The organism is Actinomadura sp. NPDC047616 (assembly GCF_040642915.1).
Lineage (GTDB): Bacteria > Actinomycetota > Actinomycetes > Streptosporangiales > Streptosporangiaceae > Spirillospora > Spirillospora miaoliensis.
On the sequence record NZ_JBEYTB010000003.1, the window covers coordinates 112037 to 225231 of the forward strand.

Here is a 113195-nt window from a genome sequence, read left to right on the forward strand (position 1 = left end):
TGCGCAGCACCCGCCGGCCCGCCAGGCCCAGCACGGCCGGCAGCAGCGTCACCGCGCTCGCCACGGTCGCGGCGACGACGATCCCGGTGGTGAACCCCATGGTGATGAACACCGGAATGCGCGACAGCACCAGCCCGCACAGCGCCAGCAGCACCGTCACCCCCGCGAAGATCACCGACTGGCCGGCGGTGGCGGTGGCGCGGCCGGCCGACTCGGGCACGTCCAGCCCCTCGGCCAGGCCCTCGCGATGGCGGGTGAGGATGAACAGCGCGTAGTCGATGCCGACGCCCAGCCCCACCATGATCGCCATGGTCGGCGCGGTCGTCGCCACGTTGGTGAACGCCGCCACGATGGTGATGCCCGACACCCCGGCGCCCAGCCCGGCCAGCGCCACCACCAGCGGCAGGCCCGCCGCCACCACCGACCCGAACGCCAGCAGCAGGATGACCAGCGCCGCGCCGACGCCCACCGCCTCGGCCGCGCCGCCCGGCGCGGTGACGTTCTCGGGCACCATCCCGCCGAACTCGACCTGGTACCCGGCCGCCTCCAGGGGCCCGGCGGCCTCGCGCAGCCGGTCCAGCGTCGGCCCGGGCTTCAGGTCGGTGACGGGCACGTCGTAGCGGACCGTGAAGTACGCGGTGGCGCCGTCCCGGCTCGGCTGCGGCGGCTCCACCACGCTGACGTGCGGCAGGCGCCCCAGCCGGGCCCCGGCGTCGGCCAGCCGCGCCTGGTCGACGCGCCCCCTCTCGGCGTGCACCACGACCCGGGCGTCGGCCCCCGACAGCGCCGGGAAACGCTCCCTCAGCAGGTCCGTGGCCCGCTGCGAGCCCGTGCCGGTGAGGGTGTAGTCGTCGTGCAGCGCGCCTCCGGCGACGCCCGCGACGCCGCCGACCGCCCCCACCAGCACCACCCAGATGACGATCATCCGCCAGGGACGCAGCGCGGCGGCCCGTCCCAGGCGGTAGAGCAGACGTGACATTCCGGCTCCCCGTGCGTGAATGGACGCACCGAGCGTCGCCGCCCGCCCTTGCCGTCCACTTGCCGCCCACTTGCGGCCCGCGCCCCTGGACGCCTGACCCGCGCCCCGGGGCCCGGGGACGGCGCTCTAGGCTGGGCACCGTGAGCGAACTGAGCGCCGAGGACAGCAAGATCATCACGTTGGCCCGGTCCACCCGGGCCCGCACCGGCGCCGCCGAGGGCGCGGCCGTCCGCGACGACACCGGCCGCACCTACGCGGCCTGCACCGTGGACCTGCCGTCGCTGAAGCTGTCGGCCCTGCAGGTGGCCGTGGCCATGGCCGTGTCCAGCGGCGCCGACGACCTGGAGGCAGCCGCCCTGGTCACCGCCGACGACACCGCCCGCGACGCCGACATCGCCGCCGTCCGCGACCTCGGCGCCAAGGCCCCCCTGCTGGTCGCGGCGCCCGACGGCACCCTGCGCGGCACCGTCCAGCCCGGCTGACCCTGCGCTCCGGACCGCCGCACGCGCCGCCTAAGGCCCCAGGTCGTCAGGGCCTCAGGTCGTCGACTCGGCGCGTTCGGCGGTCTCCTCCCGGGGCTCGGTGCGGAGCCGCCGCACCAGCACCGTCCCGATGCGGTTGCGCCGCCCGGCGATGCTCTCGGCGCGCAGCGTCAGGCCCGCCACCCCGGCCGTGGCGCCCTCGATGGGCACGCGGCCCAGCGCGTGGGCCAGCAGCCCGCCGACGGTCTCGACCTCCTCGACGTCGATCTCCACGTCGAACAGCTCGGCCAGGTCCTCCACGGGCAGCCGGGCGGTGACCCGGGCGGTGTCGTCGTCCAGCCACTCCACCCGGGGCGCCTCGACGTCGTACTCGTCGGCGATCTCCCCGACGATCTCCTCGAGGATGTCCTCGATGGTGACCAGCCCGGCGGTGCCGCCGTACTCGTCGATCACGATCGCCAGGTGGATCTGCCGGGCCTGCATCTCGCGCAGCAGCTCGTCGATGGGCTTGCTGTCGGGCACGTAGGTGGCCGGACGCATCACCGAGGACACCTTCTCGGAGGTCTCCCCGCCGGGGCTCTCGTGGACGCGGCGCACCACGTCCTTCAGGTAGGCGATGCCGACGACGTCGTCCTCGTTCTCCCCCACCACCGGGATGCGGGAGAAGCCGCTGCGCAGCGCCAGCGACATCGCCTGCCGCAGCGTCTTGCCGCGCTCGATGAACACGATGTCGGTGCGCGGCACCATGACCTCGCGCACCAGCGTGTCGCCCAGCTCGAACACCGAGTGGATCATCTGCCGCTCGCCCGGCTCGATCAGGCTGCGCTGCTCGGCCAGGTCGACCAGGTCGCGCAGCTCGGCCTCGGAGGCGAACGGGCCCTCGCGGAACCCGCGGCCCGGCGTCAGCGCGTTGCCCAGCCAGATCAGCAGCCGCGGCAGCGGCCCGAACACCCGCGTCACGGGATGGATCACCGCGGCCCCGGCCAGCGCGATCCGGTCGGCGTGCTGCAGCCCCAGCGTGCGCGGGCCCACCCCGACCGCCACGTAGCTCACCACGATCATGATCGCGGCGGCCACCACGTAGGCCCGCCAGGTCTCGTCCAGCCACGCGATGCACAGGTCGGCGACCAGCACGGTCGCCACCAGCTCGCAGCTGATCCGCAGCAGCAGGACCATGTTGACGTACCGCGCCGGGTCGGCCACCACCTCGGCCAGCCGCCGGGCCCCGCGCCGCCCGTCCCGCAGCAGCTCCTCGACCCGGACGCGCGACACCCGGGCCAGCGCCGCCTCGGTGCCGGCCAGCAGCCCGGCCAGGACCACCAGCCCGGCCGCCAGCCCGAGCAGCCATCCCTGCGCAGTGTTCATCGCCCCGCTCCGCTCACCGCACGGTGCGGCGGGCGCGGCGAGGTGGGGGCGCAGGCCCCCGGCCTCCGCCGATCGTCCGCCCGGAGCGCCGGGCGCCCACCCGTGTTCATCGCTCCGCGCGTTTGTCCCGCCAGGACTTCAGCAGCTCGGCCTGCAGCCCGAACATCTCCTTGTGCTCCTCGGGCTCGGCGTGGTCGTACCCGAGCAGGTGCAGGATGCCGTGCGTGCACAGCAGCCGCAGCTCGTCCTCGGTGCTGTGGCCCGCCTGCGCGGCCTGCCGCTCGGCGACCGCCGGGCACAGGACGACGTCGCCCAGCAGCCCGGGGTCGGGTTCGTCCTCGTCCTCGGTGCCGCCCGACATCGACCCGGGACGCAGCTCGTCCATCGGGAAGGCCAGCACGTCGGTGGGGCCCGGCTCGCCCATCCACTTCTCGTGCAGCTCGCTCATGGCGGCCTCGTCCACCAGCAGCACCGACAGCTCGGCCAGGGGGTGCACCCGCATGCCGTCCAGCACGTGCCGGGCCAGCGCCACCAGGTCGCCCTCGTCGACCCGCACGCCGGACTCGTTCAGCACCTCGATGCTCATCTACCGCCCCCGCTTGCGGGACGACCCGCGCCCCGCCGCACCCTGCTTGATGCCCGGCACCCGCGACTCGTCGTAGCGGTTGTAGGCGTCCACGATGTCGGTGACCAGCTTGTGCCGGACGACGTCGTGACTGGTGAGCCGGCAGAAGTGGATGTCGTCGATCCCCTCGAGGATCTCCTGGACGACGCGCAGCCCGCTCTGCTGCCCGCTGGGCAGGTCGACCTGGGTGACGTCGCCGGTGACGACCACCTTGGACCCGAAGCCCAGGCGCGTCAGGAACATCTTCATCTGCTCGGGCGTGGTGTTCTGCGCCTCGTCGAGGATGATGAACGAGTCGTTCAGGGTCCTGCCGCGCATGTACCCCAGGGGGGCGACCTCGATGGTGCCCGCGGCCATCAGCTTGGGGATGGAGTCGGGGTCGACCATGTCGTGCAGCGCGTCGTACAGCGGGCGCAGGTACGGGTCGATCTTCTCGTAGAGCGTGCCGGGCAGGAAGCCCAGGCGCTCGCCCGCCTCCACCGCCGGACGGGTCAGGATGATCCGGTTGACCTTCTTGTCCTGCAGGGCCCGGACCGCCTTGGCCATCGCCAGGTAGGTCTTGCCGGTGCCCGCCGGGCCGATGCCGAACACGATCGTGTGCTTGTCGATCGAGTCGACGTACCGCTTCTGGTTGAGGGTCTTGGGGCGGATGGTCCGGCCCCGGCTGGACAGCACGTCCAGGGTGAGCACCTCGGCGGGGCGCTCCTCGGTCTGGTTCCGCAACATCGCCAGGCTGCGCTCCACGGCGTCGGGGGTGAGCGGCGTGCCGCCCTTGAGCAGCTCGATGAGCTCGGCGAACAGGCGGGAGACCAGCTCGGTCTCCGCCTCCGCCCCGGTCACGGTGATCTCGTTGCCCCGGACGTGGATGTCGCTGTGGAACGCGCGTTCGATGACGTGGAGCAACTCGTCCCGGGAGCCCAGCAGGCTCACCATGGAGTGGTCGTCCGGCACCACGATCTTGATCTGGGAGCGCGTGGCCGTGCGGTCGTCGCGCTCCAGGTGAGTTGATTCGACCATCAGCCGGGCCTTACGGCCTTCTTCGACCTGCCTTCTGTCGCTACCGGGTTTCCGCGTATGTCGCCATCCATGGTACTGGCCGCTCGCGACATGACGCCGCCGTATTTTCGGTGGCTACCCGCGGCGCCGCCGGGGAAACGGCGGCGGCCCGCCCGCCCGTCAGCCGGGCGGCCAGTTCAGCCCGCGCCCGCCGAGGACGTGCGCGTGCACGTGGAAGACCGTCTGCCCCGCCTGGGGACCGGTGTTGAACACCACCCGGTAGCCCGTCTCGGCCACGCCCTCGTCCACGGCCACCTGGTGCGCCTCGCTCAGCACCTCGGCCAGCAGGCCGGGGTCGGCGGCGGCCAGGTCGGCCACGCTCGGGTGGTGGTCGCGGGGGATCACCAGCACGTGCGTGGGAGCCTGCGGGTTGATGTCGCGGAACGCCACGGTGCGCGCCGACTCGCGGACGACCTTGGCGGGCACGTCCCCCGAAACGATCTTGCAGAACAGGCAGTCGGTCATCGGTCTCCCTCCGCGATCGTGCCCGAATCCTACCGAGCGGCGTCCGGCGCGTGGCCGCGGACGCCCCGCGCTGGATAGGGTCTCGCCGATCGACCATTGACGGATCGGCCGCATTCCACCGGTCCGCTGGATTAAGGTTGCAACCCTGGCGTACCCCCCGGTTCGAAACCCCTGCGCCTCCCGCCTTGTCGGCCGGTCGGGTTCGCCATGCACGCCGTCCCGAAGGCACTCATCCGAACGGATGGCCGGGGGACGGCAAAGGCGGCGGATAGGTGACCGAGGTTGGCAGGAACATGCCCTTTCGTAAACCGGACGACGAGGGTGCGCGTCCCACAGACGTGACCGAGACCCTCGTGGCCAGGGGCACGGCGGGGGCGGTGGCCGTCGCCTGGGATGCCGATCAGGCGGTGACCGCCCTCTACAGCGCCAACTACCGTTCGCTGGTGCGGCTCGCGGCGATGCTCGTCCGCGACGCCGGGACGGCCGAGGAGGTCGTCCAGGACGCCTTCGTCGCCATGCACGGCGGCTGGCGGCGCCTGCGCGACCCCGACAAGGCCCTGTCCTACCTGCGTCAGTCGGTGGTCAACCGGTCGCGGTCGGTGCTGCGGCACCGCGCTGTGGTGGAGAAGTACGCCCCCAAGGGGCTCCCGGACGCGCCCAGTGCGGAGGCGGGCGCGATCGGCGAACTGGAACGCAGCGCGGTGATCGAGGCGCTGCACCGGCTGCCCGCCCGCCAGCGGGAGGCACTGGTGCTGCGCTACTACGCCGACCTGTCCGAAGCGGAGATCGCCAGCGCGATGGGCATCAGCCGGGGCGCCGTCAAGAGCCACACGGCCCGCGGGATGGCCGCGCTGCGCAACGTCCTGGAGCAGTTCTCGTGACTTCCACCCAGCACCTGAGGCCGTCCGGGCCCTCCGGCCGGCCGAGGGGCGGCCCCGCCGCGCCGCGGGCCGTCCGGGGCGCGCGCCTGAGGGGCGACCCCGCGCACGGGACGGCGGAACCGCACCCGCCGTCGCGTGCCTGCGGGCCGCCCTCGCGACCGAGCAATCGAAAGGAGGACGGGGCCTCCACCGGCCTGCGGGCCGCCCCCTTCGCCCCGGAAGTGACATGACCGACCCCCACGACGAGTACGGCGACATCCTCCGCCGTGCGCTCAACGCGGAGGCGGAGAAGGTCACCCCCGCGGCCGACGGCCTGGAGCGGATCCGCCGCCGCATCGACGACCGACGCCGGCGCCGGTTCTCCTGGGACTGGTTCACCGCCAACTGGGCGCGTCCGCTGCTGGCGGTCGCGACCGCCGTGGCGGTCGCCGGGCTCGGCGTCTCGGCGCCGCAGACGCTGGGGTTCCTGTCGTCGACCGCCGGCGGCAACGGCTCGTCCGACGGTCACGAGCAGACCGCGCGGAACGGGTCGACGCCCGGCGTGCCCGGCGTGCCGCCCGGCACCCGCGTCCCGGACTCCTACGGCAGCGCTCCCGGCGACGACCCTTCGGCGTCCGTCTCCTCCACCCCGCCGACCACCAGCGGCTCACCCGCGTGCGGTCCCAGCGACACCACGACGGACCGGCCGTCCGCCAGCGGCTCCCCCGCCCCGCAGCAGAGCGGCACGTGCTCGACCCCGCCGACGTCGCCGACCCCGCCCACGCAACCGCCGCCCACCACGCCGACGACGACGCCTCCCAGCGAGCCCACCGAGCAGCCGGAGGCACCGACGTCGAGCGAGCCCGCTCCCGCCTCTACCGACGCGCCCGCCGTGGCCCCAGAGTGATCTGACGGTCACCGAGCCGAGCGCGCACAATCCCACACCCCGCGATCCCTCCAGCCCGGGATCGGCTTCCGCATGCCCGGAAACACGCGCCATGCCTGCGCCATGCGCATGCCCTGACGGGCGGCCTACCAGCGGCCGGTGGCGGCCAGCAGGACGGCCGCGGCCGCCACGCCCGCGGTGGAGGTGCGCAGGACGGTCGGGCCCAGGCGGACCGGACGCGCCCCGGCTGCGGCGAACCGGTCGAGTTCCTCGGGGGCGATGCCGCCCTCCGGGCCGACGATCACCACGATGTCTCCGCTGCCGGGCGGCCGCAGCGCGCTGAGCGGCTCGCCGGCCTCCTCGTGCAGGACGACGGCGCAGGCAGCGGCGGCGACCCGGGCCTCGACGTCGGCGGTGGCGGCCAGCGGCGGCACCTCCGGCAGCCAGCTGCGGCGGGCCTGCTTGGCGGCCTCCCGGGCGGCGGTGCGCCAGCGCCCCAGGGCCTTGTCGCGTTTCTCCGGGCGCCACTGCGTCACGCAGCGGGCCGCCGCCCACGGGACGATCTCGTCCACGCCCGCCTCGGTCATCGTCTCCACGGCCAGCTCGCCCCGCTCGCCCTTGGGCAGGGCCTGAACGACCACCAGACGCGGCTCAGGGCGCTCGTGGCGGTGCCGCGTGAGCACGTCCAGGGTCAGCGACGCGCGGTCGGCGGCGGCCACCACGCACTCGGCCAGCAGCCCGGCGCCGTCGGTGAGGTCGACGCGCTCGCCGGGCCGCAGCCGGCGCACGGTGGCCGCGTGCCGGCCCTCCGGCCCGCCGAGCAGCACGCGATCGTCCTCCAGCGCGGAGGACTCGGCCAGGAAGACCGGCGGAGACACGATTCCCGTTTCTTACTCGTTCCCGTCGGGCGGGGTTCCGTCCTACTGGTTGAACACGTCGCGCAGCCGTGAGAACACGCTGCGCTGCCCGGGGGCGAACTTGCCGGGCGGACGCTCCTCGCCTCGCAGCTCGGCCAGGCGGCGCAGCAGCTCCTCCTGCTCGTCGTCGAGCTTGGACGGCGTCTCGACGTTGACGTGGATGAGCAGGTCGCCGCGGCCGCTCTCGTTCAGGTGCCGCACGCCCCGCCCGTACAGGGTGATGACCTGCCCGGACTGCGTGCCGGGCTTGATGTCGACCTCCTCGGCACCGTCCAGCGTGTCGATGGTGACGCTGGTGCCGAGGGCCGCCGCGGTCATCGGGATCTGCACGGTGCAGTGCAGGTCGTCGCCCTCCCGCTCGAAGATCGGGTGCGGCTTCTCGACGATCTCCAGGAACAGGTCTCCGGGCGGGCCGCCGCCCGGGCCGACCTCGCCCTCCCCGGCCAGCTGGATGTGGATGCCGTTCTCCACGCCCGCCGGGATCTTGACCTTGACGGTGCGGCGGGTGCGGACCCGGCCGTCGCCCGAGCACTCCGGGCACGGGGTGCGGATCACGCTGCCGAAGCCGCCGCAGCGCGGGCACGGCCGCGAGGTCATCACCTGGCCGAGGAACGAGCGCTGCACCTGCTGCACCTCACCGCGGCCCATGCAGGTGTCGCAGGTCTCCGGGTGGGTGCCGGGCGCGCAGCCCGAGCCCTCGCAGGTGGTGCACACCACGGCGGTGTCGATCGTCAGCTCGCGCGTGGTGCCGAAGGCGGTCTCGGCCAGGTCCAGCTCGACGCGCAGCGTGGCGTTGCGGCCGCGCCGGGCGCGGGTGCGCGGGCCACGCGAGGTCGCCGTGCCGAAGAAGGCGTCCATGATGTCGCTGAACGGGAAGCCGGCGCCGCCGAACGGCCCGGCCCCGCCCGCGCCCGAACCCGCGGCCGCGAACGGGTCCACGCCCAGGTCGTACATCTCGCGCTTCTTGGGGTCGGAGAGCACCTCGTACGCCTGGGTGATCTCCTTGAACCGCTCCTGGGTCTCCGGATCGGGGTTGACGTCCGGATGCAGCTCGCGCGCGAGCCGCCGGTACGCCTTCTTGATCTCGTCCGGGCTCGCGTCGCGGCGGACCCCCAGGGTCGCGTAGTAGTCGTTGGCCACTTACGACCCCGCCAGGATCTGTCCAACGTAGCGTGCCACTGCCCGTACCGCTCCCATCGTGCTGGGGTAGTCCATGCGTGTCGGCCCGAGCACTCCGAGCCGAGCCAGGGTCCTGTCCCCGACGCCGTAGTCGGCCGCGACCACCGAGGTGAAGCGCAGCCCCTCGTCGGGGTTCTCCGTGCCGATCCGCACGGTAACAGAAGACGAGGACTCGCCGACCTCGCCGAGCAGGCGCATCAGCACCACCTGTTCCTCCAGGGCCTCCAGGACCTCGCGCAGGCTCTGCGAGAAGTCCACGGCCGCCAGGTTGGCGGCGCCGGCGAACACGATCTTCTCGTCGTGCTTCTCGACCAGCGTCTCCAGCAGCACCGACAGTACCGCCGCGGCGACCGGCCGGTCGTCCACCGCCACCTTCTCCGGGAGGTCGGCCACGGCGTTCGGCACCTCGCCGAGCCCGCAGCCGTCCAGGCAGGTGTTGAGCAACGCCCGCAGGTGCCCGACGGTGTCCTCGGAGACGTCGCGCGGCGTCTCGATGACCCGCTGCTCGACCCGGCCGGTGTTGGTGATCAGGACCAGCAGCAGCCGGTGCGAGGCCACCGGGACCAGTTCCACGTGCCGCACCGTCGAGCGGGTCAGCGACGGGTACTGCACCACGGCGACCTGGCGGGTCAGCTGGGCCAGCAGCCGTACCGTCCGGCCCACCACGTCGTCGAGGTCGTAGGCGCCGCTGAGGAACGTCTCGATGGCGCGCCGCTCGGCCGACGACAGCGGCTTGATCGTCGACAGCCGGTCGACGAACAGCCGGTAGCCCTTGTCGGTGGGCACCCGGCCCGCGCTGGTGTGGGGCTGGGTGATGTACCCCTGCTCCTCCAGCACGGCCATGTCGTTGCGGATCGTCGCCGGGGACACTCCGAGGTTGTGCCGGTCGGCCAGCGACTTGGACCCGACCGGCTCGTTGGTGGAGACGTAGTCCTCGACAATGGCGCGCAGGACCGCCAGCTTCCGGTCGTCGAGCACGTGGTCACCTCCCCTGCCCCCGTACTGGCACTCCATACTTCCGAGTGCCAAGTGTACGGCCCGGCGGGCACCGGCTGGAGTGCCTGGCGCGGCCGGAAGCAGCCCCGGGGCGTTCCCAGGGCCGTGCCCCTGGCCGGTCGCGGCCTCCCGGGGGGCGCGCCACGCCGAAGGACGTGCGCGAACGGTGCCGGGGCGAGCAGTGCGGTTAATGTGCGGATCCGTGTGGAGTAAGGACTACGGAAACGACGTCCTGGCAGGCGACTGGCGGCGGCCCCGCAAGGGGCAGATCCCCGAGATCCCGGCCGAACGCGACCTGGTGGTGGAGGACCCGGACAGCGGCTTCTGCGGCGCCGTGGTCGGCTGCGACAAGTTCGGCGTGACGCTGGAGGACCGGTTCGGCAAGCGCCGGGTGTTCCCGTTGACCAAGGCGGGGTTCCTGCTGGACGGCAAGCCCGTCACGCTCGTCAGGCCCGCCCAGGCCTCGCAGGGCCCGCGGGCCCCGGCGCGCTCCGCCTCCGGGTCCATCGCGGTGAGCGGCCTGCGCGCGCGTGTGGCCAAGGAGAGCCGCATCTACGTGGAGGGCGTGCACGACGCCGAGCTGGTGGAGAAGATCTGGGGCCACGACCTGCGGGTGGAGGGTGTGGTCGTGGAGTACCTGGAGGGCGTGGACGACCTGCCCGCCATCGTGGGGGAGTTCGCGCCCGGCCCGGAACGCCGCCTGGGCGTGCTCGTCGACCACCTGGTGGAGGGTTCCAAGGAGAGCCGGATCGCCACGCGGGTGCGCTCCCCCCACGTCCTGGTGACCGGCCACCCGTTCGTCGACATCTGGCAGGCCGTCAAGCCCCGCGCCGTGGGAATCAGGGCCTGGCCGGACGTCCCGCGCGGCGTACCTTGGAAGGAAGGCGTGCTCGCTGCTCTGGGTTGGGGGGACGACGTGGGCGAGGGATGGCGGCGCATCCTCGGTTCCGTGAACTCCTATACGGACCTGGAACCTGAGCTGCTCGGGCGCGTCGAAGAAATCATCGACTTCGTAACGGCCCCCTAGCGCCTCAAGGCCGTTCCGCGGCCTTGCCAGGCGTCCTTGCCCCCGATCCCTCGTCCCCACTTCCTTGTCCCAGCCCCGCAGCCCTCACCGCAGGCGACCACGAGGAGCAGGCCATGACGCACGGGCACCCCGGCCAGCCGGGATACGACCCGCCCAACCACGGGCAGCAGCCGGGCTACGGCCAGTCCCAGCCCGGATACGACCCCGGCTACGGGCAGCAGCCCGGCTACGGCCAGGCCCCGGGGTACGGGCAGCCTGGATACGGGCAGCCGGGATACGACGCGTACGGGCAGGCGCCCGGGTACGGCTCCTACGGCGGCCAGATGCAGCCGTACGGCGCCCCCGGATACGGCCCCGGGCAGACGACCTCGGACGAGCGGACGTGGGCGCTGCTGGGCCATCTGGGCCAGCTCGTCCTCGGTTTCATCGCACCGCTGCTGGTCTACCTGATCAAGAAGGACGAGTCGCCCTTCCTGCGGCACCACGGCGCCCAGGGCCTGAACTTCGCGATCACCCAGACCGTCTACGTGATCATCAACATCGTGCTGATGTTCCTGATCATCGGGTTCTTCACGTTCCTCGCGCAGTTCATCGCGCAGATCGTGCTGCTGATCATGGCGGCCGTCGCCGGGAACCGCGGCGAGTGGTACCGCTTCCCCTCGTTCATGGCCTGGCCCATGATCCGCTGACGCGCACGCCGCGCCGGGCCGGGCCGACGTCAGGCCGGTCGACGTGTCAGGTCAGGTCGCGGACGACGGCGTCGGCGAGCAGGCGGCCGCGCAGGGTCAGCACCGCGCGGCCGCGCCGGTAGGGCTCCGGCTCGATCAGCCCATCGTCGATCATGCGGCGGACGGCCCCGTCGTCCAGGAGCTCGGCGGGACAGCCGTCGGCCAGCCGCAGTTCGAGCATGACGCGCTCGATGCGGCGGTCGGTGTCGTCCAGGACTTCGCGTGCGTGCGCGGGGGTGACGCCCTCGGCCAGCCGCGCCGCGTAGGCGGCGGGGTGCTTGACGTTCCACCAGCGGGTGCCGCCCACGTGACTGTGCGCGCCGGGGCCCACGCCCCACCAGTCGGCGCCCGTCCAGTAGAGCATGTTGTGGCGGCAGCGGGCGTCGGGGGTCGCCGCCCAGTTGGAGATCTCGTACCAGCGCAGGCCGTTCGCGCTCAGCGTCTCCTCCGCGATGAGGTAGCGGTCGGCCATGGCGTCGTCGTCCGGCTGCTCCAGTCGCCCGCGCCGCACCTGCGCGGCCAGGCGGGTGCCCTCCTCGACGATGAGCGCGTAGGCCGAGACGTGGTCGGGCTCCGCGGCCAGCGCCGCTTCCAGGGACGCCCGCCAGTCGTCGTGGCTCTCCCCCGGCGTGCCGTAGATGAGGTCCAGGTTGACGTGTTCGAAGCCCGCCCTGCGGGCCCAGTCCACCACTTGGGGCACGCGCCCGGGCGTATGGGCGCGGTCCAGCACGGCCAGCACGTGCTCGCGCGCGCTCTGCATGCCGTAGGAGACGCGGGTGAATCCGGCCTCGCGGAGCTTGCCCAGGTACGCCTCGTCCACCGACTCGGGATTGGCCTCGGTGGTGACCTCGGCGTCCGGGGCCAGCCCGAACTCGGCGTCGATGGCACCGAGAACGCGGCCCAGGTCGTCCGGGGCCAGCAGCGTCGGCGTGCCCCCGCCCACGAAGACGGTCGCCACGGGCAGTTCCGCGTCGCCGAGCACGCGGCGCGCCATCCGGATTTCGGCGATCGCCGTGTCCGCGTAGGAGTCGCGGCTCGCCCCCGGGCCGAGTTCACCGGCGGTGTAGGTGTTGAAGTCGCAGTAGCCGCACCGCGTCACGCAGAACGGCACGTGCACGTAGAAGGCGAACGGCCGCGTCCCCAGCCCTTCCAGGGCGCGCGCGGGAAGCGCGCCGTCGGCGGGTACGGGGTCACCATCGGGCAAGGTAGCGGGCACCCCTCCAGTCTGCCGCTCCTCGCCTCATGCCGAGACCATCCCTGGGGTCACCGCCCGGCGAGCCTGGCACGCAGCCAGTCGGGCATGTGCTCCTCCGAACGGGGGAAGTGTTCCAGGTCCACCGCGTAGGTGTCGGCGGTCAGCGGCGGGTTGAAGTCGGGTTCGCCGTCGTAGTCGAACTCGGCGCTGAACCGCCCGGACCGTTCCACCCGCAGGCGCGCGGTGAACCACGCCCCCTTGTCCTCGCGGTACATCAGCTGCCGCAGGTCGTCCATCTTGTCGCTGGCCTGCCCGGGCACCGTGGTGGGCCGGATATTGCCGTCCGCGTCGACGACCTGCAGGGCCGAACTGTCGATGCTGACGGTGGCGCGGAACACGAACTCCAAGTGCTCCCACCCGTCGGGGGCCGCCGACCGCAACGCCCGCACCGCCCCGTTCACCGTTTCCCGCTCCTCCGGAGACAACCTCACCTGCTCGGAGTGGGTCACGGCACAACCTCCCTTGTCGTCCCACGCCGCCCAGCGGCCGATCCCCTCGACCCTACCGACCCGCCACTGCCCGCCCTGGAATCACCACCGTGTCGCCCATCGGCCGCATGGGCACGGGCGCCGTCCGGGACACCTTGGGGGGATTCTGCGCATGTGGGGGTCGGGGTGGTGATCAGCGTGGATAGAGTCGGCCACGTGCGGAACCAGGGGGCGACGGGGTACGGCCGGGTGCCGGTTCGGGTGCTGCTGCACGGGGAGCCCGCTGGATGGCGCTCGGTGGTCGTCGACAAGGACGGGGCGGAGCAGCACGCCGACCTGGGCGGCCCGGGTGTCCTGTGGAGCGAGAACGGCCGCGACGACCCCGAACCCGCGTGGTGGGCGCGCCGGCTGGCCGAGACGGCGGCGGCGCTGCGCCGCCACGTCGACGAGACGCTGACCGACCGCACGTTCGCCGAGCTGGGCGTCGAGGCCGAGGTCACCTGGTTCGCGGTGGACGAGCCGGTCGCCTGGGAGGGCCTGGTCACGCTGCGCGAACCCGATCCCGCGCGGTTCCCGGGACGGGTGCCGCCATTTGTGGTGACGCTGGAGCCGGGACGCGGCGCCCTGCTGCCGGGGGCCAGCCTGCTGTTCACCACCCTCGCGCAGGACGCCTGGACCACGCTGACCGCCGTGGCCGAACGCTGCCGCACCCCTTCGCCGGTCGTCTCGTTCGTGTGCGGCTGGGACGGCACGCGCACCGTGCGGGTGGGCCGAGGAAGCCTCTCGCTGTCGACCAGGCGCGGCCACGACGGCGTGGAGCGGATCGGCGAGATCCACGGCGAGCGCCGCCCTGGTTGGGGCGGCAACCCCGAGCTGCGCGTCCGTCTCGACGGCATCGACCTGCTGGACGAACCCGCACGCGACGTCGTCACGCTGTTCCGCGACCTCGGCCACGAGGTGGTGGCCAGAAGCGGCCTGCACGTCCTGCCGGCGCTGGGCCTGACGCTCTACCCGCCCGAAGGGACGGCCGAACGGTTCACCGCCGCCGCCCTTCGCGACCCGCTCGCCGGCGCCGACCACCACTGAGCCGACCGGTCGCGGCCAGGGTGGCCGGCGGTGACGGCGGTAGGAATCGGCGGCGGGGGCTGCCGATCGCGACGACCGGCCGGTCGGGGTGGCGGGGGTGTCACACGACGGCGACGGCGTCGATCTCGACCAGGCGCCCGGGGGCCAGGCCGGCGACGACGTGGACGGTGATGGCCGGCGGCGGGTCGGCCGGGTCCCACATCTGCTGGAAGGCTGCCACGCCCTCGTCGACGCTGTGGCCGTCCACCACGGCGATGGTCCAGTGCACGATATCGGCCAGGCTCGCCCCCTCGCTCTCCAGGATGGTGCGAAGGTTGCGGAGCGCCTGCGGGGCCTGTTCCGCGACCGTGGGGCCGACGACCCTGCCGTCGGCGTCGACGCCGTTCTGCCCGCCGATGTAGATCGTCTTCGTCGGCTGCTCGACCACGACGGCCTGGCTGAAGGCCCGGCTGCGGTGCAGCCCCTCGGGGTTGATGTGACGTACGCCCATGTGTCGCCCTCCTCTGACGATGACACCGGTAATAGTGGTGTCGCACGACACCAGTTATAGTGGTTTCATGCGTGCGAGCACAACCGGACGGGTCCTGCACGACCCCAAGGGAGGGTCGTTCCGCTTCGACGCCGGCGCGGTCTGCCTGGACTTCGCCCACACCGGCGGCGAGGGCCGCTACGCGGTGTTCGAGACCCTCCACCAGCCCGCCGACCTGGCCCGATGGCTGGCCGAGCCGCCGCTGTCCGTGGTCATGACGGTTCCCGTGACGGCCGGCGAGCTGACCGCGGCCAAGGCCCTGCGCCAGGCCATCTGGGACGCGGCCCATGCCCGGGCGGCGCGCCGGCCGATACCCGCCGGGGCGGTGGCGACCATCAACCGGGCCGCGGCGGAGGCGCCGCTGGCCCCCGAACTCGCGGCCGACGGCACCACGGCGGGGTGGGCGGCGACGGTACGGGCGACGCAGGCGTTGTCGACCCTGGCCCGGGAGATGATCGAGCTGCTGTCCGGGCCGCTGGCCGAACGCGTCCGCGAATGCGCCGGTGACAACTGTCCGCTGCTGTTCGTCGACACGTCCCGTCCCGGCGCACGGCGCTGGTGCTCGATGGAGCGCTGCGGCAACCGCCACAAGCTCCGGGCTCTGCGCGCCCGGCGGGCGGCGGAGCCGTGACGCGGACCCAACTGCCGGTCTGGTCCGGCTGCCGCGAGCCGCCGCGGCGGGCGGTGAACCGAGCGGGGTTTCGGAGCGTCAAAGGAGTCATACCGTTCGCCAACAGCCATTCGGAGAGGACTCCCGCCATGGCCTACGGGCCTCCGCCGTCCCCCGGCTACGGCCACCAGCCCATCCCGCCCGCCGCGACGCCGGGCCACCGCGGCCTTCCCCCGCAGGGCCCCTCCGGCCACGACGACACGACGTGGGCGCTGATGGCCTACGTGGGCCAGTTCGTGGTCAGCGTGATCGCGCCGCTGGTCGTCTACGTCGGCAGGGGCCGCTCGCCGTTCGTCCGGTGGCACGCCGCGCAGGGGCTCAACATGGCCGTCGCGGCCGTCGCCATGTGGCTCGTCGGGGGGCTGCTGTCGCTGCTGGCCGAGGTGATGATCTGGCTGCCGCTGGCGTTCACCGCCGTCACCTTCGTCTTCCTGGTGTACGCGGCGCGCGCCGCCAACCGCGGCGAGTTCCGCCGCGTCCCGCCGTTCATCGCCTGGCCGCTGTTCAAGTAGCCCGCCGCCCGCGGCCGACGCCCTGGTGCGGCCGCGGGCGCCCGTTCGTCACGTCGCGGTGCCGGGGCCGGGCAGGACGGTCATGGTGCCGGGCTCGCCGGGCGGCTGGTCCAAGCGGACGACGCGTCCCGGATAGGCGCGTTCGGCGATCTCGACGTCGCGTTCGTCCCACTCCCCGTAGAAGACCGGGCAGCCGTCCCACAGCTCCACCTTCTCGGCGCCCGTGGGCCAGCGGTGCCCGAAGGCGTCGATGAGGATGGGGTCCTCACAGTGCGGCAGATCCGGGCCGGTGCGGTGCGTCTGGTCGGGCACGGCGGCTGTCCTCCTCGCTGCGGACCGGCACGGCGGCCGGTCGAAGATGGCATCGGGGGCGAGTTCGATCGGGAACGGCCGGGTCAGCGTGCGGGAGCGGCCCCAGGTCACGCGGGCCGCCTCGACGTAGCGGCCGTCACACCCGAGTTCGAACACCTCGACCTCGGGCTCGTCGCCCTTGAGGTCGACCACCCAGTACGACGGCACCCCGAACCGCTCGTACATCTCCTTCTTCCGGCCGAGGTCGGCCTCGCGCGAGGCGTCCGAGGTGACCTCGACGGCCAGCAGCGGCCCGCCGTCGATGTACCACAGATCGTCCCTGGCCTGCTCCTTGCGGAAGACCATCAGGTCGGACCGCAGCCAGGTGTCGTCCGCCAGCCGGGCGCCGAACCCCGTGAGCGACTCCTGGTCCTCGGTCTCCGCGAGCCCGATCGGCACCACCAGGTCGGAGACCAGAACCTGATGCAACAACGTATGGGTCACGACAATCAGTGTTCCCGCGTGAACACTCCGTCACCACCGCTTTGCCATTTCCACAGCAACGCCCTACCTCTGGTCGACCTTGCCCGAGAGACCGGCGGCATTCGCGACCCCACCCCACCGCAGGCACACCCCAATCCACGCACATGCGCCTGCCGCCGTCCTTCCAGACACGCCCCCACGACCACAGCGCCTCAGGGCCCGACAGACCACCACAGGCACACGTCACCCACAGGGCACCTCCCACAACCTCAACGGCACGACCGCTACCACGGCCACACGGCACGCCCCCAACACAGAAACATCAGCTCCACGCACATGCCGCCTACCGCGGCTTCACAGGAACCGCACCGGCTGCGGCCACAGCGGCTTCATGGGTGCGACGCCACTGCGGAGACGGCGGTCTTAGGGGCACGACACCGCCGCGGGCATGCCGGCTTGCGGGCATGCCGACACAAGGGCTTGCGTGCCTCTGGGGCTGGGGCGTTCTCGGACACGGGGCATCACGGCCCGTCGCGTCCGGGGGCGCCTCAGGCGGGGGGCGTTACTTCTTGCCCTTGTCCTGCGACGACTCGCCCGTGGACAGGGCGGCGACGAAGGCCTCCTGCGGGACGTCGACACGGCCGATCGTCTTCATCCGCTTCTTGCCTTCCTTCTGCCTCTCCAGCAGCTTGCGCTTACGGGAGATGTCGCCGCCGTAGCACTTGGCGAGCACGTCCTTGCGGATGGCGCGGATGTTCTCGCGGGCGATGATGCGCGCGCCGATCGCGGCCTGGATGGGCACCTCGAACTGCTGCCGCGGAATGAGCTCCTTGAGCTTGCCGGTCATCATCAGCCCGTACTCGCGGGCCTTGTCGCGGTGCACGATCTGGCTGAAGGCGTCCACCGACTCGCCCTGCAGCAGGATGTCCACCTTGACCAGGTCGGCCTCCTGCTCGCCGCTGGGCTCGTAGTCCAGCGAGGCGTAGCCGCGGGTGCGCGACTTCAGCTGGTCGAAGAAGTCGAAGATGATCTCGGCGAGGGGCAGCGTGTAGCGGATCTCGACCCGGTTCTCCGACAGGTAGTCCATGCCCTGCAGGAGGCCGCGCCGGCCCTGGCACAGCTCCATGATCGCGCCGATGTGGTCGCTCGGGGACAGGATCGTCGCCCGCACCACCGGCTCGTACACCGCGCCGATCTTGCCCTCGGGGAACTCGCTGGGGTTGGTGACCACGTGCTCGGAGCCGTCCTCCATCAGCACCCGGTAGACCACGTTGGGCGCGGTGGCGATCAGCGACAGGTCGAACTCGCGTTCCAGCCGCTCCCGGACGATCTCCATGTGCAGCAGGCCGAGGAAGCCGCAGCGGAAGCCGAAGCCCAGCGCGGCCGAGGTCTCCGGCTCGTAGATCAGCGCGGCGTCGTTGAGCCGCAGCTTGTCCAGGGCGTCGCGCAGCTCGGGGTACTGGTCGCCGTCCACCGGGTACAGGCCGGAGAACACCATGGGCTTGGGGTCCTGGTAGCCGCCCAGCGGCTCGGGCGCCGGCTTGGACGCCCCGGTGACGGTGTCGCCGACCCGCGCCTGCCGGACGTCCTTCACGCCGGTGATCAGGTAGCCGACCTCGCCGACGCCCAGCCCCTCCACCGGCTTGGGCTCGGGCGAGATCACCCCGACCTCGAGGGTCTCGTGCGCCGCGCCCGTGGACATCATCAGGCTCTTCTCGCGCCGCGACAGGTGCCCGTCGACGATCCGCACGTACGTCACCACGCCGCGGTAGGTGTCGTACACCGAGTCGAAGATCAGCGCCCGGGCCGGGCCGTCGGCGTCGCCGACCGGCGCCGGGACCGTCTCGACGATCCGGTTGAGCAGCTCGGGCACGCCGGCGCCGGTCTTGCCGCTGACCCGCAGCACCTCGGACGGGTCGCAGCCGATGATCCCGGCCAGCTCCTCGGCGTACTTGTCGGGCTGCGCCGCGGGCAGGTCGATCTTGTTGAGCACCGGGATCAGGTGCAGGTCGGCCTCCAGCGCCAGGTACAGGTTGGCCAGCGTCTGCGCCTCGATGCCCTGCGCCGCGTCCACCAGCAGCACCGCGCCCTCGCACGCCGCCAGCGACCGGGACACCTCGTAGGAGAAGTCGACGTGCCCCGGCGTGTCGATGAGGTTGAGCACGTAGTCGCGGCCGTCCGCCCCGGTCCACGGCAGCCGGACCGCCTGGCTCTTGATCGTGATGCCCCGCTCGCGCTCGATGTCCATGCGGTCCAGGTACTGGGCGCGCATCTGGCGCTCCTCGACCACGCCGGTCAGCTGCAGCATGCGGTCGGCGAGCGTCGACTTGCCGTGGTCGATGTGCGCGATGATGCAGAAGTTCCGGATGATCGCGGGATCGGTCTTGTTCGGCTCAGGCACCGGCGTCCGTTCGCAAACTCACTGGTGGACATGGATGCGGCAGATCATGCCGTATTCCATGGTCCCATGCCGCGCGGCGTGCTCGGTGCACGGGGCGCCGCTCGGTTTTGGCGGGACGGCGGTGATTGATAGGCTGTGCGACTGCGTGTGGCGTAGCGTCGTGCCCTGGGGCACCGTCGCCCCCGTCCAAACCCTTTCGTCGGAGCCTGTCCGTTCACGTGGGCAGGCGAAGGATCGCAACCAAGCTGAGGCACTACGACGTGGCTAACATCAAGTCCCAGATCAAGCGGAACAAGCAGAACGAGAAGCGCCGTCTGCGCAACAAGGCCGTCAAGTCCGAGCTGAAGACGGCGATCCGCAAGTTCCGCGAGGCCGCCGAGGCGGGCGACGTCGAGCAGGCGGTCGCGCTGCAGCGGCACGCCGCCCGCAAGCTGGACAAGGCCGTCAGCAAGGGCGTCATCCACAAGAACCAGGCCGCCAACCGCAAGTCGGCGATCGCCAAGCAGGCCGCCGCCCTGCAGGGCGCCGAGTAACTCCCGCGCTCGTCCGGTGACGCCGCGGTCCGATGGGGCCGCGGCGTCCGGCGTACTGTGACCCTCGTGGACGAACGCCGCACCGTGAGGATCTCCAAGTACCTGGCCCGGCATCTGCGGCACCGCCCCCAGGACATCGGAATCACCCTGGACCCGCACGGCTGGGTGGACGTCGACGAACTGCTGTCGGCCGCCGCCCGCCACGGCTTCCCCTTCTCGCGCGACGAGCTCGACCGCGTGGTGGCCGCCAACGACAAGCGGCGCTACGCCCTGGACGCAACCGGGCGCCGTATCCGCGCCAACCAGGGCCACTCGGTCGACGTCGATCTCGACCTGCCCGTCACGCCCCCGCCGCCGTACCTGTACCACGGCACCACGTCCCGTTTCGTGGCCGCCATCCGCCGCGACGGCCTGCGCCGCATGAACCGCCACGCCGTCCACCTGTCCCCCGACCGCGAGACCGCCGAGCGCGTCGGCTCCCGCCGGGGTCGCCCCGTGGTCCTCACCGTGGACTCCGGCCGCATGGCCGCCGACGGCCACGAGTTCCGCGTGACCCCCAACGACGTCTGGCTGGTCGAGAGCGTCCCGCCCCGGTACCTGCACTTCCGCGACTGACCCGGCCACCGGGCGGGCGGCGGGTCAGCGCATCGCGCGTGCGGCGACGATCGCCCCCACCGCCTTCTCCAGCGCGTAGGCGGGATCGGCGGCGCCGCCCTTGACCTGCGCGTCCGCCTCGGCGACCACGCTCAGCGCCCGCGCGACACCGTTGCCGGACCAGCCGCGCAGCTGCCGCTGCACGCGTTCGATCTTCCACGGGGGCATGCCGAGTTCCTTGGCCAGCGCCGCTCCCCGCGCCCCCCGGGGCGCTCCGCCGACCTTGGCCAGCCCCCGCACGCCCTGCGCCAGCGCGCTGACGATCAGCACCGGCGCGACGCCGGTGGCCAGCGCCCACCGCAGCTGCTCCAGCGCGTCGGCGAGCTGCCCCTCGATCGCCTTGTCGGCGACGGTGAAACCGCTGACCTCGGCGCGGCCCCGGTAGTAGCGCGCGACGGCCGCGTCGTCCACCCTGCCGCCGGTGTCGGCGACGAGCTGACTGCACGCCGCGGCCAGTTCCCGCAGGTCGTTGCCGACGGCGTCGATGAGCGACCGCGCCGCGTCCTGCGACACCTTGCCGCCCGACCGGCGGATCTCCTCACGGACGAAGGCGACCCGGTCCCCCATCTTGGTGAGCTTCGGCCGGGCGATCTTGCGGGCCTTGAGCTTGGTGAGCCCGTCCACCAGCGCCTTGCCCTTGGCCCCGCCATGGTGGACGACCACCAGGACGACGTCCTCGGCGGGCCGCTTGGCGTAGGCGAGGACTTCGGCGGTCAGGTCCTTGCCCAGGTCCTGTGCGGCGCGCAGCACCAGCACCTTGCCGCCGCCGAACAGCGACGGCGAGGTCAGCTCCGCCAGCCGTCCCGGCTCCAGGCCGCCCGGCACCAGGTCGATCACCTCGAGCTCCGGATCGGCGGCGCGCGCCTCCGCCACGATCTCACCGACCGCCCGCTCCACGAGCAGCTCTTCGTCTCCGACGATCAGATTCAGGGCTTCACCCGACACCCCAGCAGCATGCCACGCCCCACCCCGTCCCCAAGCCACCCCACACAACCCCACCGCGAAACACCGCCCCCCAAACCCACAAGCACCAGCCCCCACGACAGACCCCCGCGGGGCGGTGGCATGCCGGGGACGTGCAGGCGTCCAGCCTGCCGGGGCGCACAGGAACGACCGTCTTCTGCGACGCGGTGGGGCGCGGCAGGCGGACTTGCCCGGAGTGCTGCAGGGGTGTCAGTGGCGGGTGACGACGGCCAGGCCCGCGGCGGTGCGGACGACGGCGATGTCTCCTTCCTGGTCAGTGCGGTGGATGCGCATGCCGAGACGGCGCAGCATGTCCATGGTGGCGGTGGACGGGTGGCCGTAGTCGTTGTCCCGTCCGACCGAGATGATGGAGATCGCCGCATGTGTCGCGGCCAAGAACGCCGGCTCCTGCTTACGGGACCCATGATGTGGCACCTTCAGCACCTGCACCGGCGGCACGACGCCCTGCAGGACGCGCTGCGCCTCGGGTTCGACGTCTCCGGCGAGGAGGGCGCTGAATCCCGGCCGCTGGGCCAGGAGCACAACGCTCGCGTTGTTGATGGCCGTCCCATCGTCATCGGGGGTCAGCCGAGGCCCGGTTCCTGCGGGCCCCAAGATCGACAAGGTCAGGTCGTCGATCTGCCAACGCTGCCCGGCCACCGCCGAACGCGCCACCGTCCCACATCGCGACTGTCCGGAGGAAGGCCGGGCGCCATCGGTCTTGGCGCACTGGGACCCTTCACCCACCGCCGGGCCACCGACCGGTGTGCGGGCGGGCGGGCCGGCTGGAACGAGGGCTGGAAGGGCCTCCTTGGCGGTGCCGAGGGGTGTGGTCAGCACCATGTGCAGGCCGCGTCCGTCGCGGACACCGGCGATGCCGTCGACGTGATCGGCGTGTGGGTGGGTGAGGACGAGCAGGGGAACCTCGCGTATGCCGAGACGGTCGAGGCAGGCGTCCACCGGACGGGGTTCCGGGCCGGTGTCGACCACGACGGCCCGTCCGGGCGCGGTCGACAGCACGACGGCGTCGCCCTGGCCGACGTCGCAGGCGACCATCATCCAGCCCGGCGGCGGCCAGCCCGGAGACAGGATCCGCAGGCCGGCGACCGCGACGAGCGTGCCCGCCATGGCCGCCACGACGACGAGCCGGACACGGCGGTACCGCAGGGTCAGCACGGCGCAGCCGCCGGCGGCGAGCAGCGCCAGCGCGCCGAGTCCGCCGCCGCGCCACGGGATGGTGGCGTACGGAAGGTCGGCCGCCGTCCGGGCCACCCACACGATCCAGCCGACCGCCAGCCCGGCGGGCCACACCACGACCTGGGCCGCCTCGGGCCAGACCAGCGCGATCAGAGTGGCGGCGGCGCCGAGGAGCGTGGCGGGCGGTACGGCGGGGGCGGCGAGCAGGTTCGCCAGGACGGCCACCACGCCCACCTCTCCGGACAGCATCACCAGGACGGGGGCGACGGCGATCTGCGCGGCCGCCGCGACGGCCAAGGCGTCTGCCAGCGGCCCCGGCACCCGGCGCCGCAGCCGTTCCCGCCACGGCGGCGCGAGGACGAGCAGGCCGGCGGTGGCCAGCACGGACAGCGCGAACCCGTACGAGCGGGCGAGCGTCGGGTCGATCAGCACCAGCAGCAGGACCGCTGCACAGAGCGCGGGCAGCCCTTGCCGTCGCCGTCCGGTGAACATCGCCAACAGGCCGATCAACCCCATGACGGTCGCCCGCAGCACGCTGGGCTCCGGACGGGCGACCACCACGAACACCGGTACGGCCAGTGCGGCGATGAACGGCGCTCGCCGCCGTCCCAGCCCGGCCAGACGGCACAGGCCCAGGACCGCGCCGATGACGATCGCCAGGTTCGCCCCGGACACCACGAGCAGGTGGGTGAGCCCGGCGGTCCGGAAGTCCTCGGCGAGCCGGGGGTCGAGCCGGGAGGTGTCGCCCACGACCATGCCGGGCAGGACGCCGCGTTGGTCGGGCGGCAGCCGGGCCACGGCCAGGCGCAACCTCGCGCGCACGTGCTCGGCGGCCCGCTGGACGGTCGAGGCGGGACTCAGCACGGTCGGCGGGCCGCGCACCACGACCACGGCGGCGAGCAGCTCGACCCGCCTCGGCGGAGCGAACCGGCCGGTGAAGCGCACCCGCTGGCTGGGCAGCAGGCCGATCCAGCGTCGATCGGCGGCGACCGCCAGGATCGGGACGCGCACCCTGGTCTTGCGCCCGCGGGCGTCAACGGTCTCGGCCCGCATCCGTATCAGGGCGAACCGCCGCCCGGCCACCGGCTGTGGATCCGCGGTCACCACCGCCTCGACCGCCGCGCGGCCGCCCGCCTCGGCGAGGGCGCGCACCGGGCCGGACTCGACGGCCGTGGCACGGAGCCCCACCCCGGCGGCCGACGCCGCGGCGCACGTCAACGCCAGCGTGCACCAGCGGCGCGCATCGCCCCGGCGGCGGCCGACGAGCACGACCGCGGCCACGGCGGCACCGGCGATGCCGTACGCGACGGCCCGTCCCGTGCCGATCGCGACCGCCGCGGCGAGCCAGGCGGCCACGGCCGGGGCGACCAGCCGCAGGTCATGGTCCTTCACACGCGCACCAGCCTCTTGAGGTCGGCGAACCGCCGCTCGCCGATGCCCGAGACCTCCTGGAGCTGCTCCACGGAGCGGAACGCGCCGTGCTGGGTGCGGTAGTCCACGATGCGCTGGGCGAGGACGGGCCCGACCCCGGGCAGCTGGTCGAGCTGGTCGACGCTGGCCGTGTTGAGGTCGAGCTGCGCGCCGCCGGCGGCGGACGGCCCGGCCGCCCCGCCGGGCGTCGCGGCCGGTGTGGGGGCGGCGGACGGCGCCCGCACACCGACCGCGATCTGCTCGCCGTCCACCACCTTGCGGGCGAGATTGAGCGCTCCCGTACCGGCTCCCGGCCGCACTCCCCCGGCCGCCTTGATGGCGTCCGCCACCCGCGACCCGCCGGGCAGGGTGACCACACCGGGCCGCCTGACCTTGCCGTACACGTGCACCATGACCGGCGCGCCCTGTCCGCCGGCGGCTGTGGGGGCGGGCGCGGCGGGCGCCGACGAGCCCGCGACCAGTGCCGGCCGTCCGCCGGCCTCCGCGACGGGACGCGGCCGCGCCATCCAGAGGTAACCGGCGGCCACCAGCGCCGCGACCAGGGCCACGAGGACGAGCGCCCGTACACCTCCGGCCCCGGGATCCAGCCGGCCCAGCACGTCGGCGACCCGTCCGTGCCTCCCCGCGGTCTTGTCATCCGGTGGGCGAGGTGGTCCCGATCCGGGCTCTGGACGCGCCGCCCCCAGCATCCTGAAGCCACGCGCCTCGGCCCGGCCGTCTACAGGCTCGTCCCCCCGCACCGGCTCCGCACCCCCTCCATCCACCCCCACACGCCCAGACTCCCCACCACCCGCCCGACGCTCCACCGCCCGGACACCGCCACCATCGCCCCGCCCACCGCGCACCGACCGCGCGGTGGAGTGCCGGGTGTCGACGTACGGGCGCTGGACGGCTCTACGGGCAACCGCCGGTGGCGGGTGGGGGTGGGTGGGAGTGGAGCGCAGGTAGGCCGATGGTGGGGCCGGGAGGTTTCTCACGAGGCTCGACGTTAGGCGGCGGAGACGGGGCGCCACAGACCTCGCGGAGATTGTGGATAACTCGGCTCAGAGGTGCGGGGCCACGACGACGCCGAGCATGCCGGGGCCGGCGTGGGCGCCGATGACGGGGCCGACCTCGCCGACGTAGAGGTCCTTGACCTGGGGAATGCGGTCGCGCAGGCGGGAGGCGAGGGTTTCGGCTCGCGGGGCGGCGCCCAGGTGCTGGATGCCGAGGTCGACGGGGCGGTCGCCGGCGAGGTCGGCGGCGAGTTCCTCCATCCGGGCGATCGCCCGGGACGAGGTGCGGACCTTCTCCAGCGGGGCGATGCGGCCGTCCACGATGCTCAGCAGCGGTTTCATCATGAGGGCCGAGCCGAGCAGCGTGGCGGCGGCGCCGATGCGGCCGCCGCGGCGCAGGTGTTCGAGGGTGTCGACGTAGAACAGGGAGCGGGACAGGCGGGCGCGGTGTTCGGCGGCTGCCGCGACCTCGTCGGCGTCGGCGCCGCGCAGGGCGGCCGCGGCCGCCGACAGGGCGGCGAAGCCCAGGCCGAGGCCGATGGCGCCGGTGTCGACGACGCGGACGGGCACAGGGGCGTCCTCGGCGGCGAGCCTGGCGGCCTCCACGGTGCCGGACATGGCCGCGGACAGGTGGACCGAGACGACGGCGCGCGCACCGCCGCCCGCGGCGGCCTTGAACGCGTGCGCGAAACGTTCGGGCGACGGGCGGGAGGTGGTGACGGGATGCCACTCCTTGAGGGCCCGCGCCGCCTCTGCGCTGGTGATCTGCCCCTCGTCCCGTACCGTGCCGCCGATGACGATCTGCAGCGGCACGACGGTGATCCCGTGGCGTTCGGCGAGGCCCGGGGGAAGGTAGGCAGTGGAGTCCGTGACGACCGCAACCGCGCTGGCCATGGGGCGAGGCTACTCCTCGGGGTGTAACGCGAAGGTGTCCGCCTGTAACGGTGTCGTGTCCGTCGCTCCCTACCCGTGGACGAGGCCGGTGAACGCCCGGGCCGCGCGGCTATGCGGCGCGGCCGACGCGGCCGGACGCGGGGCGTCGCTCAGGACTGGACGGGGACGCCGCCCCTCCACACGCGCAGGGCACGCAGCCCGAACGCCCAGGCGAACGCGCCCTCGTGGTCGGCGTCCCACAGGACGATGTCGGCCAGCATGCCCGGGGCCAGGGAGCCGCGGTCGCCGACGCGCAGCGCGGCCGCGCCGCCGAGGGTGGCGGCGCGCAGGGCCTCGGTGACGCTGAGCCCGTACATCGCCACGGCCAGGCCGATGACCAGCGGCATCGAGGTGATGCCGCACTGGCCGGGGTTGTGGTCGGTGCCGAGGGCGACGGTGACGCCGCGGTCGAGCATGGCGCGCACCGGCGCCGGGGGACGCGAGCTGTTGAGCGCGCTGCCCGGGCAGACGGTGGCGGTGACCCCGGCGTGCGCCAGGGCCTTGATGTCGTCCTCGTTGGCGTGGGTGAGCAGGTCGGCGGAGGCGCAGCCGACCTCGGCGGCGACCTGCGCGGCGCCGACGCGTTCGTTGGCGCAGGCGTGCATGCGGGCCTTGAGCCCGGCGCGCTTGCCGGTGAGCAGCAGGGCGCGGGCCTCCTCGGCGGTGAAGTGACCTTCGTCGCAGTACACGTCGATGCTGTCGGCGCCCGCCGCGGCGGCGTCGGCGGCCCACAGCCGGATGGCCTCGATGTAGTCGCGGCGGCGGCCGAAGAACTCCGGCGGCAGGATGTGCGCGGCCAGGAAGGTGGCGTGGATGCGCGGCATGGCGGGCTCGCTCTCCAGCGAGCGCAGCATGCGGATGTCGGCGAGCTCGCCGTCGCGGGTGAGGTGGTAGCCGGTCTTGGCCTCGACCGTGGTGGTGCCCGCGAGGATCCACTGGCGCAGCCGCTCGCGGACGCCGTTGCACAGCGTCCAGGGGTCGGTGCCGCGGGTCACGGTGACCGTGGAGTTGACCCCGCCGCCCGCCGCGGCGATCGCCGAGTGGGACGAGCCGCTGGTGCGCATGGCCAGCTCGGCCCAGCGGTTGCCCGCGTAGACGGGGTGCGAGTGGGCGTCGATCAGCCCGGGCGTGACCAGGCCGCCGCCGAGGTTCTCCACGTGGTCGACGTCGACGATGTCGTCGATGACGCCGGGCACGCTCTGCGGCAGGTCGGCCGCCGGGCCTGCCCACACGATCCGGTCGTCGTGGATGAGAACGGCGGCGTTGCTGCAGACGTCGGTGCCCGTCCAGAGCCTGCCGATGTTCGTCAACAGCCGTACCGTCATCGGGTCACCGACCCGGATGGGACATCGCGCCGTTCGGCGCTGAACGGGACGCCATGAAGAGGGCCACCTGCTCTCGATCCGAAACGCCGACTGGGTGCCGGCGACTCACCGCTGGAGGGTTGGGCGATCCTGCGATCGCCATGAGCAACGAGACCGTAGATATCGGTTTCGTCACGGTAGTGCACTGACGGCCCGGCCGACAACCTCTGGCTCGTCAACGCGGGCGTCTCGACCGAGGTTCCCCGAAGGTGGCGGCGGGCTGGGGATGGTGCGAGACGTGCGCGCGGACGGTTCACCGAGGTCCGATAACCGGACAAAACTCGCATACCACCCGATAAACCATGCAATACCTGTCCGCACCGCATCGACGCCTCACCCGCCCCTAGTCATACGACCGTACGGGTTACGGCGGAACCGTCAAGCGGAATGGAGAAGCTGTCACCGTTCGGCGACCACAGAGACCACATTCGGTCGGCCCCGAAGACGGATTTCGGAAGGGCGCTCAAAACGCCCACCATCCCCGCAACGGTACCGCATCTCCCCCGAAATCCACCGCCTTTGTGGGAAATCCCGGGCACCGAGACACCCGGAGCACCAGAACTGACGGGCTGTGCGACGGTGCGGGCGGCCCGAGGCCGCCCGCATCCCCGAAGGCGGGACGCCGTCCCGCGCGTTCGGGCAGTCCGCCACGTCACTCCGCGCATCCCCCGGCGCGGCCGCTTCAGGGCGGCCGGGTCAGGGGGTGGGAGCCAGGTCCTCGAAGCGCTCCAGTTCGCCGGCCAGGTCGTCCGGGACGCGGGCGTGCAGGGCGGTGCCCTCGGCCAGGTGCTCCAGCTTGAGCACCTCGCCGCGGCTGTGGACCTGGGCGACCAGGTCGCCGCGGTCGTACGGCACCAGGACCCGCAGTTCGCGCTCCAGGCCGGGCAGGTCGGCCTCGATGGCCGCGCGCAGCTCGGCGATCCCGGCGCCGGTGCGGGCCGAGACGACCACGCTGTGCGGTTCCCGGCGTTGCAGCCGGGCCAGCGTGAGCTCGTCGGCGGCGTCCGCCTTGTTGATCACGACGAGTTCCGGGATGCCCTCGGCGCCGATCTCGCGCAGGACCTCGCGGACCGCGTCGATCTGGGCCTCGGGGTCGGCGTCGGCCCCGTCCACCACGTGCAGGATCAGGTCGGCGTCGGCGACCTCCTCCAGGGTGGAGCGGAACGCCTCGACCAGCTGGTGCGGCAGGTGCCGGACGAACCCGACCGTGTCGGCCAGCGTGTAGGCGCGGCCGCCGGGCGTCTGCGCGCGCCGGACCGTGGGGTCCAGGGTGGCGAACAGCGCGTTCTCCACCAGCACCCCGGCGCCGGTGAGCCGGTTGAGCAGCGACGACTTGCCCGCGTTGGTGTAGCCGGCGATCGCCACGGCGGGCACCTCGTTGCGGCGCCGCTCGCCGCGCTTGGTGTCGCGGGCCTTGGCCATGTCGGCGATCTGGCGGCGCAGCTTGGCCATGCGGGCGCGGATGCGGCGCCGGTCCAGCTCGATCTTGGTCTCGCCGGGGCCGCGGCCGCCGATGCCCACGCCGCCGGCGGCGCGGCCGCCGACCTGCCGGGACAGGTTGCCGCCCCAGCCGCGCAGGCGCGGCAGCAGGTAGTCCAGCTGGGCCAGCTCGACCTGCGCCTTGCCCTCGCGGCTGCGGGCGTGCTGGGCGAAGATGTCCAGGATCAGCGCGGTCCGGTCGATGACCTTGACCTGGACGGTCTCCTCCAGGTGCCGCAGCTGGCTCGGCGACAGCTCGCCGTCGCAGATGACGGTGTCGGCGCCGGTGGCGGCCACCACGTCGCGCAGTTCGGCGGCCTTGCCCGCGCCGATGTAGGTCGCCGGGTCGGGTCGGCTGCGCCGCTGGATCATGCCCTCCAGCACCTGTGATCCGGCGGTCTCGGCCAGCAGCGCCAGCTCGCGCAGCGAGTTGTCGGCCGCCTCGGCGGTGCCGTCGGTCCACACGCCGATGAGCACGACGCGTTCGAGCCGCAGGGCGCGGTACTCGACCTCGGTGACGTCGGTGAGTTCGGTGGACAGGCCCGCCACGCGGCGCAGCGCGCGGCGGTCCTCCAGATCGAGTTCCCCGGTCATCGGCTCGTCGCGGAGCGCGTCCGGAATCCGGGGCTCGTGGTCTTCAGAGAAGAGTTGAGTCATAAGTCCTCTGTAGAACGCCGCTGAGCGGCTGTGTCTTCCCGGCGATCGTCTCACGGTGCGGTCGCCGGGTCATTCGATTATCCCCACGTCACAGGTATCCCCACCTGACGAGGCCATACCCGGCCGCGGCCGGACGTAGCCGGACGTTCGCGGCCGGCGTTCTCACGCCGCGCGACGGGGAGATGACCGATGGTGGTGACGGCACGGAGCGGGTAGGGGCGTGTCGACCGCGGCGCGTCGGCCGACCCCCTTTGACCGCCGCCTGAACGGACGAGTAACTTTCTCCACGTAACAGAAGTGAGTTTTCACGATACGAAAGAAGGGCGGGACGATGGCTGCACCCGACGGCCCGGAGGGCATCGAGGTCACCGGCCCTCTGCACGACCGTTACGACGAGATCCTCACGCCCGGGGCGCTGAGCCTGCTGGCCGCGCTGCAGCGCGAGTTCGGGCCCCGCCGCGAGGAGCTGCTGCGGGCGCGCGCCGAACGGCAGGAGCGGCTGTCGGCGGGCGGGACGCTGGACTTCCTGCCCGAGACGGCGGCGGTGCGGGCGGACGAGACGTGGCGGGTCGCCGCGCCCGCGCCCGGCCTGGAGGACCGCCGGGTCGAGATCACCGGGCCCACCGACCGGAAGATGACGATCAACGCGCTGAACTCCGGCGCCAAGGTGTGGCTGGCCGACTTCGAGGACGCCAACACCCCGCTGTGGACGAACATGATCGAGGGCCAGCTCAACCTGCGCGACGCCCTCGACCGCACGATCGACTTCACCGACCCGTCCAGCGGCAAGAGCTACGCGCTCAAGGCCGACGAGGAGCTGGCCACGATCGTGGTCCGCCCGCGCGGCTGGCACATGGAGGAGAAGCACGTCCTGGTGGACGGCGCGCCGATGTCGGGCTCGCTGTTCGACTTCGGGCTGTACCTGTTCCACTGCGGACGGCGGCAGCTCGACAAGGGCAGGGGCCCGTACTTCTACCTGCCGAAGATGGAGAGCCACCTGGAGGCGCGGCTCTGGAACGACGCCTTCAACCTGGCCCAGGACATCCTGGAGATCCCGCGCGGCACCATCCGCGCCACCGTGCTGATCGAGACGATCCCGGCGGCGTTCGAGATGGAGGAGATCCTCTACGAGCTGCGCGACCACTCGGCCGGGCTGAACGCGGGCCGCTGGGACTACCTGTTCTCGATCATCAAGAAGTTCCGCGACCGGGGCGCCGAGTTCGTCCTGCCCGAGCGCAACGCGATCACCATGACCGCGCCGTTCATGCGCGCCTACACCGAGCTGCTGGTGCGCACGTGCCACAAGCGCGGCGCGCACGCCATCGGCGGCATGGCGGCGTTCATCCCGTCCCGCCGGGACCCCGAGGTCAACAAGGTCGCGCTGGAGAAGGTGCGGGCCGACAAGACCCGCGAGTCCGGCGACGGCTTCGACGGGTCCTGGGTGGCGCACCCGGACCTGGTGCCGGTCTGCCGCGAGGTGTTCGACGGCGTGCTCGGCGACCGGCCCAACCAGCTGGACCGGCTGCGCGAGGACGTCCGCGTGTCGGCCGCCGACCTGCTGAACTTCAGCGCCACGCCCGGCGAGATCACCGAGGCGGGGCTGCGCAACAACATCGACGTGGCGCTGCGCTACCTGGCGACCTGGCTGGCCGGTTCGGGCGCGGTGGCGATCCACAACCTGATGGAGGACGCGGCGACCGCGGAGATCTCCCGGTCGCAGGTGTGGCAGTGGATGCGCAACGGCGTCGAGCTGGCCGACGGGCAGAAGGTCACCCGCGAGCTGGTGGAGCGGATCATGGACGAGGAGCTCGCCAAGATCCGCAAGGAGCTGGGCGGGGCGTACGACGAGCCGCGCTACGACCAGGCTGTGGCGCTGTTCAAGCAGGTCACCCTGGCCGACGAGTACGCCGAGTTCCTGACCACCCCGGCGTACGCCCGCTTCCCGTGACCGGGCGGCGCGGCGCGCCGGACCCGGCCCGGCTTCGGCTTCGGGTCCGGCGCGCCGCGCCCGTCAGCCCGCGCGCCACCACACCTCGGCGTGGGTCAGCGACACCAGCCCCTCGTCCAGGACCACCCGGAAAGGATTCGCCCCGATGACCGCCCACGCGTGGGCACGGTGCTCGAAGGGGAAGCCCTTGCTCGTGACCAGCGCGAACACCTCGTCGAACGCGGCGGAGAACACCTCGCTCAGCTCCTCGCCGAGCCGGTCGTAGGCGCCGGACCGCAGATGATCCGCCACCCCCTCCAGATCGCCGGCGGCGAGCAGCGGCTCCACCGCCGGGTCGTCGTCGGCCAGCAGCCCGGCCACCCGGTCGCTCGCGGCGCGCAGCTCGCTGGTCATGCCGTCCACCTCCGGCAGCGTCGCGAACGCGGCCATGACGTCGGCGGGGTCCCGGCGCGGCCAGCCCTGCGCCTTGCCCAGGCAGTACGGCACGAACTCGGGGAACTCCATGCCGTGCGCGGCCTGCGCGACGCGGACCCAGAACCCCGGTGGGAGTTCGGCGTCGCGGCCGTTCTCCTCGGCCCAGACGCCGATGTCCTGGAGGGTGTTCATCCAGAAGTGGTACAGCCCCTCCTCGGCGCACTCCCGCAGCTCGTCGGCCAGCCCGCTGGCGGCCAGCAGCGTCCCCGGCACCAGTGTCCCCGCGATGGCCAGCTGCTCGCGGACGGTGCCCTCGGGGAAGGTGAGATCGGCGGTCAGGAACTCGGGGAGCATGGCCCGGGAAACTACCCGACCCTGCCCGGGTATGTCCGCGGAACGCCGACCTCGGGCGATCTTGCGGTGAACGCGGCACCGGAGGGAAGGTGAAAAGGATGGAGCAGACACTTCGGGCGCTGGCGGAGCGGTTCACCGGACTGCTCGGCTCGGACGCCGTCATCACCGACCCGGTGCGGCTGCGCACGTACGAGTGCGACGGGCTGACCGCGCACCGCGCCGTGCCCGGGCTGGTCGTGCTGCCCGGCTCCGCCGAGCAGATCGCCGAGATCGTCCGGGCGTGCGTGGCGGCGGGCGTGCCGTACGTGGCGCGCGGGTCGGGCACGGGCCTGTCGGGCGGGGCGCTGCCGCGCACGGACGGGGTGCTGATCGTGACGGCCCGGATGCGCCGCGTCCTGGAGATCGACATCCCGAACCAGCGGGCCGTGGTGGAGCCCGGAGTGATCAACCTGGACGTGACCAGGGCGGTGCGCCCGTACGGCTACTACTTCGCGCCCGACCCGTCCAGCCAGCAGATCTGCTCGGTCGGCGGCAACGTGGCGGAGAACTCCGGCGGCGCGCACTGCCTGAAGTACGGCTTCACCGCGCACCACGTGCCGGCCTGCGAGATCGTCACCCCGGACGGGGAGATCGTCACGCTGCGGGCCGGCGATCCCGGCTACGACCTGCTGGGCGCGTTCGTCGGCGCCGAGGGCACGCTGGGCATCACCACCAAGATCACGGTGCGGCTGACCCGGCTGCCGGAGACGGTGCGGACGCTGCTGGCGGCGTTCTCCTCGATCGAGGCGGGCGGCGCGGCGGTGTCGGCGATCATCGCGGCGGGGATGGTGCCGGCCGCGATCGAGATGATGGACGCGCTGTCGATCGAGGCGGCCGAGGCGGCGGTGAGCTGCGGGTACCCGCCGGGCGCGGGGGCGGTGCTGATCGTCGAGCTGGACGGCCCGGCGGCCGAGGTGGAGCACCAGTTCGCCGAGGTGGAGCGGCTGTGCCGGGAGGCGGGGGCGTTCGAGGTCCGCGTCGCCGCGGGCGACGCCGAGCGGGCGCTGATCTGGAAGGGCCGCAAGTCGGCGTTCGCGGCGGTCGGCCGGATCAGCCCCGCCTACATCGTGCAGGACGGCGTGATCCCGCGCACCGCGCTGCCCGAGGTGCTGGCGCGCATCGACGAGCTGTCGGCCGAGTCGGGCGTGCGGGTCGCCAACGTCTTCCACGCCGGGGACGGCAACCTGCACCCGCTGGTGCTGTTCGACGACGCGGTGCCGGGCGCGGCCGAGCGCGCCGAGGAGGTGTCCGGGGCGATCCTCGACCTGTGCATCGAGCACGGCGGGTCGATCACCGGCGAGCACGGGGTGGGCGTGGACAAGTCGCGGTACATGCCCCGGATGTTCAGCGAGACCGACCTGGACACGATGCAGATGGTGCGGTGCGGTTTCGACCCGGCGGGCCTGTGCAACCCGGGCAAGGTGTTCCCCACGCCGCGGCTGTGCGGGGAGGTCCCGGGCGTCCGCAAGGGCGTGCATCCGCTCGTCGCGCAGGGAAAGGCGGAGCAGTTCTGATGCAGGCGGTGGACGCCCTGGCGAAGGTCTGCGCGGACGTGCGCCCCGGCGAGCCGGAGGAGGGCGTGCTGGGCGTCGCGCCGCGCTGGGTGGCCGCGCCGGCGGACGCCTCCGAGGCGGCCGAGGTGATGCGCGTGGCGGCCGGGCACGGGCTGGCCGTGGTGCCGCGCGGCGGTGAGACCCGGCTGGACTGGGGGCTGCCGCCGCGCCGCTGCGACCTGCTGGTCGACACCCGGCGGCTGGACCGGGTGGTGGAGCACGCGGCGGGCGACCTGGTGGTCACCGCGCAGGCGGGGCTGCCGATGCGGCGGCTGGCCGAGACGGTCGCCGAACGGGGCCAGCGGCTGTCGCTGGACGTGCCGTTGCCGGGGTCGACGGTCGGCGGGACGATCGCGACCGGGGCGGCCGGGCCGCTGCGGCTGCTGTACGGGGCGCCGCGCGACCTGGTCATCGGGATCACGATCGTGCGGGCCGACGGGCGGACGGCGCGGTCGGGCGGCAAGGTCGTAAAGAACGTGGCCGGGTACGACCTGGGACGGCTGCTGTGCGGCTCGTACGGCACGCTGGGGCTGATCGTGGAGGCCACGTTCCGGCTGCACCCGCTGCCGTCCGCGTGCGCCTACGTGACGTCTCCTGTGGCGGACGCGGGGGCCGCCTGCGAGGCCGTCCAGGCGATCCTGCATTCTCCTGTGGTTCCCAGCGCCCTGCAGTGCTGGACGTCCCCCGGGCAGAGCCTCGCGCTGGGCGTGCTGCTCGAGGGCGTACCGGACGGCGTGGCCGCCCGTGCCGCCCGTGTCGCCGATCTGCTGGGCTCGCGGGCGAGCATCGGGGAGCAGGCTCCCGAGGGCTGGGGCGCCTACCCCGACGGCACGACCCTCATCGAGGTGAGCGCACCCCCGGCGTCGCTGACGGACCTGCTGGGCGCCCTGCCGCCGGAGGCGACGGCGGTGTGGTCGGCCGCAGGGCACGGACACGTCGGCCTGCCGGCGCAGATGAGCGCCGGGGACGTGGCGCGCGCGCTTGAGAAGCTCCGGGGCGCGCTCGCCCCCCACCACGGCGGCGCGGTCGTCTGCTACGCCCCCAAGGGGGTACGGGAAGCGATCGACCTGTGGGGCCCCGTCCCCGCCCTGTCGCTGATGCGGCGCGTCAAGGACCAGTTCGACCCCGACCATCGCCTCTCCCCCGGCCGTTTCGCTGGAGGCATCTGATGACCGCCCCGAACGACCCGGCGGCCGCGAACGACGCGGGCGCCGGCGAAGACCCGGGTACCGACAAGGACGTGGCCGCCCCGCGGGACCGGGAACTGCCACAGCTCCTCAGCGACTGCGTGCACTGCGGGTTCTGCCTGCCCACCTGCCCCACCTACGTGCTGTGGGGCGAGGAGATGGACTCCCCGCGCGGACGCATCCACCTCATGCAGCAGCACGTGGAGGGGGCGCCGCTGTCGCCGCCCATGGTCGAGCACTTCGACCGTTGCCTGGGATGCATGGCGTGCGTGACGGCCTGCCCGTCGGGGGTGCAGTACGACCGGCTCATAGAGATGACCCGGGCGGAGGTGGAGCAGGAGCACCCGCGCCCCGTCGCCGAACGGCTGACCCGTGAGGCGGTGTTCCGGCTGTTCCCGTACCCGCGTCGTCTGCACGCGCTCCGCGGTCCGTTGCGCGCCTACCAGCGCACGGGGTTGCGCCGCCTGGTCCAGCGCAGCGGACTTCTCGGGCTGCTGGAGCGGGTCTCGCCCTCGCTCGCGGCCATGGAACGCCTCGCCCCGCCTCTCGGCAAGGCCCAGCCCAGGCTCCCCGAACGCGTCGCCGCGCGCGGGGAGCGCAGGGCGACGGTCGGCATGCTCACCGGGTGCGTGCAACGCGAGTTCTTCCCGGACGTCAACGCGGCCACGGCGCGCGTGCTGGCGCTGGAGGGCTGCGACGTGGTCATCCCCAAGGGGCAGGGCTGCTGCGGCGCGTTGTCGCTGCACGCGGGCAGGCAGGAGGAGGCGCGCGCGTTCGCGCGCCGCACCGTCGAGACGTTCGAGGACGTGGACGTCATCGTCGTCAACGCGGCGGGCTGCGGGTCGGCGATGAAGGAGTACGTCCACCTGCTCTCCGACGACCCGGCGTGGGCCGAACGCGCCAAGGCCCTGTCGGCCAAGACGCGAGACCTGGCCGAGTACCTGGTGGAGCTTGGGCCGCGCGCGCAGCGGCACCCGCTGCCCGTCACGGTCGCCTACCACGACGCGTGCCACCTGGCGCACGCGCAGGGGGTGCGGTCCCAGCCGCGCGCGCTGCTGGCGGGCATCCCCGGGCTGACCGTCCGGGAGATCGCCGACCCGGACGTCTGCTGCGGCTCGGCGGGCACCTACAACCTGTTCCAGCCCGAGGCCGCCGCGGAGCTCGGCGACCGCAAGGCGGCCGACGTGCGCGCCACCGGGGCCGAGCTGCTCGTCGCCGCCAACCCCGGGTGCGCGATGCAGATCTCCGACGCGCTCGCCCGGCGGGGTGACCGGATCGCCGTCGCGCACACGGCCGAAATCCTGGACGCGTCGCTGCGCGGGCTGGACCGTTCCTCCCTGCTCGGCCGTCTGACCTGAGCCGTTTCCACCATTTGTCACGTACGTCTTACCGAGCGAAATGTCCGGTATAGTGCGTCGGCCTGAGACCGGCGCGTACTGCTGTGACCGCAGAGACGCCAGAGGCGGAGTCGACCCGGGGAACGACCATGGCCAACAACCACCGTCCACGCAGCCGCCGCAAGAAGAGGAGCGCGGGCTGGCTGGGCCTGGCCGGGGCGCTCACGGGCGCGGCCGGCATCGCGGTCGTGGCCGTCGGCATCGCCGTCCTGCAGCCCGACGGGAACGGCGGCGGCTCCACCTCGCTCACCAGCGAGGGCGGGCCCGCCTCCACGCCGTCCCCCCGAACCGGGCGCTCGCTGACGTTCACGACACCGGAGGGGTACGGATACAGGCTGGCCGCCATCAGGACGGGGCTCGATCCACGCCCCTTCGGGGACGGCGAGTCCCCGCCCTCCGGGTCCACCTACGCCTACGCCGACTACGTCGTCACCAACACCGGACAGCGCCCGGTGCTCCTGGACTACCCCGCCGACCTGTTCATGCCGCGTTCCGGTGTGCCCGGGTCCGCACGCGACCGGTGCATGCCCCAGCCCGGCATCCCCGACTCCATGTGCACGCTGCCGAACAGCAGCCAGGTCACGGCCCGTCTGGACGGCTCCAAGCCGCCGGTCAGGGACGGCGCCGACACGCTCATTCCGGCGGGCGCGTCCTACGTGGTGCGCGTCGCGTCCGACCTGCCGGTCAAGGACGACATCGATCCGTCCGACCTGAAGCTGTACGTGTGGAACGCCCGCTACACCAGTGACCGCAAGGGCGTCGAACTCGCCTTCCCCTGACCGCGAGCGGGCCAGGAGCCGGTCGTGATGCCTCCGGTCACGGGTGCCTCAGGGGCCGGTCGTGGCGCCGGTGAAGCCGATGTCCTCGTACGGGGGTTCGAAGAAGCCGACCGCGCCGAGGTTGGCCAGGTCGCCGCGGACGGCGACGATCTGCGGCCGCTGGTAGACGGGCAGCACGATGGCCAGCTGCCAGATGAGCCGGTCGGCCTCGTTGATCAGGCGGCGCGCCTTCTCCGGGTCGACCTCGTGGACGGCCTTCTCCAGCAGGGCGTCGATGGCGGGCGTGCCCACCCGGGCATAGTTCTGCTGGATGCGGTCGCCGCTCGGCCGGGAGAACACCGAACGCAGCGCCGACATGGGGAACGCGGTGCCGAGCCAGGAGAACGGCACGATGTCGAAGCTCCCGGGCGTGACGTACTGGTCGAACAGGTCGTCCACCGGCACCGGCCGCACGTCCACGCGAATCCCTATCCGGGCCAGCATGGCGCGTGTGAGGTCCCCCTCCTGCCTGCTGCCGGGCATCCCCGAGGGCACGACGAAACGCAGCGCGAGCGTCCGGCCGTCCTTGACGCGGTACTTCCCCCGTCGCGCCCAGCCGGCCTCGTCCAGGAGCCGCTCCGCCGCCGCCGGGTCGTAGCGGCCGAGATCGCCGGAGTTGTCCTGGTAGCCCTCCTGGGTGTTCATGAAGAAGTGGTTGCCGAGGGTCTGGGCGGGCCAGCCCAGGTCCCCCAGCGCGGCCCGGGCGAGGGCGTCGCGGTCGATGCCCAGGATGACCGCGCGCCGTACGCGCACGTCCGCCAGCAGCGGGGATGCGGCGTTGAGCGTGAACTGCCGCCAGTCGGGGCCTCCCGCCCGGCGGATGTCGGCGTTGTGGACGCCGGCGGCCCGGCGCAGCGCGCCCGCGTCCACGTTGACGTCCATCAGGTCTATCTCGCCGTTGGCGAAGGCCGCCGGCATCGCCGCCACGTCCATCGCCCTGTAGACGATGCGGTCGAGCTTGGGTGGGCGCCCCCACCACAGGGGGTCGCGCACAATGGTGACGGTCTTGGCCGTACGGTCGATCTTCTGCAGCCGGAACGGCCCGGCCGTGGGCCCCATCCGCCCCTGCCATCCGGTGTTGAACCTCACGGGGTCCGACGTGGTGGACGCCGGATACAGGGGGCTGAACAACGCCTTCCAGTCCGTGTAGGGCCGGGCGAACCTCACCACCACCTCGCGGTCGTCGGCCCCCCGCTCGACACGGCGGATGTGCCGGTACCCGGTGCTGATGGCCACCTGGTACCGGGGGTCGTGCCCGGACAGGGCCTGCGCCTGCGCCGCGAAGTCGCGGTAGGTGATCGGCTTGCCGTCCGACCACCTCGCCCGGGGGTTGAGCCGGTAGGTGACGACCTGTTCGGGGCGTTCCCGCGTCACCTGGGCCGACTCCACGTACTCGGGGACCGGACGCGGCACCGCCTTGGCGTCGACGCGCATCACGTGGGGCAGCAGCCCGTGCAGGACGTTGGTGACCACGCTCTTGGTGCCGTTGACGTGGTGGAAGTTCCATTGCGTGGGGAACTCGGGCAGCGGCCACCGCAACGTGCCCCCGTCCCGGACCTGCTCACGCGGCGTCCAGTTGACGTCGGAGGCGGGCAGCTTGCGCGCGTCCACCCGGGGCCTGTCGTCAGTACCGCGACACCCGGCCGCCCCGGCGAGCAACGCCACGACCAGGCCGGCCCCGCACACGGCGCGCGGCAGCGGCTTGGCGGTGAAGGCGCGAAGGCTCACTTGGCCTCTTCCGCGTGGTGGCAGGCGGCCTGGCGGTCCACGGACGGATCGAGGACGCGAAGGGCCGGATCGCTGGTTTCGCACCTGCGACGCAGGGCGTCGTTGCGGAGGGCGGCGTATCTGGGGCAGCGCGGACGGAAACGGCACCCCGCGGGCGGCGCGGAGGGATCGGGCGGGTCGCCCTGGAGCGGGATACGGCGACGCTGCCGTTCACGCAGGGGGTCGGGCAGCGGGACGGCGTCCAGCAGCGCGCGCGTATAGGGGTGGGCGGGCCTCTGGTACACCACGGACGCGGCGCCGATCTCCATCAGCCGGCCGTGGTACATGATGGCGACGCGGTCGGCGACATGGCGCAGCACCGCCAGGTCGTGGGCGACGAACAGGTACGACAGGTCGAGACGGGCGCGCAGCTCGTCCAGCAGCTCCAGGACGCCGGCCTGCACGGACACGTCCAGGGCGGCGACGGGTTCGTCCAGCAGCAGCAGGCGGGGCTCCAGGGCCAGGGCCCGGGCGATGCCGACGCGCTGGGCCTGCCCGCCGGACAGGCCGCGCGGGTAACGGGAGGCGTGCTCCTTCTCCAGGCCGACCACGCCCAGCAGTTCCTGCACCCGCAGCGGGATCTTCGGGCCGGGCGTGCCGTGCGCGGTCAGGGGCTCGGCGAGGATGTCGGCGACGCGCATGCGCGGGTCCAGGGACGAGAACGGGTCCTGGAAGACCACCTGCAGGTCGCGGCGCAGCCGTTTGCGGTCGGCGGCGGTGAGCGCGGCGGTGTCCTCGCCGAAGACGGTGATGCGGCCGCGCTGGGGCCGGGCGAGCCTGAGGATCTCCATCAGCACGGTGGTCTTGCCGCAGCCCGACTCCCCGGCCAGCCCCAGGGTCTCCCCCGCGCGCACGTCGAACGTCACCCCGTCCACGGCGTGAACCGGCCCGTCGCGCCGCTGGCGGTAGTGCCGGACCAGATCCTCCACCTTCAGCACGACCGGCCGTTGGTGACGCGCAGAGGCCTCGGGAACGCGCACCGCCGTCCGATGGGGGAACACCGCGTCCAGGTCCGCGGTCGCCTCGATGTTGACGCACGCGGCGCGGTGGCCGCCCGGCCCGACCGGCGCCGGTTCGGGCACGGCCTCGCCGCACCGCGCGAGCGCCACGGGGCAGCGCGGCGTGAACGGGCATCCCGGGGGCGGCGCGGACGCCGACGGGGGCGCGCCGTCGATCGGCACGGGGCGGACGGCCCCGTCGGCGCGCGGCAGCGACTTGAGCAGCCCGATGGTGTACGGCATGCGCGGCCGGTGGTAGAGCTGGTCGACCGGCGCGGTCTCCACGGCCCGGCCCGCGTACATCACCATGACGCGGTCGGCGGCACCGGCGACCACGCCCAGGTCATGGGTGATCAGCAGGACGGCCGCACCGGTGGCCTCCCGGGCGACCCGCAGCACGTCGAGGATCTGCGCCTGGACGGTGACGTCCAGGCCGCCGGTGGGCTCGTCGGCGACCAGCGCCACCGGATCGTTGGCGATCGCCATGGCGATCATGACGCGGCGCCGCATGCCGCCGGAGAACTCGTGCGGGTAGGCGCGGGCGCGCCGGGGCGCGTCCGGGATGCCCACCAGGTCCAGCAGTTCGACGGCGCGCGTCTGGGCGGCGCGGCGGGTGGCGCCCGCGTGCACCCGGATCGTCTCGGCGATCTGGTCGCCCACGGTGTGGACGGGGGTCAGCGCGGAGAGCGGGTCCTGGAACACCATGGCGATGTCGCGTCCGCGCAGGCGCGACATCTCCGCGTCGGAGCGGCCCAGCAGTTCGCGTCCGCGCAGCCGTACCGAACCGCGCACGTGTGCGCCGGAGGGAGGCAGGCCGAGCACGGCCAGGGCGAGGGCGGTCTTGCCCGAGCCGGACTCGCCGACGACGCCGAGAACCTCACCGGCCCCCACCTCCAGGCTGATGCCGCGGACGGCTCGCACGCCCGCGGGGTAGGTGACGTGGAGGTCCCGTACCGTCAGGACGCTCATGTGCGCCCCCCGTACCGCCGCGGAACGCGCAGCCTGAGGCGAGGCCGGGGATGCCGGGGGGCCGCCGGGTCGAGGACGTCGCGCAACCCGTCCCCGGTGAGGTTGACCGCGACGACGATGAGGACCAGCAGCCCCCCGGCGAACCCGAACAGCCACGGGTAGGCGAGTGCGGTGCCGCTGCCGTCGGCGATGAGGGTGCCGAGCGAGGTGTCGGGGGGCCGCACGCCGTAGCCGAAGTACGACAGGGCGCCCTCGGCGATGATGGCCACGCTGACGCCCAGGCTCGCGTCCACGATCAGCAGCGAGGCCAGGTTGGGCAGGATGTGGCGGGCGATGATGCGGGGGGTGCCCACCCCCAGGAAACGGGCCGCCAGGACGTATTCGCGGTGGCGGAGCGACAGCGTCATGCCGCGCACCATGCGGGCCGTCACCATCCACATGAACGCCGCCAGCAGCGGTATGAGCAGGGGCCAGCGTCCCCCCAGCGCCGGGGACAGCACGGCGACGACCAGGAACCACGGCAGGACCAGCAACAGGTCCACGCCCCACATCAGGACCCTGTCGACCCAGCCGCCCAGGTATCCGGCCACGGCGCCCACCACCGCGGCCAGGCCCGTCGACAGCACGGCCACGCACAGCCCGATGAGAAGGGACTTCTGCATGCCGCGCACGGTCAGCGCGAACACGTCCCGTCCGCTTCCGGTGGTGCCGAACCAGTGCTCTGGCGAAGGGGGCCGGCGGAACGCGGTGAAGTCGATCTCGTCGTAGCCCCAGGGCGACACCAGCGGCCCGGCGAACGCGAGCAGGAACAGCAGGCCCAACAGCACGAGCCCCGTCACGGCCCGCCCGTTGCCCAGCACGCGCCGTACCGCGAGCGCGCGCGGCGAGGGCAGGTCGAGCGGGCCCGCGGCGCTCACCCCGCCGCCGCTCGCACCGCTGCCCCCCGGACCGCTGCCCCCCGGACCGCTGCCCCCCGGACCGCTGCCCCTCGCACCGTTGCCGCTCACGCCGTTCTCCTCCGCACGCGAGGGTCGAGGACGACGTACGCGACGTCCGACAGCAGCCCGGCCAGCAGCACGGCCGCGGCGGCGCAGCAGTTGACGGCCGCCACCACGTTGACGTCACCGCGCGTTATGGAGTCGACCAGCCACTCCCCCAGACCGTGCCAGCCGAAGATCTTCTCGGTGAACATCGCGCCGAGCAGCAGCAGCCCGAACGTGTAGGCGAAGTAGGTGGTCATGGGGATCAGCGCCGTGCGCAGGCCGTGCCGCAGCAGCGCGTCCCGGCGGCGCAGGCCCTTGGCGCGGGCGGTGCGGACGAACTCGGCGTCCAGCACGTCCAGCATCATGGCGCGCTGGTAGCGGCAGTAGAGGGCGAACTGGGCCAGGGCGATGGTGGCCGTGGGCAGCAGCAGGTGCCGGACGCGGTCGCCCAGTCCGCCGAGCGGGCCGAACGGCCCCTCCCCCGCCCCCGGGGACGACTCGCCCACCCACTCGAACAGCCGCAGGCCGGTGAGGTCGTTGACCTCCCGCGCGGCGAGCTGCAGCAGCACCGCCAGCACGAACACCGGCACGGCCAGCAGCAGGAACGACCCGAACGTGATGAGCCGGTCGGGCATCCGGCCGTTGCGGGACGCCGCGTACACCCCCAGCAGGACGCCCAGCACGCCCCCGAGCACCGCGCCCGCCGCCAGCAGCCGCATGCTGACGCGCAGCCGCCGCCACAGCTCGTCGTTGACCGGCTCCCCCTGCCAGGTGCGTCCGAAGTCGCCGTGCAGCACGCCCCGCGCCCAGACCGCGTAGCGCTGCGGCAGCGGGGTCTCGTCGTTGAGGTTGAACCGGGTCAGCTCGGCGTCGACGACGGTGTCGGGCGGGCGCGGGCTGCGGTCGGCGTAGTTGGAGCGCGGGTTCAGCGCCGCGGCGGCGAGCAGGTAGGCGACGCTGGCGGCCAGCACGACGAGCACGGCGTGCCCGGCCACGCGCCGCAGCAGGAACGTCGTCATGCCACCCCCCTCCCCGAGCACGCGACGTGACGGAATGCTACTAATCGCTCACTCTAAGCGCGGGACGACGAGCCGATCTCGGCGGGTTGGCCGGGGGAAAACCGCTGGTCCGGGCGCATACGTGGGACAACCCCGGCGGGCGGTGGGCCGGCCGGGGTCGCACAGGAGGGAATCGGGCGTCAGGGCACCAGCGCCGGTTCGTTGCGGCCGCTGTCGGCCGTCTCGGCACGGCGGCCGCGCAGCCCGCCGACGACCGGCAGCAGGGCGCCGAGGAGGATCCAGCCGAGCAGCACGGTCAGGGGGGTGCCCGCCCCCGCGCCGTCGAAGAAGGCCACCGACCGCAGCAGCGTGGCCGCGGCGCCCGGGGGAAGCCACTGGCCGATCTCACCCCACGGCTGGGGCAGCATCTCCGGCGCCGACGTGGCCGCCGACAGCGGGTTGCCGATCAGCATGAACACCAGGGCGCCCAGGCCGATCCCCGGCCGTCCCATCACCGAGACGAGGCCCGTGATGACACCGGCCACGGCCGCGATCGCCAGCGCCATGACGCCCGAGACGGCCAGATACGACCCGGGGAGCACCGAGAGCCACCCCTGGGCGAGCGCGGCCGCGCACGCTCCGCCCAGGACGGCGATGCCCGCCACCGCCGCGGCCTGCCGGCCGATCCCGCGAATCGCGAAGGTGACGATGACCGCGGCGGCCAGGCTGGACATCACCAGGGGCAGCGCCAAGGCTCCGAAGCCCGCTCCCCTGGGATCGTCCGGGTCGGCCGCCACCACGTCGCGTACGGGCACGGTGGGCGCCGCCGGGGGCGACATGTTCTGGGCGACCTGCTGGAGCAGTTGCGCGACGGTCGGCGAGGCCGCGGACGCGACGAGCATCCGGGGCCCCTGGGGGCCGGTGACGATGGCCGCGTAGGCGTCGCGGTCGGTGAGCGCCGTCCGCGCGGACGCCTCGTCGGGAACGGTCCTGACGTCGAACGCCCCGGGACGCTGCTGTTCGAGCCGTTGGGCCACCGCCGACGCCTGGGGCCCGGTGACGACGATGGGCACGTCGCGGGGGGCGCTGCGCGTCGCCGGCCAGGCGAACGCGACCAGCATGACGAACTGCACGACCACGACGCCGACGATGACGCCCATGACGCGTCCTGCCGTGGTGGGGGGCACGGCCGCCTCCTATCAAAGCGAATGTTCGTTCTTTATGATGCCGCCAGGGTGGCCACAGCCGCCCGGGTTTGTCAAGAACGAATATTCGTTTTATGTTGGGATCATGCCGCGAGTGAGCGAAGAGCACCTGGAGCGGCGGCGCCGGCAGATCCTCGACGCCGCCCGGGCCTGCTTCATCCGCAAGGGCTTCCACGAGACGTCGATGCAGGACATCTTCGCCGAGGCCGACCTGTCCGCCGGGGCCGTCTACCGGTACTTCAAGAGCAAGACCGAGATCGTCGAGGCGATCGCGTCCGAGGCCATTTCGATGCTGGGCGTGACGCTGCACGAGATCGTCGCCGAGGACCCGCCGCCGCCCCCGGACCAGGCCCTGGAGCGCGTGACGACCAAGCTGGTGGAGATCGGCGAGTCGTACCTGGGGTCGTTCATGCTGGCGCCCCAGGCGTGGTCGCTGGCGATGCACGACTCCGACTACCGGAACTACGTTCAGGGCATCATGCGGCCCGTGCGAGAGCTGTGGACGTCCTACGCCGAGCATCTGCGCGACACCGGCATGCTGCCTGCCGACACCGATCCGCAAGCGGTGAGCAAGACGCTGCTGGCGCTGCTGCCCGGCTTCATCATCCAGCGAGTCATCCTCGGCGACGTCTCCCCCGAGACGCTCCGCGACGGCCTGCACGCCCTCACGCACAGCAGCGCGGCGTCGACCAGGCCCTCCTAGAGCCCGGCGCGCAGGCGATCATGCGTGCACGGCACGCGCATGCGCCCACGGGCGCGGCGCCTTCAGCGGGCGCCGGTCGCGAGTCGCGCCTGACCCCAAGGCCGTTGTGGTGACGGTGCCTCGAACCCGCCCCTGTTGAGGTTCGAGGCCCGCACTGCGAGGGGGCCGGTGAACGCGGCCACCGGTCGGCCGGAACAGGCAGCGCCCTTGGTGACGCGGCCATGACCGAGGCGTGCGCACTGCCGCCCTGCCGCCGCGTGAGCGGCGGCGTTCCTCCGTCTGGCGACGCCCTCATCGTGGGCGGAGACGAGTCCCGCCGTCCTGAGACGCCCGCCCCGTTCTTGTCAGGACGCCGCGTCAGGAACGCTTGTCAAACCTGCGTCAACGGGCCCTGCGCGTCCGCGCGATCTCGCGGCCCGAACCAGTGGACACGGGGCATATGCGAAGCAGGGGCGATGGAGAAGACCTGTCCCGGCCGTCCCCGGCACCCGGGACAGGGCGGCGCGCACCGCCTCCGTGGCGCGGGCACGACGGCAGGCGCGCACAGAAAGCGCTTTCAGCGCAGAATATAAAAGACGCCTCCAGATCCGTCAAGAGGGAGGAGGGAAGGCGTTCAGCCGCCTCGGCCACCCCGCTTACACGTCACTTAAAAAATTTAATCCTCGGTGAACCGCCGCCTGCGCACGTCGACGCCAAGGCCCGCAAAAACATGCGCTGAACAGGGAAAACTCGCCCCGCCAATCCGGTAAGCGCTTGCCTGAAATGGTGCCGATCACCCGCCGACGGCGCCGGAGAAACGTCCTCGCCCCCTGGACCGCCCGTTTAGTCCGGAGGTATGTTGACCACGCTTTCCGAGGGAAGGAGTATCCCCATGCCCACCCGCGTCAGCACGGACAAGCGCACGGACGAGCGCCCCGCCCGGACCGCCACCACCTGGAGCAAGCCGAAGATCGACATCAGCGGCACCAGCTTCGAGGTGCGCACGTACTGCTACGCGCGCTGAGCGGCCGAGCCGGACGCTGAGACGCACACGGTGCGCGCTGTCATCCTGGGCGCCGCCGCCGGCGGCGGCCTTCCGCAGTGGAACTGCCGCTGCGAGGGCTGCCGCGCGGCGCGCACCGGCGCCGTGCCCCCGCTGACGCAGTCGTCCCTGGCGATCCGCGCCGAGGACGGCCCCTGGCATCTGGTGAACGTCTCCCCCGACGTGCGGTACCAGCTGGAGGCGCTCGGCGCCCACTACCGCCGCGCCGACGGCGGCGACGCCGGTGCCCCCGCCTCCTTCCACGACGTCGTCCTGACCGACGCGCAACTCGACCACACGCTGGGCCTGCTCACGCTGCGCGAGTCCCCAGAGCCGTTGACCCTGCACGCCACCGACACGGTGCGGCGCCTCCTGACGAGCGACTTCGACGCGGGCGGCATGCTCGCGCAGTGGCGGAAGGTCGACTGGCACCCTCTGCGGACGGGCGAACCCACGCGCCTGGCAGGCGGCCTCGTGATGACCCCCATCGACCTGGAGGGCCCCCTGCCGCGCTACGCGGGCGGCGGCACCGCCCCGGGCGCGGCCGTGGGCCTGGTGTTCTCCGAGGGCGACGCGACGCTGCTGTACGCGCCGTGCGTCGCCCGCCTGAACGACGCCCTGCGCGGCCACCTGGCCACCGCCGACTGCGCCATGCTCGACGGCACCTGTTGGAGCGACGGCGAGGTGGCGCACCGTACGGCACGGCAGATGGGGCACGTGCCCATCGACGGGGACGACGGCCTGCTCCGCCTCCTGGAGCGGGTGCGCCCGCCCCGCACGATCCTGGTCCACCTCAACAACACCAACCCCGTGGTCCTCCCCGGCTCCCCCGAACGCGCCCGGCTCGACGAGCTCGGCGTCGAGGTGGCCGTCGACGGCATGGAGGTACGTCTTCGACCATGACCGCACAGGTGACGACAGCTCCCGCAGACACCGCCGCGGCCTCCCCCGAGGAGTTCACCGCCCGCCTGCGCGCGCTCGGCGACCGCTACCACGACCGCCATCCGTTCCATGTGGCGATGAACGAAGGGCGCCTGGACCGCGACCAGTTGCGCCGGTGGGTCGCCAACCGCTTCTACTACCAGAGCCGCATTCCGATGAAGGACGCGGCGATCCTGGCCAACTGCCCCGAGCCGCAGGTGCGGCGCGTGTGGATCGGACGCATCCTCGACCACGACGGCCGGCCGGACCGTCCCGGCGGCATCGAACGCTGGCTGCGCCTGGGCGAGGCCATAGGCGTCCCGCGCGAGGAGATGCTGTCGGAACGGCACGTCCTGCCCGGCGTCAGGTACGCCGTGGACGCCTACGTGGACTTCTGCCGCAGGCGCCCGTGGATCGAGGCGGTCGCCTCGTCCCTCACCGAGCTGTTCGGGCCGGGCGCCATGCGGGTGCGGGTCGCCAGGATGGAGGAGCACTACCCGTGGATCAGCCGGGACGGGCTCGCCTACTTCCGCGACCGGCTCGTCCAGGCGCCCGCCGACGCCGACCACGCGCTGTCCCTGGTCCTGGAGCGGTGCCGCACGGCCGAACTGCAGGACCGGGCCGTCGCCGCCCTGGCGTTCAAGTGCGACCTGCTGTGGGCGCAGCTCGACGCGATCGCCGCCGGAGACACCCGTCCGGAGGCCGCCGCGCGATGACGTCCACGCCCCGCGATCCCGCGACGCCCGGCGGTGCGCCGGCCGCACCCGCCCCGTCCCCGGCGTCCGCCCTGCCGGGACGCCCGCGGCTGGCGCGCGGCGTGCGGCTGCGGCTGGACGCCGGCGGGTCCGACCACGCGCTGCTGTTCCCCGAGGGCGTGTGCCGGCTGAACGACTCGGCGGCGGCCGTCCTGGAGCTGTGTGACGGCCACCGCCGCACCGAGGAGATCATCAGCGTGCTCGAGAACCGCTACGGCGATCCCGGGGTCGCCGCCGACGTCCGCGAGCTGCTCTGCGAGATCGCCGCGACGGGGCTGGTCGTCGATGCCGACGCCTAGGCCGCTGTCGCTGATCGCCGAGCTGACCCACCGGTGCCCGCTGCGCTGCCCGTACTGCTCCAACCCGGTCGACCTGCGCCGCGACGAACTCGACACCGCCACCTGGCTGCGCGTCATCGACGAGGCCGCCGCGCTGGGCGTGGTGCAGCTGGCGTTCACCGGCGGCGAGCCGCTGGCCCGGCACGACCTGGACGACCTGGTGCGCGCCGCCGCCGAGCGCGAGCTCTACACCAACCTCATCACCTCCGCCTTCGCGCTGGACGCCGGCCGTCTGGCCCGCCTGCGCTCGGCCGGGCTGGAGCACGTGCAGGTGAGCTTCCAGGACGCCGACCCGGCCCGCGCCGACCTGATCGCGGGGCGCCGCGCCCACGAGCGCAAACTCGCCGCCGCCCGCGCCGTCAAGGACGCCGGGCTGCCCCTGACCGTCAACGTCGTGCTGCACCGTCACAACCTGGACCACATCGAGGAGATCCTGGGTCTGGTCGCCGACCTGGAGCCCGACCGGGTGGAGATGGCCAACGTGCAGTACGAGGGCTGGGCCGTCGCCAACCACGCCGCGCTCATGCCCACGGCCGAGCAGCTGAAGAACGCCGAGGCGGCCGTGCGGCGCTTCCGCGAACGGATCGGCCCCGGCATGCGCGTCCTGTGGGTCGCCTCAGACCTGTACGAGGACGTCCCCCAGCCGTGCATGGGCGGCTGGGGACGGCAGACCATCGTGTGCGCACCCGACGGGGCCGCGCTGCCGTGCCTGTCGGCGTCCGGCCTGCCGGGCATGGAGTTCCCCAACGTACGGGACCACTCCCTGGAATGGATCTGGGAACGGTCGGAGGCGTTCAACCGCTTCCGAGGCACGGACTGGATGCGGGAGCCGTGCCGTAGCTGCCCCCTGGGCCGCCAGGAAGAGGACTACGGCGGCTGCCGATGCCAGGCCGCCCGCCTCACCGGCGACCCGTACGCCACCGACCCGGTGTGCGAGTTCTCCCCGCATCACCAGCGCGCCGTCGACCTGCGCACTGTCCCGCCCGAGGAGGAGCAGCCCGCCTACGTCTACCGCACCCTGCGCAGCACGACCCCCTCCTGACGTCGTCACGTGGCCGGGTCCCGCGTTCCGCCGTACGTCCGCAGCAGTTCGATGAGTTCCCTCTGGTTACGGGGGGTGCGCCCATAGGCGGTGTAACCGTCGTCGTTACGCAGATGGACGTCGGCCCCGGCCTCTAGGAGTAGGCGGGCGCATTCGACGAAGCCGCCGTTGCAGGCCCAGATCAACGCCGTTCCTCCACCCGCGTCCCGTCCGTCGACGTCGGCCCCGTGCGCGAGCAGCGAACGCACGATCTCGGGGTTTCCGCGCGCGGCCGCGGTCGACAGGGCCCGGAACAGGAACGGGGCGGGCCACCGCGGGTCCACCGCGTTGGGATCGGCGCCACACGCCAGCGCGTGTTCGACGGCCGCCACGTCGTCTCGGCCGATGGCCTCGAACAGAGCCGTGTCGACTGCCTCCGAAGCCATACCACCCCCTGAGTCGCAAAGGTCCATCCTCACCACGAAACGGCTTGGCGCCAACGCCATTTCCGGCCGCGTCCGCGGTGGCGCCCGGACGACTTCCTCACGCAGCATCGGCGGCGACGGAACCCGCGACCGCGACGGACGCCGATGAGCCATGCCCAGCCGACCCGCCGGCATCTGCGGCTGTTCCTCGGCGGCCAGTCCGTCTCCCTGCTCGGCGACGGCCTGGGGCTCCTGGCGATCCCGCTCCTGGTGCTGGAGGTCAGCCGCAACCCGGTGGTCTCGGCGCTGTCGGCGGCGTCGCTGACACTCGGCCACCTCTGCGTGGGCCTGCCCGCGGGGGTGCTGGTCGACCGGCTCGACCCCTGGCGGGTCCTGATGGCGATGGACGCGGCACGCACGCTGCTGTTCGCCGCGCTGTTCGCCGCGTCGGCGACGGGAACGGCGACGGTCGGGCTCATCCTCGTCATCGCCGTCACGGCGGGCGCCTGCCACGTGCTGTTCGACACGGCCCTGGTGGTCGTGGTCAAGGACCTGTTCGCCGCGCCCGGCCTGTTACGCGCCAATTCGACGATCGAGCTGGCCAGGCAGGCGTCGCTGCTGGTCGGCCCCGGTGTCACGGCCGGTCTGGCGGCCCTCGGCGGCCTGCGGACCGCACTGCTGGTCGACGCGCTGAGCTTCGGCGTCTCGCTGCTGAGCCTGGCCGCCGTCCGGCGCCGCGTCCCCGGCCCCCGGCGCCCCGCCGCCTGGCCCCGGTGGCGCGACATGACACGGGACGTCCGCGAGGGCCTGCGCTACCTGCTCTCGGTGCGGACGCTGGTCATCCTGACCGTCGTGCAGATGGTCGTGAACCTGTGCCTGGCCGTGGAGAAACTGATCTACTTCTACGGCCGGGACACGCTCGGCCTGAGCGCCTCGGCGGTGAGCGTCGTCGCGGCGTCCGCCGGTGCGGGCGGCATCGCGGGCGCGCTGTCCGCGGCGCCCCTGGCCCGGCGGACCGGCCAGATGCGGCTGATCGTCGCCGCCGTCGTCGCCTGCGGCACGGCCGTCGCGGCGATGAGCCTGGCGACGACGCTCGGCACGCTGATGCTCGCGACCGCGGCGTCCGCGTGGGCCGTGGTCACGGCGAGCGTGGTGAACCGGACGCAGCGGCAGCAGATCGTCCCGCGCGCCCTGCTGGGCCGGGTCACGGGCACCGGTCGGCTGCTCTACCTGGCGGTCGACCCGCTCGGCGTGCTCGTCACCGGTGGAGCGACGGCCGCCCTGGGCGGCGACCCCCGCCCCGTCTTCCTCGCCGCCGGTGTCGTGGTCGCCGCCACCGCCCTGGCCGGTTGGCGCGCCGGGCTCCGCGACCACCCCTCCTGATCGGCGCGCCCGGCCGGGCCGCGCCCTTGGAGCGGCTCCGGGCGGAGCGTGGCGAGATCCTAGCTGCTCGCTGACCGGACCGGCCGGGTCGTTTCACCGCGACGGGGACGGTCGGGCGCACGTTCTGGTTCCAGGTCGGGTGACGGAAAGGTGTCCGTAGCCGGACACGGTTGAGCGCGGGTTGACCACCAGGAGGTTTTAACATTCCATTACTTCTTTCTCGGTAGGGGTCGGGAGCGCCTTCGACATGGGCACGGTGCAGCGGGGCCGGGTGAGGGGCAGGGGCAGGGCGGCCTTGGCGCTGGCTCTGTGCGCGGTGCTGGCGGCGGTGGGGTCGCTGGTGCTGGGCTTCTGGCTGCCCGCCGACCGGCGGCTGGTGTGGTGGCATCCCGAGATCCTCGTCGCGGTGATCTGGACCCCGACGGCGGCGCTGCTGCTGCGGCACCGGCCGGGGCTGCGGGTCGGCTGGGTGATGATGGTCAGCGGCGTCGGCGCGGGCCTGTACGTGCTGGCGCTCAACCTGGGGCCGCTGTCCGAACTGCACGGCTGGGCCGGGGGCTGGTTGTGGACCTGGCTGGGCCGCTGGCTGTGGGCGGTCGACACCTTCGTGCTCACGCTCGTCCTGCCGCTGGTCTTCCCGGACGGGCGGCTGGTGTCCCGGTGGTTCGCGCCGGTGCTGGTGGTGGCGTGCGCGGTGCCGCTGATCGTGTGCGTGCACCTGACCGTCGACCCGGGGGCGCGGCAGTTCCACAACGGCGTGTCGGTCTACCCGTTCCAGGACATCCCGCTGCCGATCAGCGCGACGATCCTGGGGACGCTGGCGCTGGCGCTGGCGTCGGTGGCGATCCGGTTCGTGCGTTCGTCGCCGGACGTGCGCAGGCAGATCGCCTGGGTCGTGTACCCGGGCGTGGTGGCGATGGCGGTCATCTACGTCGGGGAGACCACGCCGATCGGGGACGTGGTGCGCAACGTGTCGGTCGCGGGCGTCCCGCTGTGCGTGGCCGTCGCCATCACCCGGTACCGGCTGTTCGACATCGACCTCGTCATCAGCAGGACGCTGGTCTACGCGGGGCTGATCGTCGTCATCACCGGCGTGTACTTCGCGCTGCTGGGGGTGGCCGGCCTGGTCGCCGTGGAGCGGGGGCCGCTGGCCGGTCTGGCGGGCGCGATCGCGGCGGGCGCGGTGTTCGAGCCCGCGCGGCGCCGCCTGCAGGCCGCCGTCGACCGGATCATCCACGGCGAGCGCGACCCGTACCGCATCGCCGACCGGCTGCAGGCGCTCATGCAGACCGCCCCCGGCCCGTCCGGCGCCCTGGCCGTGGCGACGGAGGCGGTGCGAGAGGCGTTGCACGCCAGGGGCGTGGCCATCGAGGTGTCCGACCGGGGCGGGCGGCTGATGTCCGCCGAGAGCGGCTCCCTGGGCGAGCGGCCCCAGCGCGTCCCCCTGATGTGGTACGGGGAGCCGGTGGGGCGGCTGCTGTTCGAGCCCGCCCGGGCGCGCCCGCCGGACCCGCGGCTCACCGGCGTCCTGGCCCGCAACCTGGCGGAGCTGGCCAACGCGGCCCGGCTCGCCGCCGATGTGCAACGTTCACGGGAGCGCATCCTGCGGGCCCGCGAGGAGGAACGCCGCAGGCTGCGCCGCGACCTGCACGACGGGCTGGGCCCCACGCTGGCGAGCCTGGCGATGACGGTGGACGCGGCCCGCATCACCCTCAGGAGCGACCCCGACGCCGTCGACGCCCTGCTGGAGAATTTGCGGTCGACGATGGGACGCACCATAGGCGAGGTACGCGACCTGGTCTACGACCTGCGTCCGCCCGCGCTGGACGACCTGGGCCTGGCCGGCGCCATCCGCGCCCTGGGCGGGGTGGTGTCCACCGGGGAGGGCCCACGGGTGGACGTACAGGTCGAGGGCGACCTGACGACGCTGCCCGCCGCCGCCGAGGTCGCCGCGTACCGCATCGTGCAGGAGGCGCTGACCAACGTGCACCGGCACGCGAACGCCGGGGCGGCAGTGGTGCGGCTGCATCTCAACGGCGACCTGCACGTCACCATCGGGGACGACGGCGTCGGCCTTCCGTCCGAGCCGCGCTCGGGCGTGGGGATGACGTCCATGCGTGAACGCGCCGCCGAGCTGGGCGGCTCCTGCACGGTGGGGCCCGGCCCGGACGGCGGCACCCTGGTGCGCGCCTCGCTGCCTATCTCCACCGGCGCCAACGGCCACGCCTGACGTTCTGCCACCGGCGCCTGCCCGCGTCGCTGTGGCGCGTACCCCGCGTCACGCGGTATCCCCCGCGAATGCCGCGTGCCGCGGGTCCGCCTCACGCCCCCGAGTGCCTCTCCCCGCGCCTCCGAACGGCGCCCCCGCGGCCTTCGTCTGGAGGCGAGAGTGGAGGGCCGGCGACCGCCCCCCGCCAAGAAGGATGCCGCCGGCCCTCGGGCACGTCCGCGGCGCCGGGGCTCCCTTCCCGACCCGCGGGTGCCTTCCACCAGAGGGTGTGCAGGTAGAACGCTAGGCCGGGCATGGTCCCGGCGGTCAGGGACAAAGGTCCCGACCCTTCCGGGAACCCTTTGCTTACTTCGCCGGTCACAACCAGTCGGAACGGATGTCGCCCTCGGCGACCAGAACGGCGGGGCCTCTCAAGTGGCTGGTGACGCCGTCGAACGTGACGGTCAGGCGCCCGCCCGGCACGTCCACCGTCCACACGCCCTCAGGGATCGTCCCGGTGTCCTGGTCGATGGCCGCCGCGACCGCCGTCGCCACGGTGCCCGTGCCGCAGGAGCGGGTCTCCCCGGAACCGCGCTCGTACACGCGCATCTCCAGGTGCCTGTCCCCCACCGTGCGGAACAACTCCACGTTGACCCCCTCGGGGAACGCGGCCGGGTCGAAGGACGGGGCACGGGTCAGATCGAGCGTCGCCACGGGCTCGTCGATGGGGCATGCCAGGTGCGGGTTGCCCATGGACACACGGACACCGCTGTACGTGCGTCCGGCCACGTCGGCTTGGCCCGTCCCCAGGTAGACGGGGGCGCCCATGGCGACGCTCACGTCACCGGTCGTCCCCAGCGAGACCCTCCGGAGCCCTGCTCGGGTCGCGATGTTCCATTCGCCCGGCGCGGCCAGGCCCGCGTCCACCAGGTAGCGGGCGAAGACGCGGACGCCGTTGCCGCACATCTCGGCGATGGAGCCGTCGGCGTTGCGGTAGTCCATGAACCACTCGGCGTCGTCCGCGACGGCGTGGGCATCAGCCACGGCCTTGGTGCGGACGACGCGCAGCACGCCGTCGGCGCCGATCCCGGCGCGCCGGTCGCACAGCCGCGCCACCATGGCGGGCGTGAGGTCCAGGGAGCCGCCGGGATCGGGCACGATCACGAAGTCGTTCTCTGTCCCGTGTCCCTTGACGAAGCGCATGTGGTCGATCGTATCCGCAGCGCGCGTGCCACCAGGTCGGGCGCGTCGTAGGGGAGCCAGTGCACGCGGGGGTCGCGGCGGAACCACGACTCCTGGCGGCGCGCGAACCGCCGGGTGGCGCGGATGGTCTCCTCCTTGGCCTGCTCCTCCGTCCACTCCCCCGCCAGGAACCGCAGCACCTGGGCGTAGCCGAGGGCGCGGCCGGCGGTGAGCCCGTCACGGATGCCCTGCCGTTCCAGCTCCCGGACCTCCTCCACCAGCCCCGCCCGCCACATGCGCTCCACCCGCAACGCGATGCGCTCGTCCAGCTCGGGACGGGGCACGAGCAGGCCGATCTGCACGGCGTCGTAGCGGTAGCGGTGCTCGGGCAGGGTCGCGCTGAACGGCCGCCCCGAGATTTCGATCACTTCCAGGGCCCGGACGACACGGCGCCCGTTGCTCGGCAGGATCGCCTGGGCCGCCTTGGGGTCCACCTCCTGCAGCCGTCCGTGCAGCACGTGGGAGCCGACCTCGGCGAGCTCCTTCTCCAAGCGCGCGCGCACCGCGGGGTCGGTCCCCGGGAACTCCAGATGGTCGAGCGCTGCCCGCACGTACAACCCCGAACCGCCCACCAGCACGGGGATGCGGCCACGCTCCCGGATGCCTGCGATGGCCTGGTCGCTCAGCCGCTGGTACTCGGCCACGCTGGCGGTCACCGTCACGTCCCACACGTCCAGCAGATGGTGCGGGACGCCCCGCATCTCCTCGGGGGTGAGCTTGGCCGTGCCGATGTCCATGCCCCGGTACAGCTGCATGGAGTCGGCGTTGACGGCCTCGCCGTCCAGCCGCAGCGCCAGCTCCACCGCCAGGTCGGACTTGCCGGCGGCCGTCGGGCCCACTACGGCGATCACGTCGGGTGAGGTCACGGGCTTAATTGTGGCAAGGGTACGGGTATAGACGGTTCGTACGGGCGTCCTCCGGGGCGTCGCACACCATTCGGGGGGAATGAGCATGTCCATCGTCGACAAGGTCAAGTCGTTGCTCGGCCAGCACTCCGACAAGGCCCGCGAGGGCATGGAGAGGGCCGGAGACAAGATCGACGAGAAGACCGGGGGCAGGTACTCCGACCAGATCCACGAGGCCGAGGGCAGGGCCGACGAGTACGTCGACCGCGGCCGGCAAGGCGACGCCGACCGCCCCGGCTAGTCCCGCTTCCAGCTCGCCACCAGATAGCCCACGCCGTAGGGCGCCTCGTGGGCCAGCAGCTCGGCCGTGAAGGGGGCGGCGCCCGCGGCACCGGCCAGCACCTGCCACGCTGCCCGCCCGGCCGCCCACAGGTCCGCCGCCAGCGACGGGTCCAGGGCGGCCAGGGCCGCCGCGTCGGCGGGCCCTCGCGCTCCCGGGCCGCCCAGGGCGCGCGCGGCGGCCTCGTCGAAGGGCTCGGCGCGGTCGTCCAGGTAGCCGGGGGCCTTGACGTCCCTGCACGCCGAGCCGTCCCCCATCACCAGCAACGCCACGCGTTCGGCGGAACCGGCGAGCCGCTCGCCCAGGGCCAGGCAGTCCTGCGGTGACGCGTCGAACGCCACCGCCTGGTACCGCACGGGCGGCACGTCCCGCGCGCGCCGCAACAGCCAGTGCCCGATCGCCAGCGACAACGGCAGCGTGTCCCGGCCCGTACCGAACGTCAGGTCCAGCCCGTAGGGGCGGAAGTCGGCCACGCCGTCGGCGGCGGGTTCCCAGGTGCGCGCATCGCCCCCGACGACGACGAGCGCGTCCCCGGCGAGCCTTCGCACGGCCTCGTCGCACGCCTCGCGCAGGGCGTCCAGTTCACCGGCGGCGGCCCCCGCCATCTCCGGCACCAGCAACGGCGGATGCGGGCAGACGGCCGCGGAGACCAGCACGACGCCTCAGTGGGCCGTGCAGGCGGACGAGGCGGGCTGCGCCGCGGGACGCCCGATGGTCGGCATGCCCAGCGACACGGCCGGCTTGGACTCGCCCTGACGCGCCTCCCAGGCGTCCCCCGCCCGCGTGCGGCGAACGGCGCGCACGGGCCCGTCGGCGACCAGGTGGTGGGGGGCGGCGTAGGTGGCCTCCACGGTGACCATGTCGCCGGGGCGGACGGGCTCGTCCGGCGCGCGGAAGTGCACCAGACGGTTGTCGGGGGCGCGGCCGGACAACCGCCGCGTCTCCCCGTCCTTGCGCCCCTCGCCCTCGGCGACCAGCACCTCCAGGCTGCGCCCCACCAGCTTCTTGTTCTCCTCCCAGGAGATCTGCTCCTGGAGGGCGACCAGGCGCTCGTAGCGCTCCTGCACGACCTCCTTGGGCACCTGGTCGTCCATGGTGGCCGCCGGGGTGCCGGGACGCTTGGAGTACTGGAACGTGAACGCGCCGGAGAAGCGGGCCTCGCGCACCACGTGCAGGGTCTGCTCGAAGTCCTCCTCGGTCTCGCCCGGGAAGCCCACGATGATGTCGGTGGTGATCGCCGCGTCCGGGATCGCGGCCCGGACCTTCTCGATGATCCCCAGGTAGCGTTCCTGCCGGTAGGAGCGGCGCATCGCCTTCAGCACCCGGTCCGAGCCGGACTGCAGCGGCATGTGCAGCGACGGCATGACGTTCGGCGTCTCGGCCATCGCGGCGATCACGTCGTCGGTGAAGTCCTTGGGGTGGGGCGAGGTGAACCGCACCCGTTCCAGGCCCGCGACGCCGCCGCAGGCGCGCAGCAGCCCCGCGAACGCCGACTGCCCGCCCTCCGTCATCTCCTGGATCTCGGCCGGGGCCGAGCCCAGCGCGCCGAACCCCGAGCCGTAGGCGTTGACGTTCTGGCCGAGCAGGGTGATCTCGATGACGCCCTCGGCGACCAGCGCCTCGACCTCGGCGAGGATCTCGCCGGGGCGGCGGTCGCGCTCCTTGCCGCGCAGCGACGGCACGATGCAGAAGGTGCAGGTGTTGTTGCAGCCGACGGAGATCGACACCCACGCCGCGTACGGCGACTCACGCCGCGTCGGCAGCGTCGAGGGGAAGGTCACCAGGGACTCTTCGATCTCGACCTGCGCCTCGCGCTGCACGCGGGCGCGCTCCAGCAGGGCGGGCAGCGACCCGATGTTGTGGGTGCCGAACACCACGTCCACCCAGGGCGCCCGCCGGACGATCGCGTCGCGGTCCTTCTGCGCCAGGCAGCCGCCCACCGCGATCTGCATGCCCGGATGCCCGTCCTTGACCGGGCGCAGATGGCCCAGGTTGCCGTACAGCCGGTTGTCGGCGTTCTCCCGGACGGCGCAGGTGTTGAACACCACAACGTCGGGTTCCGCGCCGTCGGCGCGCACGTATCCGGCCGACTCCAGCAGCCCCGCCAGGCGCTCGGAGTCGTGGACGTTCATCTGGCAGCCGTAGGTACGGATCTCGTACGTACGGGCGCCGCTGTCTTCAGGTGCGGTCATGGCAATCACCAAGGGTACGCGGCGCCCCGGGCATCGCGCGCCCGCACCGGCACGCCCGTGCGCCTGCTGTCAAGGTCACGACGTGGTACCGGCCCGGCCTACGGATGTGCCCCCGGGGGCCGGGTGAGGGACATGTGGCCTGACGTGCGATCATGATCCCGAAGCGGCGCGCCGGAAGGGGGCCCGAAGGCCGCGAATGGGCCGCCGACGTGCGGATTCGTGATCGTATCGGTACCGCTCCGAAGCCGGAGCCCCGCCGCGGATGTCGTAAAGTCCGAGCCCATGACGGACAGCGGAGGCGGGCCCGACCTCGGCAAGGACGTGGCCGGCGAGGTCACCAAGGTCGACGGCGGGCCCCAGGACGACAACGCGGGCGCGGCTCCCCTCGTCGTGGTGGAGAACGTCAACAAGCACTTCGGCGAGCTGCACGTTCTCAAGAACATCAACCTCACGGTGAACCGCGGCGAGGTCGTGGTCATCATCGGCCCGTCCGGTAGCGGCAAGTCGACCCTGTGCCGGTCGATCAACCGCCTGGAACCCATCGATGACGGCAGGATCCTGGTGGACGGCGAGGAACTGCCCAAGGAGGGCAAGGAGCTGGCCAGGCACCGCGCCGACGTGGGCATGGTCTTCCAGTCCTTCAACCTGTTCGCCCACAAGACGATCCTGGAGAACGTCACCCTCGGGCCGATCAAGGTGCGCAAGGTCGGCAAGCAGGAGGCCGAGAAGCACGCCATGGAGCTGCTCGACCGGGTGGGGATCGCGAGCCAGGCGCAGAAGTACCCCGCCCAGCTGTCGGGCGGGCAGCAGCAGCGCGTGGCCATCGCGCGCTCGCTGGCCATGAAGCCCAAGGTCATGCTGTTCGACGAGCCCACCTCGGCGCTGGACCCCGAGATGGTCAACGAGGTGCTCGACGTGATGACCGAGCTGGCCCGGGACGGCATGACCATGATCGTGGTCACCCACGAGATGGGCTTCGCCCGGCGCGCGGCGCAGAAGGTCGTGTTCATGGCCGACGGTCAGATCGTCGAGGAGAACACCCCCGACGAGTTCTTCACCAACGCGCGCACCGACCGCGCCAAGGACTTCCTCTCCAAGATCCTCACGCACTGAGAGCAGCGGGGACTCCAGCAGAAAGCAGAGGTGCACCACAGCATGCGAGTACGTCGTTTCGGCGCTGTCATCGGCGCGGCCGCCGCGCTGTCCCTGGCGCTGAGCGCCTGCGGCAGCGACACCGAGAAGACCGAGGCCAAGAGCGTCGTCGACAAGGCCAAGGAATCCAAGAAGCTCGTCGTCGGCATCAAGTACGACCAGCCGGCCCTGGGGCTGAAGAAGCCCGACGGCTCCTTCGACGGGTTCGACGTGGACGTCGCCAAGTACATCGCCCAGCAGCTCGGCGTCCCCGAGAGCGGCGTCGAGTTCAAGGAGACCACGTCCGCCAACCGCGAGTCCTTCCTGGGCGGCGGCCAGGTCGACCTGGTGGTGGCCACCTACTCCATCACCGACGCCCGTAAGCAGCAGGTCACCTTCGGCGGCCCCTACTACGTCGCCCACCAGGACACGATGGTCCGGGCGGACGACAACTCCATCAAGAAGGCCCAGGACCTCAAGGGCAAGAAGCTGTGCAAGGCGGCCGGGTCCAACTCCTTCCGCCGCGTGACCGAGGGCCCGCCGGACGGCAAGCTGGCCATCTCGGGCGTGACGCTGGTGGACGCCTCCAGCTACTCGGAGTGCTCGGCCAAGCTGAAGGCGGGCGCCCTGGACGCGGTCAGCACCGACGACCTGATCCTGGCCGGGTTCGCCGCCCAGCAGAAGGGCTCGTTCAAGGTCATCAACGACCCCTTCACCGACGAGAAGTACGGCGTCGGCATCAAGAAGGGCGACACCAAGACCTGCGAGGCCGTCAACCAGGCCATCCAGAAGATGTACTCCGACGGCACCGCCAAGACCCTGCTGGAGAAGCACTTCTCGGGCACGGGGCTGAAGCTCGTCACGACCGCTCCGCAGATGGAAGGCTGCGCCTGAGACCGACCGCTGGATGACGGCCTGAGCCTGCCGCCCGGGCCGCGACCCCAGGCCGACGTGCCCGGGTCCGGTTCCGTCCCAGGCTGAGGCCGTCCCGCGCCGGTGTCCTCCCCCGGAGGTGCGCGTCCGCGACGGGCGCCTCCGGGCGCGTCCCCCCGTGGTCGCGCCCGCCGGGGCGGCAGCGGCATGTCCCCGAACGCTGGAACGTCATGTCACAGCTAAGCGAGCTATTCGACTTCGGCCCGTTCTTCGACAACTTCGACAAGATCCTCGAAGGCTTCTGGGCCACCGTGCGCCTGTCCGTGGGGGCAGGGGTGCTGTCCCTGATCATCGGGACGGTGCTGGTGAGCTTCCGGGTCGCGCCCGTCCCGGTGCTGCGCTCCGTAGGGACGGTGTACGTCAACGTCCTGCGCAACACGCCGCTGACCCTGGTGCTCCTGATGTGCGCCCTGGGCCTGAACGACACGCTGGCGCTGAAGTTCTCCGACGACCCGGGCACGACCTACTACTGGTGGGCGGTCCTCGGGCTCTCGGCCTACACCGGCGCGTTCGTCTGCGAGGCGCTGCGCTCGGGCATCAACACCGTGCCGCTCGGCCAGGCCGAGGCGGCCCGGTCGATCGGGCTGACTTTCATGCAGTCGCTCCGCATGATCATCCTGCCGCAGGCGTTCCGCGCGGTCATCGCCCCGCTGGGCAGCATCCTCATCGCGATGATCAAGAACACCACGGTGGCGGCCGCCGCGAGCTACGCCGAGACGGCGACGGTCATGAAGGACCTTCTCGACCTGCCGTCGTTCAGCAGCGGAGCGATCCCGCTGTTCATCGGCGTGGCGGTCGGGTTCATGATCCTCACCCTGCCGACCGGGTTCTTCTTCGGCTGGCTGGCCAAGCGGATGGCGGTGGCCCGATGAGCAAGGAAGCCAACGTTCTGTTCGACGCGCCCGGCCCGCGGGCGCAGGCGCGCAACCGGGTGCTGACCGTGGTGTCGGCGGTCGCGGTGCTCGCCCTGGTCGCCGCGCTGGTCTGGCGGCTGGCCGACAAGGACCAGTTCCAGGGCAGACTGTGGAAGCCGTTCATCGAGTGGCAGGTCTGGGACAACCTGATCCTGCCCGGCCTGTGGAACACCCTGAAGGCCGCCGTGATCGCCTCGGTGCTGGCGATGCTGTTCGGCGCGGTGTTCGGCCTGGCCCGGCTGTCGGACCACTGGTGGATCCGCGTCCCGGCCGGCGCGGTCGTGGAGTTCTTCCGCGCGATTCCGCTGCTGATCCTGATCTTCCTGGCGTTCTTCCTGCCGAACAAGATCAGCCCGGTGATCGCCGAGTCCCCGCTGGGCCAGTTCCAGCGCCTCTCGGTGGACTACTTCTTCTCGATCTTCGGCGTGGAGATCAACGCCGGGACGATCACGGTGCCCGCGTTCGCCGCGGTGGTGTTCGGCCTGGTGATGTACAACGGCTCGGTGCTCGCCGAGGTCGTGCGGGCGGGCGTGCTGTCGGTCCCCAGGGGGCAGGCGGAGGCCGCCTACTCGATCGGCCTGCGCAAGAACGGCGTGATGCGCCTGGTGCTGCTGCCGCAGGCGATCACGGTGATGATGCCCGCGATCGTCAGCCAGCTGGTCGTCCTGCTCAAGGACACCGCGCTCGGCTTCATCATCGCCTACGCCGAACTGCTCCAGGCCGGGTTCAAGCAGATCCCGCCGAACTACAACAACAACATCATCCAGGCGGGTCTGGTCGTCGCGGTCATCTACATCGCGATCAACATGGCGCTCAGCCGGGTGGCGACCTGGCTTGAGGGCCGTAGCCGCCGGAGCCGCAAGACGTCCGCCAAGACGATGGGAACCGGGACGGGCGCACCGCCCGCCCCCGGCATGGCCGCCACGGGCAGCGCCACGGGCGCCGCAACCTGACCGATCACCCTCTCCCACCCCAGGGGGCGCCGCCGCCACAAGCGTCGGCGCCCCCTTCACGTTGGGAAAGCGCTGATGAACGGCCCCACAACGCCGGGTTGCCGCGGTGTTGGCCCGCCGCTGGGGCGCCCCACGTGAACGGCTTGTATCTTTCCGAGTTCAACTGCCCCGTCATGGCCCCAACCGGTGCCTGTATGCGGGACGATTCGCATATGACCGCTCGTGCGACCCTCCCCTACGGCTCCTGGCCGTCCCCCATCTCCGCCGCCGACGTCGCTCGCGCCCGGCTCCGCCTCGGTTTCCCCACCGTTCACGACACCGACGTGTGGTGGCAGGAGACCCGCCCCGAGGAGGGCGGGCGCACCACGGTCATCCACCTGCGGGACGGCCACCGCACCGAACTGCTACCGGCGCCCTGGGACGCCCGCACGCGCGTCCACGAGTACGGGGGCCGTTCGTACCTGCCCGTGCGTGTCGCCGATGGCTACGCCCTGGTCTTCTCCCACTACGAGGACCAGCGTCTGCACCGGCTCGACCCGGGCGACGCCAAGCCCCGCCCCCTGACGCCCGAACCCGCCGTCCCCGGGGGCCTGCGCTACGCCGACTACGTCCTGTCCCCGGACGAGACCGAGGTGTGGTGCGTGTGCGAGGGGCACACCCCCGACGGCATCCGCCGCGCCATCGTCGCCGTCCCTCTGGACGGAAGCGCCGCGCAGGACGCCTCCGCCATACGGGAACTGGTCAGCGGCGCCGACTTCTACGCCAGCCCCATGCCGTCCCCCAGCGGGGGGCACCTGGCATGGGTGCAGTGGAACCACCCCCGCATGCCCTGGGAGGGCACGGAGCTGCGTGTGGCGGCCCTTGAGGGAGGCCAGGCGGTCACCCCCTACACCGTCAGGGGCGGCCTCACCGAATCGGCTCTGGCGCCGATCTGGCGGGACGACGAGTCCCTGTACGTCATCTCCGACTGGCCCGGTTGGTGGAACATCTACCAGGTCGGCCTGCACGGGGAGTCGGCCACCGCGCTGTACCCGGCCGAGGAGGAGTTCGCCGCGCCGCTGTGGACGCTCGGCGGCATGCCCTACGCCCTGCTCGAGGACGGCCGTCTGGCCGTCCTGCACGGGGAAGGCGACATGCGCCTGGGCATCTACGACCCCGAGACGCTGGAACTGACCGACGTCGACGTCCCCTACGAGCACTGGCAGCCCGCGCTGTCCGCCCACGGCACCACCGTCGTGGGGATCGCCGGCGGCCCCACCACACCGCCCACGGTGGTGCGCATCGACACCGCCACCGGCCGCTCCGACGCCCTGCGCCGCGAACTGACCGACCTGCCCGACGCCGCCTACCTGCCCCGGCCGCGCGCGGAACAGCTCGAAGGCCCGTTCGGACGCCCCGTCCACGCCCTGGTCTACCCGCCCGCCAGCCCCGACGCCGCGGGCCCCGCCGACGAGCTGCCGCCGTTCGTGGTGTTCGTGCACGGCGGCCCCACCAGCCGCTCCTCCAGCGTCCTGAACCTGGAACGCGCGTACTTCACCAGCCGCGGCGTCGGCGTCGTGGACGTCAACTACGGCGGCTCCAGCGGTTACGGCCGCGCCTACCGGGAACGCCTGCGCCGCCAGTGGGGCGTGGTGGACGTCGAGGACGCGGTCGCCGCGGCCAAGGCCCTCGCCGACGGCGGCATCGCCGACCCGGCGCGCATCGCCATCCGCGGCGGCAGCGCGGGCGGCTGGACGACCCTGGCCGCCGTCACCCAGACCGACGTGTTCAAGGCCGGCACGTCCTACTTCGGCATCAGCGACCTGAAGACCTTCGCCGACGCCACCCACGACTTCGAGTCGCACTACCTGTTCAGCCTGATCGGCCCCCTGCCGGGCTTCGAACGCGCCTACGAGGAGCGCTCCCCCCTCAACCGCGCCGACGAGACCTCCTGCCCCGTCCTGCTCCTGCAGGGCCTGGACGACCCGATCGTCCCCCCGGACCAGTCCGAGCGCTTCGCCCAGGCCCTGGCCGCCAAGAAGGTCCCGCACGCCTACCTGACGTTCGAAGGCGAAAGCCACGGCTTCCGCCGCGCCGAGACCGTCATCGCCTGCCTGGAGGCCGAACTGGCCTTCTACGGCCAAACCCTTGGCTTCACCCCTCGCGACGTGAAGCCCCTCACTCTGTCCTGACCCCACCCCCAACCACGCCCCCCGCCAGAACGCCCTTTCTCCTCCACCCGCACAACCCAAGAGCCTGAGCCCGACTCGCCACTCCCGAGTTCGAGCGGCTCGCGACTCAGCCCGACGCCCAGTGGGCCGGACACCGGCGTCCGCCCCTCGCGTCCCAACACACCCCCAGCCACGCCTCATCCCGCAGCAGACGCCCCAGCAGGCCAGAGGCGGTGGTCCTTGACCCCGCTGGCCTCTCAGCCCGTCCAGCACGCCCTGACCACGGCCACACGGCCTTACGCCCACGGCTCCTTTTCCCACAGGTAGGGCTGCTGCGGCGGGGGCGGGACGCGCGCGTTCTCCAGCGCCGCGAGCGGCACCCCCCACGGCGACCCCGACGTGGCAAAGCTCTTGCCCAGGGAACGGCCCACGCGATAGGGGCGACGGAGGCGACTCCCGCGCACTTCCCTTAGCTCAGCGGGCGAACTCGGTGGCGCGGGACTCGCGGACGACCGTGACGCGGATCTGACCGGGGTAGGTGAGCTCGTCCTCGACCTGCTTGGCGATGTCGCGGGCGATCACCTGGGCCTGGATGTCGTCGACCGCCTCCGGCTTGACCATCACGCGGATCTCGCGGCCCGCCTGCATGGCGAACACCTTCTCCACGCCCTCGTGCTTGTCGCGCGCGATCTCCTCGAGGCGTTCCAGCCGCTTGACGTACGCCTCCAGCGACTCGCGGCGCGCACCGGGGCGGCTGCCGCTGATCGCGTCGGCGGCCTGCGTCAGCACCGCCTCCACCGTCCGCACCTCGACCTCGTTGTGGTGCGCCTCGATGGCGTGCACGACGTCCTCGTGCTCCCCGTACCGGCGGGCGATCTCCGCTCCGATCAGCGCGTGGCTGCCCTCCACCTCGTGGGTGAGCGCCTTGCCGATGTCGTGCAGCAGCGTGCAGCGCTTGGCCAGCTCCACCGGCAGCCGCAGCTCCGCGGCCATGATCCCGGCGATGTGCGCCGACTCGATGAGGTGCTTGAGCACGTTCTGCCCGTAGGAGGTGCGGTAGCGCAACTGGCCGAGCAGCGCGATCAGCTCCGGGTGCATGTCGGTGATGCCCAGTTCGACCAGGGCGTCCTCACCGGCCCGCACGCACAGCTGCTCGACGTCGCGCTTGCTGCGCTCGTACACCTCCTCGATGCGCTGCGGGTGGATGCGGCCGTCCAGCACCAGCTTCTCCAGCGTCAGCCGGCCGACCTCCCGGCGCACCGGGTCGAAACAGCTCAGCAGCACCGCCTCGGGCGTGTCGTCGATGATCAGGTTGACGCCCGTGGTGGACTCGAACGCGCGGATGTTGCGGCCCTCGCGGCCGATGATCCGGCCCTTCATCTCGTCGCCGGGCAGGTGCAGCACCGACACCACCGACTCGGCGGTCTGCTCGCTGGCCACCCGCTGGATCGCCAGCGTCACGATCTTGCGGGCGCGCTTCTCGCCCTCGGCCCGGGCCGCGTTCTCGATCTCCCGCGTGATCGGGATGGCCTCCCGCTTGGCCTGGTTCTCGATCGCCAGGACCAGTTCGCTCTTGGCCTCCTCGGCCGTCAGCCCGGCGGCGCGTTCCAGAACGCGGCGCCGCTCCTCCTCCAGGCGGCCGAGTTCCTCCTTGCGTTCGGCGAGCGTCCGCTTGGTCTCGGCCAGTTTGGCGGACCACTCCTCCAGACGCCGCACCTCGGCGTCGAGCCGCTGCTCGCGCTCGGCCAGCCGGGCCTCCCGCCGCTCCAGGTCGTCCCGCAGGGTCTTGAGGTCGTCGCGGAGCGTCCGCGCCTCCTCGTCGAGCTCGGCGCGCACCGAGCTGGCGATCTGCTGGGCCTGCGTCTCGGCGCGTTCCAGGATCTGCCCGGCGTCCACCTTGGCGGCGGCACGGATCACCTCGGCCTCCTGGCGCACCGTGTCCAGCTCGTCCTCGGACGGGACGGGGGGAGGCACGACGCCGGGACGTCGCAGCACCATCACGAGAGCGACCAGGGTCACCAGCAGCGCGGCACCCAACAGGACGCTCTCCATGAGGCAGACCCCTCCTCGGCCGCGGGCCCCTCTCGGCCGGGAGCCCTGGTCAGCGAGGACTTACCCGCGGCGCGGCGGCCGAGCCGGTGCACGGTCGGCGTCCGGACCAGCGGCGGCGGCCCGGTCTGCGCGGCGGCGGTCGTCTTCCTGTCTACCTCTCAGCTGCTCGAACGTGCTCGGACGTATGGCAATCCGCGGTGCGCGGAGTAACTCCTCACTGCCGTAACGGTAAGCGGCACGGAGGTAATGAGCAAGCAAACGCAGGGCATTCCGGACTAACCGAACGCCCACGTGAGGACTTCCTTACCAACGTCCGCACATCCGCCGACCTGCCCCCTTACACCGCTAACCCCTCGTCCACGCCCTTCCACCCAAGCCCACCAAGCAAGCCCCACAACCTCCACTCCTCCACGCCCCCCAACAACCAACCCGTCGCCCCCCACAACCAACATGTCACCCCCATGTCCCCCTGTCCCCCTTCCCATGTCGCCACGCCCCTGCCACCGTGCCGCCCCAACGTTCTGCCGCCGTCCGCCGTGACGGCATGTCGCCATGACGGCGTGTCGCTCTGTCGCCGTGTCGGCAAAAGGCACGACGTGGTGGTGGCCGTGCCCTTTGACGGCATGCCCTGGTGGCCCGTGACGGCGTGACGGCACGCGGAGCCCACCTTCGCCCCAGCCCTTAGGGGCAACCGGCCCCCGTCTCCATCAGCAAGCCAAGAAAAGGCAGGCCGACTGGGGCGCCGAGCGCGTCACCACTGAGCAGCAAGGGGCAGTCCGGCAACCCGCCGGCGCGCCGGCGCGCGGCCGGTAACGCGCGCCCGCCGCGCGGCCGGTGACGCGCGATCCCGCCCCCGCGCCACCGGCTCCCAGTGGGCCAAGCGACCGGTCGCCTACAGGCATGTGCGCCGAGCCACGGGAGGGGTGCTGCCGGATCGACCAGGCCGAGCACCGCCGGGTCGGTCGGGCGGAGCGCTAACGGCGACCTGGCGCCTCACTCAAGGTCCCACTCGCCCTCGGGGACGTCGTTCGCTCCATCATCTTCGAGCGCCTCGCGGACCACGCGGTATGCCAGGCCGGGCGGATACCCCTTGCGGGCGAGGACGCCGACCAGCCGCCGGGTGCGTTTCGCCGTGTCCAGACCGCGGGTGGCGGCCAGCTTCCGGGCGATCAACTCCCGGGCCGTGCGTTCCTCCTCCTCGGGCCCGAGGGACTGCACCGCCTCGTTGACGGTCTCGTCCGCCACGCCACGACGCCGCAGTTCTGCGGCCAGCGCCCGTTTACCCAGTCCGCGTCCGCGATGCCGCGACTGCACCCACGCCTGTGCGAACGCCTCGTCGTCGATCAGCCCGACGTCGGTGAAGCGACTCAAGACGCGCTCGGACACCTCGTCCGGCACTTTCTTGCGGCGCAGCGCGTCGGCCAACTGCGCGCGGGTACGCGGCGCCGCGGTCAGCATCCGCAGGCAGATCTCCCGCGCCCGTGCCTCCGCTCTGCCGTCGGCGTCTTCGCCATCGGGCTGCTCGACGGACGGATCATCGCCCGCAGCCGTCCCCGCACCGTCTTGCCGGGAACCCGGATCCCACATCGACCCGAGCGGCTCGCCGCGCCCGGCCGCCTGACGCTCACGGTTCGTCTTCCGCTTCCGCCCTCGACCGCCCACGCCGACGCCGTCACCGCCGTCACCGCCGTCGTCCTCTGCGCCGCCTACCCGCGGGCCCCGTCCGGACCCGCCAACCCTCGACGCCCGGCCGGACAAGGCATCACTACCGTTGCCGTCGCCCGCCGCGCCGCCTGCCTGCGCGTCCGATTCCAGCCCGCCGACCCTCGGCGCCTGACCGGACGCGGCACCACCACCGCCAGCACCCACCGCGCCGCCGGCCTGCGCATCCGGCTCCAGCCCGCCAACCCTCAGCGCCTGACCGGACGCGGCATCACCGCTGCCGTCGCCCGCCGCAGCGTCGGCCTGCGCATTCGGTTCCAGCCCGCCAACCCTTAGCGCCTGACTGGACTCGGTATCACGACCGCTGGTGTCGCCCTTGGTGCTGCCTCGTGTCCGGCCAGGGGGCTGGGGCTGCTTCTCCGGGGCGGAGGTGCAGGGCTCCGGGGTAGTGGTTGCGCTGGCCTCCTGTGTTTCGGGCGCATGGTTCCGGGCTGTGCTGAGGCGGTCGCTCGCTGGATCGCTCGCACGCTCATCGGAACGGGTGATTTCCTCTGGCTCAGTGGAGGGATCGACTGGCAGGGGTCTGTCGGAAGGGGCCGGGACTGACGGGCGCCGGGCAGGGGTGCTCGGTTCGGCGGATGTCGGAGCCGTTACGTGGGCTCCTGACACATCGTCGTTCCTCGATTCGCCTGGAGGGCCGCCGGTGGGGGTTTCAGACCCGCCTTGGGCAGGCCTGGGCTGCTCAGCCGGTTGGGCAGGCATGGGCTGCTCGGGTGAGGACTTGGCGGGGTCACTCGGTGGCGTGGATGGCTGAGCGGTTTTCGGGTCGGGTGCCGGCGTCGCCGCCGTGGCGGTGCCGTTGTCGTCCGGCTTGCCGGCATGGTCGTTGGACTTGTCGAAGCGCTCGGGCTCAGGCAGGGCGGCCGCGGGCTGAGGTGTGGCTTCGGTCCAGGGGTTGGTGCCGGGGGACGGTGGAGTCCAGGCGGGCCGTTCGGGTGGAGGCGCCAACGGGAACGGGAGGGCGCCCGTGTCCTCCTTGGGAGGTGGGGCGGGCTCCCCCCACGGGTTGGTGGGGGTCCGCTCGTGCTTCGGAGGGCGGGGCGGCTCGCCCCAGGGGTTGTCGGCCGGTGGGGTGAGCCACGCCGGAGTGCCGGGGGACTCGTCGTCGGGTGGTTCAGGGTGAGCGCTCATCGGGGCCCTCGGGAGCGGCGGCGCCATCGGGGAAGGACCGTGCACCGGTCCGCCGGTGCCGGGCAAGGCGCCGCCGCCCTGCATACGAGATCATCGCTCACTCTTCGTCAGGAGTCACCCGGATCGGCGGATTCTCCGTCAGGAATCACCAGGCTTGACGGCCTTGGCGCCCTTACGCGCAGTGGCGGCCGCGGTCCGGGAGGCGGCGGCCGGGGTCCGCGCGGCGGCGGGCGGGGCCGGCGGCGTGGCGGCCGCGGTGGTCTCCGGGGCCTCCTTGTCGAGCTTGGGGCCGACGCCCAGCTTCTCCTTGATCTTCTTCTCGATCTCGTCGGCGATGTCCGGGTTGGCCTTGAGGAAGTTGCGGGCGTTCTCCTTGCCCTGGCCGAGCTGGTCGCCCTCGTAGGTGTACCAGGCGCCGGACTTGCGGACGAAGCCGTGCTCGACGCCCAGGTCGATCAGGCCGCCCTCCTTGCTGATGCCCTGGCCGTAGAGCAGGTCGAAGTCGGCGACCCGGAAGGGCGGGGCCATCTTGTTCTTGACGACCTTGACGCGCACCCGGTTGCCGACCGGCTCGGTGCCGTCCTTGAGGGTCTCGATGCGGCGCACGTCCAGGCGGACGGAGGCGTAGAACTTCAGCGCCCGGCCGCCGGTGGTGGTCTCGGGCGAGCCGAACATCACGCCGACCTTCTCGCGCAGCTGGTTGATGAAGATCGCGGTGGTCTTGGTCTGGTTGATCGCGCCGGTGAGCTTGCGCAGGGCCTGCGACATCAGGCGGGCCTGCAGGCCGACGTGGCTGTCGCCCATCTCGCCCTCGATCTCGGCGCGCGGCACCAGCGCGGCCACCGAGTCGATGACCACGATGTCGATGGCGCCGGAGCGGATCAGCATGTCGGTGATCTCCAGCGCCTGCTCGCCGGTGTCGGGCTGGGACACCAGCAGGGCGTCGATGTCCACGCCGAGCTTGCGGGCGTACTCGGGGTCGAGCGCGTGCTCGGCGTCGACGAACGCGGCGATGCCGCCGTTCTTCTGGACGTTGGCCACCGCGTGCAGGGCGATGGAGGTCTTACCGCTGCCCTCGGGGCCGTAGACCTCCACGACCCGGCCGCGCGGCAGGCCGCCGATGCCCAGGGCGATGTCGAGGGAGATCGAGCCGGTCGGCACGATCTCGACCGGTGCCCGCGCCTCGTCGCCCAGCCGCATCACCGAGCCCTTGCCGAACTGGCGCTCGATCTGGGCCAGTGCGGTCTCGAGAGCCTTCTCCCGGTCGTTCGCTGCCATTGAGGTGCCCCTTTGTCTGTCCGGTGCTGTCGCGGCCCGGTGAGTCCGGCCGATTCACGGGTGACGTTACGGGGAGCCACCGACAGTTTCGAGGTGCCGGCCGGCATGTGGATAACGTCGCGTGCGCGGCCCACTTTACCGAACATCCGTTCGATCATGAGATCGCGTGGTGATTTGACCCGGAATCTCCGTGCGCCGGGCGCCTCGGACGCCGTACGCTGGCGCAGTCACGGAGGGTTTGACCATGACGCTGACCGTCCTCTTCTGCGTCGATCCGCTCCACCCCCGGCGCGTTGACCCACACTTCGCCCGCGAGGCCGCCGCCGTGCGGGACCACTACGGCGAGATGGCCCTCATCGACCACGACGCCCTGCGGCGGGGCGACGTGGACGCCGCGATACGGGCCGTCCCAGAGGATCTCGGGCCCGCCTGGTACCGCGGCTGGATGATGACGAGCCCCGAGTACGCCGCCCTCGCCGCGGCCCTGAAGCAGCGAGGCACGATCCTGCTCACCCACCCTGAGGACTACCAGCGCGCGCACGAGCTGCCGGGCTGGCACGACACGTTCGCCGGTCTGACGCCGCACAGCGTGTGGCGGCCCGTGGATCCGCGCGGAGACCCAGGCGACCTGGCCGAGCTGGTACGGCCCCTGTCCCCCGGCCCCGCCGTCGTGAAGGACTACGTCAAGTCGCGCAAGCACGAGTGGGAGCAGGCGTGCTTCGTGCCGGACGTCAGGAACCTGACGCAGCTGCGCTCGGTGGTGGCGAAGATGATCGCGTTGCAGGACGACTTCCTGGCGGGCGGGATCGTCGTCCGCGAGTACGAACGTTTCGACGGCGGCGGTGAGGCGCGGGTGTGGTGGGTGGACGGCGAGCCCGCGCTGGTGGGGCCGCACCCCGACAACCCCGAGGTGGAGACCGAACCGGAGTACGAGGCGGTGGCGCCCGCCGTGCGGAGCCTGGGCTGCCGGTTCATCACCACCGACATGGCGCGCCGCGAGGACGGCCAGTGGCGGGTGGTGGAGGTGGGCGACGGCCAGGTGAGCGACCTGCCGGCCACGGTCGATCCGATGGACCTGTACGCGCACCTGCCGATCCCCGACTGAGCGGGCCGATCCCCGACTGAGCGGGGCGGCGCGCGGGCTCACGGTGACGCGCCGTGTTCCGTATGCGCGCGTCCAGATTGCGGGGAACCGGGACGGCGTTCGCTTCCGTCCCATGATCGAGCACCCCTAAGCTATGGCTCCGCTACGCGGATTCCCTTGCCGGTGAACGCCTCCCGCTCACGGTGCGGAACCCGCCAGGCGGTCGCCGTCTCGTTTCGAAGGACGTGTCCCTTGCCCCCACAGGACCTCCCGCGGCCCCGGCTCAGTTCCCGGGCGGTGAAGATCGGTATGGTCAGCGCGCTGTCGCTCACGCTGGCGGCCTGCAGTTCCAAGACGACGACGGCGTGGTGCGTCGACCGCCAGGCCATCCCGGCGGGGAACGTCAAGGGCGGCTACAAGGTGGTCTCCGACTTCTACTGCGAGCGCACCTACTCGTACACCTCCCCCGATTACGGCCGCTACTTCTGGTACTACGGCGGCAAGCGCACCTCCGACTCCGGCTCCGGCTCCACCTACGTCTCCGGCGGCAGCCACTACGCGCCGAGCAAGGGCAAGATCAAATCCAGCAGCGGCAAGACCCTCCGCGGAGGGTTCGGCGGCAGCGGACGCAGCGGGAGCTGACGTTGCGACGCGTCCGTTCGACGCCCCGGCCCGACTGGCCCGCCCGGATCGAGGCCCAGGGGCTGGCCTTCCACCAGACCGCCCACCCCGAGCACCTCGCCCGCCCCTACTGGGACGAGTCCGTGCACTACGTCTTCGAGATGGACGAGGTGCTGGCCCTGGAGGAGGTGGTGGAGGAACTGCACCGCATGTGCCTGCAGGTGGTGGAGCATGTGGTGAAGACCGGCCGCTACCACGCGCTCGGCATACCCGAGTGGGTGGCGCCCCTGATCGAGGAGTCGTGGCGCCGCAAGGACCCCCACCTGTACGGGCGGTTCGACCTCTGGTACGACGGCACCGGCCCCGCCAAGCTGCTGGAGTACAACGCCGACACCCCCACCGCGCTGGTGGAGAGCTCCATCGTCCAGTGGTACTGGCTCAAGGACGTCCACCCCGACGACGACCAGTGGAACTCCATCCACGAACGCCTGGTCGACCGCTGGAAGGGGATGGCGCCGGCCCTCGCCAAGGATCCGGTGCACTTCGCCTGGACCAACGGCGACGAGACCGGTGAGGAGGTCATGACGATCGCCTACATGCAGGAGACCGCCGAGGAGGCGGGCCTGCCCGGTGTGGCGATCGCCATGGAGGACATCGGCTGGGACCCGGAACGCCAACGGTTCGTCGACCTGGACGACAACGAGATCCGCACGCTGTGCAAGCTGTACCCCTGGGAATGGATCGTCGCCGAGCCGTTCGGGCAGCACGTTCCCGGCGCCCCCACGGCGTGGATCGAGCCCATCTGGAAGATGGTGCTGTCCAACAAGGCGCTTCTGGTGTTGCTGTGGGAGCTGTTCCCGGGCCACCCCAACCTGCTGCCCACCTATCTGAACACCCCGTCCGACCTCACGGCGTACGTCAAGAAGCCGCTGCTGGGGCGGGAGGGCGCCAGCATGCGCATCGTCACCCCCGACGGCACCGAGCAGCACACCGAGGGCCAGTACGGACGGGAGGGCTTCGTCTTCCAGGAGTTCTGCCCCCTGCCCGACTTCGACGGCTACCGTCCGGTGCTCGGCGCGTGGGTGGTCGAAGACGAGTCGGCGGGTCTGGGCATCCGCGAGACCGCCGGGCTCATCACGGACGACACCTCGTCCTTCGTCCCGCACCGGATTCCCCTGTAACGGATCCCGGAACCCCCTAAGGAGAACGATGTCACTCGCGCTCGACGACGACCTCGGGCAGATCCTCGCCGAGGGCGTCGGGGCGATCTTCGCCTATGCCGCGGTCGGCCTGGCCCTGTTCGTCCTGGGCTTCTACATCGTGGACTGGACCACGCCCGGCCGGCTGATCTCGATCATCCGCCGTGACCGCAGCCCGAACGCCACGTTCCTGGCCTGCGCGGCGACGGTCGGTATCGGCCTCATCGTGGCCGTGGCCATCTACTCGGCGGGCGGGGACCTGCTGGAGGGCCTGATCCGGGTGGCCGTGTTCGGCGGTGTCGGCGTGATCGCGCAGGCCGTCGCCGTGCTGGTGTTCGACCGCCTGATCGGGGTGGACGTGCGCGGCTGCGTGCAGGAGCCCAAGCTGGAGCCCGCGGTGGTGCTGCTGGGCGTGGCGAACGTGGCGATCGGCCTGGTGACCGCCATGGCCGTCTACGGCTGAGCCGGCAGGGCGGCGGGGCCTCCCGGGGACGGTGCGGGCGTCAGTGCAGGTGCTGGGGGACGTCGAACGTGGCGCAGACGGCCTGCCAGACCTTCTTGGCGTCCTCACCGTCGGCCAGGGCCTGCTCGACGGTGCGGCCGCCCAGTTCGGCCATGACGTAGTCCTTGGCAACGCTCTCGGCGTAGCCCTCGCCGAACTGCTCGTTCATCCGTTCCCAGAACTGTGTCAGCCGCACCCGTCCACGCTATCCGACCGGGCCCCCGTCGACCGAGTCGGTGATCTCGCTCGGCACGGAGGGCCGCCGCACGCCTTCGGCGTACTGCCGGTGCAGCCCCGTCAGGAAGTGTTCGACCGCCTCCACCACGCGGGCCGTGCGGTAGGAGGGGAAGACGTCGAAGGCGTGCTGGCCGCCCTGCATCTCGGCGTAGACCACGGGTGAGTGCGACGTCTCCCGCAGCCGTTTCACGAAGCGCCGCGCCTCGGCCACCGGGACGAGGGTGTCGTGGCTGCCGTGGACGACGAAGAACGGCGGCGCGTCCGGGCGGAGGTGGCTGACAGGGGACGCCTTGGCGAACGCCTCGGTGTCCTCGGTGAAGGACTTCTTGATCACCCTGCGTTCCATGAGGGAGGTCGCCCCCATGGGGACGGGCCACGGCCCCGGTTCGACGAGGTCGTACACCCCGTAGAACGGGACCGCTCCCCGCACGGAGGTGTCCACGTCCTCGAAGCCGGGCTGGAATTCGGCCTCGCCCGCGGTGAGCGCCACCAACGCGGCCAGGTGTCCCCCGGCGGAACCGCCCGTCACGCACAGGAAGTCGGGGTCGGCGCCGTACTCCCTGGCGTGCTCCCGGTACCAGGCGATGAAGTGCTTCAGGTCGATGAGGTGGTCGGGCCAGGTCGCCCTGGGGCTGAGCCGGTAGTTGACGTTGAACCCCACCCAGCCGTGCACCGCCAGGTGGTTGAGGAGGGGCAGCCCCTGTTCGCGTTTGTCGCCGATGACCCACGCCCCGCCGTGGATCTGCATCACCCCTGGCCGCAGTTCCCCTCCGGAGGCGGGCCGGTAGACGTCCAGCTTGAGGCGCAGCCGTCCTTCCTGGCGGAACACGATGTTGCGGTGCACCCGCACGCCGGGCCGCGGGATGAGGCAGAGCGGCGGGAGGATGAGGTGGGAGATCGGGTAGCGGGAGGTCTTGCGGGTCTCGGACGGGTCGATCTCCATGGGCGCGCCGGATTCGCGCAGGGTCACGACGGTACGGCGGGACGCGACGATCGTGGCGGCCGTCCCGGCCACGCCGACGACCCCCGCGCCGAGCCCCACCCAGCCGGGCCAGGCGCCCAACCCCCCGTACGCCGCCGTCAGCCCGATCCCGGCGACCTCCGCGACCAGCAGGTGAGGCGCCAGTTCGATGGTGAGCCACCCGGCGAAGAAGCTGGGCACCGCCAAGGCGGCGCCGTAGCGGGGGGCGTGGGCGTTCACCGTGAGCAGCAGGGCCGTCACACCGACGGCGAGCAGGGCGAAAGGCATGCGGGCTCCTCGGGGGCGGACCATTTCGAGCCTGCATGACACTCCAATCCTGAAAGCGTCCACTTACAACGTGATGCACGTCACTCCGCCGCGTTCTGTCGGACCCGCGAGGCAGGATGGCTGCATGACCGTTGACGTGCTCGAACGCTTCTCCCCGGCCACGCGGGCGTGGTTCACCGGGGCGTTCGCCGCGCCCACCGCGGCGCAGGCGGGCGCGTGGGAGTCGATCTCGAGCGGCGACAACACCCTGGTCGTGGCGCCCACCGGCTCGGGCAAGACGCTGGCGGCGTTCCTGTGGTCGCTGGATCGCCTCGCCGCGGGCGGATCGGCGAGCGGCGGCCCCGGCGCGGACGGCGGCCCCCAGGGCGCCGAAGGGCAGGACGGCGCGGACGGGCGGGCCGATCCGCGGCACCGGTGCCGGGTGCTGTACGTGTCGCCGCTGAAGGCCCTGGCCGTCGACGTCGAACGCAACCTGAGGGCGCCGCTGACCGGCATCCGGCAGGCCGCGCGGCGCCTGCGCCTGCCCGAGCCGGACATCCGCGTCGGGGTCCGGTCCGGCGACACTCCCGCCGACGAGCGCCGCCGGCTCGCCACCCGGCCGCCGGACATCCTGATCACCACGCCCGAGTCGCTGTTCCTGATCCTGACCTCGCAGGCCCGCGAGGCGCTGCGCGGGGTCGAGACGGTGATCGTCGACGAGGTGCACGCCGTCGTCGGCACCAAACGCGGCGCGCACCTGGCGCTGTCCCTGGAACGCCTGGACGCGCTGCTGGAGCGCCCGGCGCAGCGCATCGGCCTGTCGGCGACGGTGCGGCCGGTGGACGAGGTCGCGGCGTTCCTGGGCGGCACCCGGCCCGCGAGGGTCGTGCAGCCGCCCTCCGACAAGGTGTTCGACCTCGACATCGTCGTCCCCGTCGAGGACATGGGCGAGATCGGGCAGTTCGTGGACGCCTCCGGCGGCGCGGACCCGCGGCAGCGCAGCATCTGGCCGCACGTGGAGGACCGCCTGCTCGACCTGATCGAGTCCCATCGCTCCACGCTGGTGTTCGCCAACTCCCGCCGCCTGGCCGAACGCCTGTGCGGCCGCCTCAACGAACTGGCCTACGAACGCCTCGTCCCGCCGGACGACGCCCCGCCTCTCCCTCATGGGGCCGACGCGTCCGCGCAGAGCGGCGACGTCGAACTGGGGCGCATCAGCATGAACGACGTCCGGCGCGCCCTGACAGGCGACGGCGAGGCCCCCGGCGTCGAACGGGAGCGCGCGTCGCGGGCATCGGGCCACAGGGCCGCGGGGATGCCGGCGGACGTGATGGCGCAGGCGGGGGTGTCCCAGGGGGCGCCCCGGGAGGTCGCGCGCGCCCACCACGGGTCGGTGTCCAAGGAGGAGCGGGCCGGCATCGAGGAGGCGCTCAAGCAGGGGCGGCTGCCCGCGGTCGTGGCCACGTCCAGCCTGGAGCTGGGCATCGACATGGGGGCGGTCGACCTGGTGGTGCAGGTGGAGTCGCCCCCCTCGGTCGCCAGCGGCCTGCAGCGCGTCGGACGGGCGGGGCACCATGTGGGCGCGGTGTCCAAGGGCGTCATCTTCCCCAAGTACCGGGGTGACCTCGTCCAGACCGCCGTGGTGGCCGAGCGGATGCGGCGCGGCGAGATCGAGGAGCTGCGGCATCCCCGCAACCCGCTCGACGTGCTGGCCCAGCAGATCGTCGCCATGGTGTCGATGGACGAGTGGTCCGTCGACGACCTGGAGACCGTCGTCAAACGGGCCGCCCCGTACGCCACGCTCCCCCGGTCGGCCCTGGAGGCGACCCTGGACATGCTGGCGGGGCGCTACCCCAGCGACGAGTTCGGGGAGCTGCGCCCACGTCTGGTGTGGGACCGGATCACCGGCACGTTGCGCGCCCGCCCGGGAGCGCAACGGCTCGCGGTCACCAGCGGGGGCACCATCCCCGACCGCGGCCTGTTCGGCGTGTTCCTCGTCGGGGAGAAGGCGTCCCGCGTGGGCGAGCTGGACGAGGAGATGGTGTACGAGTCGCGGGTCGGCGACGTGTTCGTCCTGGGGGCCAGCTCGTGGCGCATCGAGGACATCACCCCTGACCGGGTGCTGGTGTCCCCCGCCCCGGGGCAGCCCGGCAAGCTCCCGTTCTGGCATGGCGACTCCCCCGGGCGCCCCGCCGAACTGGGGCGGGCCCTGGGGGCGTTCACCCGTGAACTGGCCCGGCTGCCCGCCGACGAGGCCCGCGCGCGCGTCTCCGCCGCCGGGCTGGACGAGTGGGCGTCCGCCAACCTGGTGTCCTACCTGGCCGAGCAGCGGGAGGCCACCGGGCACGTCCCGGACGACCGCACGATCGTCGTCGAGCGGTTCCGCGACGAGCTCGGCGACTGGCGCATGGTGGTGCACTCGCCCCTGGGGGCGCGGGTGCACGCGCCGTGGGCGCTGGCCATCGCCGGTCGCCTGCGCGAACGGTACGGGGTGGACGCGCAGGCCATGCACGCCGACGACGGCATCGTGATCCGCATCCCCGACATGGACGAGCCGCCGGGCATGGACCTGGCCGTGTTCGACCCCGACGACGTCGAACGCGTGGTGGTGGACGAGCTGGGCGGCTCGGCGCTGTTCGCGGCGCGGTTCCGCGAGTGCGCGGCGCGGTCGCTGCTGCTGCCGCGCCGCCGTCCCGACCGGCGCATGCCGCTGTGGCAGCAGCGGCAGCGGGCCGCGCAGCTGCTGGCGGTGGCGAGCAAGTACCCGTCGTTCCCGATCGTGCTGGAGACGATGCGCGAGTGCCTGCAGGACGTGTTCGACGTCCCGGGGCTGGCGCAGGTCATGCGCGACCTGGCGGGCCGGAGGACGCGGCTGGTGGAGGTGGAGACGCCCGAGCCGTCGCCGTTCGCCCGGTCGCTGCTGTTCCACTACGTCGGCGCGTTCATGTACGAGGGCGACTCCCCGCTGGCCGAACGCCGCGCCCAGGCGCTGGCCCTCGACACGGCGCTGCTGTCGGAGCTGCTGGGCCAGGCCGACCTGCGCGAGCTGCTCGACCCCGAGGTCGTCGCCGACACCGAACGCCAGTTGCAGCGGCTGACGCCCGACCGCCGTGCCCGCGACGTGGAGGGCGTCGCCGACCTGCTGCGCGAGCTGGGCCCGCTGACCGCCGCCGAACTGGCCGCCCGCACGATCTCCCCGCCCGGCGCGGGCGAGGCCCTCGCCGCGGGCGACGCGGCGGCCGATGGCGACAGTGACGCGCCGGGCGGCGCGCAGGGGCCGCGGTGGGCGGCGGAGCTGGAGGAGACGCGGCGGGCGATCCGGGTGCGGGTCGGCGGGCGGGACTGCTGGGCGGCCGTCGAGGACGCGGCCCGGCTGCGCGACGCGCTGGGCGTGCCGCTGCCGGTGGGCGTTCCCGAGGCGTTCCTCGAGCCGGTGGACGACCCGCTCGGCGACCTGGTGTCCCGGTACGCGCGCACGCACGGGCCGTTCCGGGCGGCCGACGTCGCCGCGCGGTTCGGGCTGGGCGCGGCCGTGGTGGCCGACGCGCTGCGGCGGCTGGGCGGCGCGGGACGCGTCGTGGAGGGCGAGTTCCTGCCCGTCGAGGCGATCTCGGGGCCGCCGACGAGCGAATGGTGCGACACCGGCGTGCTGCGGACGCTGCGGCGGCGGTCGCTGGCGCGGCTGCGCGCCGAGGTGGAACCGTCCCCGCCCGAGGCGCTGGGCCGGTTCCTGCCCGCCTGGCACGGCATCGCGGGCGGGTCCCGGCTGCGCGGCATCGACGCGCTGGTGCAGGCGATCGAGCAGTTGCAGGGCGCGGCGGTCCCGGCGTCGGCGCTGGAGACGCTGGTGCTGCCGTCGCGCGTCCCCGGCTACTCCCCGGCCCTGCTGGACGAGCTGACCTCGGCGGGCGAGGTGATCTGGGCCGGTCAGGGCGGGCTGCCGGGCGGTGACGGCTGGGTGTCGCTGCAGCTGGCCGACACCGCGCCGCTGCTGATGCCCGAGCCGGCACCGATCACCCTGACGCCCGTGCACCAGGCGGTGCTGGACGCGCTCGGCGACGGCGGCGCGCTGTTCTTCCGCACGCTGTCCGACCGGGTCAACGCCACCGTCACCGCGTCCGACCAGGATCTGGTCACGGCCGTGTGGGACCTGGTGTGGGCGGGGCTGCTGACCAACGACACGCTGGCGCCGTTGCGGGCGGCGCTCGGGTCCGGGCGTCCGGCGCACCGGGCGCGCGCCACCCGCCGCCGGGGGCGTCCCGTGTTGCCGTCCCGTACGGGCCCGCCGACGGTCGCGGGCCGCTGGTGGCCGCTGCCCGAGCGCGAGTCCGACGCCACGCGCCGGTCGCACGCGCTGGCCGACGCGCTGCTGGAACGGTACGGCATCGTCATCAGGGGCGCGGTGGCCGCCGAGCGCGCGCCGGGCGGGTTCGCGGGCGTCTACCCGGTACTGCGGGCGTTCGAGGAGAGCGGCCGGTGCCGCCGCGGCTACTTCGTCGAGGGCCTGGGCGCGGCCCAGTTCGCGCTGCCCGGGGCCGTCGACCGGCTGCGGGCGCTGCGTCCGCGGGAGCCCGCCGACCCGTGGGAGATCCCCGTCCGGCGGGACGACGACCGGGCACTGGTGCTGGCGGCGGCCGACCCGGCCAACCCGTACGGCGCCGCCCTGCCGTGGCCCGAACGCGACGACGAGGTCGCCAGCGGTCACAAGCCGGGCCGCAAGGCGGGCGCGCTGGTCGTGCTGGTGGAGGGCCGTCTGGTGCTGTACGTCGAACGCGGCGGGCGGACGCTGCTGACCTGGTCCGACGATCCGCGGGTGCTGCAACCGGCGGTGGACGCGCTGGCCCTGGCCGTACGGGAGGGCGCGCTCGGCAAGCTCACCGTCGAACGCGCCGACGGCGAGTCGATCGGCCGGTCCCCTCTGGCCGCCGCCCTGGAGGCCGCCGGTTTCCACCCCACCCCGCGCGGCCTGCGCCTCCGCAGCTGACCCGTCCCGCGCCGCCCTCGGCGGCACGGCCGGCGCCCGCGCACAGGCCCGCGAGCGCGATGGCGACGGTGCGCGGCCCGCCCAGGTACGCGATGTCGCACGGGCCCGGCGGCGCGGCGAACGGTCGGCCGCGGCCCAGCCCCCCGGCGCGCACCGGTCGGCCGACGTCGCCGACGCCGTGGCCCGGTACGCCTAGCGGCGGCGGAACATGGCGACCAGGCCGCGGAAGGCTCGTTCGTCCAGCGACCCGAACGGGTTGTCGTGGACGACGTAGGTCCAGGTCGCCGAGGGGCGGGCCAGTCCCGCTCCGGGCATGTCGACCCGCCCGTCGGCGGCCTCCAGGGTGTCGAAGGTGTCGGCGGCGCGGTCGCGGGCCCGTCCCAGCAGGCGCTTGCCCGCGGGGACGGCCTCGCGGTTGAACTCGACCAGCGGGTCCAGGCCGCGGCCGAGCGAGCGCAGGTGGATGCCCTCGCGCAGGTCGGCGAGGAAGGCCAGGTGCTCGGCCCAGCAGCGGTCGAGGTGGAACAGCATGATCTGGCGGGCCGCGGCGGCGACCGGCTCGGGGCCGGCCGCCTCGACGAGCCGGGCGTGCTGTTCGGGGCGCAGGTCGGCCAGCAGCCGGTCGGCGGCGTCGCCGCGCAGGACGGTGTCGCGTTCGGCGAGCACCTCGCGGCGCTGCAGGCTGATCAGGTGGTGGTAGCGCCAGGTGTTGCGGTGGATCTCCATGTCCACGCCCTCGGCGACGCGCTGGGCGTGGTCGACGATCCAGTGCGCGCCCTTGGCGTCCACCCGCCCGTCCGGCGCGGCGGGCCCGTCGTGGGACTCGTCGGGCGCGTACCGGGTGACCAGGTCGTCCTCCAGGCTGGCGAAGAACACCGAGCCGCCCGGGTCGCCCTGCCGTCCGGCGCGGCCGCGCAGCTGGTCGTCCAGGCGGCTGCTGGGATGGCGGCCCGTCCCGATCACCAGCAGGCCGCCGAGGCCGGCCACCCGGTCGTGGTCGGCCGCGGGCGGCGGGGCGGAGGACGCGGCCGTGGGCGGGACGCCGCCGCCGAGGCGGATGTCGGTACCGCGCCCGGCCATCTGGGTGGAGACGGTGATGGCGCCGTGGGCCCCGGCCCGGGCGATGATCGCGGCCTCTTCGGCGTCGTTCTTGGCGTTGAGGACGACGCAGGGCAGGCCGGCGCGGTCCAGGCGGCGGGCCAGGCGTTCGGACTCGGCGACGTCGAGGGTGCCGACCAGCACGGGCCGGCCGGTGGCGTGCGCCGCGGCGATCTCGTCGACGATCGCGACCTCCTTGTCGGCCGCGGTGGCGTACAGCCGGTCGGGCTCGTCCACCCGCACGCACGGACGGTTGGGCGGGATGACCGCGATCTCCAGGTCGTAGAACTCGCGGAGCTGACCGGCGACGGCCAGGGCGGTGCCGGTCATGCCGCAGCGCACCGGGTAGCGGCCGACCAGCTCCTGAACGGTGATGGAGTCGAGGATCTCGCCGCTGGGGGACGCCTCCAGGGCCTCCTTGGCCTCGACCGCCGCCTGCAGTCCGTCCGGCCAGCGCTGCAGCAGCGCCACCCGCCCGCGCGAGGCGTTGACCAGCTTCACCGCGCCGTCGCGGACGATGTAGTCGACGTCGCGCTGCAGCAGCACCTCGGCGTGCAGGGCGACGTTGACGGCAGTGAGGGCGTCCAGGTGCTCGGGGGCGTACAGGTCGATCCCGCCGAGGGCGTGCTCGACGGCGCGGGCCCCGGCGGCGGTCAGCTGGACGTTGCGGGCCTCCTCGTCGGCGGTGTAGTGCAGGCCGGGCCGCAGCCGCCGCACCAGCTCGGCGTAGGTGGCGTCGGCGGACGCCGCGTCGGCGGCCCCGGCCAGGACGAGCGGCACGCGCGCCTCGTCCACCAGCACCGAGTCGGCCTCGTCGATCAGCGCGACCCCCGGCTCGGGCAGGACGAGGTCGGCGGGGTCGGTGGCCAGGCGGTCGCGCAGCAGGTCGAACCCGACCTCGCTGACGGGCGCGTAGGTGACGTCGGCGGCGTAGGCGCGGCGGCGCTCGTCCGGGGTGGACGACTGCCCGACCCACGCCACCGTCACGCCGAGCATCGCGTACAGCGGCCCCATCCATTCGGCGTCGCGCCGGGCCAGGTAGTCGTTGACCGACATCACGTGCACCCGGCGGCCGCTCAGGGCGTACCCGGCGGCGGCCAGCGCGCCCACCAGGGTCTTGCCCTCGCCGGTGGCCATCTCCACCACGTGCCCCGACAGCAGTCCCAGGGTGCCGAGAAGCTGCACGTCGTACGGCCGCTCGCCAAGGGTCCGCCGCGCCGCCTCCCGGCCCAGGGCCAGGAGGTCAGGCGACCGCAGCGGAGCGCCAGCGGAGCGAGGATCGCCTGACCGACCGACGGGGGAACGGGGGTCGCCCCCCGAAACAGCACGTGCGGTCAGGGCCTCGTCGGAGAGGGCGCGGACCTCGGGTTCGCGGGCGGCGGCCTCGGCGACCACGGCCTCGAACGGCCGCAGGTCGACGGTGCCGGGTCGCTGCAGGAGGCGGCGCAGCCGGTCGCGCAATGCCATGACGACGAGTGTCCTTGATCAGCTCGATGCCGGGAAGACGTCGCGGGCGCCTTCCCTTCCAGGGTTCCACGCGACCTCGGCAGAAGGTCTGAGGGGTTCGTCCGCGTTCTCCTCCCTTGGGCGGATCCGCCGGCGCCGCGGTCCTGGGATGATCGGGTCGTAGGGGGTTGCGGTGACCCGGGGGCCGGGTCACCGCGGAACGGGGAGTCGCCATGACACCGACGACACGGTGGGTCGCCGCGCAGCGGCGCAAGCGTCAGATCATCAGCCAGACCGTCCTCGACCGCGCCATGCGGGACCCTCGGCGGCGCCGCGAGCATCCGCCGGTCCGCCGTCCCGCGCGGTGAACCGCGGCGCCTCCGGCGTGACTCCGCGCGGAGGCGCCGGCCGGCGCGTCAGCCCGCGGGGGCGGAGAACACCTCTTCCCGGGCCTGTTCCAGGGCGGCGTGCAGGGCGCCGCGCAGGACGGGGTTGCCCTCGACCTCGGTGACGGCCACCGTCGGGCGGGTGGGGCTGTAGCGGCCCACGGCGCGTTCGATGCGGGTGGCGAGGGGACGTCCGCCGGCCCGTCCGAGCTGGCCCGACAGCACGACCAGTCCGGGGTCCAGGACGATGTTCACCGAGGTCACGCCGTAGGAGATGCGGTCGGCGAGCTCGTCCAGGAAGGCGCCGCCCAGGTCCTCGTCGGCGGCGGCGGCGCGGACGCAGTCGACGGCGGTCGGTTCGGTGAGACCGTGCGCGCGGGCGAGGTCGAGCACGGCGTCGGTGCTGACCAGGGAGCCGTAACCTCCGGCCAGGGCGGGAATGCCCCAGGAGCTGGACTTGGTGACGCCCTCGGCGTCGTGGTCGCGGCGGGCCGAGCCCATCGGCAGGGGCGCGCCGGGGACGGGCAGGTAGCCCAGCTCGCCCGCGCCGCCCGAGCGCCCTCGGTGCAGGCGTCCGCCGAGCATGACCGACAGGCCGATGCCGCGGCCCAGCCACACCAGGGCGAAGTCCTCGGCGCCGTGCGCCGCGCCGTAGGCGCGTTCGGCGATGGCGGCCAGGTTGACGTCGTTCTCGATGACGACGGGACGCCGCAGGTCCGTGTGCAGGGCGGCGAGCACGCCCTCGTGCCAGGCCGGCAGGTCGAAGGCGAACTGCACGTCGCCGGTGCGCGGGTCGACGACGCCGGGCGTGCCGATGACCAGCGCGGTGACGCGGCGCAGCGCGACCCTGGCCGAGCGGCAGGCCCGCACCACGGCGCTGTGCACGGTCCTGACGGGGTCGTCGGCGCCGTTGGGGTCCACGGTGACCTGGGCGACGACGACGCCGGTGATGTCGGCGACGGCGGCGGTGACCCCGTCCGGCCCCACCTCGATGCCCACCACGTAGGCGCTGGACGGCACGACGGCGTACAGCGCGGCGTTCGGCCCGCGTCCCCCGGCGCGCTCCCCCACCACCTGCACCAGCCCCCGCTCCTCCAGCCGGGCCAGCAGCTGGGAGGCGGTCACCTTCGACAACCCGGTGTGCGCGCCGATCTGCGCGCGGGTCAGCGGCCCCTGCGTGACCAGAAGCTCAAGCGCGGCACGGTCGTTGAGCTCGCGTAGCAGCCGCGGCGTCCCCGGGCGCCCTGCCATGGCCCACCCCTCCAACGTCTCAATCCGCTAACAGGCGGTTTTGTTTAGGAAACTTTCTTGTTAGTTTACGCCCAGGCGGCCGGACCGCCGCCGGTGCCGGACCAGGCCGCACGACAGCGCCGACCGACGAGCAGGGCGTCACGGGGCCGATTCGGTGCCATGGCTGGGACCCTACGGGCTCCCCGCCGGTTCCACCGCATCGCCCGGACACGTACGCGAGGCCCGCCCGCTGGAAGAGCCGGAAAGGACCCCCAGTGAAGTACATCAAGGCAGCGGCCGTGACGGCCGCGCTCGCCCTGGCCGCCACGGCCTGCGGCGGCGGCAACGACGACGATGGCGGCACGGGCCAGAGCCCCGCCCAGCTCAAGGTCTGGATGATGGGCGACGGGACGCCCGAGCAGACCAAGTTCCTCGACGGCGTCGAGGCCGAGTTCAAGCAGAAGCACCCCAACACCGACGTGGTCGTCAAGTACGTGCCGTGGCCGCAGGTCGCCACCACCTTCCAGAAGGCCGCGGCGGGCGGCGAGGGCCCCGACGTCACCGAGCTGGGCAACACCGACGTCCAGTCCCACATCGAGCAGGGCAGCCTCGCCGACATCACCGCCAAGTTCGACGGCTGGGCCGACGGCGGCAAGCTCAACAAGACCGCGGTGGCCAACGACCGCTCCGGCGGCAAGACCTACGCCGTGCCGTGGTACGGCGGCGTGCGCGCCGTCTGGTACCGCAAGGACTGGTTCCAGGAGCTGGGGATCCAGCCGCCCAAGACGTGGGCCGAGCTGACCGCGGCGGCCAAGAAGATCCAGGACGAGAAGAAGGTGCCGGGCATCGGCGCGCCCAGCGACCAGACCAACGCGCTGCTCAGCTTCATCTGGGGCAACGGCGGCGAGGTGGCCGTCCCCGAGGGCGAGAAGTTCGTCGGCAAGCTCGACCAGCCGCCGGCCGTCGAGGCCGTCGACTTCTACGCCGGGCTGGTCACCCGGGACAAGGTCGCCCCGGCCAAGTACGTCGGCAAGAACGAGCTGGAGGGGCCGCAGCGCGACTTCGCGCTCGGCAAGCTCGGCATGTACATCGACGGGAGCTGGGCGCTGAAGGAGATGAAGAAGATCTCCGACAAGGACGCCGGCAAGTGGGCGGTGTTCCCGATCCCCGGCAAGAACGGCGGCAACGCGCCGGTCATGGCGGGCGGCTCGGACCTGGCGGTGTGGAACGACAGCAAGGCCAAGGACGTCGCGTTCGACTACATCACCGTCCTCAACAACGCCAAGAACGCCAAGGCGTGGGCCGACTACAGCGGCTTCTCCTCGATGCGCTCGGACGTCAGCTTCACCGACCCCACGCTCGCGGCCTTCACGCAGATCGCGACCAACACCAAGTTCCCGCCGATCAGCGCGGGCTGGGGCGAGTTCGAGCAGGCCAAGAAGGTGCTGCCGAACGCGGTCAAGGCCGTGATGCAGGGCCGTCCGGCCGCGGAGGAACTGAAGAAGGCCAACGAGCAGGCCAACACGCTGCTCAACCCGTGATCGGGGGCTGACGCCATGCTCGACACCGCTCCGGCGGTGCGCAGGCGGCCCGGCCGGAGCGACCCCTCCGGCCGGGCCCGCCCCCGCCGCCCTCGCCGCGGGCCGCGCTACGGCCCGTACCTGCTCATCGCGCCGACCGTCGTCGTCATCGCGGTGCTGATGTTCTGGCCGATGGTCCAGATCGGGATCATGTCGTTCCAGAAGGTCGGCAACCGGCAGCTGCGCGGCGAGCCCGCCGAGAACGTCGGCACCGGCAACTTCGAGACGATCCTCGGCGACCCGTTCTTCTGGCAGACGCTCCGTCAGACCGTGCTGTTCGCGGTGGTCGCCGTGACGGCCACGCTGGTGCTCGGCACGCTGGTGGGGCTGCTGCTCAACCGGCTCGGACGGCGCATGTCCAAGTTCGTCGCCGGGGGCGTGATGGTCGCCTGGGCCACCCCGCCGGTCACCGCCGCGATCATCTTCTCCTGGCTGTTCGGCACCACCGGCGGCCTGGTCAACTGGTTCCTGGACCTGCTGCCGGACGCGCTGGTCGGCGGCGGCTGGGCCGACTTCAACTGGTTCGCCAGCCCGCTGCCCACCTACACCGTGCTGACGGTGTGCGTGGTGTGGCAGTCCTGCCCGTTCGTGGCCGTCTCGGTGCTGGCCGGGCTCAAGAGCCTGCCCGGCGAGCTGTACGAGGCGGCGCGGGTGGACGGCGCCGGCCCGTGGCGCGCGTTCTGGCGGATCACCTTCCCGCTGCTCAAGCCGATCTTCATGGTGCTGGTCGTGATGAGCGTCATCTGGGACTTCAAGGTGTTCACCCAGCTGTTCGTCATGGCGGGCATGGCCAACCGGGACGCCTTCAACCTGTCCCTGTACGCCTACTCCGAGGCGTTCGGGTCGCTCAATCCCAAGCTCGGCATGGGCTCGGCGATCGCGCTGGTGCTGACGGCGATCCTGCTGATCGTCACGGCCGTGTACGTGCGCGTCATGGTGCGGCAGGGGGAGACGTCATGACCGCGAGGACCAAGGGCGTGCGCAAGGCCGCGTTGAACGGCGCCGGGCTGCTGGTCTTCGCGGTCGCCGTGTTCCCGGTGCTGTGGATGGTGTCGACGGCGTTCAAGCCCAACACCGAGATCTTCAGCACCACGCCCCGGCCGCTGCCCGCGCATCCCACCCTGGAGCACTTCGACCTGGTGCTGAACGGCGGCATCGCCGAGGTGTCGTTCTGGGAGTACCTGCGCAACAGCGCGCTGCTGGCGCTCGGCACGGTGCTGGTGTCCAGCCTGCTGGCGCTGCTGGCCGCCGTCGCCGTGGCCCGGTTCCGGTTCCGGTTCCGCACCACCTTCCTGATCATGCTGCTGGTGGTGCAGATGGTGCCGTGCGAGGCGCTGGTCATCCCGCTGTTCATGGACCTCAAGCGGCTGGACATGCTGAACAGCCTGGCCGGGCTGCTGGTGGTGGACATCGCCTTCGCGGTGCCGTTCGCGATCTGGATGCTGCGCGGCTTCGTCGCCGCCGTGCCGCGCGAACTGGAGGACGCCGCCGCCATCGACGGCGCCGGGCCGGTGCGCACGTTCGTCACCGTCCTGCTGCCGCTGGTGGCGCCGGGTCTGGTGGCCACGAGCATCTTCTCGTTCATCACCGCCTGGAACGAGTTCATCTTCGCCTTCACCTTCCTCGACGACCAGGACAAATACACCTTGCCGATCATGTTGCAGTTCTTCTTCGGCCGCAGCGGCAACGCCTGGGGGCCGATCATGGCCGCCTCCACGCTGCTGACCGTGCCGGTCATCGCGTTCTTCCTGCTGGTCCAGCGCCGGATGGTCGCGGGCCTGACCGCCGGGGCGGTGAAGGGATGAGCGAGCTGGAGGGAAGGCGGCGCCTTCTTGGCGCCCCGGAGCCGAGCGGGAGGCGGGGATGAGTGAGAGCGAGATCATCCGGTTGGCGCGGGGCACGCTGCTGCCCGCCTTCCCCGGCGCGCTGCCGCCCCGCTGGCTGCTGGAGGAGGTGGAGAACGGGCTGGGCGGCGTCACCGTCTTCGCGATCAACGGCAACGTGCCCGGCACCGACGAGCTGGCCGCGCTGACCGCCGAGCTGCGCAAGGCGGGCGACCCGCTGGTCACCATCGACGAGGAGGGCGGCGACGTCACCCGCCTCACCGGGCACGTGACCGCCAGCCCCTATCCCGGCAACGCCGCGCTCGGCGCCGTCGACGACCCCGAGCTGACCCGCCGGGTCTACCGGTCGCTGGGCGCCGAACTGGCCGAGGTGGGGGTGAACCTCAACTTCGCCCCGTCGGTGGACGTCAACACCGCCGCCGACAACCCGGTGATCGGCACCCGCTCGTTCGGTTCCGACGCCGAGCTGGTGGCCCGGCACGCGGCCGCCGCCGTGACCGGCACCCAGGAGGCGGGCGTGGCCGCGTGCGCCAAGCACTTCCCCGGCCACGGCGCCACCGTGGCCGACTCCCACCTGGGCGTGCCGATCGTGGACGCCGACATGGCGCTGCTGGAACGCCGCGAGCTGGTGCCGTTCCGCGCGGCGATCGGGGCGGGCACGCGGGCGGTGATGACCGGGCACCTGAACCTGCCCGCGGTCACCGAGGGCGTCCCGGCCACCCTGTCGCCCGCCGCGATCACCGGGCTGCTGCGCGGCCGCCTCGGCTACGACGGGGTGATCGTGACCGACGCGCTGGACATGGACGGCGCCAGCGGCGAGATCGGGATCCCCGAGGCGTCCGTGCGGGCCCTGCTGGCGGGCGCCGACCTGCTGTGCCTGGGGTCGCGCGAGCACCACGACAGCCTGCGCGCCGTCCTGGCGGCGATCGAGGAGGCGGTGCGGATCGGGCGGCTGCCCCTGGACCGGCTGGCGGACGCGGCGGCCCGCACCCGCGCGCTGCGCGACTGGCTGGCGGACCGCGCCCCGGCCGCCGCCGACCGCGCCGCCGGGCTGGAGGCGGCCCGCCGGGCGGTCCGGGTGTCGGGCGAGCTGCCCGACTGGCGGGGCGGCGGGGACGCCCCGCTGGTCGTCGAGGTGGCCGCGACCGGCAACATCGCGGTCGGCCCCACCCCGTGGGGGCTCGGCCCGTGGGCGCCGGACGCGGTGCGGGCCGAGGGTTCGGCGGCGGAGGCGACGGGTGTGCTGGAACGTGCCAGCGGCCGCGGTCTCGTCGTCGTGCTGCGCGACGCGCACCGCCACGCGGGACAGCGGGCCCTGGCCCGGGCCCTGGTGGCCGCCCGTCCCGACACCGTCGTGGTGGAGATGGGCCTGCCGGTGTGGCGTCCGGACGGGGCCGTCCACCTGGCCACCTACGGCGCCGCCCACGCCAACGCCCAGGCCGCCGCCGAGCTTCTCGGCCTGACCTGACCGCCGCGTGTCCCCGCACGGCCGCCGCCGGGGCGGCCGTGCGGGGACATGCCGCACCCGCCCGCCGACCGGCTCCGGCAACGCTGTGAACTGCCCCTTCGCCGCGTCCGCCGTCCCGGCCGCCGTGGTGCCCGCAGACCGGGGCGGGAGACAAAGCCCAACCAGTCCGATCGGCAAGGGATAATGCTGTCATGCGATTGTCCGCCCGGGTCGACTACGCGCTGCGTGCCGCCGCGGAGCTGGCTGTGGCCGGGAGTCACCCGGTGACAGCGGTCCAGCTCGCCGAGGCGCAGCAGATCCCGCCCAAGTTCCTGGAGAACATCCTCGGCCAGCTGCGCCGCTCCGGACTGGTCCGCAGCCAGCGCGGCCCCGAGGGCGGTTACTGGCTGGCCAGGCCGGCCGACCAGATCTCCCTGGCCGACATCATCCGCGCCATCGACGGGCCGCTGCTGGGCGTGCGGGGCGAGCGTCCCGAGCACGTCGGCTACGAGGGCCCGGCCCGTTCGCTGCAGGAGGTGTGGATCGCGCTGCGCGCCAGCGAGCGCAACATCCTGGAGCGGGTCTCGCTCGCCCACATCGCGTCGGGCGAGCTGCCCGAGCCGGTGCGCAAGCTGACCGAGGACCCCGCCGCCTGGGAGAGCCCGTCCTTCATCTGAGGGACGCACCATGCCCGAGGGCGACGTCGTCTGGCAGACCGCCCGGCGCCTGCACGAGGCGCTCGCCGGGCGTCCGCTGACGCGCAGCGACTTCCGGGTGCCCCGGCTGGCGACCGCCGACCTGCGGGGACGCACCGTCCTCGAGGCCGTCGCGCGCGGCAAGCACCTGCTCGTGCGCGTCGACGGCGGCGTCACCGTCCACACGCACCTGATGATGGAGGGCGTGTGGCGCGTGCGCCGGGCCGCCGGGCCTCCCCCGCGCGACCACCGCATCCGCCTGGTCCTCGGCAACGCCGAATGGCTGGCGCTCGGCTACTCCCTCGGTGTCGTGGAGCTGCTGCGCACCGCCGAGGAGCACCGCGCCGTCGGGCACCTCGGCCCGGACCTGCTGGACGCGGCGTGGGGCCCCGGCCCCGCCGCCGAGGCCGTCCGGCGGCTTGAGGAGCGGCCCGCGCGCCCGATCGGCGAGGCGCTGCTCGACCAGACCCGCCTGGCCGGGGTCGGCAACGTCTACAAGGCCGAGGTGCTGTTCCTGCGCGGCGTCCACCCCTGGACGCCCGTCGGCGACGTGCCCGACCTGCCGGGGCTGGTGGAGCTGGCGCACCGGCTGCTGGACGCCAACAAGGACCGTTACGGCCACATCACCACCGGCGACCGGCGTCCCGGCCGCGAGCACTGGGTCTACGGACGCGCGGGCCGCCCCTGCCGCCGCTGCGGCACCCGCGTGGAACGCGCCGACCAGGGGCCGGACGCCGCCGAACGTGTCACCTTCTGGTGCCCGCGCTGCCAGCCCGCCCCGGCGGGCGGCACTCCGTAGCTCCCCCGAGGCCGGCGGTCGGCGCCCGCCGGGGTCGCGCGAGCCCCCGGGCGGGTCGCCGCCTTCTCTGGCGATCCTCCGCCGCGCGGAAGGTGAAGTCAATTCTCGGGTTCGCTTGCCAATCCCCAAGCTTTACCTTGGACGGCATGACGTTGGACGACCTTCGGGTGTTCGTGGCCGTGTGCGAGGCGCAGAGCCTGAGCGCGGTGGCGCGGGAGATGTCGTGCAGCCAGTCGGCGGTCAGCCAGCACGTCAAGCGGCTGGAGCGGGAGACCGGCCTGGTGCTGCTGGAGCGGCGGCCGCGCGGGGTGGTGCCCACCCGGGCGGGGCAGGTCCTGCGGCGCGCGGCCGCCGAGGGCCTGGCCGGGCTGGACGCGGCGCTGCGGCAACTGGACGACCTGCGGCGCGGCCGGGGCGGCACGGTGCGGATCGCGACCGGCGCGACCACCGTGCGGCACTTCATGGCGGCGGGCGTGGCGGTGTTCCGGGACCGCCACCCCGACGTGACACTGCAGTTCCAGACGGCCAACTCCAGCCGCCGCTGCCTGGAGGCGGTGCACGCCCACGACGCCGACCTGGCGTGGGTGACGATCGGCCCGCCGGTGGACGGGATCGAGCAGCGTCCCTCGTACCGGATGCCGTGGGTGCTGGCGGTGCGCACGGACGCGCCGCTGGCGCGCCGCGAGTCGGTCTCGCTCGCCGACCTGGCCGGGACCCGGCACATCGAGCTGCCCGAGCAGTCGACGTCGCGCGGGCATCTGACGGGGCATCTGGAGCGGCACGGCGTGCGCCTGGACTCCACCACGAGCGTGGCCGACTGGGACACCGCGCTGCTGCTGGCCGAGCTCGGGCTCGGGCACGCCGTCCTGCCCGCGCTGCCCGGCTGGACGCGCAGCCCCCGGGGCGACGTGCGGCTCGTGCCGATCCCGGAGCTGCCGCCGCTGGCGGCGGGCTGGGCGGCGCGCAGCTGGGACGCCCTCAGCCCCCTCGCCGTGGAGTTCGCCGACACCGTCCTCGCCCACCTGCCCAAGGCGCCGTGAACGAGGCGGGCCCGGGGCCTGCCGCGGCACGTCCGTGACACCGTGCCGGGCAGGCCCGCCATGACGGCTCCGTGGCGGCCCGGAGCCGCCACGGAGCCGGGCGGCTCATTCCCAACGTCGGGTACCAGCCGAGGCCGTCGGCACTGGTGGAGTGGTAGATGCCCGGGTCCGTCCCGATGCCCTTCCACACCATGTGCAGCACGCCGTTGGACGCGGTGATGGACGGCTTGTGGCTCGTCCCGACCGCCGGCACGAGATTCTGCGGCCGCCAGTTGGCGCCGTCGGCGCTGCTGGAGTGGTAGATGCCGGGGTCTCCGTCGAGGCCCTTCCACGCCATGTGCAGCAGGTCGCCGTGCTCGGTGACGGACGCGCCGCTGCTGGCGCCGACGAAGGGCAACAGGATCTGCGGCGTCCACTGCTGCCCGTCGCCGGTGGACGACACGTAGAGCCCCGGGTCGCCGCCGATGCCCTTCCAGGCGCGGAAGAGCGCGGGCCTGAGCAGCTGGCTGGTGCCGATGGACGCGCGCGGCCCGTCCAGCGCGGCCTGCATGCGCACCGTCTGCCCCTTGGTGAACATGAACATGCAGGCGTCGTCGGTGTAGTCCATGTAGTTCATGAACATGTCGCCGCTGGGCGCGTTGCCACACGTGATGTGCGGGAACTGCGGGCAGCCGAAGTTGGGCCCGGCCTGGTTGGGGGTGTCGTCGACCTGGTCGGAGCCGGTGCACGCCGTACCGTCGTCGCCCCAGATGTGGAAGAGGTTCAGCCAGTGCCCGACCTCGTGCGTCGCGCTGCGGCCGAGGTGGAACGGCGGGGCGGCCGTCCCGGTCGTACCGAACGCCTTGTCGGTGATGACGACGCCGTCGGTGTCCCTCGGCCCGCCGGGGAACTGTCGGGTGGTTTGCTGCGAGCGCGTTATCCGCGCGGGATGACGAGCAGCCGATCCGGAGACGATTCCAGGATTTCGAGGGTCGTTTCCCTGGGCCGCTCGCCGGGAAAGGACAGGCGCACGCGGTCCGGGGTTTCGGCCCGCCATCGGCCGGTCCTCGTGCGCGGCCGGTCGTCGGGTCCGGAATAGTGTTCGACCGCGGTTCCGTCGTCCCGCAGTTCGAACCCGTGCCGGCCGCGTGAACGCGGGAACGGGAAGTCGGCCGGCCGGTAGACCCGGACGTCGCCGCGATCCTCCTCATGGGAGTGCAGCCAGCGTTTCCCGCTCCATTCGGGCATGTCGCTACCACCCCGCCTTCCGAAGCCCCCGTGCGAGGCGTCACCTGTCGCGCGCGTCCGCGCCCTACAGAACGGCCACGCGAGGCGCGATTCACCTCACGTCGACAACGACGTCAACGTGTGCATTTTTCTCAGAATATGGCGACGAACGACATATCTGTCAACCGCGAAATGCCATTGTCGATTACTTTTCGAAGACCTGAATCTCGATCGGGGCCGCCATTGCCGGGAGCCCGGCGGGGCGTCCCTCCGAACAGACGGGACAGGCGAATCCGCGAGTTTGCCCGGTCCTTGCCCGGCCTCGTCGACGACCGGCCGGAATGAATCGTTCCGGCGCGGTGCGCGAAGACGACCTGCGGGTGTTCAGGGGATGAGCGGCCGGACCTGCTCGGCGGCGAAGCGCACGAATCCCTCGAGATCGGGCTCGTCGGCCGTGGGCTGCAGGACGACCGTGTCGGCGCCCGCGTCCGCCAGCCGCGCCACCGCCTCGGCGACGGCCGCCGCGTCCCCGGCCGCCCCGAACGGCGTCCGCGACGCGTTGCGGTCGAACTCGGCCTGGAGGCGTGCGGCCGCGTCCGGCCCGGTGGCGGCGTGCAGGTAGACGACGATCTCGTGGTCCCCGGTGCGCCCGGCCGCCGTCCGTCCCTCCTCGACCAGCTCGCGCGCCCGGCGCAGCGCGTCCGGCTCGGTGTCGGCGGTGAGCACCGTGCCGTCGGCGCACTCGCCGGTCAGCCGCAGCGTGCGCGGCCCCGTCGCCCCGGCGAGGATCGCCGGCGCGGTGGGCGGCGGCCAGTCGAGCGCGACGTCGTCGAGCCTGACGTACCGGCCGTCCGTGGTGACGCGCTCGCCGCGCAGCAGCGCCCGCATCGCCGTCAGATGCTCGCGCAGCAGCGTCATCGGCGACTCGGCGCGGGCGCCGACCTGCTCCATCCACTCCTGGACGCCGTGCCCGACCGCCAGCGCGACGCGTCCCGGGAACAGCCGGTGCAGCGTGGCGGTCTCCATCGTGGCCAGCGCGACGTTGCGCAACGGCACCGGCAGCAGCCCCACGCCGACGCGCACCCGCCGCGTCCATGCCAACGCGGCGGCGGCCGCCGCGACGCCGCTCTCGAAGAAGCAGTCCTCCCACAGCCACAGCTGTTCGAGCCCCGCCTCGTCGGCGGCCACCGCGACGTCGCGCAACCGCTCCGGCGGCACCTGCGGCCGGAACACCACACCCAGACCAGTCATGTGATCATCGTGCCCGAGTCCGGCTGCCCTCAGCGAGCGGATATCCCCGCCGGATCCGCGACGCAATTCCCATGGCCGTCCCGAGGCAGGCGCGTCGGCCGCCGCGGCGGAGGCGGGCTCATGTGGCACTTGTGACACAGTCCGTTGGTGCTCAGGGAAGAACGCCCTGACCGTGAAAGCGTGTCATACGGCGCGGAGGGCCCCGTTCATCCTTGCGACGACGCCGTGAGGAAGGAGAGGGCCATGCGAGCGAGCGACGTTCCCGCGCCGCGGCTTGAGGCGCTGGTGGTGCCCGGGATCGAGCGGGCGGTCGGGCATGTGCGGCGCTGGCTGAGCGACGTGCTCGGACCCGACCATCCGGGGCTGTACGACTGCTCGGTGTGCGTGTCGGAACTGATGACCAACGCGCTGCGCCACACCGACTCCGGGCTCGGCGGCAGCATCCGGGTCGAGCTGGTCATCGGGCGGGAGCGGGTGCGGGGGGAGGTCACCGACGACGGCGGTGCGGAATCGGTGCCGCGCGTGCTGGACGCGGGTGACGGGGTACGGGGGCGGGGCCTGCGGATCGTGGAGGCGTACTCGCTGGCGTGGGGCGTGCGGCGCCGGGGCCACGGATTCACCGTCTGGTTCGTCCTGGACGCGCGGTGACACCGTGAGGGGGACACAGCGGGCCGGGCCCGACACGGTGACGGGAACGCCCTAAGCGCGTGCTCTGACGCGGTAGTGGTAGCGGGACCGGGGCACGAAGCCCGCGCGCGTGTAGAGGGCCTGGGCGGCCGCGTTGCGTTCGGTCACGCATAGGTAGGCGCGGCGGGCACCCTGGGCGCGTCCGTGGTTGAGCAGGGCGTGCAGCACTTCGCGGGCGAGTCCTTGGCGGCGCGCGTGAGGGGCCGTGGCCATGCAGTAGACGCCGAGCCAGTCGCCTTGGAGGACGGCGCGCCCCACGCTGTCACCGAGCGTGGCGTACGCGGCGGGCACCCCGGTGATGATGCCGGTGGCGGCGGGCAGCGCGTCGGGGTGGCGGCCGTCGACCGACCACCAGGTGTCCAGCCAGGTGCCGGACGGCGCGCCGGCGACCGCGACGTCCCGGGTGACGGGACGGTCGGCGGCCAGGTCGGCCGTCATGACCAGGGTCGGGTCCGCGACGGCGTAGCCGCGACGCTGCAGCATGTCGTCCAGGCCGGAGGGACGCGACCAGGGGCTGACGGAGAACACCGCCGGGAGGTCGCGGTCGAAGTAGAAGCGCTCGGCGGCCTCGACGGCGGCGGGCAGGTCGGGGGGCTCGGCGGCGGGCCAGACGGAGTTGGCGCGTTTGGTGACGCCGTGCGCGTAGCGCAGCCGCCAGCCGTGCGCGTCCTCCACGTGCGCGGCGGGCCACGCCTGGTCGACCAGCCGGTCGAAGACCGTCACCGGCCCCTCCTCATGCGAAGCCCCGGCCGCTCCCGGCCGGGGCTTCGGCGTCGGACGATCGTGGACGTCGCGCCACCTGATATCACAGCTGGGCCTGGAACATCCAGTGCTGCATCTCCAGCTTGCTGGTGGCCTCGATGAGCAGGTCCTGGGTGATCGGGTCGGGCTCGTCGGTGGCCCGCACGCGCTCGCGGAACCGCTCGATCAGCTGGGCCAGCACGTCGGTCATCGCGGCCACCACCTTGTCGTCGGCCACGTAGCCCGGCTCCAGCTGCTGGATCGGGGTGCGGTCGGCAACGGTGCGGGCCCGGCCGTCGGGGTTGATCCCGAGGGCGATGGCGCGCTCGGCCATCTCGTCGGTGTACGTGCGGGCCAGCTCCACGACCTCGTCGAGGTGCTCGTGGACGACCTTGAAGTTGCGGCCCGTCAGGTTCCAGTGGGCCTGCTTGGCGAACAGCGACAGATCGATCATGTCGACGAGGGCGCCCTGCAGCGCCTCCGCCACGACCTTGCGAGCCTCATCACCCAGCGGGCTCTTGACCGTTGCCATGTCGGGCTCCTTCCGCGTCACTTGACCGGTATCGGCGTCAACAGTGGAAGGCTCCCCACAATTGCCATGTTCACCCGTGAGAACGCCCACATCAGGCGGTACCACCCCAGGTCACCTCAAGGCACAAGCCTCACGGCACAGGGGGCATGGGCGTACCAGGCAGGGCACGGGCGTACGCCGCGCGCCGGGCGGCCGGGGCGGGCCGCCGTGTGTCCGTGCTAGGCCGCGACCATGTCGGCGCGGAACTCGCCGGTGATCTCCTCCGGGGTGGCCGGGATGCGTTCGGACGGGATCCGCTCGTCGGAGATGCGCTCGTGCTCGGGCGGTGCGCCCGCCAGCACCGGCTCGTGCTGGAGCTCGGCCAGGGCCAGCTGGTCCGCCACTTCACGAAGCACGTGCGACAGCGGGACCCCCAGGGCCTTGCAGATCGAGGAGAGCAGTTCCGAAGAGGCTTCTTTCTGTCCCCGCTCGACCTCGGAGAGGTAGCCGAGGGAAACCCGTGCCGCCGCGGACACCTCGCGGAGGGTGCGTCCCTGGCGCAGCCGCAGCTGCCGCAGTACGTCACCGAGCAGCTGGCGAAGCAGGACCATCGTCTCGCTCCCTCCCTCAGTGTGGACCATCTGACGGTTCCACCGTACCCGCCTTCGACGCGGGGGTGGCAGACCGTGGATTTCGTGTTCGCTTGGAACGTAACGCTGTAATCAGCCCTAGACTTCCCGATCTTCGCGAGCGTCGCCGCCACGGAGAGCCGCCTCCCATCGCACCGGCAGGCCCAGCAGGACGCGTCGCAGCAGCTCAAGCGCGTGCACGACGGTCATCCGGCGGATCATGCCGCGCGCCTCGGCACCGGTGCCGGGCACAGGAAGTCGCGGCTCGATCACCACGGGCGGTCCTTCGGCGCCGGCAACGCCGACGAAGACGGTGCCGACGGGACGCCCGTCCTGCGGGTCGGGACCCGCGACGCCGGTGACCGCCACGCCGTAGGTCGCGCCGAGGCGTTCCCGCACGCCCGAGGCCATGGCCGCGGCCACGTCCGGATGCACCGCGCCGTGCCGGGCCAGCAGATCGGCCGGGACGCCGAGCATCGTCTGCTTCAACAACGTGGAGTACGTGACCATTCCCCCGGCGTACGTCGCCGACGAGCCCGGCATCTCAGTGAGCTCGGCGCCGATCAGCCCACCGGTCAGGGACTCGGCGGTCGCGACCGTCGCCGACCGCTCGGCGAGCAGCCGGTGCACGACCCGGTCCAGGGTCTCGTCGTCCACGCCGTAGACCGCGTCCGGGCCGAGCAGTTCGCGGACGCGCCGCTCGACGTCGTCGAGCCGGTCCGGCGCGGCGGTGACGCGGACCCGCACCTCGGCGGGCGCGGGCAGGTACGCCACCGCGACGCCGTCGAGGGCCTCCACCGGGGCCAGCGCGGCGGCGAGCTCGGACTCCCAGATGCCGGCGGTGCGCAGGACGCGGCGGGCCTGCGGGAGGCCGTGGCCCCGGGACCGTGCGACGCCCGTCAGCTCCGGCAGCACGACCTCCTCCATGATCGTGCGCATCTCGGACGGGACGCCCGGCAGCGCGTACACCGTCCCGCCCGGCAGCCGCACCCGCAGGCCCGGGGCACTGCCCGCCGAGTTGGCCAGCAGCCCGGCGCCCTCGGGGACGTCCGCCATGCGCAGCGCCATCGGCCGCAGCTCGCGCCCGGCCGCGGCGACGCGCTCGCGCAGCCGCCGCTCCAGCACCGGGTCGCGGACGAGCGCCACGCCCGCCGCCTTGGCCAGCGCGTCCCGGGTGACATCGTCGTTGGTCGGGCCGAGGCCGCCGGTGGTGATGACCGCGTCCGCCCGGCCGAGCGCCTCGGTGACCGCCTCGACGATCTCGTCGAGCTCGTCGCCGACGACCACGCTGCGCGTCACCTCGAGGCCGTGGTCGGTCAGCCGCCGCCCCAGCCACGCCGCGTTGCCGTTGACCGTGTCGCCGAGCAGCAGCTCGTCCCCGACGGTGAGCAACTCGACCCGCATCGCGTCCCCTCTCCCCAGCAGTGAGCACCGAATCTACTCGCGCCGCGACGGCCTACCGGGGATCGGGGCGGCGGGACAGCGGCGGGACGACACGCCGCGGGCGCCGCCGCCGAGGGGGCGATCCTGATCGTCAGCACATCCCGGGCGCGCGGCCGCACTGAATCCTTTCAATCGTGCGGGACGGCCGAACCGCCCGACGGGTTGACCGTGGAACGTGTCCGGAACAGGCCGATCGGAAGCATTGTCGGATCCTGACCAGGACGGTTAGGACTGACCACAATATTGGTCATCCGTCTCCCCGAGAACTCATGACACATCCCGCGAAAACGCTCCCCGCCCCGGCCGCCGACATCGACCGCCACTGGATCGGCTCGCTGGCCCGGGTCGACCGCCTCACCTCCCGCCAGCTGGAGGTCTTCCTGCTGCTCGGCAGGGGGATGTCCAACCGCCAGATCGCGGTGGCGCTGGAGGTGAGCGAGCACACCGTCAAGGCCCACATCGCCAAGGTCCTGAGAACCCTCGGCCTGGAGTCGCGCCTGCAGGCCGGGCTGGCCGCCCTGCTCCACCAGCAGCGCGACTCGCCCGGGTGAACACACGCCGGACAGGCCCGCCCGGACCATGCTCCACCCACTGAAATCGCCCTGGTCAGCGCGCTTGTCAGAATAGGGGCCATCGAGAGCATTCGACGGCTTCATCCAAAAGGATAATTGCGGCGCCACGCCTGATGACCGAGGCTGGAGACGTCCGTCCAGCACCAAGGGCGTCCGGAGCGCCCTCCACAGTTCTCCCCGGCGGGTCCAGGGCGACGGCCCGCCGGGGACTCCCCGCTCGCCCCGGGAGACCCGGGAGACCCCGGGAGACGCCCGCGCCGGGCACCTGCGCGCCTAGTGGACCAGGCGGCGCAGGGTGGTGCCCAGGCGATGGGCGTAGACGCGTTGGAAGAGCGGGGCCAGGGGGCCTGCCGCGCGCATCTGCCAGCCGGCGGGGCGGCTGAACGAGGTCACCTGGAGCCACACGTCGTCCATGTCGTCCAGCTCCACCACGAACGACTCCTCCCCCGTGGCGGGATGCCCCGGCAGGGTGCCGTAGCCGAAGCCCGCACGGCGTTCACCGTCCTCGGCCCACACGACCCGGCACGGCGCCGACAGGCTCAGCGGGCCGACGCCCATGCGCGACTCGACGTGCACGCCGGGCGCGGCCCGCGGCGCCGACGCGTCGATGCGCACGCCCGCCGCGCGGTGCATCCAGAACTCCAGGACGGCGTCGGCCGCCTCCCGCATCGCGCGCGGCCCCGAGCCGACCAGGGCGCGGTGGCGCAGGTGCCGGTAGCCGCCGGGCAGGGCGCCGCGTTCGGTGGCGCCGACCTCGGCGTACGTCAGCCCCGTCACGGCACCTTCCCCGACGGCGCCGGACGCGCGGCGCGGCGCAGCCGCCACGCCTGGACGACGTAGTCCACGCCGGTCACCACCGTCACCGCCACGGCCGCGCCCATGGCCGCCCAGCGCACCGGATCGAACGGGCCGGGCAGGATGTACAGGCCGATCGCGATGACCTGCAGCAGCGTCTTCAGCTTGCCGCCCTTGCTGGCGGGGATCACGCCGTAGCGGATCACCACCAGGCGCAGGACGGTGATGCCGATCTCCCGGGTGAGGATCATTCCGGTGACCCACCACCACAGCTCGCCGTGCACCGACAGGCCGATCAGCGCCGCCCCGGTCAGCGCCTTGTCGGCGATCGGGTCGGCGATCTTGCCGAAGTCGGTGACGAGGCCGCGGCTGCGGGCCAGATCGCCGTCGATCTTGTCGGTGACGGAGGCCACCGCGAACGTCGCGAACGCCGCCAGCCGCCAGGCCGTGCCGTCCTGGAACAGCAGCCACACGAACACCGGCACCATGAGGATGCGCAGCATCGTCAGGCCGTTGGCGATGTTGTAGACGCTGGCCTGCGGAGTGGACGAACCGGAGGCGCCGGGCGGCCCCGCCGAGCCCGCCACCGGGTCGGGCGCTCCGGCGATCATGACATGTCCGCCACGAGGTCGACGCCGTCGCTGCCGGTCACGGTGGCCGTGACGATGTCGCCGAGGGCCGCCCCGGTGGCGCCGCGCACGACCACCGTGCCGTCCACCTCGGGCGCCTGGTGGGCGGCGCGTCCCTCGAACGCGCCGTCCGGCGTCTTGTCCTCCAGCAGCACCTCGACCCGCGTCCCGACGCGCTCCTCGGCGCGCTGCGCGGTCAACTCCTCGGCCAACGCCGACACCTCCTCCACCCGGGCGGCGACCTCCTCGGGCGGCAGCTTGCCGTCCAGGGTCGCGGCCTCGGTCCCGTCCTCGTCGGAGTACCCGAAGACGCCCGCCGCATCCAGCCGGGCGGCGGACAGGAACGCGACCAGCTCATCGAGGTCGTCGTCGGTCTCGCCGGGGAACCCGACGATGAAGTTGGACCGCACGCCCGCCTCCGGCGCCAGCGCGCGGACGCGGTCGAGCAGCTCCAGGAAGCGCTCCCGGTCGCCGAACCGGCGCATCCGGCGCAGCACCGGCCCCGAGGCGTGCTGGAACGACAGGTCGAAGTACGGCGCGACGCCCGGGGTCTGGCAGATCGTCTCGATGAGGCCGGGACGCAGCTCGGCGGGCTGCAGGTAGCTGACGCGCACCCGCTCGACGCCGTCCACCGCCGCCAGCTCGGGCAGCAGCTTCTCCAGGGCGCGCAGGTCGCCCAGGTCCTTGCCGTAGGAGGTGGAGTTCTCGCTGACCAGCACCAGCTCGCGCACGTCGTGCCCGGCCAGCCAGCGCGCCTCCGCCAGCACCTCGGCCGGGGGACGCGACACGTACGCGCCGCGGAAGGCGGGGATCGCGCAGAACGAGCAGCGGCGGTCGCAGCCGGACGCCAGTTTCAGCGGCGCGACCGGCCCGCCGCCCAGCCGGCGCCGCAGCACCCGCGGCCCGGACGCCGGGGCGACGCCGTCGGGCAGGTCCGCGGGCGCGCCGTGCCCGGGGACCGCGACGGCCGAGGCGGACGCCGACCGCTCCACGGGCGAGATCGGCAGCAGCGTGCGGCGGTCGCGGGGGGTGTGCGGGGTGAGCCGGCGTCCGGCGAGCACGTCGTCCAGCCGCTCGCCGATCGCGGAGTAGTCGTCGAAGCCGAGCACCGCGTCGGCCTCGGGGAGCGCCTCGGCCAGCTCCCTGCCGTACCGCTCGGCCATGCAGCCCGCCGCCACGACCTTGGCGCCCGAGTCGTGCGCGGCCAGCAGCGTGTCGATGGAGTCCTTCTTGGCCGCCTCGATGAAACCGCAGGTGTTGACCACGACCACGTCGGCGTCGTCGGCGTTGTCGGTCAGGCCCCACCCCGACTCCTCCAGGCGGGCGGCGAGCTCTTCGGAGTCCACCTCGTTGCGCGCGCATCCGAGTGTGACGAGGGAGACCGTGCGGCGTATGGACATGTCCTAACGGTAACGGGCCGCGGGCCCCGCGCAGACCGCTCGGGGGCACCCCGCCCGAACCGGCGGATCAGGCGGCGTCGGGGTCGTTGGGCGTGAAGCTCAGCCGGACCACCCCGCCGTTCTGGTCGGGGGTGCCCAGGTTCTTGCCGTTGACGGTCAGCCGCACCCCGGAGCTGTTGCCGATGATGACGCTGATCTTCTTCTTGGCCGTCCACTCGCGCGACTGCCCGGGACGCAGCGTGCCGCTGAACAGCTCACGGCCTTTGTCGCCCTGCACGCTCAGCCACGTGTTGCGCCGCGCCTGCACCGCGAGCTGGACGTTCTTGCGCGGCGCCACGGCCACCGGCTCCTCGGCCCGCTGCGTGCGCGTGGGGGACGGGGAGGCCGCGGGCAGCTCGGGTGACCCGGCAACCTGCCGGGCGGTGCGGTGCGCGGAGTCGCCGCTGAACACCTGGAACACCCCGTAGATGACCACGAGGGCCAGGGCGAGGGCCATCGCCGCGCTCCAGTTCGGCGCGCGGCGCTCGCGGAACGGCACCGGGTTCTCCGGCTCGAACGCGGTGACCGCGGAGATCGGCGCGGGGGCGCCGCCGTGCATGGCGTCGAACTCCTGCACCAGCGGCTCCGGATCGATGCCGATCACGCGGCCGATGCTGCGGATGTGCCCGCGGGCGTAGAAGTTGCCGCCGCAGGCGCTGAAGTCGTCGCGTTCGATGCCGCGGATGACGGTCTCGCGGATCCGGGTTCTCAGGCTCACCTGCGTGACGGTGAGACCGGCCTGCTGACGCTCCCTCGCCAAGGTCTCACCAATGCTCACGCCGGGCCTCCCTGAGAGCGCGCCATGGACCGTCCCCACACTCCTGTGACACCAGTCTAGAAATCGCAATGCCCGCTGGGCGACAGGCAACACGTTCGAAACTGGGCAAGATTTCGCATCAATCCGCCATGCCGACGAGGGAAACGACACCGAAGGCGTCGTCCCTCCGCCGCACCCGCCGACCAAAGATCATTTTCGGTATGACGAGGGATTTATGGCGGATTGTCCGCGAACGCGGGCGACGGACGGAGCAGCCGCGCCGCCCGCGGTGGGGCGATCGTATGCGATCATCACGGTCCGGCGGCGGGTGTTCTCCCATGATTCTCCGCGCGGTTCACGATTCGCCGCGCAGTTTGGCCAGCACCTCCGCCAGCTCGTCCGGTTTGGTGAGCACGTCGCGCGCCTTGGAGCCCTCGCTCGGGCCGACGATGCCGCGGCTCTCCATCAGGTCCATCAGCCGGCCCGCCTTGGCGAACCCCACGCGCAGCTTGCGCTGCAGCATCGACGTCGACCCGAACTGCGTGCTGACCACCAGCTCGATGGCCTGCAGCAGCAGGTCCATGTCGTCGCCGATCTCCTCGTCGATCTGCTTCTTCGGGCCCGCCGCCTCGGTGACGTCCTCCCGGTAGGCGGGCTCCATCTGCTTCTTGCAGTGGTCGACGACGGCGTGGATCTCCTTCTCGGAGACGAACGCGTTCTGGATGCGCATCGGCTTGCTGGCGCCCATCGGCAGGAACAGCGCGTCGCCCTGCCCGACCAGCTTCTCCGCGCCCGGCTGGTCGAGGATGACGCGGCTGTCGGCCAGCGAGGAGGTGGCGAACGCCAGCCGGGACGGCACGTTCGCCTTGATCAGCCCGGTCACCACGTCCACGCTGGGCCGCTGGGTGGCCAGCACCAGATGGATCCCGGCGGCACGGGCCAGCTGGGTGATGCGCACCACCGAGTCCTCGACGTCGCGCGGCGCCACCATCATCAGGTCGGCCAGCTCGTCCACGATCACCAGCATGTACGGGTACGGCTGGTAGACGCGCTCGCTGCCGGGCGGCGCGGTGAGCCGTCCCGCCCGCACCGCCTTGTTGAAGTCGTCGATGTGCCGGAACCCGGACGCGGCCAGGTCGTCGTAGCGGCGGTCCATCTCCCCGACCACCCACTCCAGCGCCTCGGCGGCCTTCTTCGGGTTGGTGATGATCGGGGTGATCAGGTGCGGGATGCCCTGGTACATGGTCAGCTCGACCCGCTTGGGGTCGACCAGGATCATCCGCACCTCGTCCGGGGTGGCCCGCATCAGCACCGAGGTGATCAGCCCGTTGATGCAGGTCGACTTGCCGGCCCCGGTGGCGCCCGCGATGAGGATGTGCGGCATCTTCGCCAGGTTCGCCACCACCGTGCGGCCCTCGACGTCCTTGCCCAGCCCCACGACCATCGGGTGCTGCTCGTTGGTCGCGGCGGGCGAGCGCAGCACGTCGCCCAGGCTGACGATGTCCTTGTCGACGTTGGGGATCTCCACGCCGATCGCGGACTTGCCGGGGATAGGGGAGATGATCCGCACGTCCGCGCTCTTGACCGCGTAGGCGATGTTCTTGGTCAGCGCGGTGACCTTCTCGACCTTCACCGCCGGGCCCAGCTCGATCTCGTACCGCGTGATCGTCGGCCCCCGGGTGAACCCGGTGACCTGCGCGTCGATGTCGAACTGCTCCAGCACCCCGGTGAGCGCCTGCACCACCGTGTCGTTGGCCTTGGTGCGCGGCTTGGCCGCCGTGCCGGGACGCAGCACCGCCGGGGAGGGCAGCTCGTAGATCTCCCCCGACGACGACAGCGGCAGCTGCTCGGCACGGCGCGGCGCCGGGGTCGGGTCCGGCACCTCGGCGGCGGCGTGCGGCTCGGACACCGCCTCGGTCACCGGCTCGGGCTCCGGCGGCGGGTCGGGGAGGGCCGCGGGAGGCGCGGGCGAGCCGAACGGATCGGGGCCGAACAGGTCGTCGGCCAGATCCGGTTGCGGCGCGGTCTTCTTCGGCTTCTCCTCCAGGACGGGGGTGTCGTACGGCTTGGAGTGCTCGCCGACCTCCAGCTCGTCGTCGTCCTGCTGCGTCTTCTTGCGGCGGCGTTTGGGCTTGGGCGCCTCGTCGCCCTCGTCCGCGGCGGCGGGGCGCCGTCCGGGACGCTCCGGGCGTCCCTGCAGCGTCGCCACCGACCACAGGTCGTGCAGCCGCTCGGGCACCCGGTTGATCGGCGTGGCCGTGACCACCAGCAGCCCGAACGCCGACAGCAGGATCAGCAGCGGCACCGTCACCCATCCGCTGAGCGCGGCCTCCAGCGGCGCGGCGGCCAGCCAGCCGACGACGCCGCCCGCCGCCCGCACGCCCTCCATGTCCTTGGCCGGGGACGGGCCGCCCGCGGCGATGTGCAGGATGCCCAGCACGCCGACGCCCAGCGCCGTCATGCCGATGACGATGCGCGGGTTCTCCTCGTTGTGCTCGGGATGGCGCAGCACCCGCCAGGCCAGCACGGCCAGCAGCACCGGCAGGCCCATGCAGACCACGCCGAGGCCGCCGCGCACCACCTGCTCCAGCGCCTCGGTGAGCACGCCGTCGGGCCGCCACCACGTCACCGAGGCCAGCACGATCGCGCCGCCCAGCAGCGCCAGGCCCAGGCCGTCGCGCTGGTGCTCGGCGTCCAGGTCACGGGCGCCGCGCCCGTACGCGCGGAACACCGACCCGACCGTCACCGCCAGCAGGTGGTAGAGCTTGAACAGCAGCGTGAACAGACCGACGAACAGCTGCGAGAACGGACCGGGCTGCTGCGGGGGGCGTTTGGCCGACCCGCGGCCGCCACCGCCCCGGGCACCGCCGCTCGGACGCTTTCGCGGAGCCGGCGAGCCGGAGGGCTTGCGCGCCGCGGCCGACCGGGTGCGCGACGACCCCGAGGCCGCTCTGCCACGCCCAGCAGCCCCCTTCGCTCCCCCGGACGCACGTGTGGCCATGATGCTGAGACTAGCCAAGCACCTCACGGGTTCCGCGAGCACCGAAGGCGGCGTGTTGCACACCCGTCCCTCACGACCTCCCCCGCCCGGACGTCGCGCCGGGCGGGGCTTCGAGGGGCGGGCGAGGCCCTGCCCCGGGCGCTCAGAGCTCGACGACCACCGGGACGATCATCGGGCGGCGCCGGTAGCTGTCGCTGACCCACTTGCCGACCGTGCGCCGGATCAGCTGGCTGAGCTGGTGCGAGTCGTTGATCCCGTCGGCGGCCGCGTCCCGCAGCAGCGCCTCGATCCGGTCCAGCACCTCGTCGAAGTCCTCGTTGACGATGCCCGCGCCGCGCGCGTGGATCTCCGGACCGGCCAGCAGCTTGCCCGAGGTGGAGTCGACCGCCACCACGATGGAGACGAACCCCTCCTCGCCGAGGATCCGCCGGTCCTTCAGCGACGTCTCGGTGATCTCGCCGACCGACAGCCCGTCGACGTACACGTACCCGGCGGGCACCGCGCCGACGATCCGGGCCCGGCCGTCCACCAGGTCGACCACCACGCCGTCCTCGGCGATGACGATGTTGTCGTCCGGCACGCCGGTCAGCGAGGCGAGCTTGGCGTGCGCGCGCAGGTGCCGCCACTCGCCGTGAATCGGCAGGAAGTTGCCGGGCTTGGTGACGTTCAGGACGTACAGCAGCTCACCGGCCGAGGAGTGCCCCGACACGTGCACCAGCGCGTTGCCCTTGTGCACCACGCGGGCGCCCCACCGGGTCAGGCCGTTGATGACCCGGTTGACCGACTCCTCGTTGCCGGGGATCAGCGAGGACGCCAGCACCACCGTGTCGCGCTCGGTGACGCGGATCTGGTGGTCGCGGTTGGCCATCCGCGACAGCGCCGACATCGGCTCGCCCTGCGAACCGGTGCACACCAGCACCAGCCGGTCCGGCGGAACGTTGTCGATCTCCTTCTGCTCCACCATGATCGCTTCGGGCACGTTGAGGTAGCCCAGCTCGCGGGCCACGCCCATGTTGCGCACCATCGAGCGGCCGATGAAGCACACCTTGCGGCCGTTGGCGACCGCCGCGTCCAGCACCTGCTGCACGCGGTGCACGTGCGAGGCGAAGCACGCCACGATGATCCGCTCCTGCGCGGTGCGGAACACCTCGTCGATCACCGGGCCGATGTTGCGCTCGCTGGTGACGAACCCGGGCACCTCGGCGTTCGTCGAGTCCGACATCAGCAGGTCGACGCCCTCGGCGCCCAGCCGCGCGAACCCCGGCAGGTCGGTCAGCCGCCCGTCCAGGGGCAGCTGGTCCATCTTGAAGTCGCCGGTGTGCAGCACCAGGCCGGCGGGGGTGCGCACCGCCACGGCGAGCGCGTCCGGGATGGAGTGGTTGACGGCCAGGAACTCGCACTCGAACGGCCCGAACGTCCGCCGCTCGCCCTCGCCGACCTCGATCAGCACCGGCTTGATGCGGTGCTCGGCGAGCTTGGCGGCCAGCAGCGCCAGCGTCAGCCGCGACCCCACGACCGGGATGTCGGGCCGCTCGCGCAGCAGGTACGGGACGGCGCCGATGTGGTCCTCGTGACCGTGGGTGAGGATGAGCGCGTCCACCGCGTCCAGGCGGCCGCGGATGTACTCGAAATCGGGCAGGATCAGGTCGACGCCCGGTTGCTCGGTCTCGGGGAACAGCACCCCGCAGTCGACCACCAGCAACCGCCCGTCGAACTCGAAGACGGTCATGTTGCGGCCGATCTCGCCCAGCCCGCCGAGCGCGACGACGCGCAGCCCGCCCTCCGCCAACGGCGGCGGAGAAGAAAGATCCGGGTGCGGATGACTCACGCATTGACCTCCGGAACACTTGCCTCCGGCACTTTTACTCCCCCAATCATCAGGTCTTCCCGCAGACGCGCCGCGAACTCGGGCGAGGCGTCCACCAGCGGCGCGCGGACGGTGCCGCCGGGCAGCCCCAGCAGGTTCAGCGCGGCCTTGACGGCGATGGCGCCCTGCGTACGGGTCATGATCGCGGTGACGACGGGCAGCAGCCGGCGGTGGATCGCCAGGGCCCGCTCCCGGTCGCCGGCGCGGTACGCCTCGATCATCTCATGCAGATCCGCGCCCACCACGTGGCCGATCACGCTGACGAACCCGGCGGCCCCCACCGCCAGCCACGGCAGGTTGAGGGCGTCGTCGCCGGAGTAGAACACCAGCGGGCTGGCGGCCATCACCTGCGACCCGGCGAACAGGTCGCCCTTGGCGTCCTTGACCGCCAGGATGCGCGGGTGCTCGGCCAGGCGCAGCAGGGTGTCGGTCTGGATCGGCACCCCGGTGCGGCCCGGGATGTCGTACAGCATCACCGGCAGCCCGGTGGCGTCGGCCACCTCGGTGAAGTGCCGCAGCAGGCCCTCCTGCGGCGGCTTGTTGTAGTACGGCGTGACCACCAGCAGTCCGTGCGCTCCGGCGGCCTCGGCCTGGCGGGCCAGCTCGGCGCTGTGCGCGGTGTCGTTGGTCCCGGCACCGGCGACGACCATCGCGCGGTCGCCGACCGCGTCCGCGACGATGCGTACCAGCTGCTGTTTCTCGGCGTCGCCGGTGGTGGGCGACTCGCCGGTCGTCCCGTTGACGACCAGGCCGTCACAGCGCTGCTCGTCGACCAGATGGGCCGCCAGCCGGGCGGCTCCGTCGTAGTCGACACGGCCGTCGGGCAGGAAGGGGGTGACCATCGCGGTCAGCATCCGCCCGAACGGAGCGTCACTCGTTGTGCTGGGTGCCATGCAACGAACGGTACCGCTACGGCGGGGCCCCGTGGACCCGCAGGTCCCTCCACCCCGAGGGGGTGTCCGACCAGGTCCGCCCGGGCGCGGCGACGCCGGCGCGCGACGGGGGGCCGCGACGTGGAAGAAGCCGTCGCCACACGCTCGGGGGTACGCGTGGCGACGGCTTCTCTGACGCACATGGTTGCACGCGAATTACGCGTTCCGGGTCCAGTCCGGCCACTATCCGGACTCGATCGGATAACGCGGGGAGGCGGCGCCGGAGGCCGGGGGCCGCGGCCGGGCGATCACCATGCGGGAAATCATGGCCATTTGCAGGGTTTGCCGACTTTCATCCGGTTTCCTGGTCGGGCACGCCGCTGAGCTGCTGCAACCGGGAGCGCAACTCCTCCACGTCCGGGGTCCGGACGAGCTCGTTGCCCCGGACCGCCCACCAGTGCCCGGACCCGCCCCTGCCGATCCGCCACCCGGCGAACTCGGCCGACAGCTCGCCGATGCGGTCGGCGTCGCGCCACGCGGTCTGCTGAAGTCTCATCGGCCTCGTTCCCCCACTTCCTTTTTGTCCGGCTTGCACTCCGCACGATGCTTACCCGACGCCCCCGGCTCCGCAACAACCGGGTTGAACAGGCAGAACGCGCGTTTGGGAACGTGACAAGGGCCCTTTCCTAGCCGCTAAGGTTCCCTGACGTTTCGGGCAGCCAACTCGCCCGGTAAAGGCCCCATTCACGCGCGTCGGTCGTCCACTCGGCGTAAACGCCCACGCCGTAGGGCCGCGCCGGCGGACGTTCCAGCTCGTCCAGGCCGCGCCGCACTCCCCGCAGCGCGACCGACAGGTCCTCGGCCCAGTCCATGAGCGGCCGGTACGTCGGGACGCCCATGAACACCGTCGTACGGTCGCCGATCAGCTCCAGGGTGCGCCGGGTGTGGTGGGCGAAATGCCATCCCGCCAGCGACTTCGTCGGCAGCGACACGTCGTAGGTCATGATCGCCACCTGGTCGGCCCGGTCGGCGACCGCCCGCAGGTACTCGGCGGTCGGGCGCGGCGGGTAGTGCACGGTGCCGTGACGCGGGATGAACGTCTTGTAGACGGGCTGGGCCGCGTCCACCAGCGTGGGCTGCTCCAGCGCCACCGACAGCACCCGGCCGCGGCCCCTGGTCAACTCCCGGGTGCGCTCCAGCAGGTCCAGGAACGCGCTGTCGTCGGGGTAGATGGGCTCGAAGTCGTAGTGGATGCCGTCGAAGCCCAGGTCCAGGAAGATCCGGTCGGTGTCCAGCACCCGTGCGCGCACGGCCGGGTCGTCCAGGTCGGTGACGCCGTGCCCGTCCACCTTGCGGATCTGCCCCAGGTACGCCTGGGCGCGCACGCCCGGCGCGTACCGCCGCATCGCCTTGATGAGCTCCCCCGCGTTGCGGTACTTGGCGGACGGCACCGTGCCGTCGGCCTCGAACGGCCCGGCGTGGAAGAACACGTCGGTGATGTGGTTCTCCCGCAGCAGCCGCGCCAGGTCGCGGTACTCCTGTTCGGTGTGCGGCTCCCCCACCCACTGGTGCCGCGCCCACAACCCGTTGACCAGCGTGCCCCGCGCTTTGGGCTCAGGCTGCCACCACGTCCACGCCCCTGCGACCACCAGGGCCACCAAGCCCAGCACGTAGGCACAGCCCCACAACGCCACCTTCACAACCCGCCGCACCGCCCACCCCTCACCAAGAGACAACCTCAGAACAAAAGCCCCACCCCATCACAAACACGCGACCGCCCGCCGACCCGACGGCGGCAGGCGCTGCGTACCCGAGGCTCGAGCGCAGCCGGGCGGTCGCACGATCACGCAGAGCTGCGGCCGCCACGCACGGCCGGGTCCCGCTCAGCGGCGAGTCCGCGCGCCGCAGGTCCGCTTCGGGGGGCGAGCCGGTGTACTGCTTGGTCACCATCGGGTTCCCCAGTCACTGAAAAGTGCGTTCTTCCACGTCAGCGGTCACTCTCTTACAGTTCCCCCGTAACCACGAGAGAGCGAGGGCCCCGCGGCTCTCTGACGAGGAGGCGACATGGCCATCACCCTGGTGGACCCCGAAGGACTGCCGAAGATCGACGTCTACCGGCAGGTGTCGATCGCCACCGGGTCGAAGCTGGTGTTCATCGCCGGGCAGGTCGCCTGGGACGCCGGCGGCGTCACCGTCGGCGAGGGCGACCTCGCCGCTCAGGTCGAGCGGTGCTACCTCAACGTCGGTGCCGCCCTGGCCGGGGCCGGTGCCTCCTTCGATGACGTGGCCAAACTGACCGCCTACGTCGTCGACTGGACCCCCGACAAGATGCCCCTGTTCCTGGAGGGGATCGCTCGGGCGGCCGCGAAGCTCGGGGGCACTCCGGTGCCGCCGGCCACGCTGGTGGGCGTCGCGGCGCTGGACGTCCCCGAGCATCTGGTGGAGGTGGAGGCCACCGCGGTCATCGACTGAACGGCCATTGACTGAACAGAGACCGCTCAGAACACGGGGATGATGTCCTCGGGGTCGATGACGTCGACGTCGATGCCGTCGATGTCCAGTTCGGGGATGGCGGGGAACTCGATGCCCCAGCGTTCGACGATGGCGCGGACGCGGGCCATCGCGAGCCTCCAGTTCTCCGCCTGCTCCTCGTGGGACAGGATGCCGAGGCCGGCGTCGCGGGCGTGGTCCATCAGCACGCGGTGGTTGGCCAGGAAGTACGGCGGCAGGTCCCAGAAGCCTTCCGGGGGCTCCCAGAGGATCATGGAGAGGAAGACGAAGCCGGCGCGCAGCTGCCTGGTGATCTGGCCCTTGACGTCCTCGCTCAGGCCGGGCCACTCCTTCTCCAGGATCGTCATGCAGATCTGCAGGTGACGGGACTCGTCGCGGCCGATGCGGTGGAACATCTCCCGGAAGACGGGGTGCCGGGTGCCCGACGACATGCCGCGGAACAGCGTCGAGGCGGCCATCTCGCCCATCATGAAGCTGGTGAACAGGACGGCGAGCGGGTACTTGCGCACGGCGCCGTTGTAGCCCTGCCAGTACCTGCCGCCGTTGTAGTACAGCCAGCCGATGTTGTTGTGCGCGGCCCTCTCCAGGTCGGTGCGCGGCGTCCAGTCGAGGGGCCCGCCCGGCCACATCCGGGCGATGGCGCGCTGGCAGCACTCCTCGTGGTTCATCTCGTCACGGGTGATCGAGAAGAAGCACTTGCGGACCGGGTCCTCCTCGTGCTGCTCGAACGCCTGGATGGTGGCGCGGGCGAACACCGCGGGGCCGGAGGCGTCGAAGTTGGCCAGCACCGCGAACCAGTACATGATCCCGAGCCGCTGCCGCGCGGTGAAGTCGTCCGCGCGCAGGTCGTCCCACGGCAGCTCGGCCGGGTTCCAGACGGTGCGCTTGGACTTCTCGTAGATCGCGGCCAGCTTGGCGGTCTCGACCCGCCACTGCATCGGGTAGATGTTCGGCTGCGGGATGCGCGGCGCCGGCCAGAACCCGTCGTCGGGGACGGTGAGGCCGTCCGGCGGTTTCGCGGACATGGTCACCTCGATGCGACGCTTCTCCTCTCATCGTGCGCGACGGTGTTCCGTCCCGCAAGGTGCCCGGGGCGGACACGGGTGCGCTGGGTGAGGGCCACGCAGACCAGGACGGCGACCGCGGCCAGCACGGTGAGGCCGTCGATCAGCTCGCCGAGGAGGATGCCCGACCACAGCAGGGTCAGGACGGGCTGGGCGAGCTGGACCTGGCTGGCGCGGGCGATCCCGGCCCGGGCCAGGCCCTCGTACCAGGCGAAGAACCCCAGGTAGGCGGAGAACAGCGCCACGTATCCGAAGCCGGTGACGGTGTGGGCCGTCCAGTCGGGGTCCGTGGTGGCCAGCAGGTAGGCGGTGACGGGAAAGGTGATCGGCGCGCAGATCACGGTGGCCCAGGAGATCACGCGCCAGCCGGCCATGTCGCGGGCCAGGCGGCCGCCCTCGGTGTAGCCGATCGCGGCGGCGACCAGCGCGCCGAACAGCAGGAGGTCGGCGGGGGTGAGGCGGCCGGCGCCCCGGGCGAGCGCGAACGCCGTGACGCAGGCGGCTCCGGCGCCACTGGCCAGCCAGAACGCCGGGGACGGCCGTTCGCCGGCGCGCAGCACGCCGGCCACGGCGGTGGCGGCGGGCAGCAGGCCGACCACGACGGCCGAGTGCGCGGACGAGGCGCCGTGCTCGAGGGCGAGCGTGGACAGCACCGGGAAGCCGAAGATGACGCCGCCGCCGACCGCCAGCAGGCCGGGCAACTGGTCGCGGCGGGGCCGGCGGGCGCGCACCGCGGCCAGCGCGAGCATGGCGAGCACGGCGGCCGCGGCGGAGCGGCCGATGCCGATCAGGTAGGGGTCGAGCCCCTCCAGCGCGTAGACGGTGCTCGGGATGGTGAACGAGTAGATCAGCACGCCGAGCCCGGCCAGGCCCAGGCCGCGCTGCGCTATCGACGCGGGGGCAGTAGCGCTATCCTTACCTCTCATGCAAAAGGATAGCAGTGCGGTCGCCCTGGCCGACGCGCTGCGTGCCGAGGCACGGCGGCTGCGGCCCGGCACCCGCCTGCCGTCCAGCCGCGTCCTGGTCGAACGGCACCGGGTCAGCCCCGTCACGGTGGCGCGGGCCCTCGGGCTGCTGGCCGCCGAGGGCGTCGTGGTGACCCGTCCGGGAAGCGGCACCTACGTCGCCGAGCGTCCCGCCCGGGCGCCCGGACCCGCCGACCACGGCTGGCAGGCGGTCGCGCTCGGCGACCGCTCGATCGAGGCGGGCGGCGTGACGTGGCTGCTGGAGCCGCCGCGCGAGGGCGTGGTGCCGCTCAGCGGCGGCTATCTGCATCCGGTGCTGCAGCCGGTGCGCGCCATCGCCGCGGCGGCGGCGCGCGCGGCCCGGCGTCCGGACGCCTGGGAGGCGCCGCCGCTGGGCGGGATGCCGGAGCTGCGCGCCTGGTTCGCCCGCACGGTCGGCGGCGACGTCACCCCCGCCGACGTGCTGATCACCTCGGGTGGGCAGCAGTCGATCACCACGGTGCTGCGGGCGCTGCTGCCGCCGGGCGCGCCGCTGCTGGTCGAGTCGCCGACCTACGTGGGCGCCACGGCCGTCGCGCGGGCGAGCGGGCTGCACCCGGTGCCGGTCCCGGTGGACGCCGACGGGTTGCGTCCCGACCTGCTCGCCGAGGCGTTCGCGATGACCGGCGCCCGCGCGCTGTACTGCCAGCCGACCTTCCACAACCCGACCGGCGCGGTGCTGGCCGCCGAGCGCCGCGCCCAGGTGCTGGCGGTGGCGCGGGCTGCGGGCGCGTTCGTGGTCGAGGACGACTTCGCCCGTCACCTGGGCATCGAGCCGGGCCCGCCGCCGCTGGTGACCCAGGACGGGGACGGCCGCGTCGTGCACATCGCCTCGCTCACCAAGGCCACCGCACCGAGCCTGCGGGTCAGCGCCGTGATCGCCCGCGGCCCGGTGGCCGAGCGGATCCGCGCCACCCAGCTCGTCGAGGGCTTCTTCCCGGCCCGGCCACTGCAGGAGACGCTGCTGGAACTGGTCAGCTCGCCGGGCTGGCCGCGTCACCTGCGCGCCGTCCGCACCGCCCTGAAGTCCCGGCGGGACGCGCTGCTCGCCGCGCTCGGCCGCGAGCTGCCGGAGTTCCGG

At 72.7% G+C, this 113195-nt stretch carries 101 protein-coding genes (2 of these 101 running past the window's edge); 47 read left to right on the top strand and 54 right to left on the bottom strand.

Annotated features, from left to right (window positions below; genetic code table 11):
* A protein-coding gene (locus ABZ801_RS08130; protein WP_360694414.1) for an MMPL family transporter crosses the window boundary here: on the bottom strand, positions 1-979 show its beginning. The gene continues 1160 nt to the left of window position 1, outside the view; the window shows 979 of its 2139 coding nt (coding positions 1-979); its start codon is at positions 977-979; its stop codon lies beyond the left edge, outside the window.
* A 140-nt stretch (positions 980-1119) separates the two neighbouring features.
* Between ABZ801_RS08130 and ABZ801_RS08135 the strand changes: the two genes are divergently transcribed.
* Positions 1120-1461 carry a cytidine deaminase gene (locus ABZ801_RS08135; RefSeq protein WP_344950045.1) on the top strand — a complete coding sequence of 114 codons (342 nt, stop codon included), beginning with the start codon at positions 1120-1122 and terminating at the stop codon, positions 1459-1461.
* Between the two features lie 54 nt (positions 1462-1515).
* Here the strand turns inward: ABZ801_RS08135 and ABZ801_RS08140 are convergent, their stop codons facing one another.
* From ABZ801_RS08140 to ABZ801_RS08155, 4 genes are all read right to left on the bottom strand, one after another.
* Positions 1516-2826, bottom strand: coding sequence for a hemolysin family protein (locus ABZ801_RS08140; protein WP_360694417.1), 1311 nt, complete (start codon positions 2824-2826; stop codon positions 1516-1518).
* A 106-nt stretch (positions 2827-2932) separates the two neighbouring features.
* Entirely contained in the window at positions 2933-3412 is a 480-nt protein-coding gene (gene ybeY, locus ABZ801_RS08145) for an rRNA maturation RNase YbeY (RefSeq protein ID WP_344950039.1), read from the bottom strand.
* Positions 3413-4468, bottom strand: coding sequence for a PhoH family protein (locus tag ABZ801_RS08150; protein ID WP_344950036.1), 1056 nt, complete (start codon positions 4466-4468; stop codon positions 3413-3415).
* Positions 4469-4627: 159 nt separating this feature from the next.
* Positions 4628-4972 carry a histidine triad nucleotide-binding protein gene (locus ABZ801_RS08155; protein ID WP_360694421.1) on the bottom strand — a complete coding sequence of 115 codons (345 nt, stop codon included), beginning with the start codon at positions 4970-4972 and terminating at the stop codon, positions 4628-4630.
* 338 nt (positions 4973-5310) lie between these two features.
* Between ABZ801_RS08155 and ABZ801_RS08160 the strand changes: the two genes are divergently transcribed.
* Positions 5311-5853, top strand: coding sequence for a SigE family RNA polymerase sigma factor (locus tag ABZ801_RS08160; RefSeq protein WP_344950030.1), 543 nt, complete (start codon positions 5311-5313; stop codon positions 5851-5853).
* 226 nt (positions 5854-6079) lie between these two features.
* Positions 6080-6739 (top strand): hypothetical protein, encoded by a 660-nt coding sequence (locus ABZ801_RS08165; protein ID WP_360694424.1) that lies wholly within the window; start codon positions 6080-6082, stop codon positions 6737-6739.
* Positions 6740-6864: 125 nt separating this feature from the next.
* On the opposite strand, the gene ABZ801_RS08170 is transcribed toward ABZ801_RS08165, so the two are convergent.
* Genes ABZ801_RS08170 through hrcA form a run of 3 tightly spaced genes read right to left on the bottom strand, consistent with a single transcriptional unit; the run spans position 6865 to position 9792 of the window.
* Positions 6865-7596: a 16S rRNA (uracil(1498)-N(3))-methyltransferase gene (locus tag ABZ801_RS08170; RefSeq protein ID WP_360694427.1), complete on the bottom strand. Its 732-nt coding sequence runs from the start codon at positions 7594-7596 to the stop codon at positions 6865-6867.
* 42 nt (positions 7597-7638) lie between these two features.
* On the bottom strand, positions 7639-8775 hold the full coding sequence (dnaJ, locus tag ABZ801_RS08175; protein ID WP_344950022.1) for a molecular chaperone DnaJ: 1137 nt from the start codon (positions 8773-8775) through the stop codon (positions 7639-7641).
* Positions 8776-9792: a heat-inducible transcriptional repressor HrcA gene (hrcA, locus tag ABZ801_RS08180; RefSeq protein WP_344950017.1), complete on the bottom strand. Its 1017-nt coding sequence runs from the start codon at positions 9790-9792 to the stop codon at positions 8776-8778.
* A 208-nt stretch (positions 9793-10000) separates the two neighbouring features.
* Here hrcA and ABZ801_RS08185 point away from each other — a divergent pair, with 208 nt between their 5' ends.
* Both ABZ801_RS08185 and ABZ801_RS08190 read left to right on the top strand, forming a co-directional pair.
* A complete protein-coding gene (locus ABZ801_RS08185) occupies positions 10001-10837 on the top strand; it encodes a DUF3097 domain-containing protein (RefSeq protein WP_360694430.1) in 837 nt (278 codons plus the stop codon).
* Between the two features lie 113 nt (positions 10838-10950).
* Positions 10951-11526, top strand: a complete 576-nt coding sequence (locus tag ABZ801_RS08190; protein WP_360694433.1) for a DUF4870 domain-containing protein — start codon at positions 10951-10953, stop codon at positions 11524-11526.
* Between the two features lie 46 nt (positions 11527-11572).
* Here the strand turns inward: ABZ801_RS08190 and hemW are convergent, their stop codons facing one another.
* Together hemW and ABZ801_RS08200 are read right to left on the bottom strand one after the other, a co-directional pair.
* A complete protein-coding gene (gene hemW, locus ABZ801_RS08195; protein WP_360694436.1) occupies positions 11573-12781 on the bottom strand; it encodes a radical SAM family heme chaperone HemW in 1209 nt (402 codons plus the stop codon).
* A gap of 47 nt (positions 12782-12828) precedes the next feature.
* Positions 12829-13269 carry a hypothetical protein gene (locus ABZ801_RS08200; protein ID WP_360694440.1) on the bottom strand — a complete coding sequence of 147 codons (441 nt, stop codon included), beginning with the start codon at positions 13267-13269 and terminating at the stop codon, positions 12829-12831.
* 195 nt (positions 13270-13464) lie between these two features.
* Between ABZ801_RS08200 and ABZ801_RS08205 the strand changes: the two genes are divergently transcribed.
* The gene (locus ABZ801_RS08205; protein WP_360694443.1) at positions 13465-14334 is read left to right on the top strand and encodes a hypothetical protein; all 870 of its coding nucleotides are present in this window, start codon (positions 13465-13467) and stop codon (positions 14332-14334) included.
* A gap of 100 nt (positions 14335-14434) precedes the next feature.
* On the opposite strand, the gene ABZ801_RS08210 is transcribed toward ABZ801_RS08205, so the two are convergent.
* The gene (locus ABZ801_RS08210; protein WP_360694446.1) at positions 14435-14824 is read right to left on the bottom strand and encodes a RidA family protein; all 390 of its coding nucleotides are present in this window, start codon (positions 14822-14824) and stop codon (positions 14435-14437) included.
* 67 nt (positions 14825-14891) lie between these two features.
* Between ABZ801_RS08210 and ABZ801_RS08215 the strand changes: the two genes are divergently transcribed.
* Positions 14892-15494, top strand: a complete 603-nt coding sequence (locus ABZ801_RS08215; RefSeq protein WP_360694448.1) for an ABATE domain-containing protein — start codon at positions 14892-14894, stop codon at positions 15492-15494.
* A gap of 128 nt (positions 15495-15622) precedes the next feature.
* Complete coding sequence (locus ABZ801_RS08220) at positions 15623-16045, top strand: DUF4870 domain-containing protein (RefSeq protein WP_360694451.1); 423 nt, start codon at positions 15623-15625, stop codon at positions 16043-16045.
* A gap of 48 nt (positions 16046-16093) precedes the next feature.
* Here ABZ801_RS08220 and ABZ801_RS08225 read toward each other — a convergent pair whose 3' ends face one another.
* Together ABZ801_RS08225 and lepA are read right to left on the bottom strand one after the other, a co-directional pair.
* Positions 16094-16849: a Uma2 family endonuclease gene (locus tag ABZ801_RS08225; protein WP_360695669.1), complete on the bottom strand. Its 756-nt coding sequence runs from the start codon at positions 16847-16849 to the stop codon at positions 16094-16096.
* A 532-nt stretch (positions 16850-17381) separates the two neighbouring features.
* A complete protein-coding gene (gene lepA / locus ABZ801_RS08230) occupies positions 17382-19220 on the bottom strand; it encodes a translation elongation factor 4 (RefSeq protein ID WP_360694454.1) in 1839 nt (612 codons plus the stop codon).
* Positions 19221-19480: 260 nt separating this feature from the next.
* Between lepA and rpsT the strand changes: the two genes are divergently transcribed.
* Positions 19481-19753, top strand: a complete 273-nt coding sequence (gene rpsT / locus ABZ801_RS08235) for a 30S ribosomal protein S20 (RefSeq protein ID WP_360694457.1) — start codon at positions 19481-19483, stop codon at positions 19751-19753.
* Between the two features lie 66 nt (positions 19754-19819).
* Positions 19820-20368, top strand: coding sequence for an RNA 2'-phosphotransferase (locus ABZ801_RS08240; RefSeq protein WP_360694460.1), 549 nt, complete (start codon positions 19820-19822; stop codon positions 20366-20368).
* A gap of 24 nt (positions 20369-20392) precedes the next feature.
* On the opposite strand, the gene holA is transcribed toward ABZ801_RS08240, so the two are convergent.
* From holA to hflX, 6 genes are all read right to left on the bottom strand, one after another.
* Entirely contained in the window at positions 20393-21352 is a 960-nt protein-coding gene (gene holA / locus ABZ801_RS08245; protein ID WP_344949980.1) for a DNA polymerase III subunit delta, read from the bottom strand.
* 228 nt (positions 21353-21580) lie between these two features.
* Positions 21581-23959 carry a ComEC/Rec2 family competence protein gene (locus tag ABZ801_RS08250; RefSeq protein ID WP_360694463.1) on the bottom strand — a complete coding sequence of 793 codons (2379 nt, stop codon included), beginning with the start codon at positions 23957-23959 and terminating at the stop codon, positions 21581-21583.
* Positions 23956-24597 (bottom strand): ComEA family DNA-binding protein, encoded by a 642-nt coding sequence (locus tag ABZ801_RS08255; protein WP_360694465.1) that lies wholly within the window; start codon positions 24595-24597, stop codon positions 23956-23958. Before ABZ801_RS08255 ends, ABZ801_RS08250 begins: the two co-directional genes overlap by 4 nt.
* A gap of 444 nt (positions 24598-25041) precedes the next feature.
* Positions 25042-25887, bottom strand: coding sequence for a DegV family protein (locus ABZ801_RS08260; protein ID WP_360694468.1), 846 nt, complete (start codon positions 25885-25887; stop codon positions 25042-25044).
* Between the two features lie 149 nt (positions 25888-26036).
* Positions 26037-27251 carry an imidazolonepropionase gene (hutI, locus tag ABZ801_RS08265; RefSeq protein ID WP_360694471.1) on the bottom strand — a complete coding sequence of 405 codons (1215 nt, stop codon included), beginning with the start codon at positions 27249-27251 and terminating at the stop codon, positions 26037-26039.
* Between the two features lie 735 nt (positions 27252-27986).
* Positions 27987-29363, bottom strand: coding sequence for a GTPase HflX (gene hflX / locus ABZ801_RS08270; protein WP_360695672.1), 1377 nt, complete (start codon positions 29361-29363; stop codon positions 27987-27989).
* Between the two features lie 394 nt (positions 29364-29757).
* Here hflX and aceB point away from each other — a divergent pair, with 394 nt between their 5' ends.
* On the top strand, positions 29758-31374 hold the full coding sequence (gene aceB, locus ABZ801_RS08275; protein ID WP_344949965.1) for a malate synthase A: 1617 nt from the start codon (positions 29758-29760) through the stop codon (positions 31372-31374).
* Between the two features lie 63 nt (positions 31375-31437).
* On the opposite strand, the gene ABZ801_RS08280 is transcribed toward aceB, so the two are convergent.
* Positions 31438-32142, bottom strand: coding sequence for a hypothetical protein (locus tag ABZ801_RS08280; RefSeq protein WP_360694475.1), 705 nt, complete (start codon positions 32140-32142; stop codon positions 31438-31440).
* A 98-nt stretch (positions 32143-32240) separates the two neighbouring features.
* On the opposite strand from ABZ801_RS08280, the gene ABZ801_RS08285 reads away from it, so the two are divergent.
* The 4 genes from ABZ801_RS08285 to ABZ801_RS08300 all read left to right on the top strand — a co-directional run bounded on the left by ABZ801_RS08285 (position 32241) and on the right by ABZ801_RS08300 (position 37097).
* On the top strand, positions 32241-33695 hold the full coding sequence (locus ABZ801_RS08285) for an FAD-linked oxidase C-terminal domain-containing protein (RefSeq protein ID WP_360694478.1): 1455 nt from the start codon (positions 32241-32243) through the stop codon (positions 33693-33695).
* On the top strand, positions 33695-34903 hold the full coding sequence (locus ABZ801_RS08290; protein ID WP_360694481.1) for an FAD-binding oxidoreductase: 1209 nt from the start codon (positions 33695-33697) through the stop codon (positions 34901-34903). The genes ABZ801_RS08285 and ABZ801_RS08290 overlap by 1 nt, the downstream gene beginning before the upstream one ends.
* A complete protein-coding gene (locus ABZ801_RS08295; protein WP_360694484.1) occupies positions 34903-36279 on the top strand; it encodes a heterodisulfide reductase-related iron-sulfur binding cluster in 1377 nt (458 codons plus the stop codon). Before ABZ801_RS08290 ends, ABZ801_RS08295 begins: the two co-directional genes overlap by 1 nt.
* A gap of 128 nt (positions 36280-36407) precedes the next feature.
* Positions 36408-37097 (top strand): hypothetical protein, encoded by a 690-nt coding sequence (locus ABZ801_RS08300; RefSeq protein WP_360694487.1) that lies wholly within the window; start codon positions 36408-36410, stop codon positions 37095-37097.
* A gap of 48 nt (positions 37098-37145) precedes the next feature.
* On the opposite strand, the gene ABZ801_RS08305 is transcribed toward ABZ801_RS08300, so the two are convergent.
* The 5 genes from ABZ801_RS08305 to ABZ801_RS08325 all read right to left on the bottom strand — a co-directional run bounded on the left by ABZ801_RS08305 (position 37146) and on the right by ABZ801_RS08325 (position 44038).
* On the bottom strand, positions 37146-38864 hold the full coding sequence (locus ABZ801_RS08305; protein WP_360694489.1) for an ABC transporter family substrate-binding protein: 1719 nt from the start codon (positions 38862-38864) through the stop codon (positions 37146-37148).
* The gene (locus tag ABZ801_RS08310) at positions 38861-40870 is read right to left on the bottom strand and encodes an ABC transporter ATP-binding protein (protein WP_360694492.1); all 2010 of its coding nucleotides are present in this window, start codon (positions 40868-40870) and stop codon (positions 38861-38863) included. Before ABZ801_RS08310 ends, ABZ801_RS08305 begins: the two co-directional genes overlap by 4 nt.
* Complete coding sequence (locus ABZ801_RS08315) at positions 40867-41787, bottom strand: ABC transporter permease (protein ID WP_360694495.1); 921 nt, start codon at positions 41785-41787, stop codon at positions 40867-40869. Before ABZ801_RS08315 ends, ABZ801_RS08310 begins: the two co-directional genes overlap by 4 nt.
* 86 nt (positions 41788-41873) lie before the next feature.
* A complete protein-coding gene (locus ABZ801_RS08320) occupies positions 41874-42872 on the bottom strand; it encodes an ABC transporter permease (protein WP_360694498.1) in 999 nt (332 codons plus the stop codon).
* Positions 42873-43051: 179 nt separating this feature from the next.
* Complete coding sequence (locus tag ABZ801_RS08325; protein WP_360694501.1) at positions 43052-44038, bottom strand: hypothetical protein; 987 nt, start codon at positions 44036-44038, stop codon at positions 43052-43054.
* Positions 44039-44150: 112 nt separating this feature from the next.
* On the opposite strand from ABZ801_RS08325, the gene ABZ801_RS08330 reads away from it, so the two are divergent.
* From ABZ801_RS08330 to pqqE, 6 genes are all read left to right on the top strand, one after another.
* Positions 44151-44759: a TetR/AcrR family transcriptional regulator gene (locus ABZ801_RS08330; RefSeq protein WP_360694504.1), complete on the top strand. Its 609-nt coding sequence runs from the start codon at positions 44151-44153 to the stop codon at positions 44757-44759.
* Positions 44760-45630: 871 nt separating this feature from the next.
* Positions 45631-45762, top strand: coding sequence for a hypothetical protein (locus ABZ801_RS08335; RefSeq protein ID WP_344949932.1), 132 nt, complete (start codon positions 45631-45633; stop codon positions 45760-45762).
* 30 nt (positions 45763-45792) lie between these two features.
* Positions 45793-46683 (top strand): MBL fold metallo-hydrolase, encoded by an 891-nt coding sequence (locus ABZ801_RS08340; RefSeq protein WP_360694507.1) that lies wholly within the window; start codon positions 45793-45795, stop codon positions 46681-46683.
* Positions 46680-47417 carry a pyrroloquinoline-quinone synthase PqqC gene (gene pqqC / locus ABZ801_RS08345; protein WP_360694510.1) on the top strand — a complete coding sequence of 246 codons (738 nt, stop codon included), beginning with the start codon at positions 46680-46682 and terminating at the stop codon, positions 47415-47417. Before ABZ801_RS08340 ends, pqqC begins: the two co-directional genes overlap by 4 nt.
* Positions 47414-47755: a pyrroloquinoline quinone biosynthesis peptide chaperone PqqD gene (pqqD, locus tag ABZ801_RS08350; RefSeq protein WP_360694513.1), complete on the top strand. Its 342-nt coding sequence runs from the start codon at positions 47414-47416 to the stop codon at positions 47753-47755. Before pqqC ends, pqqD begins: the two co-directional genes overlap by 4 nt.
* Entirely contained in the window at positions 47742-48836 is a 1095-nt protein-coding gene (pqqE, locus tag ABZ801_RS08355) for a pyrroloquinoline quinone biosynthesis protein PqqE (protein ID WP_360694516.1), read from the top strand. Before pqqD ends, pqqE begins: the two co-directional genes overlap by 14 nt.
* A 5-nt stretch (positions 48837-48841) precedes the next feature.
* On the opposite strand, the gene ABZ801_RS08360 is transcribed toward pqqE, so the two are convergent.
* Positions 48842-49261 carry an ankyrin repeat domain-containing protein gene (locus ABZ801_RS08360; protein WP_360694518.1) on the bottom strand — a complete coding sequence of 140 codons (420 nt, stop codon included), beginning with the start codon at positions 49259-49261 and terminating at the stop codon, positions 48842-48844.
* A 144-nt stretch (positions 49262-49405) separates the two neighbouring features.
* Here ABZ801_RS08360 and ABZ801_RS08365 point away from each other — a divergent pair, with 144 nt between their 5' ends.
* Both ABZ801_RS08365 and ABZ801_RS08370 read left to right on the top strand, forming a co-directional pair.
* Complete coding sequence (locus ABZ801_RS08365) at positions 49406-50623, top strand: MFS transporter (protein WP_360694521.1); 1218 nt, start codon at positions 49406-49408, stop codon at positions 50621-50623.
* Positions 50624-50870: 247 nt separating this feature from the next.
* A complete protein-coding gene (locus ABZ801_RS08370) occupies positions 50871-52853 on the top strand; it encodes a sensor histidine kinase (protein ID WP_360694524.1) in 1983 nt (660 codons plus the stop codon).
* A 357-nt stretch (positions 52854-53210) separates the two neighbouring features.
* On the opposite strand, the gene dapF is transcribed toward ABZ801_RS08370, so the two are convergent.
* Together dapF and miaA are read right to left on the bottom strand one after the other, a co-directional pair.
* The gene (gene dapF / locus ABZ801_RS08375) at positions 53211-54035 is read right to left on the bottom strand and encodes a diaminopimelate epimerase (protein WP_360694526.1); all 825 of its coding nucleotides are present in this window, start codon (positions 54033-54035) and stop codon (positions 53211-53213) included.
* Entirely contained in the window at positions 53993-54925 is a 933-nt protein-coding gene (miaA, locus tag ABZ801_RS08380) for a tRNA (adenosine(37)-N6)-dimethylallyltransferase MiaA (protein WP_360695675.1), read from the bottom strand. The genes dapF and miaA overlap by 43 nt, the downstream gene beginning before the upstream one ends.
* A 100-nt stretch (positions 54926-55025) precedes the next feature.
* Here miaA and ABZ801_RS08385 point away from each other — a divergent pair, with 100 nt between their 5' ends.
* Positions 55026-55220: an antitoxin gene (locus ABZ801_RS08385; protein ID WP_344949905.1), complete on the top strand. Its 195-nt coding sequence runs from the start codon at positions 55026-55028 to the stop codon at positions 55218-55220.
* Here ABZ801_RS08385 and ABZ801_RS08390 read toward each other — a convergent pair.
* Complete coding sequence (locus ABZ801_RS08390; RefSeq protein WP_360694531.1) at positions 55217-55915, bottom strand: hypothetical protein; 699 nt, start codon at positions 55913-55915, stop codon at positions 55217-55219. The genes ABZ801_RS08385 and ABZ801_RS08390 overlap by 4 nt on opposite strands.
* A gap of 6 nt (positions 55916-55921) precedes the next feature.
* A complete protein-coding gene (gene miaB / locus ABZ801_RS08395) occupies positions 55922-57451 on the bottom strand; it encodes a tRNA (N6-isopentenyl adenosine(37)-C2)-methylthiotransferase MiaB (RefSeq protein ID WP_344949901.1) in 1530 nt (509 codons plus the stop codon).
* 390 nt (positions 57452-57841) lie between these two features.
* Here miaB and ABZ801_RS08400 point away from each other — a divergent pair, with 390 nt between their 5' ends.
* The 5 genes from ABZ801_RS08400 to ABZ801_RS08420 all read left to right on the top strand — a co-directional run bounded on the left by ABZ801_RS08400 (position 57842) and on the right by ABZ801_RS08420 (position 63553).
* A complete protein-coding gene (locus tag ABZ801_RS08400; protein WP_344950161.1) occupies positions 57842-58564 on the top strand; it encodes an amino acid ABC transporter ATP-binding protein in 723 nt (240 codons plus the stop codon).
* Positions 58565-58606: 42 nt separating this feature from the next.
* A complete protein-coding gene (locus tag ABZ801_RS08405) occupies positions 58607-59476 on the top strand; it encodes a glutamate ABC transporter substrate-binding protein (RefSeq protein WP_344949898.1) in 870 nt (289 codons plus the stop codon).
* A gap of 209 nt (positions 59477-59685) precedes the next feature.
* Positions 59686-60387, top strand: a complete 702-nt coding sequence (locus ABZ801_RS08410) for an amino acid ABC transporter permease (protein WP_344949895.1) — start codon at positions 59686-59688, stop codon at positions 60385-60387.
* On the top strand, positions 60384-61382 hold the full coding sequence (locus tag ABZ801_RS08415) for an amino acid ABC transporter permease (RefSeq protein ID WP_344949892.1): 999 nt from the start codon (positions 60384-60386) through the stop codon (positions 61380-61382). Before ABZ801_RS08410 ends, ABZ801_RS08415 begins: the two co-directional genes overlap by 4 nt.
* Positions 61383-61594: 212 nt before the next feature.
* The gene (locus ABZ801_RS08420) at positions 61595-63553 is read left to right on the top strand and encodes a prolyl oligopeptidase family serine peptidase (protein ID WP_344949889.1); all 1959 of its coding nucleotides are present in this window, start codon (positions 61595-61597) and stop codon (positions 63551-63553) included.
* A 453-nt stretch (positions 63554-64006) separates the two neighbouring features.
* On the opposite strand, the gene rny is transcribed toward ABZ801_RS08420, so the two are convergent.
* Both rny and ABZ801_RS08430 read right to left on the bottom strand, forming a co-directional pair.
* Positions 64007-65584: a ribonuclease Y gene (gene rny, locus ABZ801_RS08425; protein ID WP_360694537.1), complete on the bottom strand. Its 1578-nt coding sequence runs from the start codon at positions 65582-65584 to the stop codon at positions 64007-64009.
* A 993-nt stretch (positions 65585-66577) separates the two neighbouring features.
* Entirely contained in the window at positions 66578-67042 is a 465-nt protein-coding gene (locus tag ABZ801_RS08430; RefSeq protein WP_360694540.1) for a regulatory protein RecX, read from the bottom strand.
* Positions 67043-67147: 105 nt separating this feature from the next.
* On the opposite strand from ABZ801_RS08430, the gene ABZ801_RS08435 reads away from it, so the two are divergent.
* Entirely contained in the window at positions 67148-67582 is a 435-nt protein-coding gene (locus ABZ801_RS08435) for a hypothetical protein (protein ID WP_360694543.1), read from the top strand.
* Positions 67583-68575: 993 nt separating this feature from the next.
* Here ABZ801_RS08435 and recA read toward each other — a convergent pair.
* Entirely contained in the window at positions 68576-69715 is a 1140-nt protein-coding gene (gene recA / locus ABZ801_RS08440; protein ID WP_360694546.1) for a recombinase RecA, read from the bottom strand.
* Positions 69716-69959: 244 nt separating this feature from the next.
* On the opposite strand from recA, the gene ABZ801_RS08445 reads away from it, so the two are divergent.
* The 4 genes from ABZ801_RS08445 (at position 69960) to ABZ801_RS08460 (ending at position 73082) form a co-directional block, all read left to right on the top strand.
* Positions 69960-70820 carry an ATP-grasp domain-containing protein gene (locus ABZ801_RS08445; RefSeq protein ID WP_360694549.1) on the top strand — a complete coding sequence of 287 codons (861 nt, stop codon included), beginning with the start codon at positions 69960-69962 and terminating at the stop codon, positions 70818-70820.
* A gap of 276 nt (positions 70821-71096) precedes the next feature.
* Positions 71097-71441: a hypothetical protein gene (locus tag ABZ801_RS08450; RefSeq protein WP_360694552.1), complete on the top strand. Its 345-nt coding sequence runs from the start codon at positions 71097-71099 to the stop codon at positions 71439-71441.
* A gap of 2 nt (positions 71442-71443) precedes the next feature.
* Positions 71444-72601 carry a glutathionylspermidine synthase family protein gene (locus ABZ801_RS08455; RefSeq protein ID WP_344942750.1) on the top strand — a complete coding sequence of 386 codons (1158 nt, stop codon included), beginning with the start codon at positions 71444-71446 and terminating at the stop codon, positions 72599-72601.
* Positions 72602-72629: 28 nt separating this feature from the next.
* Positions 72630-73082 carry a DUF350 domain-containing protein gene (locus tag ABZ801_RS08460; protein WP_344942747.1) on the top strand — a complete coding sequence of 151 codons (453 nt, stop codon included), beginning with the start codon at positions 72630-72632 and terminating at the stop codon, positions 73080-73082.
* 40 nt (positions 73083-73122) lie between these two features.
* On the opposite strand, the gene ABZ801_RS08465 is transcribed toward ABZ801_RS08460, so the two are convergent.
* The gene (locus ABZ801_RS08465) at positions 73123-73317 is read right to left on the bottom strand and encodes a DUF3046 domain-containing protein (RefSeq protein WP_344942743.1); all 195 of its coding nucleotides are present in this window, start codon (positions 73315-73317) and stop codon (positions 73123-73125) included.
* Positions 73318-73326: 9 nt separating this feature from the next.
* Entirely contained in the window at positions 73327-74607 is a 1281-nt protein-coding gene (locus ABZ801_RS08470; protein WP_360694558.1) for an alpha/beta hydrolase, read from the bottom strand.
* Positions 74608-74731: 124 nt separating this feature from the next.
* Between ABZ801_RS08470 and ABZ801_RS08475 the strand changes: the two genes are divergently transcribed.
* On the top strand, positions 74732-79570 hold the full coding sequence (locus ABZ801_RS08475; protein WP_360694561.1) for a DEAD/DEAH box helicase: 4839 nt from the start codon (positions 74732-74734) through the stop codon (positions 79568-79570).
* 192 nt (positions 79571-79762) lie between these two features.
* Here ABZ801_RS08475 and secA2 read toward each other — a convergent pair whose 3' ends face one another.
* A complete protein-coding gene (gene secA2, locus ABZ801_RS08480) occupies positions 79763-82135 on the bottom strand; it encodes an accessory Sec system translocase SecA2 (protein WP_360694564.1) in 2373 nt (790 codons plus the stop codon).
* 212 nt (positions 82136-82347) lie between these two features.
* Here secA2 and ABZ801_RS08485 point away from each other — a divergent pair, with 212 nt between their 5' ends.
* A complete protein-coding gene (locus ABZ801_RS08485) occupies positions 82348-82482 on the top strand; it encodes a hypothetical protein (RefSeq protein ID WP_344942731.1) in 135 nt (44 codons plus the stop codon).
* 48 nt (positions 82483-82530) lie between these two features.
* Here ABZ801_RS08485 and ABZ801_RS08490 read toward each other — a convergent pair whose 3' ends face one another.
* Complete coding sequence (locus ABZ801_RS08490) at positions 82531-83751, bottom strand: ROK family transcriptional regulator (RefSeq protein ID WP_360694567.1); 1221 nt, start codon at positions 83749-83751, stop codon at positions 82531-82533.
* Positions 83752-84005: 254 nt separating this feature from the next.
* Between ABZ801_RS08490 and ABZ801_RS08495 the strand changes: the two genes are divergently transcribed.
* The 7 genes from ABZ801_RS08495 to ABZ801_RS08525 all read left to right on the top strand — a co-directional run bounded on the left by ABZ801_RS08495 (position 84006) and on the right by ABZ801_RS08525 (position 91135).
* Positions 84006-85271, top strand: coding sequence for an extracellular solute-binding protein (locus tag ABZ801_RS08495; RefSeq protein ID WP_360694570.1), 1266 nt, complete (start codon positions 84006-84008; stop codon positions 85269-85271).
* Between the two features lie 15 nt (positions 85272-85286).
* Positions 85287-86270, top strand: a complete 984-nt coding sequence (locus tag ABZ801_RS08500; protein ID WP_360694573.1) for a sugar ABC transporter permease — start codon at positions 85287-85289, stop codon at positions 86268-86270.
* Complete coding sequence (locus ABZ801_RS08505; protein WP_344942722.1) at positions 86267-87115, top strand: carbohydrate ABC transporter permease; 849 nt, start codon at positions 86267-86269, stop codon at positions 87113-87115. The genes ABZ801_RS08500 and ABZ801_RS08505 overlap by 4 nt, the downstream gene beginning before the upstream one ends.
* A 58-nt stretch (positions 87116-87173) precedes the next feature.
* Positions 87174-88622 carry a glycoside hydrolase family 3 N-terminal domain-containing protein gene (locus tag ABZ801_RS08510; RefSeq protein WP_360694576.1) on the top strand — a complete coding sequence of 483 codons (1449 nt, stop codon included), beginning with the start codon at positions 87174-87176 and terminating at the stop codon, positions 88620-88622.
* A gap of 191 nt (positions 88623-88813) precedes the next feature.
* Positions 88814-89278, top strand: a complete 465-nt coding sequence (locus ABZ801_RS08515; RefSeq protein ID WP_344942716.1) for an Rrf2 family transcriptional regulator — start codon at positions 88814-88816, stop codon at positions 89276-89278.
* A 10-nt stretch (positions 89279-89288) separates the two neighbouring features.
* Positions 89289-90095, top strand: a complete 807-nt coding sequence (locus tag ABZ801_RS08520; protein WP_360694580.1) for a DNA-formamidopyrimidine glycosylase family protein — start codon at positions 89289-89291, stop codon at positions 90093-90095.
* A 146-nt stretch (positions 90096-90241) separates the two neighbouring features.
* A complete protein-coding gene (locus ABZ801_RS08525) occupies positions 90242-91135 on the top strand; it encodes a LysR family transcriptional regulator (protein ID WP_360694583.1) in 894 nt (297 codons plus the stop codon).
* On the opposite strand, the gene ABZ801_RS08530 is transcribed toward ABZ801_RS08525, so the two are convergent.
* Entirely contained in the window at positions 91074-92171 is a 1098-nt protein-coding gene (locus ABZ801_RS08530; protein WP_360694586.1) for a M43 family zinc metalloprotease, read from the bottom strand. The genes ABZ801_RS08525 and ABZ801_RS08530 overlap by 62 nt on opposite strands.
* 554 nt (positions 92172-92725) lie before the next feature.
* On the bottom strand, positions 92726-93592 hold the full coding sequence (locus ABZ801_RS08535; RefSeq protein WP_360694589.1) for an LLM class flavin-dependent oxidoreductase: 867 nt from the start codon (positions 93590-93592) through the stop codon (positions 92726-92728).
* 243 nt (positions 93593-93835) lie between these two features.
* On the opposite strand from ABZ801_RS08535, the gene ABZ801_RS08540 reads away from it, so the two are divergent.
* Entirely contained in the window at positions 93836-94240 is a 405-nt protein-coding gene (locus ABZ801_RS08540) for an ATP-binding protein (protein ID WP_344942699.1), read from the top strand.
* A 51-nt stretch (positions 94241-94291) separates the two neighbouring features.
* Here ABZ801_RS08540 and ABZ801_RS08545 read toward each other — a convergent pair whose 3' ends face one another.
* The 4 genes from ABZ801_RS08545 to ABZ801_RS08560 all read right to left on the bottom strand — a co-directional run bounded on the left by ABZ801_RS08545 (position 94292) and on the right by ABZ801_RS08560 (position 97564).
* Positions 94292-95002: a GNAT family N-acetyltransferase gene (locus ABZ801_RS08545; protein ID WP_360694593.1), complete on the bottom strand. Its 711-nt coding sequence runs from the start codon at positions 95000-95002 to the stop codon at positions 94292-94294.
* An 82-nt stretch (positions 95003-95084) separates the two neighbouring features.
* The gene (locus ABZ801_RS08550; protein WP_360694596.1) at positions 95085-95552 is read right to left on the bottom strand and encodes a DNA starvation/stationary phase protection protein; all 468 of its coding nucleotides are present in this window, start codon (positions 95550-95552) and stop codon (positions 95085-95087) included.
* A 218-nt stretch (positions 95553-95770) separates the two neighbouring features.
* Positions 95771-96142, bottom strand: coding sequence for a helix-turn-helix transcriptional regulator (locus tag ABZ801_RS08555; protein ID WP_285493106.1), 372 nt, complete (start codon positions 96140-96142; stop codon positions 95771-95773).
* A 117-nt stretch (positions 96143-96259) separates the two neighbouring features.
* Positions 96260-97564: a CinA family nicotinamide mononucleotide deamidase-related protein gene (locus ABZ801_RS08560; RefSeq protein ID WP_360694600.1), complete on the bottom strand. Its 1305-nt coding sequence runs from the start codon at positions 97562-97564 to the stop codon at positions 96260-96262.
* A 308-nt stretch (positions 97565-97872) separates the two neighbouring features.
* On the opposite strand from ABZ801_RS08560, the gene ABZ801_RS08565 reads away from it, so the two are divergent.
* The gene (locus ABZ801_RS08565; RefSeq protein ID WP_360694603.1) at positions 97873-98154 is read left to right on the top strand and encodes a helix-turn-helix transcriptional regulator; all 282 of its coding nucleotides are present in this window, start codon (positions 97873-97875) and stop codon (positions 98152-98154) included.
* 294 nt (positions 98155-98448) lie between these two features.
* On the opposite strand, the gene ABZ801_RS08570 is transcribed toward ABZ801_RS08565, so the two are convergent.
* From ABZ801_RS08570 to ABZ801_RS08610, 9 genes are all read right to left on the bottom strand, one after another.
* A complete protein-coding gene (locus tag ABZ801_RS08570; protein WP_344942680.1) occupies positions 98449-98952 on the bottom strand; it encodes a DUF1990 domain-containing protein in 504 nt (167 codons plus the stop codon).
* Complete coding sequence (pgsA, locus tag ABZ801_RS08575; RefSeq protein ID WP_344942678.1) at positions 98949-99581, bottom strand: CDP-diacylglycerol--glycerol-3-phosphate 3-phosphatidyltransferase; 633 nt, start codon at positions 99579-99581, stop codon at positions 98949-98951. Before pgsA ends, ABZ801_RS08570 begins: the two co-directional genes overlap by 4 nt.
* Entirely contained in the window at positions 99578-100999 is a 1422-nt protein-coding gene (rimO, locus tag ABZ801_RS08580) for a 30S ribosomal protein S12 methylthiotransferase RimO (protein WP_360694608.1), read from the bottom strand. Before rimO ends, pgsA begins: the two co-directional genes overlap by 4 nt.
* Before the next feature lie 67 nt (positions 101000-101066).
* Complete coding sequence (locus tag ABZ801_RS08585; protein WP_344942672.1) at positions 101067-101816, bottom strand: RodZ domain-containing protein; 750 nt, start codon at positions 101814-101816, stop codon at positions 101067-101069.
* A 334-nt stretch (positions 101817-102150) separates the two neighbouring features.
* Positions 102151-104796, bottom strand: a complete 2646-nt coding sequence (locus ABZ801_RS08590) for a DNA translocase FtsK (protein ID WP_360694612.1) — start codon at positions 104794-104796, stop codon at positions 102151-102153.
* A gap of 142 nt (positions 104797-104938) precedes the next feature.
* Complete coding sequence (locus ABZ801_RS08595) at positions 104939-106624, bottom strand: ribonuclease J (protein WP_360694615.1); 1686 nt, start codon at positions 106622-106624, stop codon at positions 104939-104941.
* Positions 106621-107556, bottom strand: coding sequence for a 4-hydroxy-tetrahydrodipicolinate synthase (gene dapA, locus ABZ801_RS08600; RefSeq protein WP_344942663.1), 936 nt, complete (start codon positions 107554-107556; stop codon positions 106621-106623). Before dapA ends, ABZ801_RS08595 begins: the two co-directional genes overlap by 4 nt.
* A 331-nt stretch (positions 107557-107887) precedes the next feature.
* The gene (locus ABZ801_RS08605) at positions 107888-108091 is read right to left on the bottom strand and encodes a hypothetical protein (protein ID WP_344942659.1); all 204 of its coding nucleotides are present in this window, start codon (positions 108089-108091) and stop codon (positions 107888-107890) included.
* Positions 108092-108221: 130 nt separating this feature from the next.
* Positions 108222-109247 carry a hypothetical protein gene (locus tag ABZ801_RS08610; RefSeq protein ID WP_360694620.1) on the bottom strand — a complete coding sequence of 342 codons (1026 nt, stop codon included), beginning with the start codon at positions 109245-109247 and terminating at the stop codon, positions 108222-108224.
* A gap of 352 nt (positions 109248-109599) precedes the next feature.
* Between ABZ801_RS08610 and ABZ801_RS08615 the strand changes: the two genes are divergently transcribed.
* A complete protein-coding gene (locus tag ABZ801_RS08615; protein ID WP_344942654.1) occupies positions 109600-110007 on the top strand; it encodes a RidA family protein in 408 nt (135 codons plus the stop codon).
* Between the two features lie 26 nt (positions 110008-110033).
* On the opposite strand, the gene ABZ801_RS08620 is transcribed toward ABZ801_RS08615, so the two are convergent.
* Positions 110034-111071, bottom strand: a complete 1038-nt coding sequence (locus ABZ801_RS08620; RefSeq protein ID WP_344942651.1) for a hypothetical protein — start codon at positions 111069-111071, stop codon at positions 110034-110036.
* A 2-nt stretch (positions 111072-111073) separates the two neighbouring features.
* Positions 111074-112036, bottom strand: coding sequence for a DMT family transporter (locus ABZ801_RS08625; RefSeq protein ID WP_360694624.1), 963 nt, complete (start codon positions 112034-112036; stop codon positions 111074-111076).
* Between ABZ801_RS08625 and ABZ801_RS08630 the strand changes: the two genes are divergently transcribed.
* On the top strand, positions 112035-113195 hold the 5' portion of the coding sequence (locus ABZ801_RS08630; RefSeq protein ID WP_344942646.1) for a PLP-dependent aminotransferase family protein. 249 nt of this gene lie beyond the right edge of the window; only the first 1161 of its 1410 coding nucleotides appear in the window; its start codon is at positions 112035-112037; the stop codon falls past the right edge of the window. The two genes, ABZ801_RS08625 and ABZ801_RS08630, sit on opposite strands and share 2 nt — an antisense overlap.

What these genes read in the sequence shown, in the direction of transcription:
- ABZ801_RS08140 (WP_360694417.1), bottom strand. Translation starts at nt 2,826, where the DNA reads ATGAACACTGCGCAGGGATGGCTGCTCGGGCTGGCGGCCGGGCTGGTG.
- ybeY (WP_344950039.1), bottom strand. Translation starts at nt 3,412, where the DNA reads ATGAGCATCGAGGTGCTGAACGAGTCCGGCGTGCGGGTCGACGAGGGC.
- ABZ801_RS08150 (WP_344950036.1), bottom strand. Translation starts at nt 4,468, where the DNA reads ATGGTCGAATCAACTCACCTGGAGCGCGACGACCGCACGGCCACGCGC.
- ABZ801_RS08155 (WP_360694421.1), bottom strand. Translation starts at nt 4,972, where the DNA reads ATGACCGACTGCCTGTTCTGCAAGATCGTTTCGGGGGACGTGCCCGCC.
- ABZ801_RS08165 (WP_360694424.1), top strand. Translation starts at nt 6,080, where the DNA reads ATGACCGACCCCCACGACGAGTACGGCGACATCCTCCGCCGTGCGCTC.
- ABZ801_RS08185 (WP_360694430.1), top strand. Translation starts at nt 10,001, where the DNA reads ATGTGCGGATCCGTGTGGAGTAAGGACTACGGAAACGACGTCCTGGCA.
- ABZ801_RS08190 (WP_360694433.1), top strand. Translation starts at nt 10,951, where the DNA reads ATGACGCACGGGCACCCCGGCCAGCCGGGATACGACCCGCCCAACCAC.
- ABZ801_RS08210 (WP_360694446.1), bottom strand. Translation starts at nt 14,824, where the DNA reads ATGGGCGTACGTCACATCAACCCCGAGGGGCTGCACCGCAGCCGGGCC.
- ABZ801_RS08215 (WP_360694448.1), top strand. Translation starts at nt 14,892, where the DNA reads ATGCGTGCGAGCACAACCGGACGGGTCCTGCACGACCCCAAGGGAGGG.
- ABZ801_RS08220 (WP_360694451.1), top strand. Translation starts at nt 15,623, where the DNA reads ATGGCCTACGGGCCTCCGCCGTCCCCCGGCTACGGCCACCAGCCCATC.
- ABZ801_RS08260 (WP_360694468.1), bottom strand. Translation starts at nt 25,887, where the DNA reads ATGGCCAGCGCGGTTGCGGTCGTCACGGACTCCACTGCCTACCTTCCC.
- hutI (WP_360694471.1), bottom strand. Translation starts at nt 27,251, where the DNA reads ATGACGGTACGGCTGTTGACGAACATCGGCAGGCTCTGGACGGGCACC.
- hflX (WP_360695672.1), bottom strand. Translation starts at nt 29,363, where the DNA reads ATGACCGGGGAACTCGATCTGGAGGACCGCCGCGCGCTGCGCCGCGTG.
- aceB (WP_344949965.1), top strand. Translation starts at nt 29,758, where the DNA reads ATGGCTGCACCCGACGGCCCGGAGGGCATCGAGGTCACCGGCCCTCTG.
- ABZ801_RS08280 (WP_360694475.1), bottom strand. Translation starts at nt 32,142, where the DNA reads ATGCTCCCCGAGTTCCTGACCGCCGATCTCACCTTCCCCGAGGGCACC.
- ABZ801_RS08285 (WP_360694478.1), top strand. Translation starts at nt 32,241, where the DNA reads ATGGAGCAGACACTTCGGGCGCTGGCGGAGCGGTTCACCGGACTGCTC.
- ABZ801_RS08290 (WP_360694481.1), top strand. Translation starts at nt 33,695, where the DNA reads ATGCAGGCGGTGGACGCCCTGGCGAAGGTCTGCGCGGACGTGCGCCCC.
- ABZ801_RS08295 (WP_360694484.1), top strand. Translation starts at nt 34,903, where the DNA reads ATGACCGCCCCGAACGACCCGGCGGCCGCGAACGACGCGGGCGCCGGC.
- ABZ801_RS08300 (WP_360694487.1), top strand. Translation starts at nt 36,408, where the DNA reads ATGGCCAACAACCACCGTCCACGCAGCCGCCGCAAGAAGAGGAGCGCG.
- ABZ801_RS08310 (WP_360694492.1), bottom strand. Translation starts at nt 40,870, where the DNA reads ATGAGCGTCCTGACGGTACGGGACCTCCACGTCACCTACCCCGCGGGC.
- ABZ801_RS08320 (WP_360694498.1), bottom strand. Translation starts at nt 42,872, where the DNA reads ATGACGACGTTCCTGCTGCGGCGCGTGGCCGGGCACGCCGTGCTCGTC.
- ABZ801_RS08335 (WP_344949932.1), top strand. Translation starts at nt 45,631, where the DNA reads ATGCCCACCCGCGTCAGCACGGACAAGCGCACGGACGAGCGCCCCGCC.
- pqqC (WP_360694510.1), top strand. Translation starts at nt 46,680, where the DNA reads ATGACCGCACAGGTGACGACAGCTCCCGCAGACACCGCCGCGGCCTCC.
- pqqD (WP_360694513.1), top strand. Translation starts at nt 47,414, where the DNA reads ATGACGTCCACGCCCCGCGATCCCGCGACGCCCGGCGGTGCGCCGGCC.
- pqqE (WP_360694516.1), top strand. Translation starts at nt 47,742, where the DNA reads ATGCCGACGCCTAGGCCGCTGTCGCTGATCGCCGAGCTGACCCACCGG.
- ABZ801_RS08360 (WP_360694518.1), bottom strand. Translation starts at nt 49,261, where the DNA reads ATGGCTTCGGAGGCAGTCGACACGGCTCTGTTCGAGGCCATCGGCCGA.
- ABZ801_RS08365 (WP_360694521.1), top strand. Translation starts at nt 49,406, where the DNA reads ATGAGCCATGCCCAGCCGACCCGCCGGCATCTGCGGCTGTTCCTCGGC.
- ABZ801_RS08370 (WP_360694524.1), top strand. Translation starts at nt 50,871, where the DNA reads ATGGGCACGGTGCAGCGGGGCCGGGTGAGGGGCAGGGGCAGGGCGGCC.
- dapF (WP_360694526.1), bottom strand. Translation starts at nt 54,035, where the DNA reads ATGCGCTTCGTCAAGGGACACGGGACAGAGAACGACTTCGTGATCGTG.
- ABZ801_RS08385 (WP_344949905.1), top strand. Translation starts at nt 55,026, where the DNA reads ATGTCCATCGTCGACAAGGTCAAGTCGTTGCTCGGCCAGCACTCCGAC.
- miaB (WP_344949901.1), bottom strand. Translation starts at nt 57,451, where the DNA reads ATGACCGCACCTGAAGACAGCGGCGCCCGTACGTACGAGATCCGTACC.
- ABZ801_RS08405 (WP_344949898.1), top strand. Translation starts at nt 58,607, where the DNA reads ATGCGAGTACGTCGTTTCGGCGCTGTCATCGGCGCGGCCGCCGCGCTG.
- ABZ801_RS08410 (WP_344949895.1), top strand. Translation starts at nt 59,686, where the DNA reads ATGTCACAGCTAAGCGAGCTATTCGACTTCGGCCCGTTCTTCGACAAC.
- ABZ801_RS08415 (WP_344949892.1), top strand. Translation starts at nt 60,384, where the DNA reads ATGAGCAAGGAAGCCAACGTTCTGTTCGACGCGCCCGGCCCGCGGGCG.
- ABZ801_RS08420 (WP_344949889.1), top strand. Translation starts at nt 61,595, where the DNA reads ATGACCGCTCGTGCGACCCTCCCCTACGGCTCCTGGCCGTCCCCCATC.
- rny (WP_360694537.1), bottom strand. Translation starts at nt 65,584, where the DNA reads ATGGAGAGCGTCCTGTTGGGTGCCGCGCTGCTGGTGACCCTGGTCGCT.
- ABZ801_RS08430 (WP_360694540.1), bottom strand. Translation starts at nt 67,042, where the DNA reads ATGCTGACCGCGGCGCCGCGTACCCGCGCGCAGTTGGCCGACGCGCTG.
- recA (WP_360694546.1), bottom strand. Translation starts at nt 69,715, where the DNA reads ATGGCAGCGAACGACCGGGAGAAGGCTCTCGAGACCGCACTGGCCCAG.
- ABZ801_RS08445 (WP_360694549.1), top strand. Translation starts at nt 69,960, where the DNA reads ATGACGCTGACCGTCCTCTTCTGCGTCGATCCGCTCCACCCCCGGCGC.
- ABZ801_RS08460 (WP_344942747.1), top strand. Translation starts at nt 72,630, where the DNA reads ATGTCACTCGCGCTCGACGACGACCTCGGGCAGATCCTCGCCGAGGGC.
- ABZ801_RS08470 (WP_360694558.1), bottom strand. Translation starts at nt 74,607, where the DNA reads ATGCCTTTCGCCCTGCTCGCCGTCGGTGTGACGGCCCTGCTGCTCACG.
- ABZ801_RS08475 (WP_360694561.1), top strand. Translation starts at nt 74,732, where the DNA reads ATGACCGTTGACGTGCTCGAACGCTTCTCCCCGGCCACGCGGGCGTGG.
- secA2 (WP_360694564.1), bottom strand. Translation starts at nt 82,135, where the DNA reads ATGGCATTGCGCGACCGGCTGCGCCGCCTCCTGCAGCGACCCGGCACC.
- ABZ801_RS08485 (WP_344942731.1), top strand. Translation starts at nt 82,348, where the DNA reads ATGACACCGACGACACGGTGGGTCGCCGCGCAGCGGCGCAAGCGTCAG.
- ABZ801_RS08490 (WP_360694567.1), bottom strand. Translation starts at nt 83,751, where the DNA reads ATGGCAGGGCGCCCGGGGACGCCGCGGCTGCTACGCGAGCTCAACGAC.
- ABZ801_RS08500 (WP_360694573.1), top strand. Translation starts at nt 85,287, where the DNA reads ATGCTCGACACCGCTCCGGCGGTGCGCAGGCGGCCCGGCCGGAGCGAC.
- ABZ801_RS08505 (WP_344942722.1), top strand. Translation starts at nt 86,267, where the DNA reads ATGACCGCGAGGACCAAGGGCGTGCGCAAGGCCGCGTTGAACGGCGCC.
- ABZ801_RS08510 (WP_360694576.1), top strand. Translation starts at nt 87,174, where the DNA reads ATGAGTGAGAGCGAGATCATCCGGTTGGCGCGGGGCACGCTGCTGCCC.
- ABZ801_RS08515 (WP_344942716.1), top strand. Translation starts at nt 88,814, where the DNA reads ATGCGATTGTCCGCCCGGGTCGACTACGCGCTGCGTGCCGCCGCGGAG.
- ABZ801_RS08520 (WP_360694580.1), top strand. Translation starts at nt 89,289, where the DNA reads ATGCCCGAGGGCGACGTCGTCTGGCAGACCGCCCGGCGCCTGCACGAG.
- ABZ801_RS08525 (WP_360694583.1), top strand. Translation starts at nt 90,242, where the DNA reads ATGACGTTGGACGACCTTCGGGTGTTCGTGGCCGTGTGCGAGGCGCAG.
- ABZ801_RS08530 (WP_360694586.1), bottom strand. Translation starts at nt 92,171, where the DNA reads ATGGCGGGCCGAAACCCCGGACCGCGTGCGCCTGTCCTTTCCCGGCGA.
- ABZ801_RS08535 (WP_360694589.1), bottom strand. Translation starts at nt 93,592, where the DNA reads ATGACTGGTCTGGGTGTGGTGTTCCGGCCGCAGGTGCCGCCGGAGCGG.
- ABZ801_RS08540 (WP_344942699.1), top strand. Translation starts at nt 93,836, where the DNA reads ATGCGAGCGAGCGACGTTCCCGCGCCGCGGCTTGAGGCGCTGGTGGTG.
- ABZ801_RS08550 (WP_360694596.1), bottom strand. Translation starts at nt 95,552, where the DNA reads ATGGCAACGGTCAAGAGCCCGCTGGGTGATGAGGCTCGCAAGGTCGTG.
- ABZ801_RS08555 (WP_285493106.1), bottom strand. Translation starts at nt 96,142, where the DNA reads ATGGTCCTGCTTCGCCAGCTGCTCGGTGACGTACTGCGGCAGCTGCGG.
- ABZ801_RS08560 (WP_360694600.1), bottom strand. Translation starts at nt 97,564, where the DNA reads ATGCGGGTCGAGTTGCTCACCGTCGGGGACGAGCTGCTGCTCGGCGAC.
- ABZ801_RS08565 (WP_360694603.1), top strand. Translation starts at nt 97,873, where the DNA reads ATGACACATCCCGCGAAAACGCTCCCCGCCCCGGCCGCCGACATCGAC.
- pgsA (WP_344942678.1), bottom strand. Translation starts at nt 99,581, where the DNA reads ATGATCGCCGGAGCGCCCGACCCGGTGGCGGGCTCGGCGGGGCCGCCC.
- rimO (WP_360694608.1), bottom strand. Translation starts at nt 100,999, where the DNA reads ATGTCCATACGCCGCACGGTCTCCCTCGTCACACTCGGATGCGCGCGC.
- ABZ801_RS08590 (WP_360694612.1), bottom strand. Translation starts at nt 104,796, where the DNA reads ATGGCCACACGTGCGTCCGGGGGAGCGAAGGGGGCTGCTGGGCGTGGC.
- dapA (WP_344942663.1), bottom strand. Translation starts at nt 107,556, where the DNA reads ATGGCACCCAGCACAACGAGTGACGCTCCGTTCGGGCGGATGCTGACC.
- ABZ801_RS08605 (WP_344942659.1), bottom strand. Translation starts at nt 108,091, where the DNA reads ATGAGACTTCAGCAGACCGCGTGGCGCGACGCCGACCGCATCGGCGAG.
- ABZ801_RS08615 (WP_344942654.1), top strand. Translation starts at nt 109,600, where the DNA reads ATGGCCATCACCCTGGTGGACCCCGAAGGACTGCCGAAGATCGACGTC.
- ABZ801_RS08620 (WP_344942651.1), bottom strand. Translation starts at nt 111,071, where the DNA reads ATGTCCGCGAAACCGCCGGACGGCCTCACCGTCCCCGACGACGGGTTC.
- ABZ801_RS08625 (WP_360694624.1), bottom strand. Translation starts at nt 112,036, where the DNA reads ATGAGAGGTAAGGATAGCGCTACTGCCCCCGCGTCGATAGCGCAGCGC.